General features: G+C 47.1%; 100 protein-coding genes (2 of these 100 cut by a window edge). 22 read left to right on the top strand and 78 right to left on the bottom strand.

The window, feature by feature from the left end; all coding sequences use genetic code 11:
* The 9 genes from DQG23_RS03495 to melA form a co-directional block, all read right to left on the bottom strand.
* Nucleotides 1-197 carry the beginning of a ComEC/Rec2 family competence protein gene (locus DQG23_RS03495; RefSeq protein WP_113029380.1) on the bottom strand. Its footprint begins 850 nt before the window's first position, so the window shows 197 of its 1,047 coding nt (coding positions 1-197); its start codon is at nucleotides 195-197; the stop codon falls past the left edge of the window.
* Between the two features lie 86 nt (nucleotides 198-283).
* A complete protein-coding gene (locus tag DQG23_RS03490) occupies nucleotides 284-2,623 on the bottom strand; it encodes an ABC transporter ATP-binding protein/permease (RefSeq protein ID WP_238177742.1) in 2,340 nt (779 codons plus the stop codon).
* A gap of 163 nt (nucleotides 2,624-2,786) precedes the next feature.
* Nucleotides 2,787-3,476, bottom strand: coding sequence for a response regulator transcription factor (locus DQG23_RS03485; protein ID WP_113029378.1), 690 nt, complete (start codon nucleotides 3,474-3,476; stop codon nucleotides 2,787-2,789).
* Nucleotides 3,454-4,914 (bottom strand): sensor histidine kinase, encoded by a 1,461-nt coding sequence (locus DQG23_RS03480; RefSeq protein WP_113029377.1) that lies wholly within the window; start codon nucleotides 4,912-4,914, stop codon nucleotides 3,454-3,456. Before DQG23_RS03480 ends, DQG23_RS03485 begins: the two co-directional genes overlap by 23 nt.
* Before the next feature lie 122 nt (nucleotides 4,915-5,036).
* A complete protein-coding gene (locus DQG23_RS03475) occupies nucleotides 5,037-5,735 on the bottom strand; it encodes a TVP38/TMEM64 family protein (RefSeq protein WP_113029376.1) in 699 nt (232 codons plus the stop codon).
* A 276-nt stretch (nucleotides 5,736-6,011) separates the two neighbouring features.
* Nucleotides 6,012-6,440 (bottom strand): SRPBCC family protein, encoded by a 429-nt coding sequence (locus DQG23_RS03470; protein ID WP_113029375.1) that lies wholly within the window; start codon nucleotides 6,438-6,440, stop codon nucleotides 6,012-6,014.
* 218 nt (nucleotides 6,441-6,658) lie between these two features.
* The gene (locus DQG23_RS03465; protein WP_113029374.1) at nucleotides 6,659-6,889 is read right to left on the bottom strand and encodes a hypothetical protein; all 231 of its coding nucleotides are present in this window, start codon (nucleotides 6,887-6,889) and stop codon (nucleotides 6,659-6,661) included.
* Nucleotides 6,890-6,901: 12 nt separating this feature from the next.
* Nucleotides 6,902-7,084, bottom strand: a complete 183-nt coding sequence (locus DQG23_RS43680) for a GNAT family N-acetyltransferase (protein ID WP_113029373.1) — start codon at nucleotides 7,082-7,084, stop codon at nucleotides 6,902-6,904.
* Between the two features lie 104 nt (nucleotides 7,085-7,188).
* On the bottom strand, nucleotides 7,189-8,514 hold the full coding sequence (gene melA / locus DQG23_RS03455) for an alpha-galactosidase (protein ID WP_113029372.1): 1,326 nt from the start codon (nucleotides 8,512-8,514) through the stop codon (nucleotides 7,189-7,191).
* Nucleotides 8,515-8,664: 150 nt separating this feature from the next.
* Here melA and DQG23_RS03450 point away from each other — a divergent pair, with 150 nt between their 5' ends.
* A complete protein-coding gene (locus DQG23_RS03450; RefSeq protein ID WP_158560278.1) occupies nucleotides 8,665-9,498 on the top strand; it encodes an AraC family transcriptional regulator in 834 nt (277 codons plus the stop codon).
* A 119-nt stretch (nucleotides 9,499-9,617) separates the two neighbouring features.
* Here the strand turns inward: DQG23_RS03450 and DQG23_RS03445 are convergent, their stop codons facing one another.
* Together DQG23_RS03445 and DQG23_RS03440 are read right to left on the bottom strand one after the other, a co-directional pair.
* A complete protein-coding gene (locus DQG23_RS03445; RefSeq protein WP_113029370.1) occupies nucleotides 9,618-10,991 on the bottom strand; it encodes a UDP-N-acetylmuramoyl-tripeptide--D-alanyl-D-alanine ligase in 1,374 nt (457 codons plus the stop codon).
* A gap of 302 nt (nucleotides 10,992-11,293) precedes the next feature.
* Nucleotides 11,294-14,965, bottom strand: a complete 3,672-nt coding sequence (locus DQG23_RS03440; protein ID WP_113029369.1) for a heparinase II/III family protein — start codon at nucleotides 14,963-14,965, stop codon at nucleotides 11,294-11,296.
* 214 nt (nucleotides 14,966-15,179) lie between these two features.
* Between DQG23_RS03440 and DQG23_RS03435 the strand changes: the two genes are divergently transcribed.
* Genes DQG23_RS03435 through DQG23_RS03425 form a run of 3 tightly spaced genes read left to right on the top strand, consistent with a single transcriptional unit; the run spans nucleotide 15,180 to nucleotide 17,728 of the window.
* Nucleotides 15,180-15,992: a helix-turn-helix domain-containing protein gene (locus DQG23_RS03435; RefSeq protein ID WP_113029368.1), complete on the top strand. Its 813-nt coding sequence runs from the start codon at nucleotides 15,180-15,182 to the stop codon at nucleotides 15,990-15,992.
* A complete protein-coding gene (locus DQG23_RS03430) occupies nucleotides 15,967-16,593 on the top strand; it encodes a GNAT family N-acetyltransferase (protein ID WP_113029367.1) in 627 nt (208 codons plus the stop codon). Before DQG23_RS03435 ends, DQG23_RS03430 begins: the two co-directional genes overlap by 26 nt.
* 55 nt (nucleotides 16,594-16,648) lie before the next feature.
* Nucleotides 16,649-17,728, top strand: a complete 1,080-nt coding sequence (locus tag DQG23_RS03425) for a DUF418 domain-containing protein (RefSeq protein WP_113029366.1) — start codon at nucleotides 16,649-16,651, stop codon at nucleotides 17,726-17,728.
* Nucleotides 17,729-17,977: 249 nt separating this feature from the next.
* On the opposite strand, the gene DQG23_RS03415 is transcribed toward DQG23_RS03425, so the two are convergent.
* From DQG23_RS03415 to DQG23_RS03400, 4 genes are all read right to left on the bottom strand, one after another.
* On the bottom strand, nucleotides 17,978-19,060 hold the full coding sequence (locus DQG23_RS03415; RefSeq protein WP_272949028.1) for a GerAB/ArcD/ProY family transporter: 1,083 nt from the start codon (nucleotides 19,058-19,060) through the stop codon (nucleotides 17,978-17,980).
* Nucleotides 19,061-19,085: 25 nt separating this feature from the next.
* A complete protein-coding gene (locus DQG23_RS03410) occupies nucleotides 19,086-20,267 on the bottom strand; it encodes a Ger(x)C family spore germination protein (RefSeq protein ID WP_113029363.1) in 1,182 nt (393 codons plus the stop codon).
* On the bottom strand, nucleotides 20,264-21,766 hold the full coding sequence (locus tag DQG23_RS03405) for a spore germination protein (protein WP_113029362.1): 1,503 nt from the start codon (nucleotides 21,764-21,766) through the stop codon (nucleotides 20,264-20,266). Before DQG23_RS03405 ends, DQG23_RS03410 begins: the two co-directional genes overlap by 4 nt.
* A gap of 346 nt (nucleotides 21,767-22,112) precedes the next feature.
* The gene (locus DQG23_RS03400) at nucleotides 22,113-23,006 is read right to left on the bottom strand and encodes a VOC family protein (RefSeq protein WP_158560277.1); all 894 of its coding nucleotides are present in this window, start codon (nucleotides 23,004-23,006) and stop codon (nucleotides 22,113-22,115) included.
* Nucleotides 23,007-23,283: 277 nt separating this feature from the next.
* Between DQG23_RS03400 and DQG23_RS03395 the strand changes: the two genes are divergently transcribed.
* Nucleotides 23,284-25,674 (top strand): RNA polymerase sigma factor, encoded by a 2,391-nt coding sequence (locus DQG23_RS03395; protein WP_113029360.1) that lies wholly within the window; start codon nucleotides 23,284-23,286, stop codon nucleotides 25,672-25,674.
* 209 nt (nucleotides 25,675-25,883) lie between these two features.
* On the opposite strand, the gene DQG23_RS03390 is transcribed toward DQG23_RS03395, so the two are convergent.
* From DQG23_RS03390 to DQG23_RS03380, 3 genes are read right to left on the bottom strand one after another with little or no spacing between them, the layout of a single operon-like run.
* Nucleotides 25,884-26,105, bottom strand: a complete 222-nt coding sequence (locus DQG23_RS03390; protein WP_113029359.1) for a hypothetical protein — start codon at nucleotides 26,103-26,105, stop codon at nucleotides 25,884-25,886.
* Nucleotides 26,080-26,625, bottom strand: a complete 546-nt coding sequence (locus DQG23_RS03385; RefSeq protein ID WP_113029358.1) for a hypothetical protein — start codon at nucleotides 26,623-26,625, stop codon at nucleotides 26,080-26,082. Before DQG23_RS03385 ends, DQG23_RS03390 begins: the two co-directional genes overlap by 26 nt.
* The gene (locus tag DQG23_RS03380) at nucleotides 26,622-27,038 is read right to left on the bottom strand and encodes a MerR family transcriptional regulator (protein WP_113029357.1); all 417 of its coding nucleotides are present in this window, start codon (nucleotides 27,036-27,038) and stop codon (nucleotides 26,622-26,624) included. The genes DQG23_RS03385 and DQG23_RS03380 overlap by 4 nt, the downstream gene beginning before the upstream one ends.
* Before the next feature lie 297 nt (nucleotides 27,039-27,335).
* Between DQG23_RS03380 and DQG23_RS03375 the strand changes: the two genes are divergently transcribed.
* A complete protein-coding gene (locus tag DQG23_RS03375; protein ID WP_238177722.1) occupies nucleotides 27,336-27,851 on the top strand; it encodes a DMT family transporter in 516 nt (171 codons plus the stop codon).
* A 13-nt stretch (nucleotides 27,852-27,864) separates the two neighbouring features.
* On the opposite strand, the gene DQG23_RS03370 is transcribed toward DQG23_RS03375, so the two are convergent.
* The 5 genes from DQG23_RS03370 to DQG23_RS03355 form a co-directional block, all read right to left on the bottom strand.
* Nucleotides 27,865-28,833 carry an NAD(P)-dependent alcohol dehydrogenase gene (locus DQG23_RS03370; RefSeq protein WP_113029356.1) on the bottom strand — a complete coding sequence of 323 codons (969 nt, stop codon included), beginning with the start codon at nucleotides 28,831-28,833 and terminating at the stop codon, nucleotides 27,865-27,867.
* Between the two features lie 206 nt (nucleotides 28,834-29,039).
* Nucleotides 29,040-29,768 (bottom strand): DUF2306 domain-containing protein, encoded by a 729-nt coding sequence (locus DQG23_RS03365; RefSeq protein ID WP_113029355.1) that lies wholly within the window; start codon nucleotides 29,766-29,768, stop codon nucleotides 29,040-29,042.
* A gap of 192 nt (nucleotides 29,769-29,960) precedes the next feature.
* Entirely contained in the window at nucleotides 29,961-32,678 is a 2,718-nt protein-coding gene (locus tag DQG23_RS03360) for a winged helix-turn-helix domain-containing protein (protein WP_113029354.1), read from the bottom strand.
* 594 nt (nucleotides 32,679-33,272) lie between these two features.
* Nucleotides 33,273-33,407 (bottom strand): hypothetical protein, encoded by a 135-nt coding sequence (locus DQG23_RS43375; RefSeq protein WP_272949026.1) that lies wholly within the window; start codon nucleotides 33,405-33,407, stop codon nucleotides 33,273-33,275.
* Between the two features lie 216 nt (nucleotides 33,408-33,623).
* Nucleotides 33,624-34,316: a hypothetical protein gene (locus DQG23_RS03355; RefSeq protein WP_146762241.1), complete on the bottom strand. Its 693-nt coding sequence runs from the start codon at nucleotides 34,314-34,316 to the stop codon at nucleotides 33,624-33,626.
* 379 nt (nucleotides 34,317-34,695) lie between these two features.
* On the opposite strand from DQG23_RS03355, the gene DQG23_RS03350 reads away from it, so the two are divergent.
* Both DQG23_RS03350 and DQG23_RS03345 read left to right on the top strand, forming a co-directional pair.
* On the top strand, nucleotides 34,696-36,159 hold the full coding sequence (locus DQG23_RS03350) for an ABC transporter substrate-binding protein/permease (protein WP_113029352.1): 1,464 nt from the start codon (nucleotides 34,696-34,698) through the stop codon (nucleotides 36,157-36,159).
* Nucleotides 36,146-36,868, top strand: a complete 723-nt coding sequence (locus DQG23_RS03345; RefSeq protein ID WP_113029351.1) for an amino acid ABC transporter ATP-binding protein — start codon at nucleotides 36,146-36,148, stop codon at nucleotides 36,866-36,868. The genes DQG23_RS03350 and DQG23_RS03345 overlap by 14 nt, the downstream gene beginning before the upstream one ends.
* 108 nt (nucleotides 36,869-36,976) lie before the next feature.
* Here DQG23_RS03345 and DQG23_RS03340 read toward each other — a convergent pair whose 3' ends face one another.
* Entirely contained in the window at nucleotides 36,977-37,576 is a 600-nt protein-coding gene (locus DQG23_RS03340) for a TetR/AcrR family transcriptional regulator (RefSeq protein ID WP_113029350.1), read from the bottom strand.
* Between the two features lie 300 nt (nucleotides 37,577-37,876).
* Here DQG23_RS03340 and DQG23_RS03335 point away from each other — a divergent pair, with 300 nt between their 5' ends.
* Nucleotides 37,877-39,313, top strand: a complete 1,437-nt coding sequence (locus DQG23_RS03335) for a DHA2 family efflux MFS transporter permease subunit (RefSeq protein ID WP_238177740.1) — start codon at nucleotides 37,877-37,879, stop codon at nucleotides 39,311-39,313.
* A gap of 101 nt (nucleotides 39,314-39,414) precedes the next feature.
* On the opposite strand, the gene DQG23_RS03330 is transcribed toward DQG23_RS03335, so the two are convergent.
* From DQG23_RS03330 to DQG23_RS03305, 5 genes are all read right to left on the bottom strand, one after another.
* Complete coding sequence (locus tag DQG23_RS03330; protein WP_238177739.1) at nucleotides 39,415-40,581, bottom strand: ABC transporter substrate-binding protein; 1,167 nt, start codon at nucleotides 40,579-40,581, stop codon at nucleotides 39,415-39,417.
* 302 nt (nucleotides 40,582-40,883) lie between these two features.
* Nucleotides 40,884-41,444 (bottom strand): 5' nucleotidase, NT5C type, encoded by a 561-nt coding sequence (locus tag DQG23_RS03325; protein WP_158560275.1) that lies wholly within the window; start codon nucleotides 41,442-41,444, stop codon nucleotides 40,884-40,886.
* Between the two features lie 48 nt (nucleotides 41,445-41,492).
* Nucleotides 41,493-42,050 carry a YdeI/OmpD-associated family protein gene (locus DQG23_RS03320; protein WP_113029346.1) on the bottom strand — a complete coding sequence of 186 codons (558 nt, stop codon included), beginning with the start codon at nucleotides 42,048-42,050 and terminating at the stop codon, nucleotides 41,493-41,495.
* A gap of 7 nt (nucleotides 42,051-42,057) precedes the next feature.
* Nucleotides 42,058-42,492, bottom strand: a complete 435-nt coding sequence (locus tag DQG23_RS03315) for a VOC family protein (protein WP_113029345.1) — start codon at nucleotides 42,490-42,492, stop codon at nucleotides 42,058-42,060.
* A gap of 402 nt (nucleotides 42,493-42,894) precedes the next feature.
* On the bottom strand, nucleotides 42,895-43,848 hold the full coding sequence (locus tag DQG23_RS03305) for a helix-turn-helix transcriptional regulator (protein ID WP_113029343.1): 954 nt from the start codon (nucleotides 43,846-43,848) through the stop codon (nucleotides 42,895-42,897).
* 127 nt (nucleotides 43,849-43,975) lie between these two features.
* Here DQG23_RS03305 and DQG23_RS03300 point away from each other — a divergent pair, with 127 nt between their 5' ends.
* Nucleotides 43,976-44,698, top strand: coding sequence for an alpha/beta fold hydrolase (locus DQG23_RS03300; RefSeq protein WP_113029342.1), 723 nt, complete (start codon nucleotides 43,976-43,978; stop codon nucleotides 44,696-44,698).
* Between the two features lie 68 nt (nucleotides 44,699-44,766).
* Here the strand turns inward: DQG23_RS03300 and DQG23_RS03295 are convergent, their stop codons facing one another.
* The 4 genes from DQG23_RS03295 to DQG23_RS03280 form a co-directional block, all read right to left on the bottom strand.
* Nucleotides 44,767-45,789, bottom strand: a complete 1,023-nt coding sequence (locus DQG23_RS03295; protein ID WP_113029341.1) for a serine hydrolase domain-containing protein — start codon at nucleotides 45,787-45,789, stop codon at nucleotides 44,767-44,769.
* 28 nt (nucleotides 45,790-45,817) lie between these two features.
* Nucleotides 45,818-46,642, bottom strand: coding sequence for a MerR family transcriptional regulator (locus DQG23_RS03290; RefSeq protein ID WP_113029577.1), 825 nt, complete (start codon nucleotides 46,640-46,642; stop codon nucleotides 45,818-45,820).
* A gap of 125 nt (nucleotides 46,643-46,767) precedes the next feature.
* Nucleotides 46,768-47,583 (bottom strand): ankyrin repeat domain-containing protein, encoded by an 816-nt coding sequence (locus tag DQG23_RS03285; RefSeq protein WP_113029340.1) that lies wholly within the window; start codon nucleotides 47,581-47,583, stop codon nucleotides 46,768-46,770.
* Between the two features lie 124 nt (nucleotides 47,584-47,707).
* On the bottom strand, nucleotides 47,708-48,652 hold the full coding sequence (locus DQG23_RS03280) for a DUF4850 domain-containing protein (protein ID WP_113029339.1): 945 nt from the start codon (nucleotides 48,650-48,652) through the stop codon (nucleotides 47,708-47,710).
* 608 nt (nucleotides 48,653-49,260) lie between these two features.
* Here DQG23_RS03280 and DQG23_RS03275 point away from each other — a divergent pair.
* The gene (locus DQG23_RS03275; protein ID WP_113029338.1) at nucleotides 49,261-49,659 is read left to right on the top strand and encodes a hypothetical protein; all 399 of its coding nucleotides are present in this window, start codon (nucleotides 49,261-49,263) and stop codon (nucleotides 49,657-49,659) included.
* Between the two features lie 432 nt (nucleotides 49,660-50,091).
* Here DQG23_RS03275 and DQG23_RS03270 read toward each other — a convergent pair whose 3' ends face one another.
* From DQG23_RS03270 to DQG23_RS03230, 9 genes are all read right to left on the bottom strand, one after another.
* Nucleotides 50,092-50,526: a GNAT family N-acetyltransferase gene (locus DQG23_RS03270; RefSeq protein WP_113029337.1), complete on the bottom strand. Its 435-nt coding sequence runs from the start codon at nucleotides 50,524-50,526 to the stop codon at nucleotides 50,092-50,094.
* A gap of 97 nt (nucleotides 50,527-50,623) precedes the next feature.
* A complete protein-coding gene (locus tag DQG23_RS03265; protein ID WP_113029336.1) occupies nucleotides 50,624-51,091 on the bottom strand; it encodes a GyrI-like domain-containing protein in 468 nt (155 codons plus the stop codon).
* Between the two features lie 318 nt (nucleotides 51,092-51,409).
* The gene (locus tag DQG23_RS03260) at nucleotides 51,410-59,371 is read right to left on the bottom strand and encodes a right-handed parallel beta-helix repeat-containing protein (RefSeq protein ID WP_113029335.1); all 7,962 of its coding nucleotides are present in this window, start codon (nucleotides 59,369-59,371) and stop codon (nucleotides 51,410-51,412) included.
* A gap of 753 nt (nucleotides 59,372-60,124) precedes the next feature.
* On the bottom strand, nucleotides 60,125-61,492 hold the full coding sequence (locus DQG23_RS03250; protein ID WP_113029333.1) for a DUF4179 domain-containing protein: 1,368 nt from the start codon (nucleotides 61,490-61,492) through the stop codon (nucleotides 60,125-60,127).
* Nucleotides 61,485-62,027, bottom strand: coding sequence for a sigma-70 family RNA polymerase sigma factor (locus DQG23_RS03245; RefSeq protein WP_113029332.1), 543 nt, complete (start codon nucleotides 62,025-62,027; stop codon nucleotides 61,485-61,487). Before DQG23_RS03245 ends, DQG23_RS03250 begins: the two co-directional genes overlap by 8 nt.
* A gap of 150 nt (nucleotides 62,028-62,177) precedes the next feature.
* On the bottom strand, nucleotides 62,178-62,558 hold the full coding sequence (locus tag DQG23_RS42840) for a phosphotransferase family protein (RefSeq protein ID WP_337589383.1): 381 nt from the start codon (nucleotides 62,556-62,558) through the stop codon (nucleotides 62,178-62,180).
* The gene (locus tag DQG23_RS42835) at nucleotides 62,530-62,970 is read right to left on the bottom strand and encodes a protein kinase family protein (RefSeq protein ID WP_238177720.1); all 441 of its coding nucleotides are present in this window, start codon (nucleotides 62,968-62,970) and stop codon (nucleotides 62,530-62,532) included. Before DQG23_RS42835 ends, DQG23_RS42840 begins: the two co-directional genes overlap by 29 nt.
* Before the next feature lie 38 nt (nucleotides 62,971-63,008).
* The gene (locus DQG23_RS03235; RefSeq protein WP_113029331.1) at nucleotides 63,009-63,851 is read right to left on the bottom strand and encodes a hypothetical protein; all 843 of its coding nucleotides are present in this window, start codon (nucleotides 63,849-63,851) and stop codon (nucleotides 63,009-63,011) included.
* 226 nt (nucleotides 63,852-64,077) lie between these two features.
* Nucleotides 64,078-65,055: a phosphotransferase enzyme family protein gene (locus tag DQG23_RS03230; protein WP_113029330.1), complete on the bottom strand. Its 978-nt coding sequence runs from the start codon at nucleotides 65,053-65,055 to the stop codon at nucleotides 64,078-64,080.
* Nucleotides 65,056-65,227: 172 nt separating this feature from the next.
* Between DQG23_RS03230 and DQG23_RS03225 the strand changes: the two genes are divergently transcribed.
* From DQG23_RS03225 to DQG23_RS03215, 3 genes are all read left to right on the top strand, one after another.
* A complete protein-coding gene (locus DQG23_RS03225; protein WP_113029329.1) occupies nucleotides 65,228-66,283 on the top strand; it encodes a cysteine peptidase family C39 domain-containing protein in 1,056 nt (351 codons plus the stop codon).
* Between the two features lie 256 nt (nucleotides 66,284-66,539).
* Nucleotides 66,540-67,265 carry a helix-turn-helix transcriptional regulator gene (locus tag DQG23_RS03220; protein WP_113029328.1) on the top strand — a complete coding sequence of 242 codons (726 nt, stop codon included), beginning with the start codon at nucleotides 66,540-66,542 and terminating at the stop codon, nucleotides 67,263-67,265.
* A gap of 148 nt (nucleotides 67,266-67,413) precedes the next feature.
* On the top strand, nucleotides 67,414-68,289 hold the full coding sequence (locus DQG23_RS03215; protein ID WP_113029327.1) for a DMT family transporter: 876 nt from the start codon (nucleotides 67,414-67,416) through the stop codon (nucleotides 68,287-68,289).
* A 12-nt stretch (nucleotides 68,290-68,301) separates the two neighbouring features.
* Here the strand turns inward: DQG23_RS03215 and DQG23_RS03210 are convergent, their stop codons facing one another.
* The 5 genes from DQG23_RS03210 to DQG23_RS03190 all read right to left on the bottom strand — a co-directional run bounded on the left by DQG23_RS03210 (nucleotide 68,302) and on the right by DQG23_RS03190 (nucleotide 72,398).
* On the bottom strand, nucleotides 68,302-68,799 hold the full coding sequence (locus DQG23_RS03210; RefSeq protein WP_113029326.1) for an SRPBCC family protein: 498 nt from the start codon (nucleotides 68,797-68,799) through the stop codon (nucleotides 68,302-68,304).
* Between the two features lie 140 nt (nucleotides 68,800-68,939).
* Complete coding sequence (locus DQG23_RS03205; RefSeq protein ID WP_158560274.1) at nucleotides 68,940-69,695, bottom strand: SDR family NAD(P)-dependent oxidoreductase; 756 nt, start codon at nucleotides 69,693-69,695, stop codon at nucleotides 68,940-68,942.
* The gene (locus tag DQG23_RS03200; RefSeq protein WP_158560273.1) at nucleotides 69,688-70,716 is read right to left on the bottom strand and encodes a zinc-dependent alcohol dehydrogenase; all 1,029 of its coding nucleotides are present in this window, start codon (nucleotides 70,714-70,716) and stop codon (nucleotides 69,688-69,690) included. Before DQG23_RS03200 ends, DQG23_RS03205 begins: the two co-directional genes overlap by 8 nt.
* Before the next feature lie 48 nt (nucleotides 70,717-70,764).
* On the bottom strand, nucleotides 70,765-71,736 hold the full coding sequence (locus DQG23_RS03195; RefSeq protein ID WP_113029323.1) for a C-terminal binding protein: 972 nt from the start codon (nucleotides 71,734-71,736) through the stop codon (nucleotides 70,765-70,767).
* Entirely contained in the window at nucleotides 71,733-72,398 is a 666-nt protein-coding gene (locus DQG23_RS03190; RefSeq protein WP_158560272.1) for a cyclase family protein, read from the bottom strand. The genes DQG23_RS03195 and DQG23_RS03190 overlap by 4 nt, the downstream gene beginning before the upstream one ends.
* A gap of 305 nt (nucleotides 72,399-72,703) precedes the next feature.
* Between DQG23_RS03190 and DQG23_RS03185 the strand changes: the two genes are divergently transcribed.
* On the top strand, nucleotides 72,704-73,816 hold the full coding sequence (locus DQG23_RS03185; protein ID WP_113029321.1) for a GntR family transcriptional regulator: 1,113 nt from the start codon (nucleotides 72,704-72,706) through the stop codon (nucleotides 73,814-73,816).
* A 113-nt stretch (nucleotides 73,817-73,929) separates the two neighbouring features.
* Here the strand turns inward: DQG23_RS03185 and DQG23_RS03180 are convergent, their stop codons facing one another.
* The 9 genes from DQG23_RS03180 to DQG23_RS03140 all read right to left on the bottom strand — a co-directional run bounded on the left by DQG23_RS03180 (nucleotide 73,930) and on the right by DQG23_RS03140 (nucleotide 84,144).
* Complete coding sequence (locus tag DQG23_RS03180; protein WP_113029320.1) at nucleotides 73,930-75,255, bottom strand: SH3 domain-containing protein; 1,326 nt, start codon at nucleotides 75,253-75,255, stop codon at nucleotides 73,930-73,932.
* 169 nt (nucleotides 75,256-75,424) lie between these two features.
* Nucleotides 75,425-76,024, bottom strand: a complete 600-nt coding sequence (locus DQG23_RS03175; RefSeq protein ID WP_113029319.1) for an ABC transporter ATP-binding protein — start codon at nucleotides 76,022-76,024, stop codon at nucleotides 75,425-75,427.
* The gene (locus tag DQG23_RS03170; RefSeq protein ID WP_202865853.1) at nucleotides 76,015-76,845 is read right to left on the bottom strand and encodes an ATP-binding cassette domain-containing protein; all 831 of its coding nucleotides are present in this window, start codon (nucleotides 76,843-76,845) and stop codon (nucleotides 76,015-76,017) included. The genes DQG23_RS03175 and DQG23_RS03170 overlap by 10 nt, the downstream gene beginning before the upstream one ends.
* A gap of 12 nt (nucleotides 76,846-76,857) precedes the next feature.
* Nucleotides 76,858-77,694 (bottom strand): ABC transporter permease, encoded by an 837-nt coding sequence (locus tag DQG23_RS03165; protein WP_113029318.1) that lies wholly within the window; start codon nucleotides 77,692-77,694, stop codon nucleotides 76,858-76,860.
* A 1-nt stretch (nucleotide 77,695) separates the two neighbouring features.
* A complete protein-coding gene (locus DQG23_RS03160) occupies nucleotides 77,696-78,664 on the bottom strand; it encodes an ABC transporter permease (RefSeq protein ID WP_113029317.1) in 969 nt (322 codons plus the stop codon).
* A gap of 82 nt (nucleotides 78,665-78,746) precedes the next feature.
* A complete protein-coding gene (locus DQG23_RS03155) occupies nucleotides 78,747-80,381 on the bottom strand; it encodes an ABC transporter substrate-binding protein (protein ID WP_113029316.1) in 1,635 nt (544 codons plus the stop codon).
* 322 nt (nucleotides 80,382-80,703) lie between these two features.
* Entirely contained in the window at nucleotides 80,704-81,222 is a 519-nt protein-coding gene (locus DQG23_RS03150; RefSeq protein ID WP_238177719.1) for a VOC family protein, read from the bottom strand.
* A 168-nt stretch (nucleotides 81,223-81,390) separates the two neighbouring features.
* A complete protein-coding gene (locus tag DQG23_RS03145) occupies nucleotides 81,391-82,872 on the bottom strand; it encodes an Lsa family ABC-F type ribosomal protection protein (protein WP_113029315.1) in 1,482 nt (493 codons plus the stop codon).
* 384 nt (nucleotides 82,873-83,256) lie between these two features.
* Nucleotides 83,257-84,144 (bottom strand): helix-turn-helix domain-containing protein, encoded by an 888-nt coding sequence (locus DQG23_RS03140; RefSeq protein WP_113029314.1) that lies wholly within the window; start codon nucleotides 84,142-84,144, stop codon nucleotides 83,257-83,259.
* Nucleotides 84,145-84,296: 152 nt separating this feature from the next.
* Here DQG23_RS03140 and DQG23_RS03135 point away from each other — a divergent pair, with 152 nt between their 5' ends.
* Together DQG23_RS03135 and DQG23_RS03130 are read left to right on the top strand one after the other, a co-directional pair.
* Nucleotides 84,297-85,082 carry a phytanoyl-CoA dioxygenase family protein gene (locus DQG23_RS03135; RefSeq protein ID WP_113029313.1) on the top strand — a complete coding sequence of 262 codons (786 nt, stop codon included), beginning with the start codon at nucleotides 84,297-84,299 and terminating at the stop codon, nucleotides 85,080-85,082.
* A 200-nt stretch (nucleotides 85,083-85,282) separates the two neighbouring features.
* Nucleotides 85,283-86,083 carry a LysM peptidoglycan-binding domain-containing protein gene (locus DQG23_RS03130; protein ID WP_113029312.1) on the top strand — a complete coding sequence of 267 codons (801 nt, stop codon included), beginning with the start codon at nucleotides 85,283-85,285 and terminating at the stop codon, nucleotides 86,081-86,083.
* A gap of 314 nt (nucleotides 86,084-86,397) precedes the next feature.
* On the opposite strand, the gene DQG23_RS03120 is transcribed toward DQG23_RS03130, so the two are convergent.
* The 3 genes from DQG23_RS03120 to DQG23_RS03110 form a co-directional block, all read right to left on the bottom strand.
* Entirely contained in the window at nucleotides 86,398-86,850 is a 453-nt protein-coding gene (locus DQG23_RS03120) for a GNAT family N-acetyltransferase (RefSeq protein WP_113029310.1), read from the bottom strand.
* A 60-nt stretch (nucleotides 86,851-86,910) separates the two neighbouring features.
* On the bottom strand, nucleotides 86,911-87,447 hold the full coding sequence (locus DQG23_RS03115; protein ID WP_113029309.1) for a hypothetical protein: 537 nt from the start codon (nucleotides 87,445-87,447) through the stop codon (nucleotides 86,911-86,913).
* A gap of 313 nt (nucleotides 87,448-87,760) precedes the next feature.
* The gene (locus DQG23_RS03110; protein WP_113029308.1) at nucleotides 87,761-89,782 is read right to left on the bottom strand and encodes a DUF5107 domain-containing protein; all 2,022 of its coding nucleotides are present in this window, start codon (nucleotides 89,780-89,782) and stop codon (nucleotides 87,761-87,763) included.
* A 119-nt stretch (nucleotides 89,783-89,901) separates the two neighbouring features.
* Here DQG23_RS03110 and DQG23_RS03105 point away from each other — a divergent pair, with 119 nt between their 5' ends.
* Nucleotides 89,902-90,753 (top strand): helix-turn-helix domain-containing protein, encoded by an 852-nt coding sequence (locus DQG23_RS03105; protein WP_113029307.1) that lies wholly within the window; start codon nucleotides 89,902-89,904, stop codon nucleotides 90,751-90,753.
* A gap of 8 nt (nucleotides 90,754-90,761) precedes the next feature.
* Here DQG23_RS03105 and DQG23_RS03100 read toward each other — a convergent pair whose 3' ends face one another.
* The 12 genes from DQG23_RS03100 to DQG23_RS03050 form a co-directional block, all read right to left on the bottom strand.
* The gene (locus DQG23_RS03100) at nucleotides 90,762-91,961 is read right to left on the bottom strand and encodes an MFS transporter (protein WP_113029306.1); all 1,200 of its coding nucleotides are present in this window, start codon (nucleotides 91,959-91,961) and stop codon (nucleotides 90,762-90,764) included.
* A 254-nt stretch (nucleotides 91,962-92,215) separates the two neighbouring features.
* Nucleotides 92,216-93,343, bottom strand: a complete 1,128-nt coding sequence (locus DQG23_RS03095; protein WP_113029305.1) for a GerAB/ArcD/ProY family transporter — start codon at nucleotides 93,341-93,343, stop codon at nucleotides 92,216-92,218.
* Nucleotides 93,336-93,620: a hypothetical protein gene (locus DQG23_RS03090; protein WP_113029304.1), complete on the bottom strand. Its 285-nt coding sequence runs from the start codon at nucleotides 93,618-93,620 to the stop codon at nucleotides 93,336-93,338. Before DQG23_RS03090 ends, DQG23_RS03095 begins: the two co-directional genes overlap by 8 nt.
* Before the next feature lie 14 nt (nucleotides 93,621-93,634).
* Nucleotides 93,635-94,786, bottom strand: a complete 1,152-nt coding sequence (locus DQG23_RS03085) for a Ger(x)C family spore germination protein (RefSeq protein ID WP_113029303.1) — start codon at nucleotides 94,784-94,786, stop codon at nucleotides 93,635-93,637.
* 38 nt (nucleotides 94,787-94,824) lie between these two features.
* Nucleotides 94,825-96,321, bottom strand: coding sequence for a spore germination protein (locus tag DQG23_RS03080; RefSeq protein WP_113029302.1), 1,497 nt, complete (start codon nucleotides 96,319-96,321; stop codon nucleotides 94,825-94,827).
* A gap of 219 nt (nucleotides 96,322-96,540) precedes the next feature.
* Nucleotides 96,541-96,669 carry a hypothetical protein gene (locus DQG23_RS43370; protein ID WP_272949023.1) on the bottom strand — a complete coding sequence of 43 codons (129 nt, stop codon included), beginning with the start codon at nucleotides 96,667-96,669 and terminating at the stop codon, nucleotides 96,541-96,543.
* A gap of 359 nt (nucleotides 96,670-97,028) precedes the next feature.
* Nucleotides 97,029-97,619, bottom strand: coding sequence for a DoxX family membrane protein (locus DQG23_RS03075; RefSeq protein WP_113029574.1), 591 nt, complete (start codon nucleotides 97,617-97,619; stop codon nucleotides 97,029-97,031).
* 199 nt (nucleotides 97,620-97,818) lie between these two features.
* A complete protein-coding gene (locus DQG23_RS03070; protein WP_113029301.1) occupies nucleotides 97,819-99,546 on the bottom strand; it encodes a type 2 periplasmic-binding domain-containing protein in 1,728 nt (575 codons plus the stop codon).
* Nucleotides 99,547-99,596: 50 nt separating this feature from the next.
* A complete protein-coding gene (locus DQG23_RS03065) occupies nucleotides 99,597-100,496 on the bottom strand; it encodes a carbohydrate ABC transporter permease (RefSeq protein ID WP_113029300.1) in 900 nt (299 codons plus the stop codon).
* A gap of 68 nt (nucleotides 100,497-100,564) precedes the next feature.
* Entirely contained in the window at nucleotides 100,565-101,527 is a 963-nt protein-coding gene (locus DQG23_RS03060; protein ID WP_113029299.1) for an ABC transporter permease, read from the bottom strand.
* Nucleotides 101,528-101,830: 303 nt separating this feature from the next.
* Nucleotides 101,831-102,523, bottom strand: a complete 693-nt coding sequence (locus DQG23_RS03055; protein WP_113029298.1) for a GntR family transcriptional regulator — start codon at nucleotides 102,521-102,523, stop codon at nucleotides 101,831-101,833.
* Nucleotides 102,524-102,718: 195 nt separating this feature from the next.
* Nucleotides 102,719-104,143 carry a HEAT repeat domain-containing protein gene (locus DQG23_RS03050; RefSeq protein WP_158560271.1) on the bottom strand — a complete coding sequence of 475 codons (1,425 nt, stop codon included), beginning with the start codon at nucleotides 104,141-104,143 and terminating at the stop codon, nucleotides 102,719-102,721.
* 452 nt (nucleotides 104,144-104,595) lie between these two features.
* On the opposite strand from DQG23_RS03050, the gene DQG23_RS03045 reads away from it, so the two are divergent.
* Nucleotides 104,596-105,135 (top strand): hypothetical protein, encoded by a 540-nt coding sequence (locus DQG23_RS03045; protein ID WP_113029296.1) that lies wholly within the window; start codon nucleotides 104,596-104,598, stop codon nucleotides 105,133-105,135.
* An 82-nt stretch (nucleotides 105,136-105,217) separates the two neighbouring features.
* Here DQG23_RS03045 and DQG23_RS03040 read toward each other — a convergent pair whose 3' ends face one another.
* Entirely contained in the window at nucleotides 105,218-105,523 is a 306-nt protein-coding gene (locus tag DQG23_RS03040; protein ID WP_113029295.1) for a Dabb family protein, read from the bottom strand.
* Between the two features lie 304 nt (nucleotides 105,524-105,827).
* Here DQG23_RS03040 and DQG23_RS03035 point away from each other — a divergent pair, with 304 nt between their 5' ends.
* Nucleotides 105,828-106,190 (top strand): DUF6173 family protein, encoded by a 363-nt coding sequence (locus DQG23_RS03035; RefSeq protein WP_202865851.1) that lies wholly within the window; start codon nucleotides 105,828-105,830, stop codon nucleotides 106,188-106,190.
* A gap of 131 nt (nucleotides 106,191-106,321) precedes the next feature.
* On the opposite strand, the gene DQG23_RS03030 is transcribed toward DQG23_RS03035, so the two are convergent.
* From DQG23_RS03030 to DQG23_RS03015, 4 genes are all read right to left on the bottom strand, one after another.
* Complete coding sequence (locus DQG23_RS03030) at nucleotides 106,322-107,281, bottom strand: Gmad2 immunoglobulin-like domain-containing protein (RefSeq protein WP_158560270.1); 960 nt, start codon at nucleotides 107,279-107,281, stop codon at nucleotides 106,322-106,324.
* Between the two features lie 99 nt (nucleotides 107,282-107,380).
* A complete protein-coding gene (locus DQG23_RS03025; protein ID WP_113029293.1) occupies nucleotides 107,381-108,283 on the bottom strand; it encodes an aminoglycoside phosphotransferase family protein in 903 nt (300 codons plus the stop codon).
* A 62-nt stretch (nucleotides 108,284-108,345) separates the two neighbouring features.
* A complete protein-coding gene (locus DQG23_RS03020) occupies nucleotides 108,346-108,867 on the bottom strand; it encodes a GNAT family N-acetyltransferase (protein ID WP_238177718.1) in 522 nt (173 codons plus the stop codon).
* Nucleotides 108,868-108,877: 10 nt separating this feature from the next.
* Nucleotides 108,878-109,843 (bottom strand): LysR family transcriptional regulator, encoded by a 966-nt coding sequence (locus DQG23_RS03015; RefSeq protein WP_113029291.1) that lies wholly within the window; start codon nucleotides 109,841-109,843, stop codon nucleotides 108,878-108,880.
* 177 nt (nucleotides 109,844-110,020) lie between these two features.
* On the opposite strand from DQG23_RS03015, the gene DQG23_RS03010 reads away from it, so the two are divergent.
* Nucleotides 110,021-111,265: an APC family permease gene (locus DQG23_RS03010; protein WP_113029290.1), complete on the top strand. Its 1,245-nt coding sequence runs from the start codon at nucleotides 110,021-110,023 to the stop codon at nucleotides 111,263-111,265.
* A 59-nt stretch (nucleotides 111,266-111,324) separates the two neighbouring features.
* Here the strand turns inward: DQG23_RS03010 and DQG23_RS03005 are convergent, their stop codons facing one another.
* Both DQG23_RS03005 and DQG23_RS03000 read right to left on the bottom strand, forming a co-directional pair.
* On the bottom strand, nucleotides 111,325-113,214 hold the full coding sequence (locus tag DQG23_RS03005) for a copper amine oxidase N-terminal domain-containing protein (RefSeq protein ID WP_113029289.1): 1,890 nt from the start codon (nucleotides 113,212-113,214) through the stop codon (nucleotides 111,325-111,327).
* Nucleotides 113,215-113,231: 17 nt separating this feature from the next.
* Nucleotides 113,232-114,353, bottom strand: coding sequence for a S1C family serine protease (locus DQG23_RS03000; protein ID WP_113029288.1), 1,122 nt, complete (start codon nucleotides 114,351-114,353; stop codon nucleotides 113,232-113,234).
* A 270-nt stretch (nucleotides 114,354-114,623) separates the two neighbouring features.
* Between DQG23_RS03000 and splB the strand changes: the two genes are divergently transcribed.
* A protein-coding gene (gene splB, locus DQG23_RS02995) for a spore photoproduct lyase (RefSeq protein ID WP_113029287.1) crosses the window boundary here: on the top strand, nucleotides 114,624-115,343 show its 5' portion. It continues 348 nt past the right edge of the window; 720 of the gene's 1,068 nt are visible here — the first part of the coding sequence; its start codon is at nucleotides 114,624-114,626; its stop codon lies off the right edge, out of view.

Genomic DNA, 115,343 nt, shown 5'->3' with positions numbered 1-115,343 from the left:
TTCGTTTCGTCCGGCTTATCGCCGACATAAAGCATCCCGATCAAAACAACCGCGAACAACGAAGCACTCAACCAAATCGGCGAACGTTGCTTTTTCTTCTTAAACGCCTTCATTTTCCCGACCAAAAGCCCTACCACGCCTGCAATCGCAGCACTTATAAGCGCAGTCACGATTTCTAACCCCATCAAATCTCCCATTTGTATCCTCCTGGTTGTCAATACATGAAATTATAGGGGAAATCGCTCCTGTCGACAACAGGCACAAGGATCGGATTCGAGTCTTCTTAATCCGTTCTTAGAGCAAGAACAGGATCTTTTCGTGTCGCCATTCCGGCGGGAATCAAACCGGCAATCAGCGTCAGCGCCATACTGCCCAGAATTAATGTAATGATATGTGTGGCGGACAATTGTGCCAGTCCCTCAATATCTATCAAATTAGCGATAATAACGTTAATCGCAATAGTCAGAACATAAGAAATTATTATGCCAAGCGAACCTGCCGTGAATCCGACGATTAAGGTTTCGGCGTTGAAGACGCGCGATATATCCTTTCTCCTTGCTCCTATACTTCGCAATATGCCAATTTCCTTGGTCCGCTCCAATACCGAGACATACGTAATGATTCCAATCATGATCGTGGAAACGACAAGAGAAATCGCCGCAAATCCGACTAATACATAGGAGACAGTATCCAGAACGGTCTGAATCGTCGAGCTGATCATGGCCGACATGTCCGTGTAAATAATCCGGTCTTTCTCTGCTTTGCCGGAGTTGTAAGTATCGAGGTACTCCTTAATAGCATCTTTGCCTGCAAAATCCTTCGGATATATGTTGATGCTTGACGGGGTCGTGTCCGCCCCCAGACTGCGCATTTTCAACTTTTTCGCATCCTCATTGGCAAATGGAGAATTCATAATGACATCCCGGTCGGAAGACTGCTGTGCCTTGGCAATGACAGATTTCTCTGCATCATCCATAATATGTTCGGCTAACGCCTTAGTGTAAACCAGCCCTTCCGTTAAAAAGCCGCTGCTTGAAGCAGCCCCTTCTTTCATGCGGAGAATTCCCGTAATGGTTAATTCAATTCCTTCACCGTTCTCAAACAATGCATCGTACGATTCAGGAGCAGCCGGTGCAAACAAACCGTTTTCGCTCCGAGAATAATAGCTGTCATTCGGAATGATCTTTACGATTGTTTTTCCGATGAAATCACTTAACTTATAATCAGATTTGGCTGTGAATATCCCTAACTTTTCAAAAAAGCTCTTGTCCACCCGATTATAGTCATCGACAACAATCGCGACCTCGTTCATCGCTTTCGGATACCGGCTGCCATCGCCGATTAGATCATAGAGTGAAAGAATAAACGTTTCGTCCTCAGGCAATTCCTGCCAATAAGTCGCAGCAGCGCCAAACCCCGAAGCCATATCATCGGCCCCGTTCGGCGATGTTTCAAACTTGACCACATCCTTCTCGCCTTTTGCGAGAACATTCATTTCCACTTCCCTGTTATAGGAGACAACGTTAACCGCATTCGGCAGCGCCTTCTGCATGTCGGCGATATAGTCGAAATAATCCGACGTCAGCACATTTTTATGCTGCTGTTGCTGGGCAACGGCTGAGCGATCATGACGATAAAGGATATCTCCGTCTGGAAATTCATCATTTTCTTTCTCGTTCGAACTCCCAAACGGCCCGCCGTCAGGAGGTCCTTGTACAAACTGTGGGCCTTCCGAGATGGTCAACGGGAAACCGGCCAGCGTTTCAGACTGTAAATTTGCTATATAGTTGGACAAACCGTTTGATATCGCCAAAACAAGAGCCACTCCGATAATGCCGATACTTCCCGCGAATGAAGTGATGATCGTCCGGCCTTTTTTCGTCAATAAGTTTCTGAAAGAAAGAGACATAGCCGTAAACAAAGACATAGACGTTTGGCCCAAGCTTAGATTGCCGCCTTCTTGAGCGTTATTGTGTATCTTAGCAATGTGATCGTTTAGAATGGGATTGCTGTCCGACTGCACTTCGCCATCCCGCAAATGAATAATCCGGCTGCTGTATTCTTCCGCCAAATCGCCGTTGTGGGTAACCATAATGACCAGTTTCGTTTTGGAAATCTCCTTGAGGATGTCCATTACTTGTATGCTTGTTTGGCTGTCCAAGGCACCTGTCGGCTCATCCGCCAAAATAATATCGGGATTATTAACCAATGCTCTGGCAATAGCAACGCGCTGCATCTGTCCGCCTGAAAGCTGATTGGGCTTTTTCTTTATTTTGTCTCCAAGCCCCACCGTTGCCAGCGCCTGCTTCGCTCTTGTTCTTCGCTCGGATGCCGAAACCCCTGACAAGGTCATCGCAATTTCAACATTTTGAAGTACCGTTTGATGGGAAATCAAGTTATAGTTTTGAAAAACGAATCCGATGGAATGGTTTCGATAGGCGTCCCAGTCCTTGTCTTTGAAAAGCCGGGTCGATTTCCCCCCTAAAGACAAATCGCCTTCATCATACCGGTCCAAGCCGCCGATAATGTTCAGCAGCGTCGTTTTGCCGCATCCTGAAGGGCCTAGAATGGAAACGAACTCACTTTGTCTGAACTCCAAGGAAACCCCTTTTAATGCATGCACGATTTCGCCGCTATGATACGATTTTTTAATGTCTGTTAATCTGAGCCTAGACACGATGGGTTGGCCTCCTTCACTTTACGAACTGAACCCATCGTAACAAGCAATGGTAAACTCGAAGTAGGCGAGAGTTAAAATAAAGGTAAACTAGGTATAAACAATCATCCTATATTCTAAACCGGTAACCCGCTCCCCAAATGGTTTGAATGTAAACCGGGTTTTGCGGATCTTTTTCAACTTTTTCGCGCAGACGGTTAATATGGACCGCTACCGTTTTTAAGTCGCCAATCGCATCCATTCCCCATATTCGCTCGTATAGTTGTTCTTTACTGAACACAATATCAGGATTGGATACGAAGAGCAGCAGCAATTCAAATTCCTTATTTTTAAATTCGACTTCCTGCTGATGGACATAAACCCGATGAGTCAGCTTATTCATCCGGATTGGACCGGCTTGAATCTCGCGAGACCGATCCGCCCCGCCATTTTTCAATCGCTCGTATTGCGCTAAATTCGACTTCACTCTGGCTAACAGCTCGGTAGGAGAAAACGGCTTGGCAATGTAATCGTCCGCACCCAGCCCTAATCCTCTGACCTTATCCGCCACCTCAAACTTAGCCGTCACCATTAAAATCGGAATATCCGTCTTCTCGCGAATCGTTCGGCAAATTTCATACCCATTTATGCCTGGCAGCATAAGGTCGAGAATAATCAAATCAAAGTCTCCAGTCAACGCCAATCGTTGTCCTTCTATACCGTCTGTCGCAATCACCGTATGATAGCCGTCTATTTCCAAAAAGTCCCGTTCAATCTCAGCGATGGCCGTATCGTCTTCAATGATCAGTATTTTCTTCACCACTGATTCCTCCTGTCTCCATGTACTTGGGAAGTTTTATGATAATGGCGAGACCTCCTGAATCCGCATGCTTTGCCCGTATGCTTCCTCCCAGCCGCTCAATAAGCTTGCTGGAGATCGCCAAACCCAGACCGCTGCCTAAGTCCGGTTTTTTCCGTGAAGCATCACTGCGATAAAACACATCAAACAGCTTCTCCAAATCTTGATCGGATACACCCGGTCCATTGTCTGCCAGTCTTATTTCAACTTGATGTTCGCCCTCGAAACATACTATGCTGACCTTCGCTTTATCCTTATTTTTATACTTGAGGCTGTTTTCCAAAATGTTTTGAATAACATTACGAAATTGAACGATATCAATAAACACCTCAGCTTCCTGAATTCGGTTTTCGACTTGGATTTCCAGCCCTTTGTGCTCATATTCCGCAGCGAAAACCGTAATCGTCCCCTGAAGCTCCTCGCCTATCCTAACCCGCTCCAAATGCAGCGGAAATTCCCCTATATCCAGTTTGGAAAATAAAAATAACTGATTGATTATATGTTCAAGGCTTCCGGTCTTGCTTTTAATAATGTCAAAGTACTTCTTCTGCATCTGCGGAGTAGATGCCACTCCTTTTTCTATACCTTCCAGATAAGCCTTTATCGATGTCAGCGGCGTACGCAGATCATGGGATATCCCGGCAATTAACTCCCGCCGATTGGTCTCATCCTTCTGCCGTTCATTAACCATGACGAACAGACGCTGCGCCATCTCATTAAACTCCGCACATACCCCGGCAAATTCATCCTTCTTATTGTAATGAATCCGATAGGTTAAATTGCCGTCTCTAAGCTGATGCACACCGTAAACTAACGTATCGATAGGATTCATAATGCTGCGAAAAACAAACTTGGTCAGCGCCCAATTCGTTGCGAGAACGACGATGATGAGAGTAAGAAACATGACTCCGGCCACATATATCCGCTGCTGATATTCATCCCGATTATAAATCGTGAAATTGGAATCTGCCATCACAAGCGCATACTCCCCCGCCTTTACGCGATAAACAGCAAGACTATCTGTAACCAGCATAAAATTGTTTTTTTGAGACAATACCATCTCGGAAGGCTGTCCTTCTTGCAATGAAGCCGGATACACCAAGTGCTGGCCTGCATAAAGAGACAAGGTTATTCCGATCCCCTTATGCTTTTGGTTAAAACGGTCGATATCCGCTTCGAATTCAGCCAAAGCTGCAGAGGAATCCCACTTCGCGGCCAGTGCATCGACATCGTCCATTCGCTTAAAAAAAACATCCCCATACTTCAAGGAATGAACATCGCGAATACCCGTGATCCCCGTATATATAAACACAAAGATAATGCTTGTCAGCGCCATAAGTACAATCGGCATAATAAGCATTAACATGTTGGAAAAGAATAACCGCCGTTTAACACTCATCCCAATTCCTCCTCAAAAGCAATCATTACTAGTATAAAGCAAAAAATTGAAATGCATGGGAAAAAGACCTCGAGAAATATCGAGGTTCCTGAAGGGGCTTTTATTAGCAGCTGATCGGCAGCTTACTCTCCGCTGTGCTTGTTTTCGAAAGACTTAAACGCGGGCTCAGGATTGCGATTCTTGGGCCTATAATATTTCCAAAGCTTGAAGGATGCATATCCGAGGACTGCGGCAATAAAGACGGCATATAATCCTTGCTGAATCGCTGCGGATATTAACCCTTGGGCAATCAGCGAAAGCGCCAAAAAATACAAAGCATTGCCTATTGCGGTGGCGGCTATAAATTTCCTTACTTTGATCATACCGGCTCCCGAGGCTATGTTGACTAAGCTTGTGGGCACAAAGGGGATCAATCGGCCCATGAATACAAACCAGTAACCGTTCCGATCCATTTTGTCCATCCAGGAGGATTGTTTCAGATAGCGAGTTACCTTTTCATGCAGCCACAATCGAACGATATAAAAGGTGATAAATGCGGCAAGAATACTTGTTATTACGCTCCAGACATAGCCGTAGCCTAGTCCGAAGAGAGAAATGTTGATTGAAATGACGAGGATAAGCGGGATGATTGTAAACATATTCTGGACAATCATGACGAGCAGCATAACTAGTTTAAGCAAATGGATATTATCTTGCGCCAGTGTCCGAAGGTTCTGCGGATCCAACAATTGGCTAGCGACATCTTTATAAGTATAGGCAAGCATAAGCAGCAAAATACTTCCGGCGGCTATTGGTATCAATCGCATCTTTAGTTTGCTCACGGCTCATGTTCCTCTCCCTTCGAGTGCGCACAAGGCTCAAGCTATATGGGTAGACGGCAGCATTCCTTATGGCTTTGTTTGGCAGTTCTATATTGCGCCATGTTACAGTTAATCCCCCTGCAAGAAAGAGTATAAAGCATATTGTTAAATAAAAAGGGGGTTAAAAGTAAACCAAAGGTAAACAAACGAAGATAGCGATCAAAAAGTATTGATAAATCACTGCGTATAGCAAAAACGCATGCCGACATCGGCATGCGCTTCTACATCATTTTATTCTTATTTGGCATTTTCCGCATATTTTTTGAAATTGTCTAAAATCGCTTGCCATCCCGCTTGCTGCATCTCGACGGCATTGGTCGCTTCCGCTTCGAACGATTCGATGATTTTCGTGTCGTTGCCTTGACGAATAAATTCAACCTTCACTTTTCTACCGTCGGCGATCGAATAGGAGATGCTCTCGTTAATGCTCACCTCGTCGTATACGCCGCCGAAATCAAATCCGAAGCTGCCGTCTTTAGCTTCCATTCTCGAGACGAATTTACCGCCAACCCTAAGATCATTCTCTGCGAACGGCGTGTGCCAGTCGTCGGAAGCCTTATTCCATTGTGTGATATGCTTCGGTTCCGTCCAGTACGTCCACACGTTTTCGACGGGAGAATGAACGATCGTTTCAATTGTTATCGTTACCGGGGCACCTGTTCCCATTGCCTAACCTCCATTGATAAGTAGTTTACATTCAAATAGTAACACAAGTCATCTGCATTCGCCTCTATTATAGCATGTAAACGGCGGCCAAATTTCTTATAGATTGCTAATGTGCAAATCCATCAACTGAACGTATTGAATATGCTAATTACCTCTCGGTTCACCTTCGGTACTTTTGGTTACATCTTTAACATGTACCGATCCTCCAACCGGTATTCCTACGTTCTTGCTCCTCCTCGCTCGCCGCTTGCATGCACTGTAATCCGAATTTGCCCACTTGGAACCGAGTACGGCTTCCTTTCCACGCCTGTAGTCCGAAAACGCCTGCTTGCAGCGGGTATTTTGCTTGGCACACCGGTGAATCCGTTCTCCAAGCCGGCAAAATCGGACTCCAGCGTAATTCGAACCTCGATTTCATGTTCCAAGTGGGCTATTTCGGACAGCAGCATTATGGGGAGCCTTTATGATCCGCACTCATTAAACTCGGTTACAATCGAATAATAGAACATATTTGTTTCTTCGGTTGATAAGGTTTTGGGGAAATATGTCATAACCTTTTCGTCCGCATTTAGTCGTCTAAATGGCTCTATGTCCGTTTCTTCCCAATCGCGTAAATGCAATCTCGATGTCTCTACATATATCATTTTATACCTCCCTGAATCATGTTTCTTTCCATAAATATAACTAGACTGCCGATCAACTTCTCGGCAGCCCAATTGTCTTCATGCAGCATTATCGTACAGCGTCATTAGTTCACATGCTTGAATTGCGGTAAATAATCGCGATTGGCGGCAAACATCTCATCGACCATCTGTTCGATCTCGTTTAAGCTCAGCACGGCGGAAGTGAGCGGATCGTTCACGATGGCGTGGAACACTTTCCGCGGATCGCCGGTTATCGAACCTTCGACGGCAAGCTGCTCGTTGATCGCGTTTACCGTGTTGAGCGCAGCAAGCTGGCCCGGAAGCGCGCCGACGTGAATCGGCTCGAACCCGTATTTGGAAGCGAGCACCGGCACCTCCACGCATACGTCTTGCGGCAAATTCGTAATATAGCCCTTATTGTTGATATTGCCGTAAAACTTGAACATCGTGCCGTCGCCGAATATCGCATTGAAAATTTCCGATGCGTATTCATGACCGCGATTCAGTTCGATCGGCGCCTCATTCAGCCATTTGACGATTTCGTCCTTCCATGTCGTTTGCCGCTTCTTGTATTCGTTGAGAATGTATGCATGCAAACCGGGATTCCAGTTCGTACCGTGTGTGCAGTACTTTTCGATCAAATCAGGCCGCTTGCGAAACCAAGCATTATACTCCGAATTATGCCCGCTCGATTCGGTAACGTAATAGTCGAGATGCAAGAACATCTCGTTGCGCACCAGCTCCGCATTGTAAATGTCCGGCCGGCTTGTAATCGCTTCGCGAATGAGCGGAATGGCGTCTTTGCCGTTCCACTTGTACTCGAGAAACCACGCCTGATGGTTGATGCCGCCGCACAAATAGCTGATGTCTTTAGCCTCCGCGCCGATCCAGCCCGCCAGCATTTCCGCGGTCCCTTGTACGCTGTGGCACAAGCCAATCACATTCACCTTCGTATAGTTTTGCATCGCATTGCACAGCATCGTCATCGGATTCGTATAGTTGAGGAACACCGCATCCGGGCAAATCTTTTCGATATCGCGGCAAATGTCCAGCATAACCGGAATCGTACGCAATGCTCGGAACACACCTGCCGGTCCGCGGGTGTCGCCTACGTTGATGTCGACGCCGTACTTCTTCGGAATTTCAATGTCACTCCGCCATACATCGACGCTGTTCGCAAGAATCGTACAAACGACTCCGTCGGCTCCTTGCAGCGCCTCGGCTCGGTTGGTCGTCGCGATCACCGTCGCCGGGTAGTTGCCGGCTGCGACAATTTTGTCCACAGCCTGCTTGATAAAGCCGAGACGTTCCTCGTCGAGGTCCATTAAAGCGATCGTACAGTCCGCAAACGCCGGAAACGACAAAATATCCCGTACCAAATTTCTTGTAAACCCGAAACTGCCTGCCCCGATAAATGCAAATTTTTTCATTGTTATTCCCTCCTGCAACATTTGTGAAATAGCTTGGAACCACTATATTCATCATAGCTGAACGTCGCTGAAAAAGAATGTCGCAGAGTGAGATAAATATGTCATAATGTGAGGTGTATGATTCGGATTTGCGATTGGAGGCGGCGGCACATGGCCGAAAAGTTCGAGCTACCTTATTACCAACAAGTGAATGCCGACTTGGTTTATTACTATTCCGGCTCGGAGCGGTGCGCGCCCGGACATTCATACGGCCCGGCGGTTCGTCATTATTATTTGATTCACTATGTGAGGAGCGGTCATGGCATTTTTCGTGCATCCGGTAAAGAGCATACGCTGAGGGCGGGGCAAATCTTTCTCATCACCCCGGGCGAGGTGACGTATTACCAGGCGGATCTCGACGATCCGTGGCATTACAGTTGGGTTGCTTTCGACGGCATGGAGGCAGCCTCCTGTTTGCGACAGGTGGACCTGACGACGGATTCGCCTGTGATGACGCTCACAAGGCACGTAAATATTTTATCTAGCTTCGACATGCTTGAAGACGCCAAAAAGCTGTCCGGCGGACGGGATCTGCGGCTGACCGGTGGCGTGTATATATTTTTGTCATGCTTGTTAGAAGCCGCGGCAGGCGAGCTCGCCCACTCGGAATCGAAACCGCGGGAGCTTTACGTAAAAGCGGCGATCGAGTTTATGGAGAAAAACTTCTCCCGCCGCATGTCCATTGAAGAGCTCGCCTCTTACATCGGGCTCAATCGCAGCTATTTGTGCGCCATTTTCAAGGAGGTGACGCAGCAATCGCCGCAGCAATATTTGATTCGTTACCGGATGGAACGGGCATGCGAGCTTCTTGAGAATGTATCGCTCTCTGTCGGCGACATTTCGCGTTCGGTCGGATACGATGACCCTCTCGTTTTCTCCAAAATGTTTACCAAGCTGAAAGGCTTGTCCCCACGCGACTACCGCAAACAGGCAGGGCGCACTTGAAGCGGTCGCTCAGCCTAGCTCGAGCGCCGCTTTCGAGCGCTTGTTCTGGTGCTCTTTGTACTGACAACGTTGAGAGAATGCCGATCCGTTCTGACAGCCTCGAAGCAATAGGTTTGGAATTATTCTAACAATACGGGAATTATCGACTCCATCAACATTCCTCTCGATCCCTTCAGCAGAATAACATCATTCTTTTTCACCTTCTTCTTTAAAACCTGAGTCAATTCCCCTTTGTCTAAGAATGATTCTACATTGCCATGAGGAAACCGCTTTTGGGCTTCCAACGCTATAAACTTACCAAGAGGACCTACGGTATAAAGAAAATCAATATTGCCGGGGTCAATGTTTCGGCCTATTTCCCGATGATACTCCTCTTCCCGATCACCTAGCTCGAGCATGTCACCTAATATTATGAACTTCCTTTCGTACTCCGTTAAACCTTCAAACGTTTGTATTGCTGCGGACACGGATACCGGACTAGCATTCCATGCATCATTTATTATTGTAAAGCCTATAGGTGAGACAATTTTCTCCATTCTCATGCCGGTTACTTGTAAGGACTGAAATCCTTTAGCGATTTCCATTGGACCTAGACCCATTATCGATGCAACTGCAATTGCGGCGAGTGCATTCGATATATTATGCGCACCAAGAAGCGGTAGGAAAAATTCATGATCTCCAACTGTAAAAATGGAACCTTGCACGTTCGTTACACTGGACGCAGAATAATAATCACTCGACTCGTCTTCGCCAAAGGTAACGATAGAGATCGGTTTAGTGGTTGTGATATCTTTGAGTCCGTTACGTATGAGGGGTTCATCGCCGTTGTAGATCAGCACGCCGTCATCTGACAAACCATTAACAATCTCCAATTTTGCGGCTGCAATTTCTTTACGCGACCCAAGCGTCGACAAATGTGAAACACCTATCATTGTAATAATGGCTAGATCCGGCTTAGCTATGCGGGAAAGACGATCGATCTGACCACGTTCACTCATGCCCATCTCTAAGACCGCAACATCTATATCTTTGCCTATTTCCAATATAGTCAAGGGCAACCCTATTTGGCTGTTAAGATTACCCGTAGTTTTATGTACTCGGAATGTTGTTCCCAACACGGAATCTATCATGTCTTTTGTAGTTGTCTTACCATTGCTGCCCGTAACGGCAATCACTTTAAGCGATCGTTCTTTTCGATAATTTGCTGCAAGTATTTGCAATGCTTGTAAGCAATCATCTACATAGATAAGCGGAATATGGGTTGGCGGATTAATGTGATCCTTTTGCCAAAACGAAGCTGCCGCCCCTTTAGAAAATGCTTCTTCGACATAATCATGACCATCTAATTGCCTTAGTATCGGGATAAAAAGATTGCCTGACTTGACCGTTCGCGAATCAATCGACACGCCTTGAACGATAAGGTCCTCGTATACGAATTCAAGCCCGCTTCCCTCTGACATTTGTTCAATAACTTTAAGCTTATGACAGATCACAGGAACCACCGCCTTTCGCGTCTAATTGAATCTAAACATTATAGTTCACCGACAACAAGGATATTCCTTTCAGTAAAAACGTTAATCTGGCGATATTCTCCCAAATCACCACGGTCACAACAAGGATAAACGGTTTCGCCTTTCTTTAGAAGATAAAAAAACATCACCAGCGTGTGGTGATGTTTTCCTTACTCGTCCGTTCCGGAGTGCAAGCCTGTAGCAGCCACGCAACTTCCAGCCGAATCCCTCACTCTTACCCTTTCGATACCATGCGTTTTAGCTGCTTTTCACTTTAAGCATTTTCACACGATATCTTCGTTTCCTATACACATCCGGTTACTTATCGTAAACACATCTCCGGCCTTAACATCGACCAGCATTCGTTTACCCAAGTAATCCATTGACTGCTTGCCTTGCTGGACGTGAATTTTTTCCGTGCCTTGCCAGCCTTCTTCTCCACGGAACAGCGTAACGTCCGTACGGAATACGAGGCGGTTCCCTTCCAATCGGGGATCTCTAATGTAGTATGGCGAAGGCTTTTTATAACCCTCGCCGTTAATAAATCCAACGGCATCTTGAAGCTGATCCAAATCCGGAGCTTCCCCAGCGAACTCTACTTCTATCTCCCTAAGCTCCGCATCGACGGAAGCGACGGTTCCCCGCCATTCCGGCTTCTCCCGTTCCCATCTGAAATCGTTGGACTCGATAATCGTGAAACCTAAAGCTTCCACAAGCTCCGGACGATCGCCGCGATAACGGATCAATAACGCCTGCGCATCGGTCTTATGCAGCAATCCCGAATCGTCCCTATATGTAACCGGTTCATCTTGATAACGCGCGGAGATGACTATATCCCGACTCCCGTCAAAATGATCGATGCAAATACCCATAGGATCGAATACTCCAACCTTTTGCCCAGTAACGCATTCCATTGCACGGATGGACTGAAGGAAAGGAGCGCCTTCGTACGGCTCCATTACGCTAACGAAAGATGCGGCATGGCCATCGGTATCGTCCTGTTCGTCCCTGAGCAGAACATAAGCGTCCCAAGCAGACTTTTTCATTTCTTGGCCGCCCTTCTCGCCCAAGCAGCAAATCAGCTCCCGCTCTCTTCCGTTCAGTGCGGTGATTTTCAACGAACTTTCCCCGTAAGGATAAGTCCACGACACCCGCTCGCCCGCTTTCGCCTTTCGGATCGCTTTCATCCAGCCGTAGCCGGGCTGTCCGTACAGCGGAATATCCGCTCCGGCGAGCGTGCCTTGCAGCGGCTCCCAATTGTCGACACCCTCGAACAATACCTGTTCCAGCGATACGTCCAATCCATGCGTATTGTAATCGAATTTGCTCCCCCCAGAGACTAGAAAGCGGTCCAAGACGTAGGCATTATTCCCATCCGGCGCTTGAATAAGCCATGCCCACCTCTCGTAATGGCTGCCGGGATACGCCTCCTTATTTTCCATTCCTGCCGTTTGCATCCATTTCCCTTCGTAATGCTCGAGCTGAATGGAGGATGAAGGCGCCTGATCTTTGCCGTCGACGAGCACGACGTTGCACGAAGCGGAGTGCAGCTCCCATTGCCTGATTTTCGGACCGATCCAAATGAACGGATAATGGCCGCCGAACGCAAGCTGATGCACCCCGAACGCGCCCAGCCACAATCCGAGCTTATCGCCGTGCGCATGCGGCAGTGTAGGTTGACCGTACAACACAAGATGCTTAGTATTTCCGGCAGTGCTGCCGCTTCTCAAGATGCTGATTTCCGAGTCTTCAGCCAAGTAGGAAACTTGCACCGTTTGTGACGATTTTTCGCGGTACGGCGCCAGCTCCGACTCGGACAAAGCGTTTGCAAGCACCAAGAGTGACTGATTGCCGCCTCGTCCGTTATCCTGGCAAGCCTCCACTCGTTGTCCGGCTAACTCTTCATTGCTGTATGAAGTGAGCGCCGGCCCTATAATATCCCTTGCCGAAGGCATTCTCCGAAAGACGGTTTCGCTTAATGCGAGAAAAGGAGTCATTCCGTTTTTGCGATTGTCCGATATCGGAAGCATATTGTCTACGGTAGTATCGCCGAATGCTGCGGATAAACTTCCGCATCTGTAACGAAAATAAAAGGCGATTATTTCTTTTACGCCGAATCGGGCGTCCTCGAATAAATTCAGCGGCTGGCTGAAAGCGTCTTCGTCCTGGAACAAGTAGGTCCAATTCGGGTAGTTCATCATCGAATGAGACATCAGCTCAACATAACCCGAGGAATCATAGGCGTATTTTCCGTCCCGGTAATAGCCGTTCTTCAGTTTGGAAAACAGGCTGAAGACGGAATCGATAAGCACCTCTTGAAGCAGCTCTCCGTTTTGGATTAAAGCCGCCGCTTCCATTTCCAACTCCAGCAGCCTCATCGACCAGTCGCTTGCGCCGCTTCGTTCCAATTCGCACGTATAGATTACATAAGGAATCATTTCCCGTTCCACTGCTCTTCGCAGATCGAACGGTATAACACGGGGCTTGTTCTCGGCATCCGGCTTCCGAGCGAATAACCCGGCCAATTGTTCATGGAACTTTCCGATTCCGTCGAAAATAAGGTCATACGCTTCCAGCAAGTTTTTCTTCCATTCCGTCCCCGTCGTGGAAGGCTCCGACAAATGCACCGTATCCGAATAGCTCCCGTCATGATAACCGCCGTTCATATAAGGGTACAATTCGGCGATTCTTCCGATCAGAATGGCCGCTTTATAGGCATAACGGACATCACCGGATAAAATATAGGCATATGCCAAATTCGGAATTCCCCCTGCGTACCGGGTTCCGCTTGTTTCCGGGACGACGTTTTTGTCCGTGATAGATGGACAATACGGAGCGGCCATAACCATGGCCAGCCTGTAGTTGCGTGTTGCAGCGACAAGCATGCATCGGGTATACGGATTGGGAAAACCTTCGGGAATGAGAAATCCTTCTCCGTTATCTTCCACGATCACTTCTTCTCTCGTCGCGGGATTGTTCAGCTTTTTGCCCGGATACCACCATTCCCCGGTCGTCTCATTATAGAACCGAAACGGCGTTTCCAAGCATGTTTTCAGCGTTAGCCGGTTGCCGCCGGTGAGCGGATCTCCGTAAAACTGGCTTGGCGTCATCGCCCGCGGATTGCCGGGAATAATAAAATCGAACAATTCGTCATCCGACTTGGATGCCCAGTAGTCCGCCACTTCATAAATCCGGGCGGCAATACGGGCGCCCCATTCGGTTTCGCGAGCGTTAAAACGGGCGCGCTCCGCATCTTCCGGTTTGATCCGAAGCGAGAAGCCCGATTTTTTGTCGCGAACATGCCGGAGTATTTCTGCGGGCAGCTTTTGTTTCTCCCATCTTGTATACGCCGTATTGCTGTCTTCGATCGCGCGTTTTATCCAATCGTTCGTCTCGTCCGCCGATAAGCCTTCCGCGAAAATCAGATCCCCGATCCCTTGCAATCCAAACACCGAAATTTCTCCGGGCAGACCGGACCATTTGGACAAAGCGGGGCTTTCCTTGCGTACCCGGATTACATTCAGACCGACATATGGTTTTGTCTGCCTGCTTTTGTACACTAGATCAAGCGGCATCGTTACGGTGATTTCCCATACACCGCTTCGAAACTCCGAGCTTCCCCGAACGCCTTCGACAGGGGTTAGCCGGATGATATCATAGTCCATCTTCTCCGCTTTCGTCATGCCGTCGGTATCGACTATAACTTGCACAAGATTATGAGGCCTTCGTCCGGAATGATCCGGGTCGAAATTCAGACGTATCGTCTCCGTTTGCTGCGGATCGGCATCGTAACACCATATCCGGATGTGAAGCATGTCTTTGCTCGTATAAGCGGCAAACTCGGTCTTCCGGGCAGCGCCGTTCATCGTGTCGCCTTCTATAAAATTGCCGGCAACCGGAAGCTGCTCGAAATGCTCGGACTCCTGGACTACATAATAAGGATATAGCTGCTTCAAAGCGAAGGCTCCTCTCCAAAAAAAAATGGCATGATCGGTTTCATCATAACACGAGGATCGGCCGTTTAATAGTCAAGTATATGACATGTCTAGATATTTCAGATCTCTGCATTTCCAACTTCCGAGCAGAAGATTTTAAGCTAAACACTTGACCTTAGGTCTGACCTAAGGTGTATCGTTGAGATATGCCAAATCGCCTTTAGGAGTGAACGATATGAAGAGTGAAATTACGATTAGCGAATTAGCTAAGTTAATGAATGTGTCCGTTCATCAAATTCGATATTTTGAGGAGAAAGGCGTTCTTCACCCTTCTTACACAGATAATAATCAGTATCGAATGTATGGCATCGATCAAGTTTACCGGTTGGCGCAAATTTTGCTGCTTCGCAGGCTGGGAGTTCCCGTTCAGTCCATTAAAGAATGTATGACTACCTATACTTCAGAACAATATCGGCAGCTGCTCCATCATTCCTTGCGTGAAGTGGATGAGGAGCTGCAGCGGCTCAAAGAGCTTCAGCAGTTCATCCAAAAAGTTTTGGATGAACAACAGAGGTTTAGCTCGCAGACCGATCAATACCGAATCAAGCGGCGGGAGCCTGCTTATTTTGCCCGATGGTTGGAAATGGATATAAGCACGAAGCTGAACGCCAAAATGCTGGCCGAACAGACGATGCGCGTTCCGAACTTGTTTGAAACGGACATTCATTCTGTATTTGACGGCTCGAGCATCATTACTTTATATCTGGAAACGCAGGCCCCAGGAGATTTTTCGCTGCCGGAGGGCGATTATCTTTCCTTACAAACCCTTGTTCATGAAGATGATGAGCTTGAAGGGAAGATTGAACAGTTTTACGGCTATGCTGCCGCACAATCTATTGTCATAGCCGGCCCTCTGATTCTCATTGAAAAATCTTATTTGTCCCTATTTAGTCCAAACAAGCTGCACTATGAGCTGCAAGCTTTGATCGAACCGGTTGTGCATTCCGAAAGGGGAGACCGTAATGACGGCAACGCCGATAACAATTGAACCTATGTCGGCCAAGTACAATCCGCAAATCGGGCGATTGCTAGTGCACGGGTTTCGCGGGAAATTCCTCCCCCTGACGAACATGACCGAAGACGATCTCGCTCTTTTTTTCCAGAAGCTGCTTGAATATTTTCCCGCCGAACCGGCAAGTCAAAGAATGGTCGCCCTGCAAGAGGGAGAAGTGATCGGAACGATTTCGGTCAAATGGAAGCCGGAATTCGTCGTGAAGCAGCAACAAGAACTTCCTTCATTAAAAAACTTCAAGCAATTTGGAAAGTGGGACCTGATAAAACTGTTGATTGGAGTTTCTTTATTAAATCATAAACCGCAGGCTGGAGAATGTTATATTGCCGACATTGTCGTCCATCCGGATCATCGAAGTAAAGGAGTCGGAACGCTGTTAATGCAGTGGGCGCAGCATTTTGCTCAAAACGATCCGCGCTTGAAGGTGCTGAGCTTGCATGTCGTAGGCAGCAACTTACGGGCTAAGCTGCTATACGAACAGCTTTTTTTCCGTACGCAACTACAACAGAATAGCTTGGCGCGGCAGTTGTTTTTCAAGGAATTAAAATGGAATTATATGGTGATGAAGTTGATATAAACGAAGAGAAAGATTCAATCCGCTAAGCGCAAAGCATCAAAAGGAGAAATATTGTATGAGTCACTCGAAAGAGCGGATAACCGCTATTGATTTTGCGAGAGCGATCGCAATTTTCGGAATGATTATCGTGAATTTTAAGCTCGCCATGCTGGCAGAGGATGGCGGACCGGCGTGGTTGCAATCGATAGCGGGTTTGTTTGAAGGAAGATCATCCGCATTGTTTGTTTTGCTGGCCGGTATCGGCGTATCCTTAATGACCTCGAAAGCCAGGTTTTCGATGAATGAGGAACTGATTCGTCGCAGCCGGACCGGCTTGTACCGGAGAGCCGCTTTTTTGTTTATTGCCGGCTTGCTTTTATTGCTGCTGGGCTGGAGCGCCGACATTTTACATTATTATGCAGTGTTCATGCTTGTAGCTGCGGTCTTGATCACCGTATCCGACAAGAAAATACTCGGGCTGTTCTTGATAATTGTGTTGGCATCTCAGTTCTTCTTGATCGTATTCGATTACAGCAACGGGTGGGATTCGAGTTTTAAACAATATGCTGGCATTTGGACGCTGGAAGGGTTCGCGCGCAACCTGTTATTTAACGGTTTTCATCCTATTTTTCCATGGCTGAGCTTCTTCCTTATCGGCATGTGGATGGGCAGAAAGCGTTGGTTTGTCAAAGAGAACCGATCGAAGTTACTGCTTTATTCGCTGTCGGGAACGATCGTGATTGAGACCATTTCGTTCTTATTGGTGAAAATGTCTTCTTCTGTATTGGATAAGGAAGCGGCCTATTATTTTTTTGGAACGAAACCGATGCCGCCTACGATGCTGTATGTTTTTTCCGGCATTTGTTCCGCCGTGTCCATGATTGCAATCTGTCTTTATGTGGTAGACAAGTTTGAACATTCCTTTCTGACGCAAGCGGTGATCAATACCGGACAATTATCGTTATCCCATTATATCGGGCACGTAGTTCTCGGACTAGGGTTGCTCGAGACTGCGGGCTATTTGGAAAATGGCAATCTTTCATTTGCAATCGTTTATGGAGTCATTTATTTCATGATCGCAGTCGCCTTTTCGTATGGGTGGAGAAAATGGATGAAACAAGGTCCTTTGGAGTTGGTCATGCGAAAAATATGCTGAGTAACGCGGATAGAATACGAAAGCCTTTGCGTCCATTGATCCCGCGATTTCATAATCCAATCCACTCCATAAGATTGGCGATTATCTTGCTCGATTTAAATTTATGGTCCAGGAAAATACTCATCCAATCCGCAAAACCTAGAAACAAGATTCCAACGAACAGAAAGATTTCCTTCCTTTCGGCTTTAGAGCGTATCAAAAACGTCAAACTAACTCCCAGGGCCGCCGCAAAAAACAGAAGGAACCCGATCATGAGCCAGACTCTCCGGTTTGCTTTTTCCCGCTTTGGCGAATCCTCGTGACAAGTAGAAGCACACAAGGGATAACGACACTGTAAATTAGCGTATACTCGAAATCGTATTTTTTGCTGAATTCTATATTTTCCACTACATTGTCATACCCAAGAGCAAGACCGGAAATGAGCAATACCAAAGATAAAGTTACCCAAAATCTTCTTGTGATTCGAAATAATTGGCATAGTCCCAGGACGGAGCAGTAATATGCGATCGATAGCTTAATAAAAATGGCAACCAACAAGAGCAAAGCAATGGTGGATTCCAAATGCTCGAAAAAATTGCCGATATGAATTTCTTGGACAATGACAAACAGCGGATAAGTATCATGAGATGCACGGGTAACTCCAAGCACGCCGATCGTAAAAAACGTTGTTAGACTCAGCATAATTGTTGCAACAGCTATCGCAAGAATAAAGGTCTTCTTTCGTTTCTTCAGAACAAATGGAAAAAGCATAAGAAAGACAAGGGACTCCAGGAACGGAAATCCGAAAATGGAGCGGGTTTCCTTCACGGTCTTCCAAACATCCATTCGAAATGCCCCTTGAAATCGATTCCAGTTCCATTCCGTCAGCGCAAAGCAGAAGATGAAAATAAAAGTCGCCGTCATGACGAGAAACAAAAATTCCGACGAAATGGCGATCGTTTCGATCCCCTTGATCACCGCATATCCCGAGATAAGGAGAATCATAACGTGAAACACGGTCAATGGCGTTAACGGCATCAGCGTTTGTTTCATGAAATCGCCAAGATTCCGTGTGATAAAGACCGAAATTTGAACAAAATACGTAATATACAACAGGGCGATCAGACCGCCTAACGGTTTGCCCGCAACTTTCGTACAAATTTGAACTATCGATAACCCCGGATGTTGTTTAGCCAGTTTCAGCCAGACCAAGGAAGCCAGAATACCGGCTCCGCCTGCCCACAACGGAACGATCCAGGCATCTTGCTTGGCAACCGCAATCAATCCCCCTGGGATGAAAAAGAAGGAAGTGCCTATCAAAAAAGACAGAGCCAGCACAAAAAACTGCCACACGGTCAAACTGCTACGCTCCAAGCATTTACACTCCCTTATACGGATTAATGATTTCGCCGATATCGATAATTGTGCTCTTGACTGTGATAGTAAGCTTGGTTTGAGTCCAAACGTTTTTTTGTTTCTGCAAATCGTTCCATGCCCTGCCCCGTTTGTACTTGATCTTGTCTTCAAGACCGAACAAATCCCACTTTTTATCAATCGCCTCTTTGTAAAGCTTCTGCGCGGTTTCGCCGATCTGAAGGTTGAATTTGTCCGTTATCTGAGACAAGTTGCTCCAGTTTAATTTACTCTCCTGATCGTTGTTTACGATAGAGAGCCGGGCGGCAATCTCGACATTCCAGACCGGTATTCCGTTCGTAACGGATAAGTGCCGTTTACCGCTTATTTTATTCGCAAGCAATTCAATAACTTTGCCGTCAAGGGTAATCGTTTCAAAGAAGCTTTCGCTCTCCCCCTTTAAAAGATTGTAATAGCCATTCTCCCGCAGACCTATTTTTCCGATCATCCGATCCTTCCTAAACACAGCTGCACCCGTCAAAAAGAGATTGCTCTGATTCGCTTGAATCGATTCGAGGCGTTTTGTCGTAGAGATAACTTTCGGACCGTTCAGACTGATTAGCGGCAGCACCGTCAGTGCGGATGATTCCATGTTTTCGACTAAATCCTTCACTCGTGATTTTAAGCTGATTCGGCCCGTAGATTTATACGTTTGATCAATCATCGACCGCAATGCTCGTCCCGGAAGTCGCTCAAGAGGCGTGTAAGTCATCATGACTTCAGAAAGCTCGGAATCGGTTACGAACAAAAACAGGTTCGACCTCCTATTGTACTGCCTCTCATAAAAGTTCAAAAAAGAACCTAAGCCTTCCCTTGCGAATCGCTCGGTTACGATATGAGACTGATAATGATCGGTAAACAGCTTGCGCGGCAAAATATCGGCAGACTTTAGCCCGAGTTCTCCTTTGGTCGGACCTTGAACTTTGTAGGTATATAAAGGAGACTTGCTGCCGTCTCCCGTTTGAGGGTTGAATGCTCCGGGATTGATAATCTGGTAATAAACAACTTGCTCTTGGGTTTCGCTGTCTTTTTCCGAACCGACCAGTCCCGCAATCGCCAATTCATTGACCTCGGTTCGGTCCCAGCAACCGGTAAGGCAGCACAAGGAAATTCCGACGGCAGCAACCACCCGGCCGGCATCATTCATAGTCCGCCTCTCCTTTTTCTTTTTTTCGTATCGTTCATTTTCGGATAAGTATCCATCCAAGGCCGTGGTACGCGGAAAATCATGTCCTTCCAGTCAGACAATACGATCGGAGCCACCGGCGACAAGTATGGAACATTAAAAGATTTCATGGAAGCCAGGTGGACCAGCGTGAACAGCACGCCGCATAAAACGCCGAACAACCCCAAAACGCCCGCCAAGATCATGTAAAAAAACAACAGCAGCCGCTGTGTTATCCCGAAGCTGTAAGAAGGCACTACGAAATTGGATATCGCTGTAAGAGCCACAACAATCACCATGGCCGTCGAAACGAGACCGGCCGTTACGGCCGCTTGTCCCAACACCAATGCCCCGACGATCGAGATTGCCTGACCTGCGATACGCGGCATTCGAAGACCGGCCTCACGCAGCACCTCAAATGTCACCATCATGATGGCAGCCTCCACAAATGCAGGAAAGGGAATACCCTCACGCTGTGCAGCAATACTGATTAGTAAGGAATGAGGTAGTAGCTCCTGATGATAAGAAACGACGGACACATATAAAGCCGGCACGAATACGGCAAGCAAGAAGGATAGAAAACGGACCCAACGCAGCAGCGTAGCAATGTCGGCCCTCTGATAATAATCCTCGGGCGCAATGAAAAATTGAAAAAACGTAATCGGCCCGATTAACGCAATCGGACTGCCGTCCACAAGCACCGCGACCCTCCCCTCAAGCAGATGAGACGCAACAATATCAGGCCTCTCCGTGTTGAGGAGCGTAGAGAACGGAGAGTAAGTCCGGTCCTGAATCCATTCCTCCACATAGGCGCTGTCCAATATACTGTCGGTGCGAACCGTGCCAATCCGTCTGCGGAATTCGTCAACCACCGAATCCGGCGCAAGATTGTCCATGTATAACATGGAAATGCTTGTCTCGGTTTCCGTACCGACAGAAACTTGCTCGATGTGCAGATGGGCGCTTTTGATCCGTTTGCGGAGGAGGGACAGATTGTCGGCGATTTCCTCCGTAAACCCTTCCTGCGGCCCTCTTACCGTAGATTCCGTCAAAGGCTCCGATATATTGCGTTGACTTGTCTGGGGAGCTTGAATTCGCAAAACCTCCGGCGCACCGGATATCACAACCAAGCAGGTACCTTTCAGCAAGCTGTCGATACAGCGTTTGACATCGTCGGTCGAATCGATGGAGCTGAAAGGAATCTTACCCTTTAACGTCCCGATTATTTCCTCCGTACTAGATGAATCATTGAAAATAGCTTTCTCGGTTAAATAAGACAGCAATTCATGCTCGATCCTATCCTTGTCGGTTAAGGTCTCAAGAAACATGCAATAGCATACAATTTCCGGCGATACGACAAGCGAGCGGATTACAAGATCAGGCGGGGAATGCAGGAAATCTTTTATATGGTTAATAAAAATAAGCGGGTCATGGCTGTCATAGACAAAATCGTTCAGCCCATGCGAATCTCGAGTCGGCATACGCAAAGCTCCTCATCAAACAGCGATTATTTTCCAGTATGCCACTGCGGGTTAGCCTGTATACGCCTAGATTCTTCAGACATTACGCACGATTTCCTGAGAAATACGGGATTATTTAAGAGGAAGCGGCAAGGGGATTTGTACCGAGCTGCAGTCGAAACGCCGCTATTCAACATTTATTTAGTATAGTTAATTAAATTGATTGGGCCGTTACGACTCTCGTGAAGGAAAAGAACAAGTTCGCAGCTTTAAAAAACAGACCAATAAATTATAAAAACCCGCAAAAAGCGCGGGCTCGAATCGGTGTTCTGATGTCGTTTTACAGACTAGAAGGCCATAAAAGCAATTACTCATAATCGTGCGTTTCGTCCGGTCCTGCAGAGTAAGGAATGTACGCCTCGATACGATCTTCCAGAAAAAATTCCAAGTGATAGGCCCCCGCCGAGCCCGGCTCTGTTTTCAAGAAGCCGAACTGTTTACCGAGCCAACGATAAATACCGGAATACCGGTTACGAAAATCGGTTTGCGATAGGTTGAAGGAAAACACCGCATAATGCTGCTCCGGAATTGTGATCTCGACGAGATTGTTCGGCATGGGAAGATCATTCGCTACTTCGCGGCATACCCATAGCCGATGTTGCTTTACCCCAGCGTACTTCTCAATAATCGGATTGACGGTGAATGTGCGCCCTTCCCCTAAGGCTTGCAGGCTCAAATGTGATGCTGCGTCGAAAATGCCCTCATCAGGACTGTCAATATCGACGGTCGCAGCTACGCCGGCCCAACGAATTGCAGGTACCTTTACGAACTTGTACGACATTAATGCCGGAAATTCGGGCCTGTTCACATTGTCCGTTTCATTCAATCCAAAGAGTCCGCTCCATACTCCGAAGGAATTGCCGTCCGGATCCCGAAGTATGTACCAATGCGTATCCGCCACACCAACTTCAAGCGGATCTACATCAACACCCTCGCGTACCAAGTGCTCATGCAAAGCGACAGCATCCTTAACGTGGAAGTTGAGCTGGCCTTGCCCCTTTCGCTCAGCATCTTTACGTATCCAACATATTCGGCCTGGCGACATCTCTAAAGTTGCAAAGTGAGGGTTGAAGGCGAGCACTCTAAATTTTAAGCAACGACAATACCACTCCAGCGCGTCCTCCAGATTTGTTACGAAAATAGTCGGTATTACGGACGCCACGACGGGGACATCCACAACTTCCATAAGCTTTTTGACCATACGAATACCTCCTCTTTTTCTCCTACACAGGTATGGATGCCGCCCCACACGCTGAACCTGACATCCGCTTTCTTGTTTTGCAGGAAAAATTTCTCTCCTCATAGAAAGTTACTTTAAGATGATAAAGACTTTCTAAAGGGGACCTACGATCTTGGAGATTCAGATGGAAGCGGCATCGGATAAAGTGCTTATTGAACGCGCAAGACTAGGCAGTAAAGAAGCCTATTAGGAACTGTTGGCCCGTCACCGCGGTCGGGCGTTCCAGTGGGCTTGACAAATGACTCCCGATCATCATCTGGCGGAGGATATCGTTCAGGAAGCGCTCCTTCGCGCATTTTTGAAGCTAGGCACGGTGACGGATTTAACCAAATTCCTTCCTTGGCTTCGTACGATCGTCCGCAATCAGGCACTGATGAAGCTGCGCCGCGGCGGGCCGCATGCCCATGAACGCCCCTTTACCTCGTTGATCCCGTCGTACGCCCACACTTCAAGTGAAGACGGAACGAATTGGAGCGATCTGGATACCGTGCTTCACCACTATGTGAAACGAAAACATACAAGCTCTCAATCTGAGGATAACGTATCCGGCTCCTCGCTCGCCGATTGGCTACCTGCCGTGATTCAAAGCTTGGGACCGCGTGAGCGAGAAGTATTCAAGAAGCATTTTTACGAACAATTAACCCCGCAAGAAATTGCGGAAAGCTTGGATTCGAACGTCAACGCGATTCATAAAACGTTGTCCCGAATTCGGAAGAAAGCGGAAGATACTCGAATCGAACTCGATATCCACACGCGAATCCGGGTACATAACGAATCAAGAGGAGGAAACCGGAAGGTCATACTGGACAAACCCGCCATTCAAGATGAACCTCCGTTGCATCAAGGCATTGCTTTCCCGAATGCGTTGTATCATCTCGTTCGCAGTTTAGGGGCTAACGTGTCCATGGCGGAAATGATGGGATATTCAGGTTATGCTTTTCATCTCAATGTTCGACGAAACACAATCGGTGCCGAGAGCCCCATGTTGTGGGATTGGGACACGTTCCTCTCAAATGCGTTGCTCAATCTTGGGTATCATTCGAACTACGTTGATTATCAACATTTCAAAAATGCAGGCGCCAGCACGCACAAAACTCGGAATTTCCTTTATGCCTTGGATATGATTAGGGATTCCATAAACCGGGGATATCCTGCGCTGCTCCTCGGCGCTTTATCCTATGATCTCGCTATCGTGTATGGATACGACGATGAGAATCAACAATTGTATGCTGTCGATTCACGGGCTTGCCAACCAGTCGCGTATCGGAGCTTGTATCACGGAAGTCCCAAGACCGGTCAAACGATTTCCCAAGAGCTGTATGCATATGTACTGGACGGGGAGCTTAGCGAAGGATATCAACGTCCGGATCATAAGCTGATTCGCTTGCTCGAACGCGTCATTCGGCATGCCGACGGAGGCGACTATACGTTTTTACCTTGTACTAACGGGCTAGCTGCTTTTGACGAATGGATTGCCGCGTTCGAGAACGGAACGGTCGATCCGCTAGGCAACGCTTCAAATATTGCATTATATGGATGTACTCGCGCGCAAGCCGTGACGTTTTGGAAAGAGCGAGAGCTTGATGTTATGTTGAACAAGACTCCGCAAATACAAGAACTCATGCGGCGAGCGATGATTCGATATAATGCGGTACGCCTGTCTTTTGAAGCGCTGGGTCAGCTATTCCCATTCCCTCATGGCGGATTTCCAAGAGAGCTTGAAGTTCGCGAGCAAGCGGTAAAGCTGCTTCAACAAGCTAAAAAAGAGGAGTCGGAAGCGCTCGACGTCCTTCGCGAGCTAATGTCGGAGCTTCGAATCGCAAACTCCGGTCAAGCGTCAACGCCTATTCATCATATTTCCCTGAGCCCTTTTTATTCGTTCGGCAGCAATCGGTATAAAGCAGCTCCAAGTCTGTTGAATACTGCAGCAGTGGATGGCGTTGTTTGCATGTGCAGTGATCTTAAAAAAAGCATGTTATTTTATGGAGCGCTTTTCGGAATCGAACCGGAACCCGGAAGACTAAATGATCCCATTGCATTGCTGCCTATGCGGGACGATTCATACTTGGTGTTAATGGACCGCCGGCTTGATCTCAATCATGCGGATTGGAATCCCGTTTTTTATATCCGCGTACCTGATGTAAATCAAACTTATGAATGTGCCATAAATCAGAATTGGACCATTATTAATTTTTTGGACAAAGGCGGGCCTTTCACCGACTTTTTCATTGCGGAGGACACAGACGGCCACCAGCATATGATCGGAAGCAACCGGCTCGCTGATTCTTTTCCTTTTGCTGGAGCTGCTTCCATTGGGCACCCGTTGCTTTTGCCTGAAGCGCCGTACAATATTTCGGTAAAAAACGTTACATCATCTTCAAACGCATATTGCAATCTTTTTGGAGATCCTCTCGATCGTTTTCTGCGATTCACGGACAAGTTTGGACCTCCCGATTCAGCCGCTCGTTTGCAATTCGAATTTGCGGACGTTAGTTCTGCCTATCAATGGTTACGCAATGCGGGTATCACGATCTCAAGAGTGTTGGAGGGAAACGGAGATGGCGACATCAGCTGGGTCGTTCATGACCCGGATGGCAGAAGTATTGTCATCCGTAAACGGATGTCATGAATAAGTAAATTCGAATATAGTACTAAATGAACAGAAACAGCGACAGCTAGGGACGAGAAAATACAATCCCACACTGTCGCTTTTTTATTGAACGGTAGTTTCTCTAATTTTTTATAAACGTACTTGCCCCAATAGTCGTAATCGTATTTTGTTTACATTCATGATTTCTTTATTGGATGTTTGCTTACATGATTGATGTTCTAAAGCAGTTAATTTTTATCGTTTGCATTATCATCATCCGTAAGTAGGGTAACCGCTCTTATGACGACATCAGGATATCTTTGCAGGATATAAGCTTTAGCTTCAGCGAAGTCTGTTGCCTTTATGTTTCGATAATACAGTACGCCATTCGGGTCCTGATATTCTACTGAAAATTCCGATTCCGATTGCCTAATATTCATTTTTTCACCTGCCTCGCGTTTCGTATTCAACCCGGTATCTCTTTTCAAGATAAGCGTACTCATTGTTTATAATTTCGTATGTTCTGGGTCTGAGATTTACAAAGTCGTTATCTGGCTTCGGCATACCAGCAGCACCATTACCAAGCTCCATCAAGCGTTCAATCACCTTTTGATCGATGTCCAGCGCATCCATTTCCTCTTCGCTAACGAAGCGAATAACGATATTCTCACTTATCTCCTTCCGACGCTTCCGGTTATCTAGGTATTTTATAGAAATAACGATCGGTGCTTCACCACAACTCACTGCAGATTGAGTATAAAGTTCAAACAGCACATCTTTATCCTGTGACAAATCTAAAATGATCCCCCTCGACTCCGTTTCCTCATACCCATTAAGATTAGGCGCGCGATAAAGTCCGCTGGGGAGCTGAATGCCAATCTCCGCTTTTTCGGTTGTTGAAAAATCTGCAATAAAAAGTTGAATCCATAAATGATTCATCCCTTCTTCTTGTTCCATGATTGATTTAGCTAACCTTACGTTAAGCGTCAATTTGTTTCACCCCTTAAAGCCCGGGAAACAGAGTCGATGACTTTTTGTTTTAATTCCGCAGAAATTCTGGGACTAATTGTTATTGCGACATCCTCGGTAATGGCAAGGGTTTCGTTTTCCAGAACACGACTCGAATCATAAAGGTGCATCCGTTGACCGATCTTTTCCACTTCTTCGATGGTGAGCGGATTTAAAATTTCTTGAATGGATGCTAACGTTTCACCGGTTCTTGTTAATGTGATAATGGCTCGAAAAAAGTGAATGTGCTTATCCGTATATACCCTTTTATTTCCGACCGTCTCCAGCGGCGGCACCATTCCGATTTGTGTGTAGTACCTCACTGTTCTCAAATTCATTCTAGGGTCGTCTTGCCCAATAATCTCTGCGATCTGCTTTGCCGTATAACCGCTCATTCGCTCACTCCCGTTACACAACACCGGTCAAGTTACAGTTTAATGTATTATATACAGTTTACTGTAACGATATTCGGGATGTCAATCATGGTATATATGAAATACATTCTTTATTTTTATTAGAGAAGGAGCGATCGCAATGGCTCATTTCGTAGCCCCGCCGGCAGTACCTTTACAGTAGAATCCACTGGTTAGGTACTTAGTGCATGCTGGTCCTTTTCCGTGGATTCTACTGTATGAATGCGGCAGCCGGCCTATTATGGCCCCTCATCATATTGAAGAAAGCGGGAATAAGACGTGAAACATCAAATGTATTTCATTTTGTCGATGATCATTTTCGGTGCGGTGGGCGTATTTGCGAAGTATATCGATTTGACTTCTAGCGAAATAGCTTTATTCAAAAGTCTGATCGGCGGCTTGTTTTTAGTCCTTGTGTGTATCTGCACCAAACATAAACCATCATGGCAAAACATGAAAAAGAATGCCATTGCTTTGTTAATCGCGAGCATCGCATTAAGCGGAAATTGGATCTTTCTTTTTCAGTCATATAAGGAAGCAACGCTCTCGAATGCAGCTTTAAGCTATTATTTTGCGCCAGTATTAGTTATTCTGTTAGCACCATTCGTATTAAAAGAAAAACTCTCATTCAAAAAAATGGGATGCGTCGCTTTAGCACTATTCGGATTGTTTTTGATTATGCAAAGCAGCAAAACGGGTACAACCGAGCATCATTTGCTTGGTATCTTCTATGGACTTATAGCTGCTTGCTTCCGAGTTGTCTGTTTGTTCTGCTCGAACTGCAGCGGGTGGTAAGAAGTGCAACTGATCACTCCTGCCGAACGGTTATTACGACGCTGCCCTTTTTATGACCTTGCTCCACATAGCGATGGGCCTCCGCAGTCTTCTCCAGCGGATACCGGCGATCGACGACCGCTTGCAGCTTGCCGCTCTCGATCAATTCCCTAAGATAGGTTAAATCCTCCGCGTTTTCCTTCATGGTTCCGCCAATTACTTTCTTCCCGCTTGTTAAATTAACCCATAACCCGAGAACGACCGTTGGAGGGCTAAAATGTACCGCTCGCAAGTAAGAGCCGTTCCGCGCCAGGCGCTTGACGCAAACATTAAAAGGACTCTTCCCGACCGTATCGAAAATGATATCGTATGCCGGACCGCCTTCCGTGAGCTGCTCTTTCCTATAATCGATGACGCGATCGGCTCCTAATGAGCTCACTAACTCCACATTCGTTGTGCTGCAAACGGCGGTCACTTCCGCTTCAAAATGTTTTGCTAGCTGCACCGCATTTGTCCCAACGCTGCCTGAAGCGCCATAGATGAGAACGCGCATGCCGCGACGTATGTTGCCTTTTCGAAGAAATTGAAGGGCAGTACAGGCACCGACCGGAACCGCGGCCGCCTCCTCAAACGTCATGTTCGAAGGCTTGAGCGCGATGCAGCCGGATTCGGGCAGGCATTTGTATTCGGCATACGCGCCGAAGCTGTTCCCGCACGCGGCATAAACGGCATCCCCGGGTCTAAACCGGCTAATGCCGCTGCCCGTCGATTCGACAACCCCGGACAATTCGAATCCGAGAATCTTAACGCGTTTCGGTCTCCACAAACCGTTGAACAGCCGCGCCAGGAAAGGATCTGCTTTACGTAAACGCCAATCCCCCGCCGCAGCGGTTGCAGCATAAACCTTAATCAATATCTCGTCGTCTTTTGGTTCCGGCTTGTCAACCTCCCGCATCTGTAGTACATTCGGCGGCCCGTACCGCTCATATACGATCGCTTTCATCCAGCTCTCCTCCACTCCTCCGCTATTCACCTTCTTCGTATTTCGCTTCCGACCTCCCTCAGCAACAATCGCTTTAACCGTAGTTGCTGCGAGCCGGCTTATCGCCGGTTACAGATTTCTCAGGGCGGTTTTTCACCTTTAACATTCCGCAAGCTGCAGTCCGGTTTTGTTGGTTAATCATTATGATCTGTTTGTACGGCCTATGACTAACGGGCTAGAGTGGCCGAACGCTTACGGATGGCCCACTCGGCCACGGCGAGATTGATCACCCAGCCTGCACCCATCTGCAGCGCTACGCTGAGCTCACTTGGCGGGTTGACGATCAATAATCCCGCCAAGTGGGTTAATACCTGCGTACCTGCGCCGAGCCCGATCGCGTAGCCGCGAATCATCCATGCGCGGTGCCGGATCACATTCCCTCGCCGAATCGCGGAAAACCCGATAAGGATGGACACAACCATTGCCAGTCCAAACAGGAGTCGAAATACATAAAGGAGTTCGCCGGTGCCGGCCGGGCGGGGATAAAACAAGGTCATCCACAGCCCAGAAAGCCCAACCAGTAGTCCGCATGGAACTAGCAGCCTCCCAGCCGCACGGTGCCATCCGGGTCTAAGCCGCCGGAATTCGGGTGCGAACTGAATAGCGCCTAGAATGGCAAACACACTGGCGCTCAGGATATGCAGCACCACTGGCAATGGGGCCGCAAAAAAACGTGCATTAGCCTGCGTGATTTCCGCCCCTCCGGCCAGCTCAGTTAGTCGGAAGGTGCCTGCTGCGAGCGGAACGGCACTCAGCAAGAGCAGTCCGGCGGGAACGAGCCACTCTCCGGAAACAGCTTTTGCCGGTGACGTGGGTTTAGGAGTCACAGAATTCCCTGCCTCATTGAGCTGAGGAACATCGTGAGCTTGGCCTTCTTCATAATCATTTGCTTTCATTTTAGCTCCTTGGACGGATTATCTCCGTATTGTTTGCGTTCCTTAGTACAACTGAGTATACGCGTTCAACCGGTGGATTGGCATCACCACATGTGGTGATTATAGCAGTGATTAGTCAATCGGAGGGCGGACAAAAAAAACCGGCACGCGGTTTGCTGAACCTGCCAGGGCCGGAGGTGTGATAATGGATCGTTAGTGTAAATCGAGTTCCTTAGCTCGGCGGATCGCCGCCCGTCGGTTGTTCACCTCTAACTTGTCGTAAATGTTCTTGGTATGTGTCCGCAAGGTGTTCAGGGACACCATGAGTTCGCGCGCAATTTCCGGGCCGCTCAAATCGGTTCCGAGCAGTCTAAGAACATCACGTTCACGCTTGCTTAGATGCTCGATCACATGCTGTTTCTCCGGTGTCGCTTTTTCATATTCAGCTAATTTTGAAAGGAGTTGACGAGCATAATTCAGTGCGATCTCCTTTTTCACGGCTGCTTCCAAAAGGGTCGACATGGGTCGGCCTTCGTCCACAAAGATACGAACGTAGCCCTTTGCTTCAGCCAGAGCCAAGGCGCGTTCAAGCCATACAAGCGCTGTGGGGATATCGCCTTGCAATTGGCTGGCAAGCGCTAGCACAATCAGGATTTCAATCACGCTCGCCGTCCTCTCGCCTTCGTTCGCCGCGTGAAGGAGGCGCTTCAGGAATCCTATTACCTTTTCAAGCTCGGAGCGGTTTATATTCCCTCTCTTATACTTGGCCAGTTGCACCCTGGCAAGGGTAATGTGATCGAACTCGCGGAGATAATATAGGTCGTCATTTAAGGAAAGACCTTGCTCCCGTATCCAATCGTGGGCTTCATCCAACCTGCCCTGCGCTATCCACACCCTTGTTTTCAATGCTGCTATTGGACGCACGTTTGGAAAAAAGTCGCTTACATACATATGCTCTGCCTCATTTAGCATCTCTAGCGCTCCGTCCATATCTCCTTGAGCCTCACGGATTCGAGCCATTGCAACACGCCATCGATACCGGTTTTGCGGGAACCCTGTATCCTCGCCAAACTCGTTGCTTTTCAGCAGGTACTGCGCAGCGGCATGCAAATCGTCCTTTTCGCGGTAATGTTCACTCATCCCCACATACATATCTGCCGTTCCCCGCATGGCTGGCTCGCCATGCTCCGTCGCAAGCTGCAATCCGCGTTCGTAGATTCGCATCGCATCGCGGAGTCGACCTTGCGCAATCCGAATATCAGCCAAAGCGATAGAGCCACCGATTGCATCAGAAATGTTCCCGGCTAACAGAATGCTAGCCATGCCATCGGAATAAGTCTTATGCGCTGCCTCGAGATCCCCGCTCGCCCAGTATGCGAGTCCCAGAAGCGAAGCTGCCGCTCCGCGCCGAAGATGATCGGATGCAGGTACGAAGTCGAGCGCCTGCCGGGCGTATTTTATAGTTGCGGACAGATCACCCCGAGCTTGGGCGAGTGCGGTACGGTATACGGCGATCGAACCCGGGAGACTCCGGAACTGTTCTTTGTCCACAACGACGCAATCATCCGATGAGGTTACCGGTCGTTCATTGATTTCTGCCGTTGTTTCAAGCTGACTTTCAGCGTCTCGAAGCCGCTCCTCTACGGTTTCCAGCTCGCCGACTGCCAATAACGCCCAGGAATATCCAACGCTGAGTACAGGTCTGCGGCGGATTAAATTGTCTGGGAGCGCCTTTAACCAGCCTAAAAATGCAGCTTCCTGCCTACTCCTGGCCATATCCGGCCAAGCCAGTTCGATCAGATTCGCCGCACGCACGAAATCCTCGGCGGCCAGCGCGTAGCGGATCGCATCGGCCGCCGAGCCATGCTGTTCATACCATATGCTCGCTCGGCGATGCAGCTCAGCTACCTGTGCTGGCTGATGCGCCCTCAAATGCGCGTAAAGAACCTCCGCAAAGAGGTGATGGTACCGATACCAATGTCGCCTGTCATCCAGTGGGAAAACAAAAAAGTTGCCTCGCTCCAGAGCCTCGAGCCGTACGTTGCCTCCCTCCTGGCCGGTGACGGCATCGCAGAGCGGGCCATGTAAGCGGTCGAGAATAGATGTTCGAAGTAAGAAGCTCCGGACATGATCAGGCTGACGCAGCAAGACCTCTTCGACCAGATAATCTGCAATATACCGGTTGTCTCCTGCAAATGCCCGAATGAACGCTGGAATGTCCTCGCGCTCCTGCAACGATAGCGCTGCCAACTGAAGTCCTGCAATCCAGCCTTCGGTACGGTTCTTAAGAGCAGTAATTTCATCCGACGAGAGTTCCAGGCCCATCACCTCATTGAGGAATACGGCCGTTTCGCCTGAAGTGAAGCGCAGTTCGGAATTACGTAACTCAGTCATGAGACCACGTGCTCGTAACCGTCCAAGAGGAAACTGCGGATTTTCACGGGTAGCGATAACCAAGTGTATCTGAGGCGGGAGATGTTCGAGCAGGAAAATTAGGACATCGTCTATCCGTTTATCACGAATAACATGATAGTCGTCAAGCACCAACACGATTTTGAACGGAAGAACGGATAAATCATTAAGCAGGACCGTTAGAAGAGATTCGATTGACGGTGGCTGTGGGTTTTTGAGCGCGCTAACCACGCCTCCCCCAACATTCTCCGCAATCTTCTGAAGAGCAGCGATAAGGTAAGTCAGAAACCGCGAGCAATCGTTGTCCCCTTCGTCCAGAGACAGCCATGCGACAGGCCGATCACAACCGGAGATCCATTCGCTGACAAGCGAAGTCTTGCCAAAGCCGGCTGAAGCGGAGATCAGGGTCAGTTTAAGGTCAAGTACCTTGATCAGACGCTCGATCAGGCGAGGTCGATGGACAACATTAGTACGTGGTATAGGGATGTACAGTTTGGTGGATAGAATTGGAGCATTCATAGATTTAGTCTCGCACAAAAATGACAGCCTGCATCGTTCAACATAATTGAGTTCCCCATTCTATTCTTCATAATAACGATGATATCTTCAAATAGAGCTTTTCACCACATTTCATTAATGTAATCCTAAAAATTTCGCTCGAGTCGGATATATAATACGTAATTTGATATCTTCTTCAGTTTCAATCAATTGTACTGCAGATTGCTTAATTCCTTCATCCTTTAATAGGTCGAACATTCTTTTTATGAATACAATGATATTTTCCCAGATGGAGTGTTTCAAAACAAAAAAAATAAAGGTGTGCCACTCATGGCACGCCTTCACTTTATGGTCATATCTCAGTAAATAGTTAGTCTGTTTGCCCCCTTCATTATCGCAAATGTTTGATGAGGAGGTTGAACTTTAATTTCCTCCAATATGCCTTCAGCCATTAGAATCCGGCGGATCGTTCATTCCGCCACCATTCGGCGGTGAAGCGTTTACGGGACCGGTGCTTACCACAGCAAAAGATCCCCCTAATAAAACCGCAGCTACTAACGCTATGGCAATCATTTTCCGCATGTCTCTCATCTCCTATACGAACTTGTTTGTCGATTAACCGGTACCTTCCGGCGGATCGTTCATTCCCCCATTTGGCGGTGTGGCGGTAACGGAGCCGGTGCTTATCGTTACTGCCGATCCTCCCAACAAAATCGCTGCTGCTAAAGCAATGGCAACAATTTTTCTCACGTTTCTCATCTCCTTCACCAATCTGTTGATTTGAATTATAGCCGGCTTGTGAAAGGTTGAGGAGGATGAACTTTTTTAACCCCTGGCAGTCCGCAAACAACGCCGGAAACACTAAAAAAATCCTCAGCAAGATTTGGCCAAGGACTTCAAACGACAAGTATTCGGTTTAAGTTCCACGCCGCGATCTGATAGAAAATAAAAGTTTGTATATAAACCTCAGCTCTTTTTTCTAAGATTTATTCTTGCTGAATTCCTTATTTGTTTTGCGTTTTTTATATCTCTTACATCCACTAACCTATTTAGAATATATGCTGGAGTTTTAGGGTTTATCGATAAGGAAAGCCATACATGGGGTTCATTCATTTGGAAAAGGGCATTGAATTCCTCCATTGATAAATCATCGCGTCTTGCGAGTTTAGCGTTATCCACCACAGTTAGCAATCTTTGCAAAAAATCTGCATCTTTATTTTTTTGCAGAGCAGCCTCAAGCAATCTTCTCTTTTCTATGGACGAAGGCTCATTACGAATTAAAGTTTCTAACATCCAAGTATGATCATAAAATTTGTTGAAAAGAATCTCAGTCTCCTCAATACCAAAATTACGTTTGGTGTAAATATCAATCGCTAAAGTTAATAAGGCTTCGTCTACAATTTCGGCCAATTTCCACATGACTTCGTAATGTTGCTTGGTGTGACCTAAATGCAACAGGGCTATTTTTCGATCTATAAGGTCAAAAACGATTTGTTTAGGCAGCGGTTTATCGTACAAAAAGACCAGCCTTCGCCAAACTTTTTTCTCAACATCGGTGTTTTTAACCGTCTTGTAAACTTCAAACACAGTATCTTCTGTAATCTCATAATCAATTTCGTCGTCATTTATTATTTGTTCGATTAGTGCCTTATATTGCAAAAATCTCCCTCCCCGAAAAATGGTTTTAATAATAAACACCGTTCCGATTTGGTTATTTATAGGATTCATTTGATACCTATGACAATTCCATATAATTACAACCATAACTTGTAGTTGATCAATTGTAAAGCTGTAAACCTCCCAATAAAATTGCAGCAAATCGAGGACCTAAATGGATCATGTTTGGCAAAAGCGAATTGTTTATTATTTCGTTTCCGGTACGAGAATAAAGCTATAAGACAAGCCATCTTTTGTAGATAGATCTTGTATGAAAAAGATCACGCATCTTTTACCACAATTAGGTAATTGCATAATCATTTATACTCCTTTATAATTGCTCAGGGTTCATGTACATATTACAAGTTAGGAGAGAAACCGTTTGAAAAAGGCTTACCGTTGTACGGCATTTATACTGTCGATGCTGGTGGTGCTGTTGGCCGGTCTGCCTGTACTGACCGCTCACGGCGCAGACGGCCAGGCAGAAAAAACGCTTATTCTAGGAACCAGCGCCGAGTTTGCGCCGTATGAATTTCATAAAACGATCAATGGGAAAGATCAAATTGTAGGCTTTGATATTGATATTGCTCACGAGATCGCCAAGGATATGGGAGCAAAGCTTGTTATACAGGATATGAGCTTCGATGCCCTGCTGCCCGCCTTGCAAAGCGGCCGAGTCGATATGGTCATTTCAGGCATGACACCGACGGATGAACGCAAGCAAAGCATCGATTTCTCGAGCAATTATTACCAATCCACGCAGGTATTGATGGTTCGTACCGAAGACAAGGAACGTTTTACGACGATTGACAGCATTAAGGGTGAAAAGATCGGCGCGCAAAAGGGCTCCATCCAGGAGGAGATTGCCCAATCCATCCCCGATGCTGTTATTACATCGTTGGACCGCATCCCGGATCTTGTTCTGCAATTGCAGACGAAACGGGTAAATGCCGTCATTTTGGAAGACACCGTTGCTGTCGGTTACCTGCATGACAAAAATCTAACACTTTCAGAAGCTGTTCTGGACGAGGCTCCTGTCCAAGCGGCAATCGGCATTCGCAAAGGAAACGCTGAGCTGCTGACTCAAGTCAATTCGACAATCGATCGGCTGAAAAGCGGTAACCGCATTGCGGAGATGGTCAAAGGAGCTAGCCAGCTGTCTATTGAAAGGCAGCAATCGCCCGGCAATATTTTTTCTGTATTCTGGGAATACCGCAGCTATTATGCGCTTGGGCTCGGCTACACTCTGCTGCTTTCGGCTCTCGGCGTCCTTTTCGGCTTTTTGATCGGCCTGATCGTCAGTCTTGTGCGGATGTCCGGAATCCGCCCGATAACTTGGCTTGGTACTGCATATGTTGAGATATTGCGCGGAACGCCGATGCTTGTTCAGCTCATGATTATTCACTATGGGCTGGCGTTAACCTTGGGCATCAACTTTTCACCGCTGCAGTCCGGTATCATTACGCTTTCCCTGAACAGTTCGGCTTATTTGGCGGAAATTTTCCGTGCGGGTATTCAAGGTGTCGATCGCGGGCAGATGGAAGCGGCCCGTTCGCTGGGCATGAGCAGAGGACAAGCGATGCGCCATATTATTTTACCGCAAGCGTTCAAGTCCGTTCTTCCCGCAATCGGCAACGAGTTTATTACGATTATTAAAGAATCCTCCATCATATCCGTGATCGGAATGGCGGATATCATGTACCAAGCGGGAGTCGTCAAAAATATCACGTATCAAGGCCTAAGCCCGTTCATTATTGCAGCCGCGATCTATTTTGTACTGACTTTCATGCTGTCCAAGCTGCTTGGCGTATGGGAAAGGAGGATGGGCGCCAGTGATCACCGTTAAAAATTTGCGCAAGTCGTATGGAAAAACGGAAATTCTCAAGGGAATCGATATCGGCATTGCAAGCGGAGAAGTCGTGGTTGTCATCGGACCGAGCGGTTCGGGAAAAAGCACGTTCCTACGATGTATCAACCTGCTGGAGCAGCCCAGCGGCGGCGAAATCATGTTTGAGAACAATTCCATTACAGCACGCGGGCACAATATCAACGCCACTCGCGAGAAGATGGGCATGGTGTTCCAGCATTTTAACTTGTTTCCGCATAAAACCGTTCTGCAAAATCTGACACTGGCCCCTGTTAAGGTAAAGGGCTTGTCAACCGTTGAAGCGGAGAAAATCGCGATGGAGCTGCTGCAAACTGTCGGGCTTGCTGACAAGAAGGATCTTTACCCTTCCCAGCTCTCCGGCGGACAAAAACAGCGGATTGCCATTGCGCGCGCACTAGCGATGCAGCCGCATGTGATGTTATTTGACGAACCGACCTCGGCACTTGATCCGGAGATGGTCGGCGAAGTGCTGGATGTCATGAAAAAGCTGGCTAAAGGCGGCATGACCATGATTATCGTGACGCATGAGATGGGATTTGCCCGTGAAGTTGGCGACAGGATTGTGTTTATGGACAAAGGCGTGATCGTCGAAGAAGGGACGCCGGAGCAGGTTTTCGGAAACCCTTCTAACGGCCGCACGAAGGATTTTTTGGCGAAAGTTCTTTAGCTAGAGGTGCTATTTGGATGAACGTCCAAGCAGCTGCAATTGGCAAATAGACGAATATTCAGACAGCCCTGCTTATCGTTTTCACGATAAACGGGGCTTACCTGTTTCTTAGTTTAATATTCCTTTAGCATGATGAATCAGGAGCGTAGAAAGCTGTTGGGCTAGAAATTGCGGCGAATAAGGCATGTCATTTCGCAGCCAAGCTACAATGGTGCCAATTAATGCTGCGGATCCGAACCATATTACAATGTCTTTTTGAATACCGGCTTTTTTGATTATGGAGTCCTTATCGCTCTCCACCCTTTGGGTAACGGTTTCAGACAATAGCTTCAGCAGCCGGTCCGTAAAGATCGGCGTCCGTTTCGAGCTAAGAACCACTTTATAAAATTTGGCATTTTCCGCAATATGCTCAAGCAAACGAACCAAGACTAGCGAATCCTTTTCATCAACCAAAGAGGGATTCAATGGCTTGAGGTTTAAGACACTCCGCATGTCCTCGATCATCTCATCAGCCATTTTCTCCATCATATCCGGAATATCGCGATAATGCAGATAAAACGTCACCCGATTAATGGTTGCGCGCTCAGCGATCCGATTTACGGATATTTTCTCGATTTCCACTTCCTGCAATAAATCGATAAAAGCCTCTTTCAACAGCTGACGCGTACGAAGGATCCTTAAGTCAGTACGAGGCGTTTTTTGGTTCATATGGATGTTTTCCCTTCAATTATTTAATTTACAATTCCATCGATCACTGTCTGATATCTATTCCTTAAGCTACACAAAATAGGTTAAATGATGTTTACTTTACACTTTGCCCCTAATCCGTTGCTTGTAAGAAACGGTTTTCTGTATATAATTTTAATTTATATAATTTATATTGTGTTTATTATCTTACACTATGTAAATTAAGTCTAGAGAAAGATGGAGAGGATGGAGAAAGTGAGTAAAGAAAAAGAAAAGGAGATAGACGGTAGTACCGTGAAAAGAGGTCCCATTTTATTTGTCATGATTTTGGGTGCATTTCTCGCCACCTTGAATCAAACCATCATGAGTGTAGCAACACCCGAACTTATGAAGGACTTTGATATTTCCGCCACAACCGCCCAGTGGTTAACTACCGGCTATATGCTGGTTAACGGCGTGCTGATCCCCATTACGGCCTATTTCATGCAGCGATTCAGTACAAGACAGCTTTTTCAGACATCGATGATCATCTTCCTGATCGGAACCATTGTTTCCGCGATTGCTGCGGACTTCTCCGTTCTGCTGACCGGACGTATGATTCAGGCAGCCGGTGCCGGTATTATTATGCCGCTTCTAACGAATGTCATTTTGACCCTGTTCCCTCCCGATAAAAGAGGAGCTGCAATGGGAATGATGGGACTAGCCATCATTTTTGCCCCGGCGATCGGACCGACGCTTGCCGGTTACGTCCTGGAAAACTACGCTTGGGAAACGATGTTTTATGCCATGATTCCGCTGGCGCTTATTGTCATTGCATGCGGGTTCGTTTTCTTGAAAAATGTATCCGAACGCGTTAACACAAAATTTGATATACTGAGCGTCGCCCTTTCCACGATAGGCTTCGGCACATTGCTATACGGATTTAGCCGGGCCGGCAGCGAAGGCTGGTCGAGTTCGGAGGTTCTTCTTTCCATTATTGTCGGTGTCGTAGCTCTAGCCTTTTTTACATGGAGACAGCTGGTTTCCCGCGAACCGTTACTCGATCTGCGGGCATTCAAGTATAATATGTTCTCCTTGACGACGATTATCAATATCGCGGTAACGATGGTCATGTACGCGGATATGATGCTGCTGCCGCTTTATTTGCAAAGTGCGCGCGGGTATACGGCTCTGGAATCCGGTTTCCTGATGTTACCGGGCGCTCTTGTGATGGGTTTCCTAATGCCGGTTACCGGCAAACTTTTCGATCGTTTCGGCGCAAAATGGTTATCCGTCATCGGTATGATTATTACGATTGTAACTACGCTCGGTTTTATTGACTTAACGGACTCGACTACCTATACCTATTTATTGCTTATGTCTACAGCTCGTCGTATCGGGATGGCGCTGCTTCTCATGCCGATTCAAACCGCCGGCTTAAATCAGCTGCCGGCCCGATTGAATGGACATGGTACGGCAATCTCGAATACCATTCGCCAAGTTGCCGGCGCAGTGGGCACTTCATTGCTCGTAACCGTCATGAGCGACCGCACAAAAACGCATATGCAAGATATGATAGCTTCAGGCGGGAAAGAAGGCGCAACGCAAGCTCAGTTAGTTACGGAAGCAACCATACAGGGGATCAATGATGCGTATCTCGTAATTGTTGGGATCGGTGTTATCGGCTTGCTGCTCTCATTTTTTATCAAACGTGTAAAACAAGCGGTCGAGGAGCCGTCCAACGCCGGAATGAAACACACTGTTCTGAAGAAAGCATAAAACAACAAACAAGACTACTTCCTTCTTAGAGGCAGTAGTCTTGTTCCTGTATCAAGCAAGAAACCCGATCTAGACAACAATGTGGTTCCATCATTCCCCATCTAACGGTGTGATTCATCCCATGAACGCGCCAAGTCGTTTAACAAGGCTTGGACATCGCTGCCTTCTTCCAGTAGCTTATTTAAGTTCGGCGAGAACGTGGAATCAAGGTGTTGAAATTCCGATGAAGTCGGTGTAAACCGTGTATTGTTCATGAGATTGCACTGTTGGAGGATGAAATTACGGTTACGGTTCTTGTCATGGCCGACATCGGTATAGGTCTGCTTTAACGGGGCAATAAACCCTTCCGTCACGATACCGGTTAACGGATTACTTTTCATCGTTAAAACTTCCAGTAAAGACCATGCAAGCTCCGGATGGGACGATCCCGCGCTCATTCCAAACCCGCAAAGCCACGGGATTTGTTCCGCCGGCTTATCGCTGTCCCATGATGGAATCGCTGCGATGCCTAAATCGTCGCCCATTTCAGCTTCCAAATATTGAAGTGGAATAAAGTATTCAAAAATCATACCGATTTGATTATTTTGAAACGCTGATGTATCGAAATAACCGTTCGTTTGCGGGGAGACTTTATGTTTATGTATAAGGTCCAGCACCCACTGTATGGCTTCAACGGTTGTTCTTCCGTTCAAATATCCCTCTGCCTTCCCATCCGGAGAAAAAAATGCTCCGTCGAACGATTTCACAATACTCCATAGGTATTCCCAGTGGAACGGTATGCGCACTGCATAATCGCCTTCCGCTTGGCCGCGTGTTTTGGCTAATTGTAACGAGATGTCCATAAAATCATTCCATGTCCAGTTATCGGCAGGGAAAGATATTTGCGCTTGTTGGAACCAGCGTTTATTATAAAACACTCCTTTGGTTGTTGCAGAAATGGGGATACCGGCAATCCCGTCAGCTGTCCGACACAAGTTGAAAATCCCGGAATGAAACCGTTCGTTCACCTTCAAACCGCTTCGTTCCACCCAAGGCGTCAGATCTGCGACGATTCCACGCTTACGATAAGAATGAAAGTCGCTGTTATACATCTGCATAAGATCAGCTTGGATTTCCCCGCTCAACACCTTTTCTCTAAGGTTCGCGTCCAGCAATAGTTCCACGCTTACCCCTTGATGCTGTTTTTCAAATCCTCTTGTAACCTCCTTCAAGCTTTCGGTTTGCCACTCCTCGTCGTAAGCTACTTTCAACACAACTTGTTTATTCACCAATGTCAATGCCTTTGCTCCTTCCCATTGTTTAATTTGAACACATACACTCTTCAACACTTATGCTCTATGGATTATGAGCCTTATCGGAATCGCATCGATTACCAGCGAGTTTTTCATAGATGTAAAGCTCCTCCTTTTATGGGCATTCATCATATATGATGCCGGGAGAAATTAAAATCTGACGTTTCTGTTATTCTTGGACAAAATAAAAAAATCGCATGCCATGATGCGGTCCCTGGATAAAATAAACACAACAGACTTTATAGCCATCTGTTGTGTTTCATGATGTGTTCATTGATCTATCGAATAGCGGAATCTAACTCCGAAAGGATTCTTTTTACGTCCAACCAATTGGCGGCACGATTAACCAGCTTCGTGTTTACCGAAGAATTATAAGGCTGATCAAATAAAATAACAGGCATATTGTGGTGCGCAAACTCTGCAGCGTAATGGGGAGCGTCATCAATCAACACATCTACGTTTGAACTTATACATTCATGCCGTTTATTTTCAGTAAACACGATACGATGGTATGTGATTCCATGATAATCAAGCCATTTTACGGTAACATCTCGAAACAGCGAGGGACGAGCAGTAATAATTGATATTTCATGATGAATAAACAGTTCCCGTAATACTTCTACTGCCATAGGAAAAGGACGGGAATGCCAATGAATATCGTGACCATATGTATGATAAACTTTTTCACGTTCTGTTTGATCCCACCCATACAACCGGTACAAATAAAAATCTTGGACATCTTCAGAAACAAACGATTTGCCGGAAGCTTTATTATAATAAAATAAATAAGAGGAAGTGGCATCAAGAACCGTGTTGTCTAAATCTACTCCAATATGCAATGGATAACTCCCCCCTATTTCTGATTCGTTACAGCTTGCAACATGCAATCAATAATCCAAAAGTCGACCATTATCATGCCATTGTCCATACATTTTATCGATACGGGTATGTTCAATAAACTTTGTCAATCGATTATGATACAACGTCTCATCATTCCGCACGGATTGGATATTGTCAATCTTAATTCTAACATATAGTTCCGGCAAGGCTCGAAAATTTCGATAAAGCGCTTCATCCTGACGCAGTATCGCTAGGATATCTTCATTAATGATAAAAGATTCGGCGTTCATATCCGGCAATACCCGTTTTCCCGCATTTGTCATGAATCCTAATTTATCTAATCGTCTGACACGCTCTTTATTGAGCTCCGTCCAAGAACTCCTTTTTTTCCTGGGTGAATAACGTTGCGCCATCTGATTATCGTCTATTTTTTTGCGCGTACTGTCAATCCAGCCAAAACACAAGGCTTCTTCAACAAGATCTAAGTAACTTACGGACTGATTTGTAGTTAGCAACCAACAATAATCTTCTGTACCGGAATGATCATTTAACCACTCTCGCCATTCTTGTCGAGTCTGAACGTTTACGACTTTATCTATTACCACGTACGGATCACCCCTGAATTCTGGAATCGAGCATCTCCAAATAGTGGGCGTTATACATAATACCCAGCACGTTACCAAATGGATCCGTGACGGAAGCCGTGACGAATCCCTCCCCACGGTGTATGAGCGGTTCGTACTCTTGCGCTCCCATGGACTTCAATTTATTAAGTGTAGCTTCAATATCGTCGACATGCCAGTACATGATGGCTCCACCGGGGCCAGCCGATGAACGTGCAGGAGCAAAACGGCGGTCGATCAAACCCAGTTCGTGCTGGTAGTCTCCTAAGCGAAACTCGGCATAGACTAATTGGCCATCCGGACCTGAACGTTCGAAGTAAGGCGTACTTCCCAGAAACTCCGAGTACCACGCCTTCGCCGCCTCCATATCATCTGCCCAGTAACTGATGGTCGCAAATCCTCGCAAGGTTTGATTCATGTTCATTCTTCTCTTCCTCCAACGGGAATAATTTTTCGTTATTAATGCTAGTATAAACACCCATCACTGACACGAGTATGTCAGCGTTTCTTTTTCTTACTACCGCTTGTTTCAACATTACGGTACATACGGATAAGAGTATTCCATTAGCATAACTCAATGATAATGGGTATTTTAGCATCCTTGCCCTCGATCCTAGCTTTATATTTTTTCACTACTTTTTCTAAAGTATAAGTATAATGGGGATTGCTATAAAATTTTTTCACCTCATCGTATTGTCGCCATTCCAGCATTATTTCATAGTCGCGCTCGGTCATTCTTCTTAGACCTACAAGTAGATTATGGATCATCATATACCTTCCTTAATTTTTCCGTTTAATCTGCCTATAGAGTGCCCGTTCAATACGTCTACAGAAACTCCGTACGATATAGGGAGCACATGGACTCGATTTTTTGCTTCATGTATGCAACTCCCTCCGCAGGTCCTACGATTTTGCCTTCTCCTCCCAGCTGCCAGATCAGATCCACGTAAAAACTCAAGTCTTCTGCCGCTATTTGAATGGTTGCCGTCCCGCTTCCATCTTCATTGCGCTGTATATAAGGAGCGATGTGAGGGTTGGATTCCAACATCCACACCCCTTTACTCGTCATTTCGAGTTGAAGCAGCGTTTGTTCCAAGTGATCTTTAGTGGGCTTATCCAATAATGACTTCCCGCTTACATCCGCTCGGCAAGGAATCGTATCGTTCAGCACTGCGGAAAGGATCCGATCGGCCCTAAACTGCCTGATGTCTTCTTTACTGAAGCAATAGGCGGGACAATACCAATAACCGGAGCTGGAATAAAGGCCGATGGGCTGAATATTACGCTCCGATATTCCGCCGCTTGATTTGTATGTTATGGCGACTACACGGCCGATCATAATGGCTTGCATCAGGGTTTGAAGAATTTCCGCAGACATCGGGCGATACGGGCTCCAGAACATGATCCTGTTCTTTAGCCGGTCAATCCGTTCCTTCAAATCGGCAGGCAAGTAATGATAAAACTTATGAAGCGCGGAATCGGCCCCATCGCCAAATGGCAAGGAACTGAAATAATCCAACGTCTGGCACGCGAAAAACAGAGCGATCGCTTCCCCCTCGGTAAAGCTGATCGGCGGTAAAAGCCTTTCTTGAAGGAGTTTATACCCGCCTCCTCTTCCTTGGATGGAATAAACGGGGACGCCAAGTTCGCTCAGCTCTAACAGATCCCTTGTAATCGTTCGTGTAGACAGACCGAATTCATCGGCCAGTTCCCTGACGGTGAAGGACGGTTTGGCGTTGATCCTCATAATCAATTGAATGAGACGCTGTGACTTTTGCAATGCCTCAACTCATTTCCGACTTTTTCTTTTATTGTATCGCATATATAAGACATAATCTGTCTTGTTTAGATGATATCATGATCCCATAACCAATGAAACGACAACCTATTGAAGGGGCATGATTGAAATGCAAACGAAGCTGCTTCAGAAAATCGGCGTTGTATTCATAAATGGAGCCGGCTTGGAAAGCCGAATTTGGAGTAAAGTTGTTGAGGGATTGGAACATCCCATTTTGCTTGTTGATTTCCCTTTGAGGAAAGGCACGGTTGATGCAAGGAGCCGACTTTCTATGGAGGATTATGTGATGCATATTAAACGACAAGTGGACGAATGGGGAATTCACAAACTAGTACTTGTAGCGCATTCGCTTGGGGGCGTTCTCGCACTTAAACTAGCTGCACAACTGACTGATCGATTGGCAGGTTTTGTCGCGGTAGGAGCAGCAATCCCGAAGAATGGCGGATCCTTTTTATCCGTATTGCCTTTTCCAAAAAGAATGATCATGTCCGCTATTCTGCGAACCTTGGGCACGAAACCTCCGGAATCCGCCATACGCGCAGGGTTATGCCACGATCTTTCGCCGGATCACACTGCTGAAATCACTAAAGGATTCATTCCCGAAGCAATTCGTGTGTATATGGACCGAATAGGCGTTTCCTCTCCGAACGTGCCTAGGCTATACGTGAAGCTAACCAATGATAAAGAACTCAGTCCATCTTTGCAAGATCACATGATTTCTAACCTTTCACCGCAATTCGTACGAAGTTTGGAAACAGGACATTTACCGATGCTAAGCGATCCGGACGGATTAAGGGTTATTTTAGAGGACTTCATGGAAAATGTGAGGTAAATGAGGCAAAGTACAAAACAAAGCACGTGGGCAAACTCTCGTTGCCGCGTGCTTGAATTGGTATCAAATCAGTCCATTATTGACGGAATAATGGATTCCTTTATGAGCGTCCACCGGTCACGAGGATTCATCATGAATTCCGATGCAATTGCTACGACAAGGTCTTTTTCCGGAACACAACAAATGACATTGCCGCCATCGCCATGAGCTGAATACGCTGAAACGCCGTTCTCTTCACGTAACCACCACATATAACCGTAATGATTGGGGGTTTTCGCGATCGATTCGTCAATCCATGTCTTGGAAATAATCTGATTATTATCCCAAATGCCACGACGCAGGTATAGCAAGCCAAAACGTGCCATATCACGGGGATTAAGGGTTAGTCCCCATCCGCCTGTGGAATGATGCTGCGGGTCATTCACCCAGCCTTTCACATTTTTGCCGAACAACTCGTCAAATCCGAATGCCTTCATTTCATAATCCGGAATTTCTTTGATGCCGATTGGGCCAAATAAACGTTCATTGGCAAATTCTCTGGCACTTTTCCCTGTGCTGCGTGTGATGATCGCGGAAAGCAGGTGCGCTCCTGCGGTGGAATACTTAAAAGCTCCGATATGACCGTTTTGCCCCATAATATCTAGAATATATTTTGTCCAATCAGGCTGTATGCACATGTTTTCCAGCGGTTCTTGCCAGTCCTCAAAAGGATAGGGAACCGTCATAGTGAGTAGATGGCGTATCGTGATTTCGCGTTTCTGTTTATCAGCTGCATCGGGAACATATTCGGGGAAAAAGTCCAGTACCTTCTGATCTGCATGTTCAATAAATCTTGCATCAATGGCAATACCGATTAGAGCGGATATGATGCTTTTCGTTACCGATGTCACATGAAAAGTATCATTCGGACCGTAGCCATTAAAATACTTTTCATAAGCAATATTTCCTGCTTTCACAACAACAATGCCGTTTATGTTGCTGTAGTCGGATACTATCACGGGTTCGAGCTCTGAAAGCTTTCCGGAGTCCATGTTCAAGGTTTCCGGGTTAACGGCTTGCCATTCCGTCGTTGGCCGGTAGTTTCTCTGCATGCCTGATACCTCCAATTTATTGAGGATGCTATTTTTTCTTTACGGGAAAGTATACCTCGGTAACGATCTCCTCTTGTACGGCACATTGATTCGGGTCGGTAATATAGACTTCATACGGGGATCTCACCAATTCATAGCTTTCATTTTCCACCCATTCTCTCAGCTTCGCATAAACCGACGTCAATTCTGAATACGGTCCTTTTAGCACAGACATCGCGCATAAACCGCCGGGAAAATCTCTCGTCCCCTTTACCGACTCCTCGACCGGAATCGCAAACTCCGTATCATTGCCGGCAGGATTGAACTCGGGGCTGTGATAAATCGTCATCGGAGTACCAAGCATAGTGAGTTTTTCCGTAGCGATTTTTCCATATATATCGTTAAAATATTTACCATATCCAGCAATATAGCCGCCGCTGTTCATCATTTGACGTACATAAAGGATATTCAAAGGCCGTGTTTCAACTAGCTGCACTTCAATTTTGTCTATATAGGACATGATCGGTATGCCCTTCTCCAAATTCAAAATATCACTACTCATTTGTTTAAGGGTATGTTCAAGAGCGAGGAGCTTATCCTGAATATCCCTTTTCTTGCGATTGAGGGCGGAGCAAAGCTTCTCTTCCGCTTGATCCTCTTCCATTTCCATAACCGCTTTGATTTCTTCCAGAGAAAAATGATAAGATTTCAAGCGGTTGATCAAAAGCATCTTTTTAAGCTGCCCGATCGAATAATATCGATAACCGTTTTCGGGATTGATTTCATCAGGCGTAATTAACCCAATTTCATCATAATATCTAAGCGTTTTTGTAGACACTTCGCATATTTTCGAGAATTCGCCAATCGACAGCAGCCGGCTTCCTCCTTCCTTCATAACTGTGTACATACGAATATTTTTTTGATCCTTTGTTCAGTTCCACTGTACATGTTGCCCTAAGGGCAAAGTCAACTGCAAATATTTTGATATATATCCCTTTCCTATTTTGAATTTATCAAATTTACGATTTCGATTTGATTTGTTTCAATAGCTCTGTCCAGAGGGCTTCCATTATAAGCTAATATTTTACCTTTAAATTTAACATGTGTTTTAAAATCAACGCCTAGTTCTAATAATAGTCGGACTATCTCCTTATATCCTAAACCGCAAATCCAAAACAACAACTCTGATTTAGGGGTTGTCTCACTTGTATAATCAGCCCCGTTCGCTAATAAATACTCGGCAATTTTGAGATTATTTCTCCAACAAGCCCATTTAAACGCTGTTGAAAAATATTTTTTATCAATTCCATTTTCCACTAGTGTTTTAGCAGCTTCTACATTCCCTCCATTAAGATTCGTTGTAAAATCAAGCAGAGAACTCTTTAGAGCGTCAACTTGGTTTATATCTACACCCCTGGATAATAGTAACTCAATGATCTCCCTGCTGCCGTGAGCGCATGCAAAATGAATCGGTTGTAGATTGTTAGGACCTTTAGAATGAATATCTGCTCCAGCTTCCATTAAATATTTGGTTATTTCGTAGTGGTTGTTAGTAATAGCAATTGATAAAGGCGATTGTCTTCCGACATCTTTAATTTCCTTATCTGCGCCTGCCTCAATTAAAAGTCTTACAATATCCATATTTCCGTTTTTACAGCTAATTTGCAAAGGGGTCCCTTGGATTGGATTTGAATAGTCTGTAAGTTTTTTATTAAGTATTTTAGGTTTAACATTAATCAAAAGCTCTTTAACCTCACCTATATTTTGGTTGTAACACGCAGAATGTAAAGTTTCTTCAGTTATCGTATTTGTCATTTGAATCAACCTTTCAAATCATAAATGGTAATTGTCGCCTTAACCTTGTTTGATTCAAGACATCACAGCGGCTTGAAGTCCAAAAATACTATTGCTGCTATTCCTCTTAACCCCGGTATAAGTATTATTTTAATGGATCAGGATTTAAAGCTACAAATAAATTTAAAATGACGGTTGCTGAATCCGTATCAGAGGACGGCAGCCGGATTTCCTCGGAACGGAATACACCGCCTCCATCGCCATGTTCCTGATAAGCAACTCCGTCGACAACATATCCCTTTTTCTCCGTCTGTTTCCGGTAAGCCATTAGATTAGGCGTGAGCAAGGTCCGTTTGCTGATCCCCGGCTGCGTGTCTACTTCGTATCCCTGCTCCTCCGCCCATGATTTCAAATTCGGGAAATACGCGCCGATATTCGGGATCAGGCAGCCCTGACAACCGCCTTGATCAAAATAGTCGATGAATTGCTCGGGGTCATCCGGATTTACCAGTCGAATGGCGTGGGAACCGTTGGCACCGACATCCGCCGATAACAAACTCCATTCATTAGGCGCTAATAGCAGTACACCATTCTCGTTATCCCCCAAGTTCATCCAGTAAGCAGACAGCGACTTCTGAAGCCCGGAAGGGATAACGTAAGATTCGACCTTGATGAGCTGCCGAGGGGAAATGGTAGGCGGACCGTTCGGGCCATCGATGCCATAATTTGCGCGAATGCAGCGAAGAGGCAGCTGTGCCGTTTGCGCTCCCCGGCCAAATTCAGCGGCTCCGCAATCCTCCAAGCGATTCGCTTGCTGTACTATATCAGACGTCGAGCGTTCTGACACCGGTGGTGTTGATTCTTCCACCTGTTCATCAGAAGACGGCGCTGGAGTTGCAGTAAAAGTTTCCTTAGAAGATGGAGATAGAGGTAACTGCGAAGCAATCGAATTGCCGCTTTCCGCCGTTGGCGAATTCTCGGGCACTGGAATTGTTGCTGCCGGGCCAGTATCCTTGCTACACCCGATTAATGCGGCAAAAATCAGAAGTCCAAGGAACAGTAAACTGTTTTTAATACATTTAGACTCCATTTCATGTTACTCTCCTGTCTCAATGACATGATATATAAGACGTATCGACTCTAAACATCCTATTAGTATTTAAAGGAAATGGAAGCAGGCAAATATCGGACTTATTGGGTTACTCTGACACTTTGTATAGACGTTTATTTCAGGGGATTTGTTGCGTAATATCGCGTGTTTGCATCGAGGGTACCTATCTTTTCCCGGCAGCTTGAGGTGTCTTGAGCACCTACTCCTTTATCTTCGCAAAGCCTGAACTAAACCTGTCAAACCAGGATGTCATGTATTCAACCGATGGGGAGTATCGTTGAGATTTTCTCCAGCATTTTATGGTACTCGATCATGAAATTTAATCTATTCTGACTGACTGCGAAAAGTGGTAAACGGTTTGTATCAACATTTATTTTTATCTGTTGAAAAGGCTACTGTATCATTTCTATGAAACTATGAAAATTTTTGCGTGTTTGTCCAATTGGAATCTCTTAATTTTACATAAAATGAATGAAGTTTTGATAGATAGGAGGTGTCTAAAGTTTATGGCTATCATGAAACGTGGATCGAAACAAAAACCCGTCTCTCGTACGAAGTCCTTACTTAGAAGGAAGCCGGTTGCCAGAGTGAGCTCCAAATCAAAAGCGAGCATAAAAGGCACGTGGGACAGCTTTCAAGTAAGCGGAGTTATCGGGGGAACGTCCAATTTTACGCTAAATGCAGATTTTACTGCTACCAGACAGCAAATTGCCGTTATTGTCCCATGCGGTGAAAAGCTGGTTCTCAAAAGAGCGAGATTTTGCTTTGGCGACGCTAAAAACCGTTTTATAGTCGCAGTTCTGGGAGGAAGCACTTTTCAGTCTGCGTCCAGCTGTGCGGAAGAACAACCGAATTTCGTGCTGTTCACCAATGACGGCAAGGAAGATAGAACCGTCTTGCTTGTTTTCGCCGTTCACAATGCAAGCACGACGGCTTCGACTGTTTTCCAATCCGACGGATGGCAAACCCATTTCGAAATTGAATGACTGTTCAAATAGAGACTAATATTGATGCAAAAAGAGGATGCTTGGTTTCCGGGCATCCTCTATTTTGTTTGATTTTGCTCACCGAATAAATGTCATTTTCACTTAACGCCGTTTCGCTTTGCTGCACGGACATGGCTTTTGACGCCTGTTTTTCTTATGCCCTTTTGTGCATTTTAAACAATCTTTCCGGCATAATTGCTGTCCCCATGGAAAACGGCTGCAAACATTGCGGCAAAACCGCTCGCAGGGGGTTTCGTTCGGAGCGCTTCCGTATGAAATCTTCGCTATCATATTCGGTTCGTTCCCTCCCTCCTATCGGTTGTCCTATATGTTACGCAGGGAGGGAACTCAATGTGTGTACAAGTTTTTCGGTGTTAATGCGGAATCGGATAAGAAGAATACTTTGTTTCGTATGGTGCATTCAACTTGTCTCTACTCGGCTGAAGGAGCGATGCTCTTCTTGAAATAGTAATGGCTCGCCCCTTCAGGCGCATGTTCCAGTAAAGCATATTGTTCGTAGCCGTTCTTTCGATAAAAGTTCGGCGCCTGAAAACTAAACGTATTTAACTTGATGAATGTACAGTTCTTCTCCAAAGCTATTTTTTCTATTTTGTTTAATAGTTGAGTCCCGACACCTTTTTGTCTATAGGCCAGATCGACCCATAAAATATCGACTTCTATCCAATTCCAGCACAATACGGCTAGCAGTCCGCCCACAACAGTTCCATCTTTATCTTTGATCGCTAAGTTAATTTCTTCATATCTGGTTTTTAGGTGCTCAGGAACGTGCTGCGCATTATACTCGATAAGCTTTCTCCTCACATAATTCTTCTCTTCTTCATCTGCATAAGAAATTGGATAGTTCATACAGTCACATCCCCTTTGGTTTTCTCGCCAACACAACAAACATACGTTCACATCTGAAAAATACGGCAGCTCCGTTTATATTGGAACAGTCGTGTTTCTATACTTTGATAGGCATATAGATCTCCATTTCGCTGTCGGCAAATTCCGGATTAAATCTTTGATCATACAACTCAACAACGACCGATGAGCTATCTTTTTGCAAGGAGTGTTCTTTCAAATATTCATTGATAGCCTGGTAGCCTTTCCATATATCCTCAATGATTCCCCGATACACGGTACTAACGAATTTTTGCTCCGTAATGCGGATACGCTCCAGACCCTCGGCCAATTCAGAATCACCATTTACGAGCCTGCCGTAATAAAAGTTTTCATGGCGCTCCGGGTGCAATTCCTCATCCGTCGTACGGTAAAAAATCAATTCGGTGTCCGCTTCAGAAGAGATCCCTTGCGTTCTGTCGGCAAATTCTGCTTTAACGCTGGATATGGCAGTTGGGAAATCTTTAAATAAGCATTCCTTACGAATTCCGTCCAAAATGAATGTTCTCGTTACGATTTCACATGTCATGATACAGCCTCATTTCCATATTTTTTCGTAGACGTTTGCAAACCCGCCATTCCAATTTCGTCTTGTCACACACCCCAAAATATACACATTATCTCTTATATTACCATCACTCTATCATATAATCACCCTATCAAGGATAAATGCCATCGCCGTCCTAAACGCTTTAGGAGAAAGCGACTTTGTAAGCATACGTGGGAACGCGCGCGTTTACCGTTGAAATATAAACACTTAACAGGTGAAACATTTAAAGTCTTATATTTTCAAAAAGGAGAAACCCCCTCTCATTCAGCTCGGGGGGGTTTCTCCAAAACATTACGCTTAATTGTGATATCTCAAATAGTAAATGTTGTACAACAGGACCGCCGCTTCCGCACGCGTAGTCTTGTCGAGCGGGTTCAGCTTTCCGTCGAAACCGGAAACGATTCCTTCCTTTACGAGCGTCGAAATGCTTTCGTATGCATAGTCGAATATATTCGACTTGTCCGTAAACTCGTCAAGCTCATCACTTGCGCCTCTCCCCTTCAGCATTTCCAATGCTCGAAGCGCCCGATCGGTAAGCACCATCATATCCTGTCTGCTGATGCTTTCTTGCGGGTTAAAATGGGCTTCATCAACGCCTGTTGCAATTCCGAGACTTCTAGCGATTGCGATTTCCTCATAATAATAGTCGCCGGGCTTCACATCGTCGAAATTGCTGTCTGCTACGGCATCCAGACCCAAAGCTCTAACCAGCAGCGCAATAAAATCTCCCCTTCGAATATTGGCGGAAGGATCGAACTGCTCCTCCGACATGCCGCGGATAATTCCTTTGGAAGCCAGCACCTCTACGGCATGTTTCGCCCATTCATACTCCTTCAGATCTATGAAGCTCTTAAAGCCGTCCATAATCGTAAAGCTTCCTAGCTCATCCGCTTCAAAAATAACAACACCCGCCGCTTCGTCATATCTTGCGCTAGGAACGGCTGTCGCTTTTCCTTGCGCATCCAATCTCCATACCGTAATGCTCTCGGCATGGTTCCTTTCTTCCGCTGTCGGCGTGTAAGGGAGCGCGACCTTGACTCTGGAATTCCCTGCTTTGAGCGCAAGCGGCTTCCCGTCTTGTGTCAGCGTAAAGGTTATTGCAGGACGAGTTCCGTTCACCGATGTATCGGACGCCCCGATGAAGAGCACAAGGTTGTCCTCGCCGGCAACGCGAAGAACGGCATTCGGAATAATTACCGTACCTGCAGGAGTGCTAACCGTTAGCAAAAGAGAATCAGCCGCAGCGACTGCAGGATTAGGAAGCTCTACCGAGTAAGCTCTGGCTCCTAGAATATCCGGCAGCTTAATTTCGAGCTTCTTGGTACCGTCCGTTCCAACGGAAGCGGACTTCAAAGCAGCTTCCATTTCTTTCGCAGTCATCTTCGCACTTGCGACTCCCGTTTTGGAATCAAGAGCCGGATTGTCTACTGTGCCGGCTGACTCGCCGCTCGGCACAGTCGGTTCCGTCCCTCCGCCCGTGTTGCCGCCTGAGTTGCCTTCCGTGTTTCCACCCGTGTTGCCGCCCGTTTCTCCTCCACCGTTTGACGGATACTCGTACGCGCCCAAATCCGGTTTGCCCGATCTGGTGCGCCCCAGTATATCGACGGTTGGCGCGTGTTCGCTTTCCCCTTTGTTAATGCCGTTGCTGGCAGCGGTTATATCCAATACGTTGTCAAATATTTTTTGCGCTCTCTCATAATCATCCGCCGCGCTGGCGATTGACCCTTTAAATCCGGCATTGCCCTTGAACATATCGGTGTATCTGTTCATTGTCGCCGTTGCATTCTCGGATGCCATAAATTCTTGTATCGGCATTACGCGAGTACTGAACTGGGCATTGGCCGGGAATGTCTTGTAATCATACAGGTTATTCCTGAACGTATTACCGACTACCATATCGGTTGTTGTTTGGTCGGGATTCGTCCTGACGACGTTGTACTGATAGCCGACAATGACCGGCTTAACTTTGCCGTCGACAGAGTTGTATTCCTCCGAACGGTCGTTATAGAAAATGTTATTTTGGAACAGGTTGTTGCGCACGTTCCAATCCAAGTACAAATCGTTCGCCCAGCTGTTGTAGAACGTATTGTTGGTCACGGTGAAGCCTTCGATGCCGACGAGAATCAAGCCGTATTTGGATTCGGAAAATACGCTGTTTTTCACGACAATATCGGTAGACTGAATTTCGTAAATGTCGCCGGCATAAAACTGCATGCCTCCGCCCGGCGAATTCGATACTTTGATGCCGTCGAATACCAGGTTGGCGCCATGACCGATGTAAGCGCCGTGATCCGCCTGGCTTTTTCTGACTTGACCGATATCCCATATGTCGATGTCTTTGAACAGGGAGTTTGTAGTGCCATTAATGAGCAGACCCTGTACGCCGGAAGTAATCTCTTGCGGAGTATCGATACTCCAAATTTTCAAATTTTTCAGGACAAGGCTGTCGCTGTCCAGCGTCCAAATACCGGCACCTCTGAACCCTGTAATATAGAGTCCTTCGATCGTAATATTCGAGCTGTTCGTAATTTTCGTCATAAGCTCGTCTTTCGCTTCTTCATGACGGTCTTCATAATTCACCTTGCTTGTAAAAATAGGTCCGGGAAGCGAACCATTCGCCAAATCCAGCGGATCGTTCGGATCCGTACTGGCCTTGATGACGATCGGCGCATCCGCCGCTCCATGCTTGTCATTGATATCATACCGCCCTGTGTAAATCCCCTTGTGGACGATGATCGTATCTCCGGAATCCGCTGCGTTAACGGCTTGCGCGAAGGTTCTGAACGGACGCTCCGCCGTACCGTCGCCGTCCAGCCTTCCAGCATTGTCGCCTGCAAGATGGATCGTTTTCATGCTGTAAGGCGAATAATACGCGCCTATGTCCTGACCTAAAGCGCTGTATGGCGTTCCTGCAAAATCGGCTGAAGGAGCAAAAATATCCTTTTTTGAACCGTCGGCGAACGTATCGTGAACGGATTTTACGCCGTTTCTCGAAGCCGCGCTTCCCTTTTCCAGCTGATAATTGCCGTTTGCCGCATCTTTGAATAACGGATCCCCGATGCGTCCCTTCGTTTCCATGCCGTTTGCCGCCGTTTCCGCATAGGTTTGATCGGTTCCATTCAGATGGACGATTTTCTCATCGGCAGCCGCATCGTATAAATTGTACTCGGAGACAACCCCCCCATTTTTGTTGATACGAGTAAATGCGCCTTGACCTCTTTCGCTTCTGGAGAAAATATTGTTCACAACATCCAAATTCGTCGCATTTCCTTCGGCTTGCGTGACGTCGATGCTGTATCCGCTGTTGTTGTAGAACGTGTTGTTAAACATAAAAAAGCTGGACTCGCCCGTCCCGAGTACGCCTGCCGCCGAATTTGTAATCAGGCTTGTGTTCATAGTCAGAACGACCCCGTTTTTAGCTTCGATGGCATTGGCGCTTGCATGATCGACCGTCGATTGCGTGACCTCTGCTTTACCGGCGCCATCCAATACAATCCCCTTCTCTACATGATGAATAGTCGTCTTGTTCACGGACAGCTCCGGACTGTTTATTGCGCGGATCCCGTATTTCGCATTCGTTATCGATAGATTGCGCAATGCGGCTTTTGGAGAACCGTTCGTCGATACGGCCGTGTTTCCGTTGCCTGCATAAACGTTGAAACCGTCGATCGTAACGCCGGTTGCGTTGTTAAGCGTAATGCTGCCGTTCAAAATAACGGCTCCGTCCGCTTTGATCACATAATCGTTTGCGGTCTGTCCCGCCCTGTCTGTCAGCGTTATGTTTTCATCATAAGCGCCCGCTTTGACAATGACCGTTTCGCCATTTCGCAAAACGTCCAAAGCAGCGCTTATCGTCTTGAACGGCGCTTCCGCCGTACCCGATCCGGCATCGTCGCCTTGCGCGGCGTCGACATAATAATTCACCTGAATCGCAGCCGCTGCGTACGCTCCGATGTCCGAAGGATTTTTTCTGGCGATTCCGTTGATGTCTTTGGCAGGCGTATTCGCATCCGTAATGCCGGCGCCTACGGCAGGGCTAAGCTTGTAAATTCTGTAGTCCTTCGCTTTGACATTGATGAATTCGGCGGGCGCTTTCACGGCATGCGCCTCCGGAACGGCGTTCAGATCGGCCGAAGCGATCGTATCTTCGTTGTACAGGTTGTAGTCAAACTCGTTGTCGGCGAAGCTGTCGATTTTTGTCGAGAAAATATTGTTTTTGAACATATTCCCTGTAGAGTCGCCGCTTCGATCTACGTCTTTCTCATTTCCATACAGCGTATTGTTGTAAAGCTTATTGCCCGTAGATGCAGCCGTTAATCGAATGGCCGACTGCCTCTGAGTCATGACATTGTTCGTTATCAAGCTGTTCGAACTTCCGTTTATCGAGATCGCATCCGCTGCTTTAGGAGCAAAAATATTGTTCGTTATCGCCGCTCCTTCCGCTTGGTTCAAATCGACAGCTCCTTGGATCCGGTTGCCGTTTAGGGTAACCTTTGGCCCTGTCACCGTAACGTCGCCGCCAAACGTAAGATTTTGCAAAGAGACCGCTTTATCGGTTGTGCCGATAACATGTACCGGACCATTTACGATTACTTCGCCTTCGTACGGCATGATCTGAACATCGCCGCCCCCGGCCGATGCCGCCATGTCGATGTTTTCTTCGCCGACATAGCTGCCGGCCATGACCTGGATGCTTTTGGCTCCGGCATTCACTGCGGCGCTAATGGAAGGGTACGGATGCAGCGGAGAGCCGTCAGCGGCTCCGGTATTTTCCCCTACAAAAGCAAAGGTTTGATCGAATGCATAAGCGCCGGCTTCATTTTGCGTGCGGGTATTGCCGTTTATGTCGGTAGCCGGAGCTTCGACGCCGGGCACAATGCTCGAATCGGCTGCGCCGATCGCTGGGTTCTCGGCAAAAATAATTCTGGCATCGTTCGCCGCATTGACAAAGGCTACAGTGCCGAACTTCCCGCTTACTTCCAGCGGTCTGCCCTGGTTTGTCCAGGCCGTTCCGCTTTGCAGTCCGGCCAGCGTAAGTACGGGACCTTCTCCTCCGCCATTGTATGTCACGCGCTGCGTACCGGCAATCGAGTACACATTGTTATCGAATACGACATTCTGCGAAGCGTCGATTATCGATTTTCCGCCTTCCAGCTGCGTTCGGATCGGTTTGGTAAAAATATTGTTCTTAAACACCAAATTCGTCGAAATGTTGATCGGATTCGCTACGGCATCGTACGTCCCTTGTACCGGATAAAGATCGTACCTGCCGCTTCCGCCTGCGGCATCGTACGTATCGGCGAACGTATTATTGTAGAACAGCAGATTGGAGCTTTTGCCCCACAAATTGATGCTGCGCGACGCGCCGTAAATCACATTGTTGAAAATCTTCCCGTAGCTGCCGGCCTTTGCTCTGACTTCCTGAAAGTAAAAGCCCCAGCTGTCGTTGGATACGACTACATTGTTGGAAAACTCGAAATCGCCGAAGCCCGCATTGACCAAGTCTCTTGTTGCAATGGCCGTGCCGCTGTTCTCGAAGCGGTTGCCGGTAACGGTGATGTTCGAGCTGGCTTTTCTGCCTGCCGTATGGTTGTCGATACGCAATGCCGCCCCTCGCGAGCCGTTCTGCGCTGCATTCGGCGCGAACGTCAAGCCTTCGATCCGGATATGCTCGCTATGACCGAGATATATAATGTAGTCCGGGTTGTCCGACGTTAAGACGACTTTTTCATTTTGATAGCTTTTGAACGTAATCGGTTTGTCCGCCGTACCGGAATACGATTGCAGAACGATAATGCCATTGTAGACGCCTTCTCTGAAAAATACCGTATCGCCTGCCTTCAACTTTGCTATTAGGCTTGCGGATACCGTCCGCTTAGGGCTGTCGATCGTTCCGAGGTTCGAATCGCTTCCGTCCGGTGAAATGTAATATTCGTTCATAATGAACGCTTCCGTACCGAAGCTCCATGAAACGTCGGCCGGAAGATAATTGCCGTTCGTACTCATTAAATCCTTCTTAATTGTTACGGTATAGGTCGAATCGTAATGAAGTGCGGCCGCCGGCACAAACGTAATTGCGGTGCCCGTTCCATCATCTTCCGTGTTAAAGCTGCCAGGTACGGTTACCGTTTGGCCGTCCACGACAGTCGTCACCGCAATATTACCCGCAATATTGCCGTTCTGGTCGTTCGTTTTTTCGGACAATACGATACGGATCGCGGCATTCACCGGGATGCCGTTACCTTGCGGCGTCTGACCGACGACAAAATAAGCAGAGGAATCGCCCGCATACTCATAGGCACCTATATCCGTCACGCCGAAACGAACCCCGCCGTCACGGTCTTGTACAGGCGCATTCGTATTCGTCCCCCTATTAATTGCAGCGCTTCCCATTTGCAGATGATAATCGGAATCGCTTACAAACATCGGATTGCCATATACGCTGTTCGTTTCGTTCGCCGGCTTTCCGCTTGTCAAACCGGTGCCTGTGCTGTCATACAGGTTGAAATCTACCGTATTGCCGGCTTCGGCAGCATAGAACGATTCCGGCGCTTGTATCGCAGCAGGCCCTTCCGCCCGGAAAATATTGTTTGCGATCGTATTACCCGTATCGGTTCCCTTCAGGATGATATTGGCACCGTCGCCATATCGGGAAACGAAAACGTTGTTCATGATAAGCGTATTCGTAAAGCTGCCGCCTTCGTTGAGTATATTTTTGTAATTCTCGAAAATATTGTTGAATATTTGATTCGCCGTGGAATCCTTCAGCAAAATGCCTTTTTGGTTGGCCTGCTTGAACGTATTGTTGTAAAACTTCGAATTTCTTGTATTGCCGGTAATTTCTATGCCGTGAACGGCTGTCGTAAACGTCGAGTCCGAAATCTCGCCGTTGATGACCCCATTGGCCAGAAGCGCGGAATTCCCGGTACCGGCCAGCGACAATCCTTCCACTTTCACATTGGCGATGTTGTTCAGCGATACGGCAGGACTAGAGCCGCCGTTCATGCTGACTGTGCCCTCGCCCAGCTTTTTGATCGTGATTTTCGCCGTATCCGGCGCGCCGTTCCCGGTAATCGTTATGTTTCCCGTATAACTGCCCGGTTTTACAAGCAAGGTGACGCCAGGTGTTATCGCAGCGTTGGCATCTGCAAGGTTGTTAAAAGCAGCGGCCTCGCTCTGCCCATTCCCTCCGGCCGGCGCATTCGCATCGAGATAAAATATTTTGCCGTAAGTATATGCGCCAATATCGGCAACGCCATAGCGAACATTTCCGTCGCGATCCGATTGCGGCATACCGATGTCGGTGCCTGTATCAATGCTCGGACTGCCTTCCTTCAAATGGTAATCCGATTCCGATACGAACGTATCTGCGGCTGCGGCCACAACGTCCGTACTTGAAGTTTTGTAGCTTTCGCCAGTCACGCTATTATATCCGATCGTATTTCCCGTACCCGAAGCGATGGCAGGATTACCCAAGAAAATATTGTTCGTGATGATACTATTTCCATAGGTTCCGCCGTAAAAATGCTCGCCTGCGCCGGCAAACACGTTATTGCTGATCACATTGTTGCTCGAGGTACCGGGTTCAAAGTGGAATGTCCACCACTCCGTAAAAATATTGTTCGTGACGGTCGTATTTTTGATTCCGTAGCCGTAGAAGGCATTGTCGGAACCCTCGATGTAGTTGCCGTCGATCGTCAAGTTCTCATTGTTGGTATCCAGGTAAAAAACGGCATAAGCCGGGCTGTTTGCCGCGAAACGGTTGTTCAGCAGCTTGACCTGTTTGACTCCGCTTATCCCTGCCGTGTAGCTGTCGCCGGATTGGGGCGTGCCGCCAAATGCAAACCGAATATCGCTTATGTTTACATACTGGCTGTTCGTAATGCTCAGCGTAAAGTTTTTCCAGAACGGAGCATTTACATAGGCACTAGCCGTAATGTTGACCCCCGCTTCGCCGCGAATCGTTATCGGAGCTTGAGCGGTTCCCGTCAAACCGTTAAGAACGAGCGCTTCCGAATAGTCGCCGGCTTTGATGACCAGCGTATCGCCGGGCTGCAATCGCGAAACGCCTTTTGCCAACGTTTTGTACGGTGCTTCAAGGCTCCCCGAATTGGCGTCTTCTCCATCATTGGAAACATAATATGTCGCACCCCCTCCAAAGCTTTCTGCCGATACAAACCCTTGCGGCGGTACGAATGAACATACAAACATGACGCCAATCAAAAAAACTGTCAGTAACCTATTGATTGTTTTTTTCATCTTGGAACCTCCAACTATTTTGTCGACCACTGCGGAAACTTCAGCCGTATCTCGTGGTTTATAGAGTCCGGATTGCCGAATGACAAATGACAGCAAGCATGTCCGTTCTCCAGCTTGACACGCCCTTGGAAACGCTTACGAATTCCTGCTGCAAAGGTCGTGTTTGCCTGAAACAAGAGCAACTGCATGTTCCTTCATCCGATCATATATCCTGAATCCACCTCCAATGAGCCTCCCCCCCTTGCTTTGTACGTTTCCATTCAGTAAAAACATGAAATTTCGATATCAAATATACCAAGACCAAAGAAAAGGAGTTATACGTTCCATATCCTATTTTTTTGACTATATGGTCAGTTCTATTTCGCGAATACGTTCCAATAAAACAAAAAAAACCGCGATATACGCGGAATTTTTATCGTTCATATTATTGCAAACTTGCTGTATGACATTGCTTTTCTTTTATCGTTAAGGAGCATTTCATCGACTCGGAACGCAAAATTCGCTGCCTCGTCTGCGGGTCCGCGTGAAAAAACGAATCGGATTGCGCCAGTCGAAGCAAAACATGTTGAGCTGCGCGACAAGCCTGTTTTTCGCATTGCAGCAGATAAAAACAAACGCTGTAGCATTTGATTTCAAGCTCCTTCAAAATCGACAAGCGGTCATTCCAATCCATCCACAATCACCCTAACATTTATTGTAGATGTTTTATGCCAGTTGCATAGTACTATATTCGTCTAGTACCCCCTTAAACATTTATTTCAATTGAAGCTCCAGCTCGATCGGCTGTTTGGCATAACCCGGGTAATCCTCGACCGTAAAGGTTAACGGCTGCGGGTATTCCTCATTGGGTACCGGCACAAAAAGATTGCGCTCATTCGGGTAACGCGTATCCATACTCCCGCTTGTAAAGTTGCGAACCTCGGCGAGCTTATGGGATTTGCCTGCGCCGTCTGCAAACGTCACTCCCACCAGCGAATAGGAAACGAATTTTTGCTCCACGTCGTCAAGACCGCGAATTTGGAAGGAAAGAAGCCGATAACGCTCCTCGGTATCGACGCTTTTCAAGGAAAGCCGTTCATCCGGCGCTTCGACGATCGTCATCGTTTCCGTATTGACAACAATCTTGGATGCCTTGGCAAAACGATATATGCCGTCAGCCTTTATCGTAAGCTTCCGCGGCTTGTAGAAATAATTGCTATGAAAATCATATACCTTTTCATTTTCAGACAATCCAAAGCTGCTTTTTTCCTGCCACGCTCTCCCTTTCTCATCTTCAATCCGCATGCCGATAAACCCTTTCAGCCGGTTGGTGCCGCCGTCATCCGAACGCACCTTCAGCTGCAAACGTAAAGGAGTGATCTGCGCACTCTCAAATGTAATCCGATCCCCGTCTATCTCGATGGTTTCGTTAATCGCAATTTCCTGCTTCATCCCTTCAAAACGGGCATGATCGATCGGAATATCCACTTCAAGCTTCGTTTCATTGACAATCGCTTCCATGCGCACCCGCTCAGGCAGCCGCGCCTGGTTGTACAACTGCAAGTCGACAAAATCATGCCCGCCCCTTGACTCGATCGCCGTTTTGCCGACGGATGCATGGTCAAAAGCGACAGTTCCTTCAAGCTTTTCATTCTTATCGTCAAAGAAACTAAACAAAAGGCGAGTGCTTCCCCAGCTCCCCGTTATATTCGACGAATACAATACGATAAGCCGCTGCTCGTCCGCGACAATTCCTTCCACCGTCAGTTGGACCCCGTCTTTTTCCACCGTCTTGCCGACAGGCTGGATAAGCGATTTATCAATCGCCATCGTTACCGCCGGGTCGCTTTTCAGCATATTTACAAAAACGCTCAACCCGGGTATTTGCCGCATCGTTTCGGCGAAAACGGGCGAGACTTTTACCGTAACCGTAAAAATCAGCATCAAAAACAACAATGCCGTCCCCGTGCCAGTCATCCGCCTCCACCGTCTTCGCGGCTGTATTCGCTTCTTCCCGCTATCCAAGCCCTTTCGAATCGCTTCAGCCAGCTTATCCTCATCGACTTCAAGCGCACGCTGCCTCACGATTTCGCGATCGCTTTTCAGCAAGTCCTCCCATTGCTCATCTCGATTATTATCCATCCTGTCTCCCCCTTCCCCCAAGTCGGTTGAAATGCTTGCGTAGCTGTACCAATGCTTTGTTCAGCCAAGTTCGTACGGTCCCATCCGGACGCTGCAAAACTTCGGCAATATCCGTAATCGTCATATCTTCATAATATTTCAATAAAATAACGTCTTTGTAAGGCTTCTCTAATCGGGATATCGCCTTCGCCATATCGATACGTTCGGCGGCGGATGCAATGTCATCCTGATTAAAGCTGTTCTTGCCGTCATCCTCGGAAAGCGCTGCAGATCGTTTTCTGCGTTTCAGTTCATCCGCACATACATGGATCAATATCCGAATCAGCCAAGTAGTTACATATTGCGGCTGCCGCAGCGTTTTTCGTTTGAGCCACGCCCGGCACACGGTTTCTTGAATTGCCTCCAGAGCATCCGCTTCATTGCGCAAATAGGCGTAAGCCACGCGCATCATCTTCTGCCGCTCGTCGTTCATTATTTGGAGAAACGCTTCCTCATCTCCCTTGACGGCTGCAGCCGCCAATTGTTTTTTGTCCATGCTGTCCTCCCAAGCGGCGACCCGCCGATTCCCCTCTTCTATAACATAACCAGTACCGGTACATCATTAGACGGCGTACAGCAGGAAACGGTTTTAGAAAAATAGAAAAACCGTCAGATCGCCCCGACGGCTCAACTCCCATCCTAAGAATCAGAAAAATTCGTACAAGCCCTCATTGAAGTATTTGTACTCCCGCTCGCCCAATATGTTTGTGCCATAACCTTCAAAAAAAATATCGATTTCCGACTGAATTTCAAATAGGTTCGGTTTAGGCCGAATCGCTAACGACATATCGTATCTCGGATCTCCGAACCCTGCGCCGCTCCAATCGATCACACTCGTTATTTTACCGGCAGAAACTAAAACATTGCTAGTATTAAAGTCGCCGTGTATTAACGTATTTGGTATCGGCTTGGGTTTATTCGCCTTCAAAAATTGCAGTAGATCCGCCGTTCCGTCGACTGCGTAATGGTTGAAGTTATATTCCGCTTGAACTAACATTTCATCCAGCCAGACGGACTCTCCAACCAATTGTTTCGGGCAAGGCGTTAAATGAATATTTGACAAAACGGCTCCGAAATAAAAAAATCATTTCGTGCCTTCTATCCGTATTTTTCTCTTTGTATAATGCCTCTCTTAACGTTTCCCCTTCAAAATATTGCATCAGCGCCCACGCCTGGTTTTCATTTTTTTGTTCAACCACTTGATAAACGGCGGGAATCGGCAAGCTTGTACCGGTTAAGCAGTTCAACGCATGCACTTCTCGAGACAGCCAGGAACAATACTGTTCGCCTTTTGTTCTTTTTATAACAAAGCGGCCTTTTGCACTTTCAATGATCCCTACATCGGATGTATGACCTTGACTGGGGAAATATATGTTTTTAACGGTACCTAGGCTATCGAATAGTTCATTTGGGATTTCATTCAAACGGATCGGTTCCACAGTAACGCACCTCACTCCCAAATCGGAAGCCCCCGCTTCTATAAGTGGTGGGAGCATGTCACTAAATACTGATATACTTCATCCTTTGACAAATCCCATTCGTATTTATATTCAGGAATATTAGCGAGTTGGGTTTCTAGCAAAGGATGTTCGATTTGAAAAGGTATTAATCCTTGATTTTGTCTAATTTTCTCGATGAGCCGAACTTCATAAGGAATATAGTTCATTGATAAAATTTCAGAAAATTTATTTTTTAGATCCAACGAACTATAAATATGAAAGTCGCAAATTTCAAAAAGCAAGTTTCCCAACAGTTTTTCATCTGCGGTATACCAGTTGTCCAGAAGCCTTTTATACACATTTTGCTCCGGTAATATGGCATATAGCTCCTGATTTATTTTTTCAGTTGTGTGTAAATCATATAATAGTGCCATAAACAAATGATGAGTTTCTTTTTGAGCGTATTTTTCTTTATTGCTTTCAAATAATAATTGAAAATAATCTCTGGACCGTTTTGCCAAATCATTCATTTCCCAAATTGCCGATAAGCCTATAATACACCCAATCGTTCTGGAAGAAACCTCTTTATAATCAAAAAGTTTCTCTAGAATATGTTCTTGCCACAAAAGAAACCGCGTGATATATTTCCAGCCTTCTTTTTCCCCATGTAAAATTAGTTGTTTAGGATATTCTCCGGCATGCACGCCTATTCCAATCGTTAGATTACGAGCAATAGTTGCTTGGTAGCCGTCTTTCCTATCCTTTTGTATACTTTCTTTTATTAGATCGTACCATTCACGAATCGTATCTTCACTAATCGTTTCTTTTTTTATTTTATTAATCTCTTTTTTGAATGCGCTGATCAATTTTTTATGTTCCATACTCTTCACTCCTTTTGTTCCACAGAAAAGAATCATCGCATAGATATGAAATAATGAGGAAATTCGAACATTCGTTTTCATTTCCTCATTAGCTAACCCAAAAACATCTTTTCTGCTGTACCAGTAAAGATTGCTTCAAACAAGCTGAACTCATTGCACAAAATCCGCGGGTTCATTTACTTAATTCCATTAACCGATTAAGGGGTTCTTGAACTTACATCCACACTTACTTAAACACATTAAATATCTCTTCGAGATTACACCATTCATCCCCAATCCAAATCATCTCATCGATAAACCGGCCCATCGTTGGATCATGTTGAAACTGCTCAGCTATCCACTTGCATTCTTTATACCAAGTCAACTTCATTGAACGAACCAATCGGTCAACACTTAGCTCATGATATTTTCGATATCCTTCAATAAAGGCTCTGGTTGTATCGGTATTTAATGTTTGATTAGAAAGAGCTCCGGAGAGAATGGCACGAGAAATATCAAAATCCGGATAAACAAAATGAAGCCGATCAAAGTCCAAAATATCCGCCACTTTATCTTCGTGGAACATAATATTATCAACATGCATATCCCAATGCGCCCATCCCATCTTACAAGCATTGAAAATATCCATGTCCAAATTGTTAAGAATCATGATTTGCTTCTCGATCGCTTCCGAGTACCTTTCATTATTTGCTTTTTTTGTTTCGGATAAGTTCATCTGTACTTTATCAACCATCTTTTCTTTAGAAGGCAACTCCCACTGTAAGGCTTGTAATTGCGGCATGTTTGTTCTCATCCATACGTGCATTCGACCGGTAGCTTCACCAAGGCTATACATTTGATTGCCATTTACTTGCCCAGCCTCTACTAGCTTCCCTTCACTCACTCCAGAAATCATATATTCTTCTCCAGAAGATGTTGTAAGGATATATTCGTCTTCAAAACGATACAGGGGCCGGCAGGGTATTCCGTCGAGACGCATCAAATGTTGAACCTTAAGCGCTTGGCGTACGCCGTCCAGTCCTCTTCTATATCTGATTTTGTTATATTGCTTTACAAAGACGGCATCGTGATCCGTTTCAAAAATCCATTTCAAATTTCCATAACCTAGATGAATCGGATTTGCAGAATGAATTGTCCATGAGAACTTCCTCTTAAGATCAAGTATGATTTCGTTCTTTATGAACTCATCATTAAGTGTATTCAAAAATCGCCCACCTCCATTCTGCTTCTAATATGAAGTTTCGTGCATGGAAGGAAACAATCCTGCTCGTTTTTGAAATTTCTATTGGAAAATCGAATAAGTATATTGCTATAATTACCAGTGAAATAATGGAATTTCCTGTAACTTAAGCATGCCAATAATTGGAGGTGTTCAAATGCAGGACGACGTACAAATGAGATCTGCTAACACGATACGGTTAGATCATTACAAATTCAGCGGACTGGATGCTTCTCTGCTGGGCGCCATCAAGTCGGTTACGGACTACTACCAAATCCCTCTTACAACATCTTCGATTTATGGCATTACGGGGCTTGCTTTCTTGCACATACTCGATGAAGATTTAATGGAACCGAATGGCGGACCGCCAGAGCCGGAGATTTTTAAGCTTGCTCGTAATATTGGAGTAAATATCGAAGGCATCCATGCTTACGCTGAAGGGGATTATTTCAAAAGCTTACAGGCGGAGGCTTGGGAGAAAGCCAAACAAGCGATTAACGCCAAACAGCCGGTATTTGCCAAAAACATCGATATCGGGAATCAAACCTCGGTTATTAATGCTTATGATGATATCGGTTATTATACGGATTCCTGGCACACGGGGTACGAGCATAGCGAAGACGTTATTCCTTGGGACTTATTGGGTCTTAGCCTTTGTCCCTGCATCAATTGTGTAAATTCTCGAAAAGCTGCCGAATACGCAAATCCGACCGGTGGTCATATTTCTTTGCATTGGGCATACCCGATCCAAGCAGCAGAGGATTTATCTGTTATAAGAGATGCTCTTGAATTTGTTATTCGTTTGAATGAAGAAGGAACGTATACATGGATGGGGAAAATGTACTTTGTTGGGCAAAGCGCTTATGAACGTTGGTTACGTGCATTGGCAAACGATGACATTCATAACTATTATTTTAGTCTTTTCGTAGAGATATTAAATGAGAGCAGGAATCATGCAGTCAGGTTCTTAACAGAGCTCAAAAGTAAACCTCTCGAAATAAACGAACGGTTAATTGATGAAGGAATACAAATATACAGCGAGATTTCATCCAAGTATAAAGCCTTGAGAGACATGTATCCGTACGAGGAGCCGCCTGTCCGTGAAATAAAAGAGAAGGAACGATGTGTCGCTATTGTAAGCGAGCTGATGACCTTAGAGAGAAGTGCGTTAACAACAATCAAAGAAATTCATGCTTGTTTGCGGCAGCTGTAAGAATCAGAATAGACTTATAAGGATTCCACCCAAGGATAAACGGCTTCGCCATCCTTTAAGGACAGGCGCGTTAACCGGGAAGTTGAACAATCAGCGGAGGAAATACTTTTCTGAGACTTCAAAAAAGACGGCCCGGCTTCGGGTCGTCTTTCGCTATGAATTGGAGGATACATACATATGGAATTCCACCATTGCCACTTAAACGGATTCGGCGTAGAATTGTGCCATTGATTTTTTTACGAAGGTGGAAGCTGAAATGAACATTTATAAAGAGCTTGCAGCGGAGCGGCGGACGTATACCGCTGATCAAGTGACGCACTCCCATTCGTTTGCGCAATTAATTTTACCTTTGCACGGTGTACTGGCTATTGAAGTAGGAGCGGACAACTTTCTGCTTGACGAGCAGCTAGTGTTATATGTCCCTCCTGCATGCAATCATACTTTTCATTCTACCGTTCGCAACGAATTTTTGGTTTTGGATATCCCCCATTTCATGGTTCCCGCGGGCAGGATGAACAAGAAAGGAATTCCCTACTCATGGAATAACAAATGGAAAGGTATTCGTTATCTTATCTTGAATGAATTGGAAGAAAATGCTCAACGAGCCGCTCTTAAGGAGCTTTATCCTTATATTTCGCATCATTTGCTGCAGGAACGACAACCTAGATCTATCCAATATATTCATGATCACTACAACGAAAACATTACGGTACAACAGTTAGCCGCAATCGAGCATTATAATCGCTCCTATTATACGGACTGGTTTCTGAAGGAAACCGGAAAATCGCCGTCCGCTTATATACAAGAAGTCCGATTAAATAAAGCGAAGGAACTGCTGCGTGATACTACCCTCTCAGTTCTTCAGATCGCTCTTCAAGTTGGCTTGGAACAGCAATCCTCCTTAACGCGGTTGTTCAAAAAAAATGAAGAATCAACGCCGAGCCAATACCGCACAAAACATTCAATACGCAAAATGAAGTAAAAAAACATCTGAAATCGAGGCAAGAACGAGCAAGTAAAGCTATGTACAATGATAGATGAACTTGACCGGTCAGGCCAAGCTCCCATTCAAACTGTGATTTCTTGTGAATCGCGGTTTTTGGGCAGCACATTTTTAAGGAGTAACTAGCATGACAACAGCACTAGGTTTATTGTTTGCGCTTTTATGGTCTTCTGCAGCCATTGCCACGAAGTTCGGCTTGGAATCCACCTCTCCGCTGGCATTGGCTACGATTCGATTTCTTCTTGCCGGATTGCTGCTTTTCCTTTATGTTTATGCGTTTCATAAGAAATATCCTTGGCCGCGACCTGGACAATGGCTTCCTTTGATTCGGTTAGGTCTGCTTAATACGACGATTTATCTGGGTGCAACCTTCTGGGCACTAAACTATGTATCGGCGGGTTTGTTTAATTTGTTCGTGGCAGCGAATCCTTTTCTCGTCGCGTGTTTTTCTTATATTTGGTTGAAACGGGGCGTTTCGTTCCTAGAATGGTTAGGAATGATCGTCGCGGCAATTGGATTGTGGATAGCAACATGGCCCTCCTTAGCAAATGGCCAAGCGAGTATAAACGGTTTGATCATTTTAGGAGTCGGGATGCTCTCGATGGCGTTTGGGAGTGTTTACTACAAGAAAGCCGACTTAAAACTGCCAAGCATTGTGATCAATACATGGCAGCTATGTTTTGGCGGCATCGTTTCGTTGCCCGTCACCTATTTGCTCGAAAAAGACGAATTTTTCATCCGCTTCAACTTTCATTTCCTTGGATCACTGTTATGGCTGGTCTTCATCATTTCAATCGGGACCATGCTGCTTTGGTTCTTTATGCTGAAGCAAGATCCGGTCAGGGCAAACAATTGGTTATTCATGACACCCATATTCGGCTTTTTATTGGCGGCTATTTTCCTCAATGAAGCGGTTACGCTCATAGATTTAACGGCGACTGTCGTTGTCGTTATCGGGTTATTTTTATCAGGCAACCTTATGAAGTTTTCACGGTCGCTCTGACGATGTCGCGGTTTATCCGGTATAACTGATTTTTCCTGTCTCGACCAATTCCTTCATCCCCAAGAACATCGAATTCCAGCCATGCTCGGATCCGTCGCGATACTCGCCAAGCGCTTTTTCGATATCGCCTTTCGTCCAATTTTGTTCGTGAGGAACGACGATGTTATGCGTAAAGGTCATTTCACAGCCTTGCTGCAGCTTCTTGAATTCAACCGTAATGGTATCCACCGTATCGCTAAATTGCGGCATTCTGAACGTAAATACCAGTTTATGGGGAGGATCGATTTCAAGGTACTCTCCTATCGCCCGATAGTCCTTCCCGCCACGATGATCGACGATTTCCCAAGTGCCGCCTACTTGAGGATTATTTTGCGCCACTTTATTTGTTCCCTCTAATGTGAACAGCCATTTTCTCATCATTTCGGGGTTCAGCCACGCATCAAAAACTCTTTCCGGCGCTACTTCAAAAACTCTTGTCATGGTTAACGCCGTAATCGAATAGTCGTTCATCGCGATACTCCTTTTACTAACCGATCTCCTTTATGTATTCAACAAAAACGCCAACCGGCTTGGATCTGCCAAAAATGATCCAGGTCGATTAGCGTTATCTTTAATATGGCTTTGCATGAATTTCAGGTTTTACACGGAAGCTACATCGCGATCAGTCCGCCATCGACAAATATCGTCGTACCCGTCAAATAGTCGGAATCGTTACCCGCAAGAAAAACGGCGGTGCCGGCAATATCTTCGGGCGCTCCCATCCTTCCCCATGGAATACGTTGGATCGTGGCCTCCCTCATCCCCGGCTTAGCGAACTCCTCCGCGCTTATATCGGTATCGATCACGCCGGCGCCAATGGCGTTTACGTTTATTTTGTGCGCCGCCAATTCCAAGGCCATACATTTGGTCATAATTTTGATCCCGCCTTTGGTGACGGCGTATTGCGTCAAATCCGCGGTCCCGACTTCTTCGGAGATGGAAGACATGTTGATGATTTTGCCTCCTTTACCTTGCCGAATCATTTCCTTCGCCGCCCGCTGGCCGCTGAAGAAGGTACCGAATAAATTGACGTCCCAAATGCGTTTGACCGTTTCGGGATCAACTTCGACAAAAGGCTTAAACACGGCGATTCCCGCATTGTTTACGACAATATTGATTTCGCCGAACGTTTCGAGCGTTTTATCGTATAAATGATTGATTTCCTCAAGCTTGGAAATATCGCACGGAATCCCGACCGCCGAGCCGCCTTCCTGACGAATCAACGCTGCGACTTCTTCGCATAAGTCCGGATTTGTTCCGGAAACGACGACATTCGCGCCTTCTCTTCCGTATCGAACGGCAATTCCTCTGCCGATCCCTCGTGTGCTACCCGTTACGACGGCTGTTTTCCCAGCTAAGCTAGCCATGGGTGGGTCTCCCTCCATTCGGATTGATGATAATTTTGCTGAACTTGGCGGTGCCGTCGGTTAAAGCCGCGAATGCGTCCGGCGCTTCATCCAAGCTGCATGTTGTCGACCAACTTTCTTTTGAAATGCAGCCGTTCGTCAGCAAATAAACCGCTTGTTCAAAATCGGCATTCGTGTAAGTGTACGACCCGATAAGAGAGATTTCCCGTCGAACGACGTGATTCATCGACAAAGTCGATTGATCTTGTCCGAGCCCTACAATCACTATACTTCCGCCGGGGTTCACGAGCTGAATCGCTTGTTCGCGCGTCGCTTGAACGCCTACGCAATCGATAATCGTATCGACGCCGCGGGCGGAGAGGAGAGAATCGAAAGCTTCTTCCGCCTGCTCGGGCAAAGCAGTCTCCGCACCAAGTTGTCTGGCGAAAGCAAGCCTCTCTTGCTGACGGTCAACGACCAAGATGCGTCCCGCGCCCATTTGCCGAGCTGCCTGGAGCGTCAATAGGCCGATCGGACCCGCGCCGTATATAACCGCGTCTTCAAATGGCCGCAAACCGAGCTTGACCGCGTGAATACAAACTGCGAGCGGCTCCGCCAATGAAGCCAGATCCGAATCCAATTCATTCGGGACTCGGTAAATATTAGCAGCGGGAACGGCTGCATACTCGGCAAACGCACCCGGCCGATGAATGCCGATAATTTGTCGATTCCGGCATATGTTCGGTCTGCCGGCCGCACATCGATCGCATGCGCCGCAGGAAATGAGCGGATTGACAATACCTTTGTCACCTGTCTGAACGCCGGTTACATCAGGGGCAATACGCTCGATCCCCCCGCAAAATTCATGCCCCATGACAAGCGGAGGCGTTCTCACGCTGCTATGTCCCAGGTACCCTTCCAGCTCGCTGCCGCATATACCCACAGCTTCGATGCGGATAAGCGCCTCGCCCTGCTTTAACTCCGGCATGTCATATTGTTCAAGCGTTATTTGCTTCGGACCGTAATACACCAATGCTTTCATTGCCGCGCCCCTCTCTATCATGCTTGAATCTATCCTCGGAACGGCGGTTTATGATTTGCCGACACCGTTAACAATGTGCCGCAGCGTCTCGCCGCTGAACAACCGCTTTATTTCCAGCGCGGCATATTCTTGCAGTCGCATTAGAGCATTCTCCGAATACCAAGCGCAGTGGCTTGTTACGATGCAGGAGTCCATTTGAAGCAAAGGACTGTCCGGAGCGACCGGTTCTTCCTCCAGAACGTCAAGCGCCGCTCCTGCGATTTCGCCGCTTTGAAGCGCTTCGATCAATGCGGAAGTATGAATCGTACCGCCCCTTGAGGTGTTCACGAGAAAACTCGTCCGCTTCATCGCACGAAACGCTTGTTCATTGAAAATATGCCTCGTTTCCTTTGTAAGCGGCAAGTGTACGGAGACGATGTCGCTTCGTGAAAGCAGCGTCTGCCAATCGACCTTCTCTACACCGTGCCTGGCAAAAACTTCTTCGCTGACGAACGGGTCGTAGCCGATAGCGGTAAGACCGAAGGCTTGCGCCCTTTGCACGACCGCTTTGGCGATATTGCCGAACCCCGCGACGCCGATTACTCTATTTTGCAGCCCGATGATCGGCCGGCAAGGAGCGATTTCCCATTCGCCGGCGCGTACGCGCTGTACGATTTGCGGAATTTTGCGTACGATGCCGAGCATCAGCGACAGCGTGTGATCGGCAACCTCGTTCACGGCGTAGTCGGGAACGTTGACGACGGGAATGTTTTTGCGTTTGGCCGCCTCAAGGTCGACGTTGTCTACACCGATCCCGTACCGGACGATGATCCGGCATTTACGGAACGCCTCGATCGCGTCGGCGGTCACCGGGGCCCATTGCGTCAGCACGGCATCGGCGTCTTGGCAAAGTGCCGCGACCTCCGCCGACGTTTTACACGATCCGGTTACAAAATGAAAGCCGAGCGGCTCCAGTATCGCCTTTTCTTGCTTTAAGTCGGGGAATCCATAATCCGTAACGGCTACCTGGTAAGCGTTCATCGGTCTCCCCCCGCCGTCTCGCTATTTACCATCGCAAGCGCCCGAACCGGCGAGCCGTCTCTGCCTCGGATACGCAAAGGGGCCGCCATAAAGAAAAAAGTGTCCGTCCCGATATCGCCCAAATTCGCCAAACCTTCGACAATGACGATTTCGGCGGACAGCAATATTTTGTGAACCGGATCGTAATCCGTAGGATTCGGCGTCGGCACATCCATGCCGATCAAAGCGATTTTACGTTCGGCCAGCCATTCGGCTAATTCGATCGTCATGTAAGGAAAATCGAAAAAATAAAGCTTCTGCGGATATTGCTTATGCCAGTCGGTCCGATAAATAAGACGCGTCCCTTCGCCGATCCGATCCGCATAACCCGCAAAATCTTCAGGCGTTATCGGCTCCTTGGGCTGCTTATGGGATAAGTCGACTAGCAGGGCCTCTCCGATGCATTTGTTCAGATCGAGCTGTTCTACGGTTTTGCCGTCATCCAAAAAATGAAACGGCGCGTCCAAATGCGTCCCTTGATGCGTGCTCATCGATAGATGAGTGATGTTATATCCAATGCTATCGACAGTATTATGAACGATTACGGCGCATTTCGGGTCGAAAGCAAATGTCGGAGCGGCGTGGTAGATATCCATCGATAAATCGATCAATGTCCCTTTCATTGCAAGAAGCCTCCTCATGAAATGATATATCCAATCTTCATGCGCGAAATTGCTGTTTATCCCTGAAAACATACTTACAGGAAGCGTTTACAGGCAAAGATTATCATCATCACATTGATATGTCAATACATATATTGATATATCTTATTGTTTTGCGAAGGTTTGTTTTTGTTCTGCATTTATCCCCAAACGTTTGTCTTTTCTTGATTCCGACCGTTATTATGGAGCATTACAATTTATTGATATGACGAAGATAATGATATATACTTTATTTCGTTATTATTCGATTCGGGGTGGCCTTGACGATGAACGCAAAGAAGCCTTTATACTCGCAAATTCACGATTATATATTAGAACGGATTGAGAACGGACACTGGCCGGTCCATCATCAAATTCCTCCCGAACGGGAGATTGCCGAACAATTCCAGGTAAGCCGCATTACGGCGAAAAGCGCTGTGATGGGATTGGTTAACGAAGGGTATTTATACCGGCACCGGGGTAAAGGAACATTCGTCGCGTCGAGAACAGCTGTCGACCAAGTCAAAGAAACGGCTCCGCAGCAGTTTTCGGCAATGCCCGCTTCAAAAAAAATGATCGGCTTCATCATGCCATGGATGGAATTCCGCTACTCCTCTCTGTTGATTTCGGGGGTGGAGGCCGCGCTCAGCCAGCTGTCCTATCATTTTATTTTCAAGCGCATCAAAGGGCGGGAAGAGGAATCGCAAGCGATACAGGCGTTTCTGGACTTGCCTGTCGACGGTATCATTATTGTCGCATGTCAAGGAGAGCAGCATTTCAACGATGACATCGCAAGATTGGTATTAAATAAGCACCATGTCGTGCTGGTGGAAAGAACGATGCAGGATATTCGCACGAATGGCGTTTATTGCAATACTCAGGAAATCGGTACGCTGATGGTCGAATACTTGTGCAAGCGGGATGCTAAGCGCATCGGACTTGTCTCTTATCCTCCCCTTTATACAATCGGAGTAAGTGACCGCATCAGCAGCTTCCAATCGGCGCTGGTCCGTATGGGAAGAGATCCTTTACCCGAGGCGAGCATCCTCTCGATTTCTCCCGCCATACTGGAAGAATTGAATCGGGATGAAGTGCCGCAGGAGATTTTATCCTTCTTGCAAAACAACAGGCAATTGGATGCGATCGCGACCGTCGATGCCTTGCTTGCTCAATATGTAGGGATGGCATGCGTTAAACTGAATTTGCCGCATATGAAAATCATTTGCTGCGATCAGCCTCTTTTTCATCCCGATTGCCTGTTTCCGGTTGCTTACATCGATCAATCCCCTTTTGAGATGGGGACGATCGCTGCTCGGATGATAGTGGATTCCATCGCGAACAAGACTGAAGCCAGGAAATATATGATTACTCCGCGTTTGATCGAACTTTCGCAAGGTTAGTAATCACAACCGTCTGCATAAAAAAACTCCATTCCCACCGAATATAGCGGGATGGAGATTTTTTATGGGAGTTTCTCTTAGTGATAGAAGCTTCTTCATTGGAGCGTTACTTACTATTCCAAGCGCGAAATCATATCATACAAATCCTGCGTCCGGTCTTCAGCAGGCTTTAACGAAGCCGATTTCAGCCGCACCTTCGCTCCGCCGAAGTTGAAATCGGCGCTGACCATGATAAAGAAATTGCGCGACTCTCCAGCTCCGATGTTATACATCGTCTTGGATATTTCCTGGTTCTCGCCTTTGTCATTGTATATTTCCAGACGAAGCTCGATGTCGCTTCTTGTGTAAGTCGTATCTGTTGCGGCAATCGTTCCTTCAAGACCTACATGCATCGGTCCGCCGGCTTCATAGTTTGGAAACGGGTTCGGCGTGACGCCGACTTGCACCTGCTGCCCGCTGTCCGTCATGTCTAGGGTTCTCTCGTCTTTGATACGAAGCCAGCCGTCGCCCGCCCACGTATGCACATGGATCCAGTCGCCTGCCCGCTCGAAGCTTTGAACCTGCTGCGGAGCGACAGCTCCGATCGCCGGCGCGAAGTCGAACGGATACCGCTGGATCGCCGTTGTCCTCGTCAGCTCGTAGGTTCGATCCTCCTGTACGATTTCGCCGGGCATCTTCATCCGCGTATTCACCCAAGCGGAATCGCCGGATGCCGTTCGCACATGATACCAAGAAATGTTGAAATTGCTGAATGTTACTTTTTCAAAGGCTTGAACGGTTTGCGGCTCGATCATCCCGCGGATCGGCAAATAGGAATACGTATGATTGAACATAGCCCCCGGTCCTGAATCAAGCGCGTCCGCCGGCTTGTCGAACAATAGCGTGTAAGTGTCAAGGGAAACCGTCTCGTCTGTCTTTTGCACATTCGGCAGGAATCGTTCCGGAATAATCCATTTTTTGCCGAGCCATGTATCGATGCGAACGGCGCGATACTGCCAATACATCTGTTCGCCAGGGTTGTATACGTATGCGACGGCATCCGCTTGAACCATTTGCGGCGATATGTGATAACGCGTCTTAGAAGGCTCGGACGGGTAATCGTAAATTACGGTATCCTCGTATAGCTGCAAGTAAAAAGGCTCCGTCTTCTTGATCGAGCCTCGATAGTCGAAGCTCGGCGTTATCCACTTCGGTCCGAGCCACGTATTCACGGAAAACCACTTGCGTCCGCCGGCTTCTTTCGTTTCGAGCACCTGCATCGATTGCGGGCCGATGGCACCTTCCGCGGCTGCTCTTAGGTTCGGCGAGCTATAAAGCGGCAAATCCTCCACAGTGGTTACGTATTCCGGCACGGGCTCCGCACCGGCAACGCTTGCGGCAGATAAAGGCATGACGGCACACAAGCAGCTCATGACCAGCAGTGCTATTTTTTTTCGCATCGGCAATCTCCTCTATTTATATTTTTCCCTCCTCCTATACGCAGCAAGCCTGCCAAAAGTTTCACTTCATGCCAAGAACTTCTTATGCCGAACGGTGCGTACCTAGTCTATACATTACCAAACTTCCATTGAAGGAATGCTGAAAATGGCTCGAGCCGCATCGGTTTCCCTACTCGCCTACTTTGTAAATCCGATCACATAACCGATTTAATAAACTGCTCTCGTGACTGACCACGATGACACCGATATCCCGACTTTTGCAGATGCTAAGAAATGCATGCCAAATTTTAGCCTGTGTAATGGCATCCAGCATGGTGGTCATTTCATCGGCAATAATATATTTTGTTGCTGGATTCAATGCCCGGACAATGCAGAAGCGCTGCTTCTCGCCGCCGGATAACTCGAGGGGCCAGCGGTTCATCCACTCCTCCCGAATTTCGAACGCATCCAGTATGTCTTGCGAGGGCGCGTAAGATTCGGTCAATACGTCCCTCATACGCCATTTGGGGTTAATCGCCTTTTCCGGATGCTGGTATATCAATTGCACCGGGCGAAAAGTCCGCCTCTCCATCTCCTGATGATCGGAAGTTACACGGCCCGTACGGGGGGTTATATACCCGGCCAACACTCTGGCCAGCGTCGATTTTCCGCATCCGCTATATCCGGATAAACCCAGCACCTCGCCTGGCGCTAGGGATAGGTTTACATCCTTAATAATCCAATGGTCTCGTTGATAATAATGACCTAGGTTCTCTCCGATCAGCGCCATTGCTCACCCGCCGCCCTTCCCTTATATTCCGAATCGAAATCATTCTGCGGCAATGCTCTCCATAATCTTTGCGCGTATTCGGTTTTCAGACGTTCGCCCTTGCCTTCAAAAGCCGCCGCATCGGAAATTTCTACCGTGGCTCCGTCTTTGATGACAGCGACCCGGTCCGCGATTTCGAGGGCCGACATAATATCGTGCGTAATGAACATAACCCCGGCGCCGTCTAATGCAAATTGCTTTAGCTGCCTCAAAATATCGGAAAGCGCCTGCGGATGGATGCCCGGCGTCGGCTCGTCGGCGATGACAAGTTTGACACCTTGCCTGACGCTTGTAGCAAACATTACCCTGCGAAGCATCCCGCCCGACAACTCAAAAGGAAACAGTCGTCCGTCGCTTTTCTTCAGGCCGTATTGAGCAAATAGCTTTTCCTGCTCTGCCAACGCGGTGTTTTTATTCATCCCGATCTGCACAAACCTCCCCACCCGCATTAGGGGGTCCAAATAATTTACGGACTGCGGAATGAATGAAATTTCTCGCCCCCTAAGCTGCGCCTTCCTCTTCTCTGTCAGTTCCTCTCCTCTATAAACAATGCTTCCGCTGCAAATGGCATTGCCGGGCAGTATCCCAAGAACGGCATGGGCCAGCAGGCTTTTGCCCGAACCGCTTGCTCCAACGACGGCAACGATCTCCCCTTCGCCGATCTCCACATGCATATCCGTTATCGGGCGGATTACACGTTTTTGCGTTCCCTTAAAATATTGCGAGAAGCCGATCGATAAGTTTCCCACCTTAAGCAGCGCTTTTTCAACTGAGTTCATCATGTATCGATCCCCCTATTCATTAGAGCTGGCAGGCTCCAATAAAATACGAATCTGCTCCCCTATATGATCGAAGCTTTTGATGACTACTACCAATAGAAGCCCCGGAAGAACTACCAGCCACCATTTTCCCGTTGAAATATGGTTCATCGCTTCGGATAGGATGATACCGACGGCCGGCGTTTGCGGTGAAAGCCCGAACCCCAAAAAGGTCAATGCGGCTTCATGCAAGATGACATGAGGAAACATCAACAGAAAGCCGATCATGATTTGAGGTAAAATAGACGGCAAAATATGCTTTCCGGCAATATACCACGCGGATTTTCCGTAGCTTTCGGATATTTGGATGTATTCGGCGTTTTTGATTTGATGCACTTCGGCGCGTACGAGCCTCGCCAGCGCAGTCCAATGCGTCAGCGAAACGCCCAAGATGATGCCATATATGCCGCCTCCTGCAAGGAAACAGATCATTACCATAAAAACGAGATGAGGCATGCCGATAAACAAATCGATCACCCAAGAAATAACGGCATCCGTCGCTTTGCCGAAGGTCGCCGCGCATATTCCCATCACGGTTGCAATCAGCACGCTGAGCAAAGAGGTAAACGCCCCTAATGTCAGCGACAAACGAAGTCCCTTCATCGTACGCGTGAACATATCCCGTCCGAGCCAATCCGTTCCGAACCAATAGTCAAGGCTAGGGGCAAGGTTTTTGCTCGCGACGCTCAGGCGAAGATTGTCATTGCTAAGCCAAAAGCTGAGGAACAGAATGGTTAGCAGCAAGCCGGAGGAAAGCGAAAGCAACAGAATCATTTTTTTACGTACATTCATCCCATCATGAACGCTCGGCATCTTAGCTCTCTCCCCTCATCCGCGGATCTACGACTTTATTCAAAATGTCGGCAATCAGATTCCCTGCAAATACGAACACGGAGCTAATCAAAATAATGCCTACCATTAGAGGGAGGTCGCCTTTAAGCCCTGCAGTAGTTAACGTGCTGCCCAGCCCCGGATAGGCGAACACCCGCTCAGCCAGCATAGAGCCGCCGAAAAGCTCGCCGAAATAAGCAAATTGCAGAGAAATGGCTGGAAGAATGGAATTGCGAAGGCCATGATTTTTAAAAATCTGCCATTTGCTTTCTCCCCTTGCCTTTGCAAAAACGACATACTCCGTATTTAGAATATCGATCATTTTCTCACGGGTGTGCATCGCTACATTGGCAACCCCCAGAATGCTTAAAGTCAAAGCCGGTAACACAAAATGACGAACCCGGTCCATAAACTGGACGTCACTTTCCAGTACGCCGGCAGGTACTGCCAAGCCCACGGGAAACCATTTTAACCAGACGGCAAAGACGATTAATAGAATGAGTCCCATCCAGAAGATCGGCGTAGAAACAAGCGTGTAGCTGTACCATTTGATGATTTTATCGACAGCCTTTCCCCTATTCATGGCAGCGGTCATCCCCAGGAAATACCCGATAACGCCCGATAAAATCCACGCCGCTCCCATTAAAGCGAGCGATGTTAAAAATCGGCTTTGAATAATGTCCACGACCGGACTGCGATACAGCAGCGAAGTTCCGAAATTGCCTTGCAATAACGCTCCGGCCCAGGATAAATATTGCTCCACCGGACTTTTGTCCACCCCCCAATATTCCTTGAACTTCTCAATTTGCTCCGGAGATGCCGAGCTATCCCCTCCGATATAAGCGCTAACCGGGTCCAAAGGAGACAGATGGATGAGAGAAAAGGTAAGAATGGATAACCCCAGTAACAAGGTCGCAACGCGAAACAGGCGAAATATAATACTTTGTATCAAACGATCACTCCTTCTCTCAAAAAAGGAGCTTTCAGAAGCGGAGAGCCTCCGAAAACTCCTCTTCCAAGCAGTTGTTACCGAATCAATTGTTCCATGTCCATTCTGTAACATTGCCGAACAATGCCCACTCATGGCCGTGCGTGTGAACCGGCTGTTTGCCGAGATCGAGCTTTTCATTCGCCAGATACAAGTGATCCACCCGCAGCAGCCACACGATCGGAGCGTCTCCGATACCGCTAAAGCCGGTTTCTCCATCCCACTGAGCCAGCTTCCAATACGTATTGGCCTCATCCTGCGTGGAGGCAGTAAGCGCCTTTTGCAAATACTCGTCCACCTTAGGATTTTGATAGTTCGACATATTGTCAATGCCCTTGTTTTTCCTCTGAGAGGAATTCATCGAATACAGCTGGTGAGGATGATGCCTGCCGCCGCCCCATGCGACCGCCGCCGTTTTGCCTTTGACGTAAATTTCATCCCAGGTGGCGCCAACGGTATTGATCTTGATGCCGAATTCGGACGCCTGATCCGCCACAGCAAGCGAAAGATCGCTGCGAAGCTGATCGCTGGAGCTGAAGTACATGTCAAACTCCGCTTTGCGGCCGTTTTTTTCCAAGATGCCGTCCTTATCGGCATCCGCCCAACCGCCATCGGCGAGTATTTTTTTGGCAGCCTGAATGTCCCCGTCCTTAACGATCGTTTTCTCGTTGAACCACGGCATATTGTCGCATAGACAAAACGCTTTTTGACCATGGCCATCCAGCACCGCTTCCAACAGCTTCTGACGGTCCAATCCGATATAAAGCGCTTTACGAATGGCGAGATCGCTGGTTACATCGTTCCCGGATTTAACTTCTTTGCCGTTCGTCATACCGCTGCCGCCGCTGGGCTGCGTGGGCAGCATGATTCCGCGGGAGTCAATGCTCTCATAAGTACGAAGCGTCATTCCATCCACTTTTTGATTCGCGAATGCTGGCGGAACATAAACAATGTCGGCTTCTCCCGCCTTTGCCGCTGCAAGTGAGGCGTCTTCCGCGAGCAGAAGGAAAGTCAGTTTTTTGAACTGCGGCTTCGTGCCGTACCAGTAAGGATTGTATTCCATAATCACTTGTTGCCCGTCATTGTACTGAGCCACTTTATACGGTCCGGAGCCTATGGGATTTTTGGAATAGTTGTCATCGTAGCGAGCTTTGGGAACAATACCGATCTCCGTGAGCTGGCTTACAAAAGTGGAGCGGGGTTCATTAAGCGTGATGACGACCGTGTTACCGGGAGCAACTTCTACCGCTTGGACAAAGGACAAATCAAATTTGATCCCGTCCTTCTTGAGCATGTCGTAGGTGAACTTGACATCCTCCGCAGTAACCTGCTCCCCATTGGAAAATTTGGCATCGCCGCGCAACGGGAACGTCCAAGTACGGGCATCCTCGCTGATCTTATAGGAAGTCGCAAGATCCCCGATGAAGTTCAGGTCGGCATCGATGGTCAAAAGCGAGCTGTGGGTCAGCCGGATTTGCGTCATTCCCCAACCCTTCTTGGGATCAAATTGGCCGCCGTCCATTTTACCTACGGCCAGCACCAATTCCTCTTTTATGGCTTTCGATTCCTGAGCACTTTGTGAATTCCCCTGCACCGTTGAACCGCTCTGACAACCTGCCAATAACAAAAGCCCTGACAAGATAATAGTAAAATAAGATAAAAACCGTTTATTCGCAGTCATCCGTTACCTCTCCATATCCGTTTTTTAATTCAACCGTTATGTACTGACCTCAGCTTATTTTATTTTTTGTCAAAGCAAATCCCCCCTTCCGATTCCATTTGCCTGAAAGCAAATAGTGCACCTTGTGTTTAATCGTTATTATTACGATTATATTCGTGATTAATAGTAATAATAACTATTAGTGTTGTCAATCCTAACTTTTCGGGCTGCTTCGTTTTGGGGGACATCATCCTTAATAATAAAAAAACAACGGCCGCCATGGACGAGAAATTGTTGTCCAAGGTTACCGCTGTTTATCGTTTACATACAACTTGAGCGCCTGCTAGTTGTCGCATTGCACGCAAAAACGATTGCCGTCTAAATCAAAAAAATGTAAAAACCGAAACCCGTAGCCATCGTCTATAATTTCTTCAACTTGCACCTGATTCTGCTTCAAATGTTTGTACAGTTTCTCAATATTGCTGGTTTGGAAACCGATGATGTTATTGGTCTCCCCATTATTTACAAAAGTTGCCGTTGTATCATTTCGAGTCTCGTTCAGGAAAAGCATTGGTCCTGTTGGAAGATTCATTTGCGCCTGTTGCTCGGAGCAGCCGATCAATTGTAGGCCTAAAACCGTTTTGTACCAAGAAAGCGCTTTTTGCATGTCTTTTACAGGGATTTCATTGAATAAAATCCTGTCAAGCATCGGGGCTTCCGCAGGGATCTTTGCGGTCCGTTCTGTCATTTTCGCTTCCTCCACAGCTTTCGTTTTTTGATTACTGTTAAGGACTTTTAAAGCGTTTGGAACTAAGGCTGGCTTATATCCGTCAGAATTTCTTCTACGTGCGTATTGATTCAAAAAATCACCCCACTGAAATCATATTATCATCCAATGAGCTTACTGCTATGTCGTTTTTTATCAAGTTTCCCGTCGCGTTCAAAAGGAATATCCGCCTGATCGAATCAAGCGGAATTTGCTCGTCCATATCAAGCGAATTTGTTCGCTAGTTCGAACCCGCATCCCGAATCATGAAAGCTGAATCACCTTTGTGGCAATATTATTGCAAAATTCGCTGTCATGTTCTACGAAAAGAATGGTCGGCGAGTGTTCAAGCAGCAGCTCTTCAATCTGCATGCGGGAAATGATGTCGATAAAATTAAGCGGCTCATCCCAAATATGCAAATGAACGTTCTCGCAAAGACTTTTGGCAATCAGCACTTTTTTCTTTTGGCCGCCGCTAAAGGATGAAATATCCTTTTCAAATTGGAGTCTGGAGAAATCAAGCTTTCTTAAAATGGCTTTAAACAAGCTCTCATCAATGCCGTTGTTTCTGGCGTAGTCCGTTAAATTGCCCTTCAAATTTGAGGTATCTTGCGAAACATAAGATATTTTCAGCTGACTTCCTTTTCTGAAAGTGCCGGTATAGCTAACGTTCTCGCCGCAAATCAACTTGATTAGGCTTGATTTACCGGAGCCGTTTTTGCCTGAAAGGGCAATCCGCTCCCCTTGCTCGATTGTAAAACTAATATCTGTACAAACGGTCTTCTCGCCATAATAAATCGAAACTTTTTCAAGCTCCGCCAGCTGGTTTTTATGATAAGCAAGCTGTGCGATTTTTAAGCTTTCGGAGCTTTCGATATTTTTCAGGAGATTGGAACGATCGTCGATGGCGGATTGCTGCCGCTGCTCAATCGATTTTGAGCGTTTCATCATTTTGGCGGCTTTATGCCCGATATATCCTTTATCTACTTTGGAGCCGGAATTTCTTGTGCCGTTTTTCGTTTTTTCCACTTCATGCGACCAATCGTTCGTCCGTTTTGCGGCTTCCGACAAGCGCTTGATGTCTTTTCTCAGCTTTTCGTTCTCCGCGAGCTCGAAATTATCCTGTCTTTTTTTGTTCTCCCACCAATCGGAAAAATTGCCTTTGCTAATTTCCAGGTTGGTCTTATTGATCGACAGGATGTGATCCACGCAATGATCAAGAAACGCTCTATCGTGAGAGACCAGTATAAAGCCGCTTTTGGCGTTAAGATAGTCGCTGACAAGCTTTCTTGCATCCATGTCCAGATGATTGGTCGGTTCATCGATTAACAGAAAGCTGTTTTCCTTAAGAAACAATGCCGCCAGCAGCACTTTCGTTTGCTCGCCGTTGGATAAGGAGTCAAACGGCCGATACAAAACATCCTCGGATACCTTCAGCAAGGAAAGCTCGCGCATCAATTCCCAATGAACATAGTCCGGAACGATAAGGTCGATGATATCGATCGTATTTTCACCCTTATTGTCGACATGAAAAGGGAAATAATCAAAGCTGACATTCGCGGAAATCGTCCCGCTGTATTCGTATTTATTAAGCAGTAAATTGAGAAATGTCGTCTTTCCTCTTCCGTTTCTTCCGGTGAACCCTAATTTCCAATCGGTATCGATTTGAAAATTTACGTTTTCAAAGATGTTATCGTAACTGCCGTCGTAGGCAAACGTTAGATTCGTTACTTTAATTAATGACATGAAATAATCCCTCCGTATACAAAAATAAATAAGCCGCAAGAAAGTTACTTTCTTGCAGCTCAAATGAAATACGGCAAATCCAACCCTGATAACACAGAGTCAGATAAGGATATTTTGTTTGAGTGAAAAGAAATGTAACCTTCTTGCAAATATAGAAAATAAAACACATGCGCAAATGATTGCTTTTCTGTTTTATCTCCATAATTATTAGCAAGAAAAATTACATTATTCTTTTCAACTCCAATCACTAATTTATCGGTATAATAACATGCCCTTGATTTAATTTCAACTACCAGTACCTGAATATTGGAAGCTGCCGTTATAATTAGCCCCCCATCGCCTTCTCCTCTTTTTCTAAAAAGGATATGTGAAACGTAATGTCACTCACTCCGACTCTTTCAGCATCTTCCGATATTCGGAAGGAGTGATCAGCGTCATTTTTTTATAAAATTTGCTGAAGGACTGACTGCTCTCGAACCCAAGCTCCATTGCAATTTCCAGTAAATTGAGTCCGCTGGTGCTAAGCAGCTTTTTGGCTTTTTCCACCTTGATCATTTGATGATAGCGGAAGATCGGGAATCCTGTGGCCCCTTTGAAAATTCGATTTAAATATCGGGGATTCAGCATATATTTGCCGCCCAGCTCATGAAGATCGATATGTTCCCCGGCATTTTCCTGCAGATAAACAATGATATCGGAAATCAAGTCGGTGTACTTGTTGTATTGATAAGGCGTAATGTTGGAAGCGGAAGACCGGATCACCAGGCATATTCTCATTACTTCAATCAAAAGCTGCACCATCAAGCATTTCAGATTCACTTCGTATCCGAATGAACGAACTGAAATTTCCTTGTTAAGCTCGGTATATCGTCTTATCATTCTGCCGTGAATGTCTAATTTAAGCTTCTGCGGCAGCTTAGCGAAAATCGCTTGGATTTGCTCATATAGCCGTTTCCCTTCAGGCGCGTTTTGCGCCACGTTAAAGCCGAAGCTGAACAACGTGAAGGTTCCGTGTTCGCAACTGTGGCCCTTCTGGTTGTCCAGAAAAAACAAATCACCTGGTGAACCGGCGATCGAGAGCCCTGCCTGCTGCAATGCTATCTGACCTCTTGCCACATATTTGATTTCAAAATCCGCTCGAACGCCCGGCGGCACATGCCACCCGATATCTGCCCATTTGAAAGCGCTCGTAACCTCGATAAAACTCATGTTGCTTTGCACGGCATGAATCAAAGATTCAAGCTGAACGGTAGCAGGATCAAGTTTCGCCAATCAGCATCGCCCCCACTTCTTGCTGTCATTAATATCATGCTGTAATCAAATGTTCAAGTACCTTTTGGACACCATATCACTTTAACCAACGAAAATACGTTTAACTTCTTATATATTCAAGGAGAATCTAGCGAAGAAGAGGAGTGATTGCGATGTCGAGACTTACCCGGGAGCAGCAGGAGTCTTATAAGTCGGAAGGTTACTTGATAGGTATGCCGGCTATTTTTAACGAAAAAGAAGTGGAGCAATTACGTGCCGGCTACAAGCGAACGCTCGACATGCTGAACGAGGATGAAACACCTTCCGATATAATCGGTTGGCATCAGACAAGCCGCTGGCAGTATGATATTTGTTCGCATCCTCAAATTCTCGATTATGTGGAGGATTTGCTTGGGCCTGACTTCTACCTGTGGGGCAGCGAGTTTATTACGAAATCTCCGCGCAGCGGCAAGGTTGTCCCGTGGCATCAGGATTCCTATTACTGGCCTTTGTCTCCGCATCATTCCGTAACGGTATGGCTTGCATTTACCGACGTGGATGAGGGAAACGGAGCCATGAAGGTCATTCCAGGCTCGCACAAGGGCGGTCTCGTTCAGCATAAAATCGCCGATGAAGCATCAATCTTATCATTCCAGTTGGAAGACGGCACCTTCCGTGAGGACAGCGCCGTTACGTTATCGATTCCTGCAGGAGGCATTTCGCTGCATGACGATGCCATTATCCACGGTTCTCCCGCGAATCCTTCGGATCGTTGGCGGATCGGGTATGTGATTCGATACTCCAGCACCGATGTGAAATGCGATCTTGAGAAAAATCCCAAGTTCAAGGCTTATCTAATGCGCGGCGAGGATCGGTATCGGCATAATCCCCAAGGCGATATCCCGACTGATGACTTTGCCCGTCCCGAATTTTCCAAGCGCATCCGGAAAAGATCATAAGTTACTTTTGGACAATTGGCATCTCTTCACCGAACAGGCTGATGGCGGACGCTCGTCAGTCTGTTTTTTGATCGATACATATTTTGAAATATTTTTCCATAAATATACATACTCAACTCCGACTAGGTATACTCTCCTTCCTCCAAACCTGTGCATACCATGGAATGGATAGCCCATAGCCCAAGGGAGAGTGAATGATCATGTCCGTCGTGAAAGAAACCCATGTCTTATATACGGTACAACCTGGAGATACCTTATTTGCAATCGCATCGCGATTGGGAAGCACTGTAGCGGAGATTCAAAAAGCGAATCTGCTGTATCCGCCCTTTGCAAATCCTAATACAATCTACCCGGGTTGGACGCTGTTGGTCCCCCTTCCAGCCGAACACCCTTATCGAACCATTTATATAACAGTCCCGGGAGATACGTTTGTTCGAATCGGTCAGCGCTTTTCGGCACACGCCGACCTCCTGGCTGGGATAAACCGTCAAATCCAAGGTTTACCCTTGACCGGCGGGCAACCGGTTTGGGTGCCGGCTTTCGTCTATGAAGTGCAGTCCGGCGATACATTGTCCGGCATCTCCAGATATTTTCAAATTCCAGTAGGAAATATTTTGAATGCGAACGAAGGCCGTCCCGGATTCTCTCTTGATTTGATCTATACCGGATACCGTCTGCTTCTCCCCTTACCGTCTTCTAGAAATATCGTAGTCATTCGCCCGTATCCCGGAGATCTTTTCCAAAGCGGCGATCGGGTTGAGGGTTTTGCTCGGGCATTTGAAGCCAATGTCCTGTTTCAGCTTCGGGATGATAACGATGTGGTCGTATCGAACGAAAAATTTACAACGGCAACGGAGGGCGGACCAGCATACGGCTATTTTGCCGCAACCGTGCCATTCGACCGGGCGCCTACCGCACGAGGCGGTAATATATGGGTTTACGCCCGGAGCGCGAAAGACGGCAGCATCATAGATCTTGTACAGGTACGCGTTTATTTTTGATAGGGGGAAACCGATCCCGTAAGACCTTCGGTCAATGAACGCAAAAACGAACGCGTATCCGCCCGTATAGGGTACTATACAAAAGAAGAACCTCCATCCCTATAGTACCAGTACCAGCGGAATCGGAGGTTTTTCATACACTTTGTAATGTATATGAAAAATCATATACAAATTAGTCTTTCGCGTAACATTCAACGAATCTATATGAATATTCAAATACATTTTAACGATTCGGGTGAAATTCGATAAATCTATATGAAAATTCATATACAATTTAACAATTCTATAATCGTGCTGCGAATTCTCCATACAAATCACAGCTTCATTTTCAAACCTTCGTGAGTCGCTTGAAATCCCAACCGCTCATAAAAACGCAAAGCGTCCGTCCGCTTTTTATCGGTTGTCAGCTGAATCATTCGGCAGCCTCGTTCTTTCGCTCGCTCGATAGCCCATTCTATCAATTGGCTCCCGATCCCCTGCCCCCTTACCGAAGCTGCGGTCCGCACCCCTTCAATCGTGGCTCTCCAACTCCCTTGATGCGTAATGTAAGGAGTAAAAGTAAGCTGCTGAACGCCAACGACCTCTTCGCCTAAGCAAGCAACGATCAACTCATTATTCGGATCCGCATCAATGGCTTCAAAAGCCTTAATGTAGCTTTCCGGAAGCGGTGTTTCGTAACGTTCTCTTGTGCTGCCCAATTCATCGTCGGCAAGCATTTGTACGATGTCATTTAGGTCTTTTGCTGAGGCGGCTCTAAACGTAATCATACTAACCCTCCAAGACTTTTCGTATAAGTATACACCATGTTCAAATTACCTGAGGGACCCCTAAAAAAGAACGGCCAACTGCTTATATTCTTTCATTGGATGTTTCTTATTTAATAGCTCTTTATCGGTGCAACTGGAATTATAAACATTCAGAATATGTAACCGGTATATCCATTCCCCTGTATGAGGGTGTATCCATCTTCCGTTATAGGAAATTCTTCCGTATTCATTTTTACTGAGTTCAAAAGACTTTTCCGATAAATAGTGATTTCGCGTATCGTATCTAATCGGTTTTCCACAATGATCGGAATAATTGAAATAAACGATACATTCGTCGTCATCTCTTTGAATTTCCATACACCCGAGCTTCCAACTATGTAACCTTGATTCAACATATTCAACTTTATTATACTTCATCTCAATCCCATTTTCGTTTTGGATGAGTTCTATTTTATGAACGGGAAAGGTTAATTGGGAGTTATCATGGATCATTGAATCCGGAATACCGAATGATTTATTATACCGATTTCGTAAAGTTGAATAAGGAGCTCCTCTAGTCTTTTTATCCCACGACAATGAAATACTTTGGATGATCATTCTGATTCCACTCCATGAAAATAATTGATGATACTTGTTGAGCAGAGTTTTATTGCAAAGTTTTCTCAGATATCCTGCCTGTTCTTTAACAATTATATTGTAAAACCGAGGCAGTTCAAAATGCTGTAACGGATCGGTTTTTTCCGAAATGTAAAATAAGCTTCCAAAACCGCTGCTAATGCGGTGATGGAAGCTTATCCGTTCGCCAATCAAGTGCGCTAAACAGGGGATGAAAATAGTAAGAATGATATCGGGACTGCCCTGATCCTGGCGACGGCAAGTGCTAGCCCTATCGACTTAAAACGCTATTTCATCAGCTCATTCTAAAATCAATATGCCGAGGAGGCGGGAATAAAGCGGCCGCTTGGGTCTCCAGCTCGCTGGTGAGCTCCACATTGTTCTTCATAGCCAGCTTCTTGGCCTGATAACGGTACCATAGCTTGACGATCGACAGCTCGCCTTCTCGTATGACAGCCAAATCCGCTGCGAATAACCGTTCCAGAAAATCAAACTCGTTCATCTCCAGCGCCGCTTCTCCTACGATGACTTGCAGTCGCTGTGTGCTCTTAATCGACTCCGGGAATGATTCGTACAGGCTCCATACTTTCGTATGCTGACCGGATTTCATCAGCAGTTCCAAATACTCTTCCGCAAACGCTCTGTCCGGAAAACCTCCCGATACAAGGTAAGCCTGCTCCAAATAGGAGACTGCCACCTCTGTATCCCCCTTATGTTTGCTAACCTCGGCAAGATTCCGGAGTACCCAAGCTGAAGGTCGGATTTGCAGGGAACGCTCCCAAGCTTCAACGGCTTCCTCCTCGGCCCCTTGCTCATAAAGCATCACGCCAAGGTGCATAAATGCCGCCCATGATTCATTCTCAGTTTCCGTAAGACTCACCTGAAGCATGGCAAGCCATTCCTCTTGCACCATCCACGAAGCCGGTATTTCGTCAATCCCTTGATCCGGCAATCGCCCTGCCATCATCAATTCCAGCCAAGGCTGCTGAGCAGCGGTCAGGCTGGTCTCTTCGAACCGGAGTCCCTTCGGCGTCGTTCTGTCTTCCATTCTTTCGCGGCGCCGTCTCTCCAAAGCGCCCCAGCCCGACCCTGTATGCAATAGCAGCTCAGGCTCACGATCTGCGTAGCTTTGCAGCTTCTCATGAATCCTGTATACCTCGTCCTCCGGAAGCAGCTGTTCTACAATCTCATCTATATAGTTCCGGGCTTCGTCCCAATTTCCTTGATTGGTTTTGTCCGCATCCACATCGACGACACCGTACAGCTGCGTGAAATCCCATGTTGACTGCGCCGGCTGATCGATTCCATGCAGCTGGGTAGGCGCTAGGCCGCCTTGAATTTCAATGTAGTCGCCTTCGCCCGGTCTGCTTAGAAAATCGCGCCATCTCCGGCCACCCGTATGATTTCCCCAGCAGAACATTTTACGGTAGCGAAGCAGCGAGGTCGAACGTTCATAAACCAATCTGCCGTCCTCATAGGCAATCGCCTCCCAAGGAGAACGGTAATCATGCGGAGGTTGAAAAAAATACTCATTGGCAAACGGGAATTGCAGCGGATACGAAACGTCAGCGTCAGGCACTGTCGGCAAATTGGGTAGCTTCCCGGCTCCAAATCCTTTGACATGATGGTCGATATAAATCACATCGCCGGTTGAAGAGAAGACGCGCGAACGTTCCGTCTCCTCGACCGCGACATTTGTCCACCAGTACATCGGAACGGCTTCGTCATTATCGTTGACGATCCGGACATAAACGCGCAAATGCTCCGACCCGGGCGGAAGATGGACGTCGATTTGCCAAAATACATTTTTGCAGCGCTCATATTCATACAGCCGCAAAAACTCGTTCCCTTCCTCATCGGCAAGCTTTGCCGCATGTACCGGCGAGCACGTCAAGAAGGTATGCCCCAGCTGCCCGATGTTCCATTCGATCCCCCCAGAGAACCAGGCATCCAGAATAGCAAGATTGGCCGGCTGAAGCACCGGATTTTTGTACAGCACCTCGCGGTTCGTACGCTTATCCTTGAGCGAGTACAATCTGCCTCCGTAATCGGGTAAAAATACGGCTTGCAGGATTTCGTTTTCAACAACTATCGATTTAATTGGAGTCATCCGTCTATCCCTCGTATAGCGGTCCTGCATCCGGTAAGGCAAATATCTTTCCCCGGTTTCGCTGCCCAGCTTCTCCTTCTGCTCCAATGAAAGGCTTCCGTTCTCCGCCACGTTCCGATGCCGCTGTCTGCTCCTAAACTTCGGAAGCGGGTTTTCGCCGTTTAAATCTGCGGCCTCCATGTTTATAACCGAATTGTATACTGCCATACGCGCTCATCCCTCTCCACAAAATATGTACTTTTTTCACATCATAGTCTATAATTTCGTTGAATAATAGTGATTAAAATCGCAATTATATGGATTAATTTATAGAGGGCGTGAGGCGTTTGTTTTATTCGGCTTATCACATACCGGAGCTGGATGAAGGGGGGACTGCGAGCGCAACCGAGTTTCTCCAAATGAATTGCATCGGCCACTACGGCCTTCAGAATACAAAATACGAGCGATACCGCAAATTCGGCAGAAAGGATTATTTGTTGATCTACAACCATTCCGGCAAGGCGATCGTAAGGGCCGACGGCGGGGATCATGAAGTCGGGGACGGAACCGTTGTCATTTATCGTCCCGGGGAAGAGCAGCTATATCGATTAAGCGACGAGCAGCCGATCGAAAGCTACTGGATTCATTTCACGGGGTATGGCGTTGAAAGCACCCTGCACAGACTCGGTCTATCCGACAGAAGCATTTACAAGACAGGGCAAATGGAGGAGTACGCCTATTTATCGAAGATGGCCCGGAACGAAATGCTTTCGCAAAAAATCGGCTATGATTTGAACATATCCGCTCTTCTGATTCAAATGCTTTCCTTAATTTCGCGCAGCTGTTTGCAGTCCGGGTATACAAGCGCGCAGCTTGAAAGCAGCAACAGACTCGAGTTGTCCATCAGCTACCTTCACGCGAACTACGAGAAACCGATCACGATTCCTGAGCTATCCGGACTCGCAGGCCTTTCCGTAAGCCGGTACATTCATTTGTTTAAGCAACGGACCGGCTCGACTCCCAAGGATTATTTGATCAAATTCAGACTGCATAAAGCGAAGGAGCTTTTACGCGACACCCGCTTGACCATACGCCAAATCTCGCTGATCGTCGGATTCGTCGACCAGCTGTATTTTAGCAGAGTGTACAAAAAATTTGAGGGGATCAGCCCCAAGGAAGCCAGGCATCGGGGCTTGTAAGCGATGTACTAAATCAGTTCTTCTTTCCGTCTTAAATGAAGGTATAACATATAGCTGCAAACCGCGCATACTGCGGCACATAATCCGATGAAGCCGTACCCGGCTTGGAGTCCGCGGAGCAGCCCGATTTGGGTATCGGCTCCGTATAAACGCTTGACAGCTTCAATGACTCCCCCTATCAGATAATTGCCAATGACGCTCCCTACTCCCATTAGCGTAACCGTAAAAGTAATGGCCGTATCGCTGCCGTTCGGATATCTTTTGGCAAGAAACGCCATAACCGTCGGATAAATCATCGCTATGCCGATTCCTGCCGCAGCAAACAAATAGGCAAGCCTCTCTCCTCCCAAAATGGCTCCAAACGTGCATACGGCAGAAAACCCAGAAAAAATAATAAGCGATAGGTTAAACCCGATTTTATCCGTCAACGGCCCGAGCAAAAGTCTTGCTAAAGCAAAACAGAGGAAAAAGGCGGACAGCATGCCGGAAGCCGTAACGGTATCCCACTCGTAAGCCTTCTCCAGAAAATTAACCAGCCAACCGCCTACCGCCAATTCCGACACCACGCCAAACGAGAGAATCAACACCATAAACCACAAGGCCGGGTCTCGCATCAGCATTTTCAACGGAATCCGGTCTTCGTGCGAGATTTCATCGCCTGGGAAAGTACTGCGCAAAGCAAAAAGTATCGGCAGAATGGATAACGAAAGCATGACCAAATACATGCCGCGCCAGTCGAGCGTGTGGCCGAATACGCTTACCGTCATTAACCCCGTTGCAATCAAGGGAGCCACCGTGGAGCTAAGACCATAAAAGCCGTGGGTCAAATTCATCATCGTTCCCGTATTTTTCACGAAGATCCGCGCCCCAAGAATGGCTAACGCGATTTCAAGCATGCCGTTCCCAACGTACATCAGGAAATAAGACGAGGAGAACATCGGATAACTGCGGGAGAAATAAATAAGAATCCCGGAAGCGATCATCGCTCCGAATGCGGCGATACTTACAAGCTTAATGCCCCATATTCGCGCCAGAAATGCTGTGAATGAACATGCGATCAAATACCCGAGTGCATTAAGCGATAGCAAAGCGCCAAGCTGCGATTCGTTTAACATGAAATCGAACTGGATTCGCGGAATGGCCGGTCCTTTAATATTTTCCGAGAAACCAAAAATAACGCTGCCCAAAAAAATCGTCGCCAGCTGCATGGCGTAGATTTTATTAAACCTCTTCTATACCAAACGGTCCTCCACGCTAATGAACCTCCAATGCCTATCCCGTATGTACTTACTATTCTCTAGGAAACACCTGAAATAAATTGTAGGCTCAGTTGTAAGTTTTAGCAAGGCACTTCTGCTCGTTCGCATAACAAGGCCGCCGTTCCAACCGGCAGCCTCGTCCATATAGAAGGTAAACATACGTTTCCGTTCGTGTAATAGACAGCTAACGGTTCACATCCCGATCAGCGCACCCTGTAACGGTCGGCTCGGCCGCCATTCCGCCCCTTTCCGCGCTTTTTGAGCAGCGTCACGATACATAACAAGTACACCGGCAAGCTTGCCGAAAACGTAACGAGCGGCCAGCTAAGCAGTACTTCACTGAAAGCCGCTTCCTGTTTGACCGAAACGACCGACAAGTAAAAGCCCAGAAGCGCAAGCGGATAGATGATAATTCCGTTATCCTGCACCTTCAAGAGCTTTTCAACCGTCAAATTCAGCGCATAAAGCGTTATGGTCGATTTCATATAGGAGCCCGCGAGCAGCGAGATGCCGATGACGGACTCTCCTCGTTCCACAATTTCCTGAATGCTGATCATTCTGGCCAGTATATAAATCGGATACCGGAATTCGTATGTCATCGGCCCAAGCGACATCAGGGTACACAGGTTCACGAACAGTAAAATAATCCAGTTGCACAAATAAGCGATGTAAATCGGTTTGATCCGGACGGTTCCTTTCTGCATACGGATAAACGAGAACAACATGGCAAAAACTACAAAATCTCCGTATAGGAAGCCGAAGACCAGATAAACGCCGTGCAGCTGCGGCTTAAACCCGTGCGGCATAACAGGAAGCAGATATTCGAAATGGTAATAGGGAATTCCGAGGATAAGCACGATAAGAATCGATCCCATCAAAATGACAAGCACCATCGTAAACATGCGGGCGATGACTTCCATGCCTGCCCGGGCTGTCATGGCGGATACTAAAGCGATTAGCGCGTTAAAAACGTACAAAGGCGTTTCCTTCATCATCGTTGTCGTAAAGAAGAACCCTACCGAGAAGTAAATATACGAGGACAGCAGCAGCGCGAACACGAGATACGGCAGCATGATAACGACAGTCATCGCGTACCCGAACGTTTGCATGCTGCACTCAACCAGAGATTGTCCAGGATACCGGCGTGTTAAATATAACATGCTGGATAACAGAACTAGACCGCCTATTCCGGAAAAAAACCAAGACAGCCACGCGCCGCTTCCGGCTGCGGCCAGCAAAGGAGACGGGATGTAAAGAATGGTGGAACCGGTTGTATAAACGAACAACAAGGCAGCCATTTGCCAGGAGCTGACGTTTTCCCGACTATTCATCCGCACTATCCTCCTTATGTTTGGAAGGATCCGGAATCGTTTGGGGTTTTAAAACCTTATCGATGCGCACAGCAAGCTTTTCGAATGCAAACGTAACGCCGTCCGGCAAATTAGGCATCGTTTTGTCAACTATATACCCATAGCCCGTATAACCCGCATATAGCATAATCAAGACGAATACAAGCCGAACTTTCCGCGATGCGCCTTTCCAATCCTGCATGCCGGCAATAAGAGCGGCAGCCGCTGTAAGCAGAAATACAAGCACTCTTTCCCCCATACCTTTTCCTCCGTTTACTCGTAATAAGGCTTCGATATGAGCACGCCTGAATTGATGATTTGTACGTCGATGTGAATGTCGAAATCGGCACGCGCAAAACGATCATCCCAATCGCTCTTCCACTGCATCCATAATGCGGGGTGATGCCGATAAAGCCAATCGCCGATCCCCAGAAGATCCAGCTTTTTACTCTGAGCCAGTGCGATCGTCTTTCGCTGCTCTTTTTCCACATAGTCCCGTATCCGGCCGGCGACCTGTTTTTCCGCATCGGAATTCAGGGCGGAGGTGCATCGGATCTCGCTGAAGCTCCCCTTAATCTTTGTGTTAATCCGTACGGATACCGTGTCTTGTTTCGGTTTGATGCGGGTAGTCGATTGTAAGGAAGTGATTTCAAAGGTTTCCTTCAGATTGTTCTTGTCTTTGCAAGGGACTTCAAGAATACCGAACTGAAATTCGTCACGGAGCATCAGCAGGCTTTCCACGTTGGCCGAGTTCATGAAGTCGTCCACAACTCTGCCGTCTTTAATTACAGCAAGCTTGGAGAGCGCTATATCCTTACTTTCAGCGTCGCTCATGTAAGTATAGGGGAGAAGGACAATGCCGGTTTGACCTCTGAATTGAATGGCCAGGTCCAGCAAATTGACGTTTTTGGATTTAGCCGAAAATCGGGAAGCCGATTGCGACATCTCCTTTAACTGCTGCCCGATCGTGCTTTCAATAAAAGGCTTTTGCGCCAAGAAATCCTTCGCCTCTCCTTTGGCCATGATGACCGTAACCGTATCGCGGGGTTCGTGATCGCGTACAAAAAAATCCGTCAGCTCCTGGACATTCCGCTTTTTCCCTATCTGTTCGCTGATTACGATAATCCGCATATGGCTCCATTGCGCCTTACGGCCCATCCGCAGCGGGATATCCCGAATAGCTTCGAAAACCGAATCCGCTTTAGTCGTAATATTGAACGCCGCCGGTCCCTGCTGTCCCCCCTCCAGGGAACCGCCTCCTCCGGGCTTGTAAAAATGGGTGGTCAGCTGGAGCTTCCCGTCAGGCGAGTCGTCGATGGCGATAGCTTGTACGAACGCCCAATCCGTCAATTCAAATTTATTCCAGCAGCCCGATAAGGAAAAGAGTAAACCTAGCGATAGAACGATAACAAGCATTCGCTTCATTCGTCTCCTGCCTTTCGGGGCATATTGTTGAATATCGGTTATTCGCGAAACGGACGTTTCCGGGGAGAGCGCATCAAAAGTCTGATCGGCGCCCGCAGCAGAAAGTCTCGAATAAGCTGGCCGGGCTCGAACGGCGATAGACTCGACAAATAGGGAACGCCGAGCACACGCAATTTGGTCACATGAAGGAGAATGAGAAAATATCCGATCATAAGCCCAAAGCCGCCGAGAGTGGCTGCCAGCAGCATAAGGGGGAATCGTAAAATCCGCAAAGCAACCCCTAAGTTATATTGCGGCAAAGCAAAGGAGGCGATGCCGGTTAACGCAACAACAATGACCATGATGGGGGAAGAGATTTTGGCTTGAATGGCCGCTTGCCCGATAACGAGGGCGCCGACAATACTGACGGCCGAGCCGATCGGCCGCGGCAGCCGTATGCCCGCTTCGCGAAGCAGCTCGAAAAAAAACTCCATGATCAGCGCTTCTATGAAGGCTGGAAAAGGGATCTTTTCCCGCGTATCCAGAATGGCAAGCAGCAGTACTGTCGGAATAAGCTCCGGATGAAAGGTGGAAAACGCGATATATAAGCTGGGAAGCGTAAGCGCTATGACGAATGCAACGATGCGAAGCGTACGAATCAGCGAAGCGTAAATCGTCCGTTGATAATAATCCTCGCTTGTCGTAAAAAATTCCACGAACAGCCCGGGGCAAATCATGATGCTGGGCGTCCCTTGAACGAGTACGATAATTTTCCCTTCCAATAAAGCTGCGTTCGCGACATCCGGCCGTTCCGTGTAGCGGACCTGGGGAAAAGGAGAATATCTCGACTCCTCCACCCATTCCTCCAGATAGCTCGTATCCAATATTTCTTGATCGCCGATACGGGACATTTTCGTTTTGAATTCGGCCAGCGTTTGCGGATCGACAGTACCATCCAAGTAGCCGTATACGATTTCCCTGTCGCTCTCCACCCCGCTGTAGAACGTCTCGAATTTCAGCCTTGGCGTTCGCAATAAGCTTCGCAGCAGTCCGATATTCGTATGCAAATCTTCAATCGTACTATTATGAGGGCCAAAAACGACGGATTCCATAATCGGCTCGGAAACCGCTCTCGTTTGTATGCCCGGCATGCTGTAGCAGATTGCATGATCCCAGCCTTCGATAAAAATCACAATGCAGCCTCTAAGTATTTGCTTCACGGCATGCTCAAAGGAATCCAAAATCGAAGGCGTATGCGTTGTGACCCCCTGACCTTCGAAATAAAGGCGGACATCTTCCGGTGTAAGATTGGCGTCTGCTCCGGCTAACATCGGCGACAAATCCCGAAGAGTCGCCTTCATGTAACTTTCTTGCGAACCTTCCGTTAACGTCTCCAAATAAACCGAAAAGGCGGAATGCCTGAGCCCGGAACCAAAATTCCAGGACTGGAGCTTGAGGTCGTGGCAATGGCAGAACAACTCCTCGATCCGCTCCCGATTGACCGTCAGTTCCCGGGAAACAAGCTCGGAAGCGGAACGCGGTTTCCGGTGCTTCATAAGGATTTTCCTTCCAGCTTTTTTGGCTAGTATGCCTAGCAAGCACGAAAATTATGTATTCGGCTCCCGCAGTTACAACAAGAAAACCGTCCGAAATCACGGACGGCCCTTTGGTGCATGGCTATATATTTGTGCGTATGGGAGGGATGGGGATAGGCCTTCGGTGCTTTTTATCACGTCTTTGACTTTTAGAGCTCCTCCGTCCGGTATACATACCGCTTACTCCTCCCCGCTCATCGCTTGCATGCACTGCTGTTCGATTTTGCCCACTTGGAATCGTGCACAGCTTCCTTTCCCCGTCTGTAGTCCGAAAACGCCTGCTTGCAGCGGGTATTTTGATCGGCACATCGATGAATTCGTTCTCCAAGCCGGCAAAATCGGACTCCAGCATAAGGCGAACCTTGATCCCTGGCTCCAAGTGGGCTATTTCGGACTACAACATATAGAGAGCCTTCCTAGCACAGTGTAGGAATGAACGCGTGATCGTCCTTTAAACTATTCATATAAATTTGAAAGTTAACTTGGCCTGACATATCCGCTATCCCGGAAGTGAAGTTGGCGTAATATTCTCCGGCCTTCAAAGGAGTAACCATAGATATGACCCATGTCGTATAGGCAGGAACTCTCACGATGCTTCCCGGAACTATGCTGCTCAGAAAAAAAACGAACCGGCTTCAATCGAAGCCGATCCGTTTTTATCCAATCCATTATGAAGAAACCTGTTGATCTTTCTTGTTCCGATTGCGGAAATTCCAAGGTGTGCCAAGGAACGGCAATGCCCATCTGTCGAGACCGTACCAGCCGGCCACTTTCCAGCCCAACACGATCCATGTCGCCAGGATGAACAATAACGGATTCGTGCTAAGCGTTCCTGCGAAAAGGAAGCTCGCATTCATGAAGGCGCCGAAAAAGGCGGCGATGCCTGTCAATAAGCCAAGTATCAGACCAAGACCCACAAGCAGCTCGCCGAATGCAACGACGTAAGAAAATACTTCAGCGTTTGGCAGCACCGTATTTTCCAAAAATGTCGCATACCAGCCCGACACGTCCTTGCCGCTCTCCGCTTTCCCAAGCGCTCCCTTGACAAAGCCTGTCAATCCCGCACCGGCGTTGCTGCCAACCCACTTGTCATCGGTAACCTTGTGCCATCCCGCATTGACCCACGCATACCCTAAATATAAACGGATAATTAACCAAAATAGGCCCGACCTCGTATTATTGAAAAAGAAATTCGATACCGGGTTTTCCGGGATGACGATGTTTTTACCTTTTAGCTCTTCTTTAATAGTCAATACCATCAGCTCCAGTGTCATATTTTACCTACATAATACTACATTTTGCAAAAGTGTAAAGGCAAAAAATGCCATGCGCGTACATAGCCGTAGAACGAAAAGCCTCTCATGAACAGCCAGGAAAGCCGCAAAAAGCTGCCTGGAGGGCGATGATGGAACGAAAAAAAAGGAGCTGCCGCGAAGGCAGGCTCCCCTATAACGCTTTTTATTTGTATTGACGGTCATAGGCTTTTTGCATGGTGCTTACATATTTGCTGAATCCCAAGTTTTCGATATCCTTCTTGTATGCCTCCCAATCCTTGTCGATATCTTTCTTGCCGGTTACGAATTCCATGATGCTTTTCTCGACGTAATTGGTGAGCTGTGTCTTCGGTTCCGCGATGGCTTCCGCTTCATCCGTTTTGTAGAAGATCGGAGGCGGAATGATGCTTGCGCCGTGCGGCTTATAGTCTTTAACCGCTGCATCCCACAGAATCTGCTCTTGGTTGAAAGAGCCGTCGTTCGTTACCGCCAGCGTGCCCTTGTCGTCAGCCGAAGCGTATAAAATGCCCGTCGTCGCCCAGAACTTATCATTAGGCGTGCCCCATTGGAAGGTCTGTTTCCACAAAGCTTGCTGGCCGTTCAACCCTTTCACGCCCTGCTCCGGTTTGACCCACGTATCGCCTTCCGGTCCGTAGAAGAAATTTCTCCACTCCAGATCGCGGGAATAGTCGGTTGCCAAGGCGTCGCCAAGACGGAAAGCCACCTCCGGATTGGCCGCATATTTGGTAATAACGAACGATGGCGAGCCGAAAGGTTCGTACCATGGGGTGATTTGTTTGCCGGATGCGCCTTTGAGCGGCGGCACTACGACAAAGTCGTCACGCGCCCCTTTAACGCCGATATCGATTACGGAGCTGAGCGCCCCGTCGGCAAAAGCGCCCACCCGGTTGCCGTCCGGTCCGCCGATCAGCACCTTGGCTTGGCTCGCCTTCAGCGAGAACGCTTCTTTATCGATCAGTCCGTCATCGTACATTTTTTTGAGGAACTTCAAACCGTCCTTCCATCCGTCCTGCATATACGAAGCTTTAACCTGATTGTTGTCCATATACAACCATCCATAAGCTTTGCCGTTGCTCGGCACGAACGGATTCATCAAAAATCCGGTCAGCTCGCCGTTCCAGCCGTCGATCGTCGCAATTAACGGAATTTCATCCTGCTTGCCGTTGCCGTTCAAATCTTTCGCTTGCTTAAATGCCATAAACACATTGTAGAGCTCGTCAGGCGTGGTCGGCATCTTCTGCCCGGCCGCATCCAGCCATTTTTGGTTGATCCAGAATCGCTGGGAGTACATGCAGTGCATACATTCCGCTACATAAGGCAATGCGTAAATTTTACCGTCGGGGGCGGTAATTTGCTTCAGCAGATTCGGATATTTCTCTATCAGCTTTTTGTAATTGGTGCCGTATTTTTCGATATAATCGTTTAAAGGCAGGAACAGACCCTGAGAGCCGTATGTTGCGATTTGGTCGGTGGACAGCCCCGATTTCATAAAGACATCCGGGAGCTTCGAGCCGCTTGCCAGCATCAGATTAAGCTTCTGTTTCGCTTCCTCCGCCGTTTCCGGTCCGAGCACAAAATTCACATCGATATTCGTTTTCTTCTCCAGCCATTTCGTAGCCGCATTGTTCTCCCACTCTGTGATCCAGGATATCTTGGGCGTATACATGCTGATTTCCTGCTTCTTCGTGACGATCGGAAACTCTCCGGGTGCCGTCATGTCGGAAGCTTTCGCCGTCGGACTTGCCGAATTTCCCGTCTCTGCCTTCGGCTCGCTCGACTTGCCGGCCGGATCCCCTTTCCCGCTGTCCGTTCCGCTCGTACATGCTGCAAGAAGCAGACATAACACGACGGAGACGATAACCGCGAAGCGGGTACTTCTCCTTTTCCGCATTTCAAACCCTCCCTGAAATAAAGAGTATATGATGAACGGCTGCAGCCGCCTCATCCTTTAATTGCGCCGATCATGACCCCTTTGACAAAGTAACGCTGGATGAACGGATAGATGATAAGCAGCGGAACGGTGGATACGATGATCAAAGAATATTTCAACAGCTCGCTTAGCCCGATTTTGGCGGAAAGCGTATCGATATCGACGTTTTGCATCATGGACATATTCACGCTGTTCGCAACAAGAATATCCCGCAGCACCAAAGTCAAAGGCCATAAGGATTCCCGGTTCGTATACATAAGCGCATCGAAGTAGGAGTTCCAGATCGAGACCGAATAAAACAGCGCCAGAACGGCAATGATCGGTTTGGACAGAGGGAGGAGCACCGAAACCAGATAGCGTATATCGCTGCAGCCGTCGATTTGCGCCGCTTCCAGCAGCTCCGACGGCGTGCTCTGAAAGTAGGTCCTCGCAATAATGACATTAAATACCGACATCGCTTGCGGAAGGATGAGCGCCCAGCGGGTATCGAGCATGCCCAAATTTTTCACGAGAATGTAGGTCGGGATGATGCCGCCGCCGAAAAACATCGTAAACGCAAAGATCAGCATAATGATATTTCGCGGTTTAAAATCTCGTCTTGCCAGCGGATAGGCCGCTGCGATCGTCAGGATGACGCTGATAACCGTCCCGGTAACGGTATAAAACAGCGTGTTCGCGTAGCCGGTCATAATACTGTCGCTGGCAAATACCGCTTTGTAGCCGTCCAGCGAAAAGTTTACCGGGAATAACCATACTCTGCCGCTCACGACTGCATTGGGCGAGCTGAATGACGCGCTAACGACATAGATGAGAGGATAAATAATGGCAAGCAGAATCAATAGCAGAAACAAATCGTTCGCCATATAAAACAGCCGATCCTGCCTGGATATACGCCGGTTATAAACGCTCATAGGCTCCTCCTATAAAATGCTTGGTTTACAAGGGTGGCTTTCTGATTCAAGAAATTAGATGGAAGCAGTTACCACAAACTAGTATTTCCGAACCGTTTCGCGAGCCCGTTGACGATGAGCAAAATCAAGAAATTGATGATCGAATTGAAAAAGCCGATAGCCGTCGAGTAGGAATAATTAGGAAAGCTGCTTAGGAAGCTGAGCTTATATAGATAAGTGGATATGACTTCGGAGGTCGCTAGGTTGGTCGGATTTTGCATCAGATACACTTTTTCGAAGCCGACGCTCATGATGTATCCCGTATTTAATATCAACAAAATAACAGCCACCGGGATCAGTACGGGCAAATCGACATAAAGTACGCGTTTGAATCTGCTGGCGCCGTCCATTATCGCCGCTTCATGCTGCTCCCAATCTACGTTTGCAAGTACGGATATATAAAGGATCGTGTTCCACCCCATATTTTGCCATACCTCGGACCATACATAGATGTGCCTGAACCATTGCTCGGACCCCATGAACAAGACCGGATCGCCGCCGAAATAACCGATAATTTGGTTTACGACGCCAAACTTGGGAGATAAAAATTGGTACATCATGCCGACGAGTACGACTACCGAGATGAAATGGGGAGCGTAAGTGAACATTTGTACGGATTTCTTGAACTTGGTGCGCAGCGTGATGTTAAATGCGAGTGCGAGAATGATGGGGATGGGAAATCCGACTGCCAATCCATAAACCGTCAGAAATAACGTATTTCGAATAACGGTCTCGAACGAAGGCGAATTAAAAAAGTTCTCGAAATGCTTGAGGCCTACCCACGGACTGCCGGATATTCCTTTCGTGGCGATGAAATCCTTAAAGGCGATCTGCAGCCCATATATGGGGACGTAATGGAACACCACGATATAAACAAGCGGTAACAAAACGAGCAAATAAAGCTGATACCGGGAAGTTAACTCTTTTTTCATCCGTTTCAAAAGCGATGATCCCCCGCGAATCTGCACATTCGTCTCCAGATTCCTTTCCATTCAAACATCCCTTTCGAGGTATGAATTATGCCGCCGCTTTTTCAAAAATGTAATTGCAGCCCTTTTCGGTAAGCGCTTACAACAACAGTCCATAACGAATTTAAACATGCTGCCTGATAACTCTTCAATCTATTGGGCAATGTCTTCATCCGCCTCCCCTACTCCATTCTCAACAGAATCGATAAACGAGCGTAATTGTGATTGCAACGGATGGATGATCTTATTTAATTTCCTTATTTATTATTTATTCTACTTGGATTATATATAAGATATGTCAGTGTACTTCATGAAAATAAATGTGCATCAAATCCAATGATTTTGCGCCAATTCGTTCTGGTCGAACATGCCGATGTCAACGAAATTTCTGTAGGAACGATAAATATGTTCTCTCATTACCTTCTCGGCCTCGTCGGGATCCCCGTTTTTCAGCACCTCGATCAATTCCAAATGCTCGGCTACCTCCTGGGCTTTGGTGTATTTCCTCTGAAGAATCCGGTTAACGAGCTGAATCCGGAACGAAATGAATTCGTACATCGACAACAAAATCGAGTGCATGGAAAGCTTATAAATATAGTGATGGATGTAGCTGGAATCCTGAGAAAGCAGCTCGATGGAATCATCCGTTATTTTCGCTTTCATTTCGCCATAAAACTGCTCCAAATGCTTGATGTCCTTGATCGTTACATTTTGTACCGCCAGCCGGATGGCCATGCCTTCCAAAACGGCGCGATACGAATAAATTTCGAACACGTCCTTTGCGCTCAAGGAGCGGACTAATGCGCCTCTATTCGGAACTACATCCACTACCTGTTCGCCGACCAATTGATGAATCGCTTCGCGAATCGGCGTTTGGCTGATACCGAGCTCCCGGACCAACTGGCTTTCTACGATTCGATCGCCGGGATTCAAGTCGCCGCTAATGATTTTGCTCTTGATAAGTGACACAATGTCTGCACGTAGGCTTTGATTATCCGTTGAATGACGTCTTGGCTCCATCCCTGGTATGCTCCTTTATGGGGATATGGTTAAAAATAACATTTGATATAATATACTTCTTTTCTATATCATTTTAGAACTTTAAGTTTGATCCCAAGGGTTCAGGTTTTCCCACTACGCTTCCCGCGATTTATTTTCCGATAAACTTAAAACAACCATCAGGGACTGTCGCCTGATGGTTGTTACGAAGCGGGTTCAGTATGTGTTTCTGCTCGTGGTTACCGGACACCAGCGGGCTTTCTGCAAATAGGGAAGCAACACGTCCAAGGCTTCGTCCGTTCTGATTCGGGCCAGCGCTTCGGAGGCTGCTCCAGGCACATAACGATACGGGTCGTTTAAAGCTTTCTCCAGCGAGTGAACGGCTGCAGCCGCATCCTTGCCGACTCTTGCCAGAGCAAGCGCAGCTGTAAATCGCGTGAAGTTGTCCGGATCGTTCAACAGCGCTTCACATAAAGCCGGAACAACCAAGGAAGCAGGATTCCGTATTAACCCCAATGCTTCCACGGCATGCTGACGGACGAAGGTGGTTTTGTCATGTAATAACGCAGTAAGGGCCGGAACCGCCCCTCCGGCCGCTTCGCCGAGTTCTCCCAGTGCAAATGCAATATAGCCGTGCGTTTGATCATGAACGGTTTCGGATTGCAAGGCTTCGATTAACGGAGGGACGGAGTCCTCTCCAATCACGATCAAGCCGTGAGCGGCATTGCATGCCACCGAATGCACCGGGGAATGTACGGCTTCCACCAAGGCGGGAATCGCAGCGTTTCCGATCGCGGCTAATTCGTAAGCGGCGTTTAACGATTGGATTTCATTCTCCCCTTCGAGCGTATCGGCCAACTGACGGATTCGTTCCTGCTCTTGCACCGCCTCTTCCGGCAGCGTGCTTTCTTCCGTCTCTATGCCGTTCGTTTTCCCTGACAACCAGTTCCATTCATGCTCCCACATCAAGCGATGTTCGTTCCCATGCTGAAGTGTGCCGGGGGAAATAAACATGCTGCTTTTGTTGTTCCAGGTCGGGGATTTAGGCGCATCCATCCGAAAAAACTGAAACTTCAGCATATACCGGTCAATATCCGATTGATTGTGGGTTGCCGTATGCCATAGGTCATATGCGATCAGCGCCATGCTGCCGGCTTTGCCTGTCACCTTCTTCGTAGTTGCAGCATCCCCCGGCTTCAAATAATAGTTCTGGGTTCCGGGCATCAGTGCCGAAGGTCCCATAACCTCGGTAACATCCTGCGTGTAATAAAAAATGATGACGGACCACGGATGATGATTCCGTATTTTTTCGTTAAGCCAATAATTGTCCTTATGCCATCCGACCTGCCCGGCTCCCGACTTGGTCAGATGACCATGCCGATGCGCGCTCATGATGTAATCCGGCCCGAGTATACTGGTTAAAGCTCCCGATACGACGGGGTGTTCGAAGAAACGTCCGATTTCCGGAATCCGCGGCAGCAGATTATTGCCGGGGTTCCCTTCATCCTTGTAAACCTCGTTCAATTTTTGCATAACGGTCTGATGGAATTCGGCAGAAAAATCGGTGTTTAGCTTCAAATATCCGTTGGCAATAAAATCCGCCATTTGATCATCCGTCAATAAAATCTTATCCGCTGTCATGTGATGAATGCCTCCCCATATCAAGATTTGGTTCCTCGTTCCATTCACTTGCTCCACAAGCTGCACGCCAATTGCATGGATAAGCGCATTTACAAACTGTACATCGGCAGCCGGCATGTAAACGCTTTTAACCGGCCGTACGCCTTCCTTTCCTTCTCGATACGGACTCCTTTCTTCAGAGAATGAGCCGCGTTTTTTTACAATATGAATGGATCCTATATATTTTGTTAGTATTAAATATAATCCCGATGACCGGCCAATATGTTGTATCGGTAAAAATTATTCCCGTATGCATCCGGCATGAAAAATAAGCTTTTAGTCGGATTACAAATTCGGACAAACATGTAAAACTAGGGAAATACCCAAGAAAGTGGATGGGTTATCGAAAGATGTGCAGATTATGGAATCCGTAATGTGCGCTTGACATCATTGTTTGGAGAGGAGCCTGAAAAATGCCGATGCCGACCGAAATGGAAATGTCGTTACTGTTCGAAAGAAATAACGTCCTGCTGGACCATTTTTTAAGTGAGCATAAGGAAAAGCTTAAACGCCGCTTGATTTCCGAAGAGGAACTGAAAGCTTCGTCGGATGAGAATTTCGAGGATATGATCGTAGAAGCTTTTGTGAACGTGTATGGAGTAGCAGTGGATTGGCGGGATTATGACGAAGATATCGTCAGCCAGTTCGGACGTGTCATTCCTCAAGAAGTGGATGTTGAAAATACTGAGGAGGGGTTGAATGTTTCCTACGACGGCGAGAATTTCGTTATCAAGCTGAGCTTCTCGCCGAAGGATCGTTACATAACGGTCAGAGGGTTCCAGTCAATCGTACGCGAGCGGTATGAATTGAGGTTGTTCGAGTCGTCCTACATGTCGGATACGCATGTATTTATGATTTTGCCTAAGGAGACTTGGGCGGACCTGGACCGGCGTTTCCCGGAAAAAGTATTGAACGTATTTCGAAAAATCGACGATGATTTGGACTTCCCATAAGCGTTCGTTGAACCCCGCAGCAAACCGGGAACCGGAACATCCGGAACTCGGCTTGCTGCAAGTTTTCTTCCGGCGGCAAGGCCTACCTGTTCACAGGGTAATCCACGACGACGACGTTGTCCAAAATCCCGTCCAGCATTTTCACGAACTGTTGATGAACCGGATGAGGGCCATATTGCCGCAGCGCTTCCCTGTCTTCGAACGTGACGCGCAATCCAAGCGTATACCCGTGAATATTGCCGGTCTCTTCCGTCATATTCATTCCAGCCGTCAACTCCACGATCCCGGGAATTTGACCTTTGAACGCATGCAGCGCAGCCAGCAGCTCCCGCTCTTTCTCTGATGGTAAAGGTGAATTGAATCGAAACGATACCAGATGCTCATACATTTAGGTTTGATTCCTCCCCATGTTGGTCGAAAAGCTTGTCCTCTTTAATTATACGAGTGCCGCTTCGATAAGGATAGCGGTTTTCAAGCCCCCTTGCATCCGCCGGACGCTCCCGTCTTGATTTACGTTCATCCCCCTATCGTGTGACACCATGCTTTAATAAACCTGCCGCTATTTTCTGTACGCTCTCCTTATTTGCTCCTAATACCATTTTATCCCTACGCCCTTTCCTTAAGTAAACTCTCGCGGCAAGCAGGGAGTTTGTAAGTTGATGTCGAATCTTAGGAGAAAGGGGTGATCCAAAGTGGCCAAGAACCAATTACCTGAAGTGAAACCGATGTCCCTTTCCATCAATACGCCTGACGATAATTTGGCGAGCGAATTTTTCAAACGAATCGTACAAATGATTCACGATTTTGACGAAAAGCTGGAGCAGACGCATCAAGTCGGCATGCGATTGGTTTCATTCGGACAAGCCGTTACGTTCCATGTTACGCATGTCGGGTACAGCGACCCGAGCTTGATCGTTTTTTCCGGCAAGCTGGAAGACGGTTCTCAAGTGAACCTCGTTCAGCATGTTTCCCAAATCAGCTTTCTTCTTATGGCAGTTGAGCGAAAAGACCCATTGCTGCCCAAAAATCCGATCGGTTTCCTGCCGCCAAGATAGCTAAAACGCGAACTTATTTGGCAAGTATAAGCATCGTCCGCACCCTCGAAAAATACAATCGTCGGCGGCCGGGAACCGAAAGCTACTCCTTCTCCAGCCTAAAGTTAATAAGGCTATTGGCCGCTTCCCTTTCACTCCGTGATATATTTGATTTGCTCCTCCGGAACTTTCAAAGGGATAACCAGCTGTTTCTCGGCTTTCCCGTCTTTGGCGCTATGAACGTACAGAATCAGCATGATATTGGCCTGTGAAGCGTTCTTGTAGCTGACATCGAAGCGGAAACGCCCCCATGCCGGGGCTCCTTCTTCAGCCATCTGATGACCTTCCGCCAATATGTTGTGCCCGTCTTCCAACGTCCAGCTGAAGGCGGCCTCGAATACACGCGCTTCTCCCTCGACCGTGAAGGTTGCGTTCACTTTCGTGCCGGGAACCGGCGAATACACGCGGAAGGCATCGTTTTCCGCTACGGGTACCGGTATCATTTTGCCGGTGCGGGCATCGACCCGTAAGATTTGCGGCTGATCGATCGCTTCATATTGGACGAGCTCGATTTTCCAAAATCCGTCCTCTGCTTGCAAAGAGACGTTTTTGAGGGCGCGTGCGGCGGTTTGCCCGGTTAGGTCTTGAAGAGCGGCTTTGATGGCTTCCGATTGGCCGATCATTCCTTCAGGCACTCTCTGCGCGTCGTCTTGAACTATGATCTTGGCTGCGCCGCTCTGTGCAGGGTACGAAGTATCGACTGTACCGACATGCCATGCTTCCACTTGTGTGCCTACCGTCAATTTCTCGGATGTTACGGATTGACCGCTTGCATGCTGCAGCACCGTCTGTTCGTTCACCGTGAGCCAAAAAGCATCGATAGAGGGGGCGCCGTTTTTCGCAGCATACGCTGTGACCAACAAGCGATTCCCCTCCTTCCGTATAATTGTCCCTTTATCAAAAACTTTGACTGCTTGCGGCTTCTGTTCCTGTTCCGGCTGACGGGTCGGTTCGGAGGTTGCTGAAGAGCCCCCTCCTTGGCTGCCGCATGATGCCAAAATCGTCATGATGCAAAGCAATACGAGATAAAGAAACCCTCTTTGTTTTCTCATACCTCTCAACTCCTTTGACATGACAGACGTAACTCGCGCTTCAGAAGTTTCAAAATCTCCGTCTATTTTATGTCCCTGCGGATATCTCCTTACTCTCTGTCACAATCCGTATTTGTACTCGATAATAACTTCATCGATCGTGCGACGGGATATTGCGGCTAGTACGGGGTTCGTATTCAGGTAGTACGCATAGGCGATAAGCCCAAAGGAGAGCGCCCATCCGCGGCCCCGTGCCCAAGCGGCGTCGTCGGCCTGTAGCTCCGTCCGAAATGTATGACGGCTTTCGGGCGTCAAGAAGGTCCACGCGACCATCAAGTCGCATGCCGGGTCGCCTACGCCAAGCGTACCGAAATCGATGACGGCGCTTAATTGTCCGCGAGCAACGAGTAGGTTCCCCGGATGGAAATCGCCGTGGAGCCAAACGCCTTGGCCCGTCCAAACAGGCGCATGCAGCGCCGCTTCCCATGCGTAAGCAGCCGTTTCGGTATCGAGCATGTCGGTTAAGGCTTCGATCGCGTTCCTAACGGGTAAGTCCCGCTCCGCTAAGGGTACCCCGCGGCCGGAGTTATGCGGCCCCGGAGCCGGACCGCCGGCGGGATCGATTCGCTGCATGGAACTTATGAAACGGGCTAAAGCGATCGCTGCCTCATGCGGATTATCGATTTGCCCGGTAATGGCGTTCTCGCCTTCGAGCCACCGATACACGGACCATTTCCAAGGGTAGCCCTCGGCGGGCATTCCCATCGCAAGCGGTTCCGGAATAGCAAGCGGCAGCTTCGGAGCAAGCATCGGCAGCCATTGCTGCTCTTTCTCAACCTGTCCGACAGCCCAATCGACGCGCGGCAATCGTATGGCCATGTCCTCGCCGAGCCGAAATATCGCGTTATCCGTTCCTGCCGAATCGACTGGTCTGAATGAAAATCCCGCCCACTCCGGAAATTGTTCGGCGATCAATCGCTTCACTAGCGCTGTATCTATTTCCGGTTTCTCTGATTGATTCATTTGAATGAGCTCCTTTCCCAGTAACGAATGTTGAATTCATTTATCCGTCATTTGGAGTGCTATTACGGCAATATTCGTTTCGAATAACAATGCCTGATTTTCCCACCGTACATCGGACGAGTAAATTGACGGATAAACCCTGCGGCTTCCAAATTAATAATACTCGGAACATTATCGGGATGGGCGGTTGAATATAGGTATAAAAAACCTTTCTCTCGCGCGCTTTTTTCGCGCAGCTCATGAAACTGTCGTTGCAAGCCCCGGCCGCGAACGGATTCATGAACGACCGTCGAATCCAAAACCGCTACATACGGCAATTCATGCTCCGGCACTCCGAATTCTCTTCCGAGATTTTTTTCGCTTATCCCTGGAAACGCCAATACCGAATATGCCACGAGCTCCCCGTCATGGAAGGCCCCGAATATTTCACCTTTTTCTTCAATGTGCTCGTGAAAATAAGCTTCATCATCCATCGCAAAAAGCTCTTGGGCAGGCAGCCGGGAAATGACCTCATCCATCAGCTCCCGAATCCGTTCCACATCCTGATGTCCGACACGGTATATTTCCAAATCGTTACTTTCCATGCTGCGCATCTTAGATTCCTTTCGAAAGATGATTTTGTCTGATCGTTTCCGTACAAGCGATTGCCGTTTCGATCGATTCTTTTAGCTTCTCGATAAACAGTAACGATTCTTGACTCAGCGTTCGATTTTTCAGCTTAATCCACCCCAGCCTCATTTTGTCCCCAACATCTTCCAGCGGTACAGACGTAATTCTGTGATCCATAAACGCCTCCAAAATAAGTCCGCTTCCCGTTGTAACCGCATCCGTATGGCATACGATGTTGACAGCAGTAGCTCTGTCGTTTACGGTAATCGTCCTGCTCGGCGGCTGCTCCCGGATGAAAATGAACTCTTCCGAGAAATCTACCGGAGATCCTTGATTATGCTCGAAAGTCATAAACATATAGTCCCTCAAATCCTTTGCTTTGACGGATTTTTTTAGCGCCAATGGATGACCTTTGCGTACGTATACGCAGGGTTGAATTTTTTTTATGAGATGAAATTCGATTTTTCGCATATCCAGGACGCGCCTGATCACCTTCTCCGTCAGATCGGATGTAAAAAGAACGCCGACATCCGAGACGGATGTATATACATCCTCAATTACATTATCCATGCTTGTCTCGCGAATGGTGAAGTTAAGCCTGGAGTATTCGGTCTCATTAATCAGACGAACGAAAGCATCTACGGCAAAAGGATATCGTTGAGTCGAGATCGAAAGTCGGGCATCCGGCTCTATGCGATTCGAAGCATACATGCTTTCAATGTAAGCTTTACGCTCCAAAAGCGAGTTCGAATAACTAAGAAATTGACGTCCCTCTGCCGTCATCTCGACTCCCTGATTGCTTCGTATGAACATCTTTATATGCATTTCCTCTTCCAGTTCTTTTAAGGCGCTGCTAATGCTTGATTGGGAGACGAAGAGGTTTTCCGCCGCTTTATTGATGGATCCGCACCGTGCAACTTCGGCTAAATATTTGATCTGCTGAAATGTCATACTTTATGTCCGCCTTCACTATTTACTTGCCCGCATTATATAGATTCAAGAGCCCTTCCGTCAATTCGTTATCGAAAAAACCGATAACGAGCCCTATGTTTTTTGTAGTGTTACCAAATAGATTTACGGACTATAATGATCAAAGCATAGCTTCCTGATTAGGAGAACGACGCGAACATGCACACAAAAAAATTAAACGCCGTAACCTTAAGCGGATTGATCATCGGCCCGATTTTGGGATCCGGAATATTGATCCTTCCCCCTCTCGTTTATAACATAGCGGGAGATTGGGCGATTTTGGCTTGGCTAACGATCATACTCGTCAGTTTCATCGTTGCCTTTATATTCGGTTTTATCAGCATCAAATTTCCTGGAGACGGAGGCGTTACGAATGCCGTCGAGCATGTTTTTGGCGTACATGCGAAGCGTCTGGCTTCTATTTACCTGATTATCGGGGTCGTTTTTGGTGCTCCAGCCGTCTTACTAACCGCCGGGGAATACATGGTTCCATTTGAAATAACTTCGCCTTTGACGATAAGCTACATACTTTTGCCAATCTGCATCTGTGTCCTTTTAACTGAAATCCGTTTCCTCGGAAAGATATCGTTCATCCTCTCCTCGATATCCGCCGTCCTGCTGTTTCTTGGCGGGGCAACCAGTCTTGCGGATCGGCCCAAAGCGATTACAATCGATCAAAGCTTTGACCCGGAAAGCTTCTTCTTCGCTTTATTGATATTATTTTGGGCGATTTTCGGATGGGAGCTTATAGGAAATTACAGTGCGGAGGTCGCAAATCCTCAGAAGACTATTTTCAAAGCGATCGTAATAAGTATATTGGCGATCTCCGCCGTCGATCTCGTTGTCGCGGCCGCGATTCAATGGTCGAATGCAGGCTCTTTTTCGGGCGGAAACGCAACGGTCTCTGTTATCTTCCATTCCTTATTCGGACAGATGAGCGATTACATAATAGGCATGTTATCGTTATTTCTTTGCTGCTCTACTTACTTTTTATATATTGGGGGAATTTCTCGATTAATGTCTTCGATGTCGGAAGAAAAAGCATTGCCTGGCATTCTGTCCAAACGTTCAAAAACGAACATCCCCTATGTGTCAGTATTAGCTTTAGGATTATGCAATCTTGTAGTAATGGTAATGATACAAAATGAGCTCTTTACACTCGAAAGCTTGCTTGCCTTCGCAAACAGCTTTTTGACGATCAATGCATTGATCGGGATCGGAGCGGGTATTATCCTGATCAAGAACCTACTATTAAGGACTAGCGGCATCGTTCTCCTACTATTTTTTATCGTGATGCTGATGACTCATTCGCAGATTATTTCATTAGTTCTTATCATCATGTTGGCTGCCTTTTATTTGAACAAGCACTTCAAGTTTATTGCAAGGCCAAAAAGAGCCGATTAAGGGCTTTCCACCAAGAAAAAAAGCCGATCGCATACTTGCATGCAATCGGCAATCTCACATTAGTCCAACGCTTTGAAGGATTGTATAATGTCGGCGAACATTTTTTGATTTTCCGGCGTTGACATCGCTTTGCGCGTAATAACGTCAATCACATAAACGAAATCATTTTTGGCGACGACAAAGGTGGTCGTTTGATAAGGCACATTGTTTGCTTTTCCGCTGTATACGTATTTTTTCCCAGTCAATCCGTTCAACGTCGCGGCGCCCGATTCGATTAACGTGAAATCCTCGAGCTGGTCCTTATATTGATTGAGCACTGTCTCGACTCGTTTTGTCACTTGCTCGTATGTACTGTCATCAATGGTGCTAACCGAAACCGAGCCTGCATTTGCGGAGTAGTTCAAATCCAAGTCAGCATCATCAACTTTAATCCAGTAGTCCGGAATACTAATAGAAAACTTTTTCTTTTTGTTCGTGTTGACGGACATCTTCGTACGATCGATATGATCACGCTGATCTTCAATGTTGCCGAGAGCGGTGCTCGGATTATCCTTAAAGGCAATTGCCTTCAGCAGCGTATCGACAAGAGAGGGATCGTCTTTTCCTTTGGTGAAACTGACGTTGATTTCGAATTTATATTTTCCCTTCATGACATAACCGCCGTAAACCGTATTCCATTTATCTGCCGGCTTCATCGAATACTTCAATAATTTTGCCTTCATATCGGCAATTTGAATATCCTTCACCGGTTCGAATTTGATGGCATCTGGAACATATTCTTGCGCCAAGTACTGAGCTTCTCTCTTCACCCACGCATCTGCAGAATCGCCCTCTTTAGCGGAGGTCATACGGATATTCAAGCTTGTCGAGTCGTCAGGATTGTAGAAAATGAGCCACTCGGGCGTCGAGATTTTGCCCCAATCAGCCGGAATATGCAGGGTAATGCCAAGATCGTCATCCGTATACTTACGCTTTTCATCCTTGACAGTCGATAAATCTTTCAAGGCTTTGTCATTCGCGTCGAAGGACGTTTTGAAGCTATCCAGCAGCTCTTTGTAGTTTTTGAGTTTCTCCGTATTTTTGTATTTCTCTTCTTCCGTCGATAAGCGCATATGGTAAATACGGTCGTTCACCCGATAGGCGCGGTACTCATAAATCGTCTTATCTTCTTTGGATATAACCCTGGCGTACGATTGCGTTCCTTCCTCAACATAAGATTTATCCAAGATAGATTGCTCCACTAAGCCACTCAAATATTTAAGCAGGCCGTCCTTCGTCATATTCTCGTCCTGATCGACTTCGACTCCGATAAGCAGTGCAAAGTCATCTTTCGCATCTTTGAATGCGACAAATCTTTCGTTGAAGTCTTGCGCTTGCTTAACCAGGCCGGGTGGATATTTGATCGACCAGCTGTAATAGCTGTTCCCGATACGCGTTTTGCCTGCATCGGAATCGATGTCGGTATCGCTCGAACCTGCCCCTTCTATTTTCTGTCCGGTAATTCCGATCTTGAGCGTTTCGGGATCGAAGGAAACGACCGCACCGAAATTTTCGGAAATGAAACGGACCGGCACCATCGTATTTCCGTTCTTCAACTCAGGCGCAGTATCCAATTGATAGGCTTCGCCGTTGACGTCGGCTTGGTCACTGTCTATCGTCACCTTTATCGTTTGCTCACCGTAGGTCAATTTTACCGTTTGCGTAGCACCGTCCCAGTCCAGTACAGCTCCGAATGCCGAAGTAATAATACGAAGCGGCACAAGCGTAGACCCATTCGCCAGATAAGGCTTTTCGACAACCGTTTCTTGCCCGTTAATGGTTACGAGCTCGTTATCGATTTGAAGCCGGATATCAATCCCTTCGTTTGCTGCGGAGCTTACTTCAGCGAAGGAAAGCTGCGTTATCGTAAGCATAAAAACGAGCAGCAAAGCGCAAACCTTTTTTGTCATAGTCGTTGTCCCCACTCTTATTTGGTATGTTCCTCAAGCGTTATCTCGCGCTGCACAAGATCACCGTCCGATTGCATGACGATCTTGACCTTCTGACCGGGTAAATATTGTTTAAGCAGCTCGTTCAAATCGACAAGCGCGGTAACGCTGTGATTATCGATCGAATAGAGGACATCCCCTTCTTTAATCCCCATCGCTGCCGCAGCGGATCCGGATTCCACCCGTTTCACATATATCGGTTCTTTGGTTGGCAGTCCAATGAATGCAGCCCAGCTTTCCTCAACCACGAAACCTAGCGACGGCCGTTTCACTTTCCCATATGTAAAGAACTGGTCCACCACATAACGCACGGTATCGGCAGGTATGGCGAAGCCTAGATTATCGACGCCGACGGCTGCGAATTTCATCGAGTTAATGCCGATGACCTCACCCTTCAGATTGACCAGAGCTCCTCCGCTGTTACCCGGATTAATAGCGGCATCGGTTTGCAAGAGCCGGTACATGGATTGAATGGAACGATTCGTTCCGCTCACAACACCGACCGCTACCGAATTTCTTAACGCAAACGATATCGGGGTACCGATTGCGGCGACCGTTTCCCCCACCTCAACGTCGGCTGTTTCCGCAAGCGATGCTGTCGGTAATCCTTTTGCCGTTATTTTGACGAGAGCCAGATCGCTTTCCTCATCCAAATACGGATTTTTCGCTGCGAATTGTTTGCCGTCGGCAGTAACCACGATAATTTGCTTCAAATCTTTGACGACATGGGCGTTCGTTACGATCCATCCGTCTTCCTTGAGAATAACGCCGGTACCATGTGTAAGCTGGTATCGATCTTCTTTGGAAGCATTCGAGGAAGCTTCCTTCGGCTTGCCGATGATGGCGACTACCGACGGCGAAGTTTTCTCCACGGCCAAGGTAACCGGACTTTTGGTCGTCATCGTATACGATTCCGATTCATCGTCGTACTCTCCCGAAATTCCGCCGAACGCCGCTTTCACCGAACTGGCTTTTACAAATACTTCTCCGTCTATCATTTTCGCATCCAGTACCTTATTCTCCGTAGACGCTGCTAGAGCGGCATTGGGAACAAGCGCCAGAACAAGAACGACGGCCATAAGCGTTCGACGCCAAGACATGTAAAGCACTCCTTTCTACCCACTTTTTTTCTAATATTTGGCTAGCAATCTGATTGTATGTGGACGTCTCTGCAAATGCTGTCGAATTCTGTCGACCATAACGAAAACGTTATCATTTTTTTGTAAACTTGCGTACGGAATTTACATTCGGTTCAAATTTATAGCATCGGGGAATATTATGATTGCCATTTGAAACATTCGCAATCGATTATTATGCGGCTGAAGCGAACTCTTGCACCTTGTTCATAATCGTTTTCATGGAGGTGGAAAGTGTCAAATTCAACTGAACTGTTGACTCCCCCGGTACGCGAAACGCTGGTATTCGTTCCTGAACTCGTCTATTTTGAACCGGACGCGCTGAACTATCCTAAAGGACAAAAAATACATGAATGGGCCAAGCGGCAGGGTCTTCCGATCCATATGACTACCTCACATAACCACATCACGAATTTGCCTGGTGAAAGCGATCTGGAAAAATACCGGATAGCCAAAAGAACGCTTGTAGTCGGCATACGCAAAACGCTAAAGTTCGACCAATCGAAGCCGTCCGCCGAATATGCCATTCCCATATCGACAGGCTGTATGGCTCATTGCCACTATTGTTATCTTCAAACAACGCTCGGGGCAAAGCCGTATGTCCGCGTGTATGTGAACATCGACGATATATTAGACCAGGCCAAGCAATATATCGAGGAACGTTCCCCGGAGATTACCCGGTTCGAGGCGGCCTGTACGTCCGATCCGGTCGGTCTTGAGCATATTACCGGTTCGCTGAAGGAATGTATCGAATTCATGGGTCAGCAGCCGTTAGGACGTCTGCGCTTCGTAACGAAATTTCACCATGTGGAGCCGCTGCTGGATGCCAAACATAACAAACATACCCGCATACGTTTCAGCGTCAATGCCGACTATGTGATTAAACATTTCGAGCCGGGCACGTCCGGCTTTTACGAGCGGATTGCCGCAGCGGGCAAGGTGGCGGGCGCCGGG

The organism is Paenibacillus contaminans, assembly GCF_003285015.1.
GTDB classification, from domain to species: domain Bacteria; phylum Bacillota; class Bacilli; order Paenibacillales; family NBRC-103111; genus Paenibacillus_V; species Paenibacillus_V contaminans.
Note: the sequence above shows the minus strand (reverse complement) of the source record. Positions and strands in the feature narration are given on the sequence as shown.

Bases quoted from the DNA above. Each gene is read 5' to 3' on its own strand.
- DQG23_RS03155 (WP_113029316.1), bottom strand. From the start codon at position 80,381: ATGACTGCGAATAAACGGTTTTTATCTTATTTTACTATTATCTTGTCA.
- DQG23_RS03260 (WP_113029335.1), bottom strand. From the start codon at position 59,371: ATGAAAAAAACAATCAATAGGTTACTGACAGTTTTTTTGATTGGCGTC.
- DQG23_RS03070 (WP_113029301.1), bottom strand. From the start codon at position 99,546: ATGCGGAAAAGGAGAAGTACCCGCTTCGCGGTTATCGTCTCCGTCGTG.
- DQG23_RS03295 (WP_113029341.1), bottom strand. From the start codon at position 45,789: ATGCAGAGAAACTACCGGCCAACGACGGAATGGCAAGCCGTTAACCCG.
- DQG23_RS03115 (WP_113029309.1), bottom strand. From the start codon at position 87,447: ATGATCATCCAAAGTATTTCATTGTCGTGGGATAAAAAGACTAGAGGA.
- DQG23_RS03220 (WP_113029328.1), top strand. From the start codon at position 66,540: ATGAACATTTATAAAGAGCTTGCAGCGGAGCGGCGGACGTATACCGCT.
- DQG23_RS03075 (WP_113029574.1), bottom strand. From the start codon at position 97,619: ATGGTATTGACTATTAAAGAAGAGCTAAAAGGTAAAAACATCGTCATC.
- DQG23_RS03400 (WP_158560277.1), bottom strand. From the start codon at position 23,006: ATGGTCAAAAAGCTTATGGAAGTTGTGGATGTCCCCGTCGTGGCGTCC.
- DQG23_RS03165 (WP_113029318.1), bottom strand. From the start codon at position 77,694: ATGCCGAGCGTTCATGATGGGATGAATGTACGTAAAAAAATGATTCTG.
- DQG23_RS03045 (WP_113029296.1), top strand. From the start codon at position 104,596: ATGCCGATGCCGACCGAAATGGAAATGTCGTTACTGTTCGAAAGAAAT.
- DQG23_RS03180 (WP_113029320.1), bottom strand. From the start codon at position 75,255: ATGCGAAAAAAAATAGCACTGCTGGTCATGAGCTGCTTGTGTGCCGTC.
- DQG23_RS03145 (WP_113029315.1), bottom strand. From the start codon at position 82,872: ATGTCATTAATTAAAGTAACGAATCTAACGTTTGCCTACGACGGCAGT.
- DQG23_RS03380 (WP_113029357.1), bottom strand. From the start codon at position 27,038: ATGAGCGGTTATACGGCAAAGCAGATCGCAGAGATTATTGGGCAAGAC.
- DQG23_RS03335 (WP_238177740.1), top strand. From the start codon at position 37,877: ATGATTTTGGGTGCATTTCTCGCCACCTTGAATCAAACCATCATGAGT.
- DQG23_RS03340 (WP_113029350.1), bottom strand. From the start codon at position 37,576: ATGAACCAAAAAACGCCTCGTACTGACTTAAGGATCCTTCGTACGCGT.
- DQG23_RS03030 (WP_158560270.1), bottom strand. From the start codon at position 107,281: ATGAGAAAACAAAGAGGGTTTCTTTATCTCGTATTGCTTTGCATCATG.
- DQG23_RS03245 (WP_113029332.1), bottom strand. From the start codon at position 62,027: ATGGACAAAAAACAATTGGCGGCTGCAGCCGTCAAGGGAGATGAGGAA.
- DQG23_RS03360 (WP_113029354.1), bottom strand. From the start codon at position 32,678: ATGAATGCTCCAATTCTATCCACCAAACTGTACATCCCTATACCACGT.
- DQG23_RS03080 (WP_113029302.1), bottom strand. From the start codon at position 96,321: ATGAAGCACCGGAAACCGCGTTCCGCTTCCGAGCTTGTTTCCCGGGAA.
- DQG23_RS03425 (WP_113029366.1), top strand. From the start codon at position 16,649: ATGAGTCACTCGAAAGAGCGGATAACCGCTATTGATTTTGCGAGAGCG.
- DQG23_RS03085 (WP_113029303.1), bottom strand. From the start codon at position 94,786: ATGAAGCGAATGCTTGTTATCGTTCTATCGCTAGGTTTACTCTTTTCC.
- DQG23_RS03050 (WP_158560271.1), bottom strand. From the start codon at position 104,143: ATGACAGCGGATAAGATTTTATTGACGGATGATCAAATGGCGGATTTT.
- DQG23_RS03430 (WP_113029367.1), top strand. From the start codon at position 15,967: ATGACGGCAACGCCGATAACAATTGAACCTATGTCGGCCAAGTACAAT.
- DQG23_RS03210 (WP_113029326.1), bottom strand. From the start codon at position 68,799: ATGAACGACTATTCGATTACGGCGTTAACCATGACAAGAGTTTTTGAA.
- DQG23_RS03250 (WP_113029333.1), bottom strand. From the start codon at position 61,492: ATGGATAATAATCGAGATGAGCAATGGGAGGACTTGCTGAAAAGCGAT.
- DQG23_RS03175 (WP_113029319.1), bottom strand. From the start codon at position 76,024: ATGGCGCTGATCGGAGAGAACCTAGGTCATTATTATCAACGAGACCAT.
- DQG23_RS03270 (WP_113029337.1), bottom strand. From the start codon at position 50,526: ATGAACTATCCAATTTCTTATGCAGATGAAGAAGAGAAGAATTATGTG.
- DQG23_RS03005 (WP_113029289.1), bottom strand. From the start codon at position 113,214: ATGACAAAAAAGGTTTGCGCTTTGCTGCTCGTTTTTATGCTTACGATA.
- DQG23_RS03095 (WP_113029305.1), bottom strand. From the start codon at position 93,343: ATGAATAGTCGGGAAAACGTCAGCTCCTGGCAAATGGCTGCCTTGTTG.
- DQG23_RS03225 (WP_113029329.1), top strand. From the start codon at position 65,228: ATGCAGGACGACGTACAAATGAGATCTGCTAACACGATACGGTTAGAT.
- DQG23_RS03215 (WP_113029327.1), top strand. From the start codon at position 67,414: ATGACAACAGCACTAGGTTTATTGTTTGCGCTTTTATGGTCTTCTGCA.
- melA (WP_113029372.1), bottom strand. From the start codon at position 8,514: ATGAAAAAATTTGCATTTATCGGGGCAGGCAGTTTCGGGTTTACAAGA.
- DQG23_RS03470 (WP_113029375.1), bottom strand. From the start codon at position 6,440: ATGGGAACAGGTGCCCCGGTAACGATAACAATTGAAACGATCGTTCAT.
- DQG23_RS03370 (WP_113029356.1), bottom strand. From the start codon at position 28,833: ATGAAAGCGATCGTATATGAGCGGTACGGGCCGCCGAATGTACTACAG.
- DQG23_RS03130 (WP_113029312.1), top strand. From the start codon at position 85,283: ATGTCCGTCGTGAAAGAAACCCATGTCTTATATACGGTACAACCTGGA.
- DQG23_RS03135 (WP_113029313.1), top strand. From the start codon at position 84,297: ATGTCGAGACTTACCCGGGAGCAGCAGGAGTCTTATAAGTCGGAAGGT.
- DQG23_RS03235 (WP_113029331.1), bottom strand. From the start codon at position 63,851: ATGGAACATAAAAAATTGATCAGCGCATTCAAAAAAGAGATTAATAAA.
- DQG23_RS03300 (WP_113029342.1), top strand. From the start codon at position 43,976: ATGCAAACGAAGCTGCTTCAGAAAATCGGCGTTGTATTCATAAATGGA.
- DQG23_RS03435 (WP_113029368.1), top strand. From the start codon at position 15,180: ATGAAGAGTGAAATTACGATTAGCGAATTAGCTAAGTTAATGAATGTG.
- DQG23_RS03365 (WP_113029355.1), bottom strand. From the start codon at position 29,768: ATGAAAGCAAATGATTATGAAGAAGGCCAAGCTCACGATGTTCCTCAG.
- DQG23_RS03190 (WP_158560272.1), bottom strand. From the start codon at position 72,398: ATGAAAGGGACATTGATCGATTTATCGATGGATATCTACCACGCCGCT.
- DQG23_RS03205 (WP_158560274.1), bottom strand. From the start codon at position 69,695: ATGGCTAGCTTAGCTGGGAAAACAGCCGTCGTAACGGGTAGCACACGA.
- DQG23_RS03465 (WP_113029374.1), bottom strand. From the start codon at position 6,889: ATGCTGCTGTCCGAAATAGCCCACTTGGAACATGAAATCGAGGTTCGA.
- DQG23_RS03120 (WP_113029310.1), bottom strand. From the start codon at position 86,850: ATGATTACGTTTAGAGCCGCCTCAGCAAAAGACCTAAATGACATCGTA.
- DQG23_RS03185 (WP_113029321.1), top strand. From the start codon at position 72,704: ATGAACGCAAAGAAGCCTTTATACTCGCAAATTCACGATTATATATTA.
- DQG23_RS03110 (WP_113029308.1), bottom strand. From the start codon at position 89,782: ATGGCAGTATACAATTCGGTTATAAACATGGAGGCCGCAGATTTAAAC.
- DQG23_RS03015 (WP_113029291.1), bottom strand. From the start codon at position 109,843: ATGACATTTCAGCAGATCAAATATTTAGCCGAAGTTGCACGGTGCGGA.
- DQG23_RS03280 (WP_113029339.1), bottom strand. From the start codon at position 48,652: ATGGAGTCTAAATGTATTAAAAACAGTTTACTGTTCCTTGGACTTCTG.
- DQG23_RS03200 (WP_158560273.1), bottom strand. From the start codon at position 70,716: ATGAAAGCATTGGTGTATTACGGTCCGAAGCAAATAACGCTTGAACAA.
- DQG23_RS43680 (WP_113029373.1), bottom strand. From the start codon at position 7,084: ATGATATATGTAGAGACATCGAGATTGCATTTACGCGATTGGGAAGAA.
- DQG23_RS03065 (WP_113029300.1), bottom strand. From the start codon at position 100,496: ATGAGCGTTTATAACCGGCGTATATCCAGGCAGGATCGGCTGTTTTAT.
- DQG23_RS03100 (WP_113029306.1), bottom strand. From the start codon at position 91,961: ATGCAGCTGGCGACGATTTTTTTGGGCAGCGTTATTTTTGGTTTCTCG.
- DQG23_RS03020 (WP_238177718.1), bottom strand. From the start codon at position 108,867: ATGGAAAGTAACGATTTGGAAATATACCGTGTCGGACATCAGGATGTG.
- DQG23_RS03090 (WP_113029304.1), bottom strand. From the start codon at position 93,620: ATGGGGGAAAGAGTGCTTGTATTTCTGCTTACAGCGGCTGCCGCTCTT.
- DQG23_RS03265 (WP_113029336.1), bottom strand. From the start codon at position 51,091: ATGACATGTGAAATCGTAACGAGAACATTCATTTTGGACGGAATTCGT.
- DQG23_RS03000 (WP_113029288.1), bottom strand. From the start codon at position 114,353: ATGTCTTGGCGTCGAACGCTTATGGCCGTCGTTCTTGTTCTGGCGCTT.
- DQG23_RS03480 (WP_113029377.1), bottom strand. From the start codon at position 4,914: ATGAGTGTTAAACGGCGGTTATTCTTTTCCAACATGTTAATGCTTATT.
- DQG23_RS03055 (WP_113029298.1), bottom strand. From the start codon at position 102,523: ATGGAGCCAAGACGTCATTCAACGGATAATCAAAGCCTACGTGCAGAC.
- DQG23_RS03170 (WP_202865853.1), bottom strand. From the start codon at position 76,845: ATGATGAACTCAGTTGAAAAAGCGCTGCTTAAGGTGGGAAACTTATCG.
- DQG23_RS03395 (WP_113029360.1), top strand. From the start codon at position 23,284: ATGACTCCCGATCATCATCTGGCGGAGGATATCGTTCAGGAAGCGCTC.
- DQG23_RS03405 (WP_113029362.1), bottom strand. From the start codon at position 21,766: ATGCCGACTCGAGATTCGCATGGGCTGAACGATTTTGTCTATGACAGC.
- DQG23_RS43370 (WP_272949023.1), bottom strand. From the start codon at position 96,669: ATGTGCCGATCAAAATACCCGCTGCAAGCAGGCGTTTTCGGACTACAG.
- DQG23_RS03010 (WP_113029290.1), top strand. From the start codon at position 110,021: ATGCACACAAAAAAATTAAACGCCGTAACCTTAAGCGGATTGATCATC.
- DQG23_RS03025 (WP_113029293.1), bottom strand. From the start codon at position 108,283: ATGAATCAATCAGAGAAACCGGAAATAGATACAGCGCTAGTGAAGCGA.
- DQG23_RS03450 (WP_158560278.1), top strand. From the start codon at position 8,665: ATGGCCGAAAAGTTCGAGCTACCTTATTACCAACAAGTGAATGCCGAC.
- DQG23_RS03040 (WP_113029295.1), bottom strand. From the start codon at position 105,523: ATGTATGAGCATCTGGTATCGTTTCGATTCAATTCACCTTTACCATCA.
- DQG23_RS03410 (WP_113029363.1), bottom strand. From the start codon at position 20,267: ATGAATGATGCCGGCCGGGTGGTTGCTGCCGTCGGAATTTCCTTGTGC.
- DQG23_RS03285 (WP_113029340.1), bottom strand. From the start codon at position 47,583: ATGACAAATACGATAACTGAAGAAACTTTACATTCTGCGTGTTACAAC.
- DQG23_RS03060 (WP_113029299.1), bottom strand. From the start codon at position 101,527: ATGGAAAGGAATCTGGAGACGAATGTGCAGATTCGCGGGGGATCATCG.
- DQG23_RS03315 (WP_113029345.1), bottom strand. From the start codon at position 42,492: ATGAACATGAATCAAACCTTGCGAGGATTTGCGACCATCAGTTACTGG.
- DQG23_RS03195 (WP_113029323.1), bottom strand. From the start codon at position 71,736: ATGAACGCTTACCAGGTAGCCGTTACGGATTATGGATTCCCCGACTTA.